This is a genomic window from Prevotella sp. khp7, assembly GCF_900109055.1.
GTDB lineage: Bacteria > Bacteroidota > Bacteroidia > Bacteroidales > Bacteroidaceae > Prevotella.
In genome coordinates, this window is record NZ_FOIV01000002.1 from 1 (window position 1) to 115343 (window position 115343).

Genomic DNA, 115343 nt, shown 5'->3' on the forward strand with positions numbered 1-115343 from the left:
TGGATACGCGTTACTCACCCGTGCGCCGGTCGCCATCAACAAAAGCAAGCTTTCGTTATGCTGCCCCTCGACTTGCATGTGTTAAGCCTGTAGCTAGCGTTCATCCTGAGCCAGGATCAAACTCTTCATTGTATAAATTATATCTTCGATATTTTCTACAAGAGAAAATAATCATTATCTGTCTCAGAACGACTATCCAAATTCAAGAAATTGAAACGGTTCGTTTCTTTCTACCCAAGAGCATCTCTGCTCTCGCTTCTTGTACTACTTCTGTCTATGTAAATCTTTCAAAGAACTCTTTCTTTTTGCCTGCTTACAGAGGTCGTTTCCTCGTTAGCGGGTGCAAAGGTAAGAAGAATTTTCGAACCGGCAAAACTTTTCAGAAGAAATTTTCGATTTTTATGCGATTATTTTCAGCCTCTTGATAAATGTCAAGGCAGAAAACAACACTCACCTTATTATATATTATATAGAGCGAGAACAGAATGAAGGATCCACCAAACCAGAAGGACACTACGGGCAAACTCCAACTTTACTACGAGGAAAACGACACTTTACTACGAGGAAAACAAAGTTAATTTCTGATAAAAACGTGGTGGCTGACAGAAAAGTTGCTACCTTTGCACCAAAGTATATATAATAAAAAATAAATACTATAATGAAAAAGATTAAAATCGGAATCGCAGTTTTGGGCTGTATCCTTATGATGAGTTGTGGCAATCTTGGCGCTCTGATGAGTGGCCAAGGGGTATCGAATGCGATATCAAGCGTTATCGGCCTTGATAAAATAAAGGCTCAGAATCTTGTTGGCACATGGAACTATAGCGGTCCGGGATGCGCTTTCATGAGTGAGAATCTCCTTGCCAAAGCAGGCGGTGAGATGGCTGCCGTCCAGATTGAGCAGAAGTTGTTGCCATATTACCAGCAGGTAGGCATATCTTCTAATAACACTGTCATTACGTTTAAAGAAGACGGTTCGTTTTCAGCAAAGGTTGGAGGAACGCCACTGATGGGCCAATACACATTCGACGAGGCGACACAGAAGATCACCCTCAAAACATTATTATTCAACACCAACTGCTATGCCAAGAAAGAGCTCGGCGGCATATCTGTTCTTTTCGAGGCAAACAAGTTACTAACCATCCTGCAAATGGCATCAGCGCTCAGCGGAAGCAAGGATCTACAGACTATCGGCGAACTAAGCAAAAACTACGATGGCGTACGTATCGGATTCGATATGAGAAAGTAATTTTGCAAAAATATGCAGAAATATTTGGTCGGATGCAAAAAATTATGTAATTTTGCATCCGATTTCTGAATAAATATACTGCAATGAAAGTCAAGAACAACCGATTAGAGGCTCTGCGACTCATCATCTCGAGCCAGCAATTAGGAAGCCAGGACGAACTATTGAATGCCCTGCAGAAGGAAGGATTCAAACTTACACAAGCCACGTTAAGCCGCGACCTGAAGCAGCTGAAAGTAGCCAAGGCAGCATCTATGAGTGGCAACTATGTGTATGTATTGCCCAATGAAACAATGTACAAACGAGTGAGCACTCCCAACAGCATCCGTGAGATGATGAAAGTGCCTGGATTTGTCAGCATTAACTTCTCGGGCAACATGGGCATTATCAAGACTCGCCCAGGCTATGCAAGTTCTATTGCATGGAATATAGACAACAGCGACATTCCCGAGATATTAGGAACCATCGCTGGCGACGACACCATCTTTATTGTTATTAAGGAAGGTGTCAAGCAACAGGAAATCGTAGAAGCTTTAAGTGATTTTGTACCCAACATGAAATAATTCGCAACAAAAAATTCAATGGAACAAGAATCTGATATTGAAGTACTTATAGCAGGACCCGAGCACGAGAAATACGTAGACACGATTCTGGACACAATAGCCGAGGCAGCTAAAGTACGCGGTACTGGTATCGCCAAGCGCACACACGAGTACCTCGCTAAGAAAATGATGGAAGCCAAAGCCGTCATCGCTTTAGCAAAAGATGGCACATTTGCAGGCTTTAGCTATATTGAAACATGGGATAATCAACAATACGTCACGACTTCCGGCCTGATCGTCCATCCCGACTTTCGTGGTCATCATGTAGCCAAGCGCATCAAAGACATGACTTTCACGCTGGCGCGCACCCGTTGGCCTCACGCCAAGATATTCTCGCTTACAAGTGGCGCTGCCGTGATGGCCATGAATACAGCTCTAGGCTATCAGCCTGTGACGTTTGCCGATCTTACAGACGACGAGGCATTCTGGAAAGGCTGCGAAGGCTGTGTCAACGTAGACGTATTACACCGCACGGGACGCAAGTACTGCATCTGTACCGCTATGCTCTACGATCCGACAGAGCACCTTCCCGCTAAGATACCCGACGAGGTGATTGAACGCATTAAAAAGATTGATGGTAAGAAATAATAAAAAAACTAGATAGTAATATGGCAAACAAGAAAGTTGTAGTAGCCTTCTCTGGTGGGCTTGACACCAGTTACACTGTCATGAAACTGACCCAGGACGGATGGGATGTCTATGCCGCATGCGCCAATACTGGCGGTTTCAGTGAAGAGCAGTTGAAGATAAACGAGGAAAACGCCTATAAGTTGGGCGCAGTACAATATGCCACCCTCGACGTAACACAGGAATATTACGCTAAGTCACTGAAATACATGATCTTCGGAAATGTATTGCGCAACAACTGCTACCCTATCAGTGTCAGCAGTGAGCGTATCTTCCAGGCCATCGCCATCGCACGCTACGCCAAGGAGATTGGTGCTGATGCTATCGCACATGGTTCTACTGGTGCAGGCAACGACCAAATCCGTTTCGACATGACCTTTCTCGTGATGGCTCCTGGTGTAGAGATCATCACTCTGACTCGTGACAAGAAACTGACCCGCAAGGAAGAAGTTGACTATCTAAACGAACACGGTTTCTTCGCAGATTTCACAAAACTGAAGTATTCTTATAATGTAGGTATCTGGGGCACCAGCATCTGTGGTGGCGAATTGCTCGACCCCACACAGGGACTGCCAGAAGACGCCTACCTGAAACACGTCACGGCCAAAGAACAGGAATCTCTACTGAAAATCCAATTTGAGAAAGGCGAGATTGTTGCTGTTAATGGCGAAAAGTTTGACGATAAAATCAAGGCAATCCAAAAGATTGAAGAAATTGGTGCCTCTTACGCCATCGGCCGCGATGCCAACGTAGGCGACACGATTATCGGCATCAAAGGGCGCGTAGGCTTTGAAGCCGCAGCTCCCAAACTGATTATCGAAGCTCATCGCCTTTTGGAGAAATCAACGCTTTCTAAATGGCAGCAATATTGGAAGGACCAGGTTGCAAACTGGTATGGTATGTTCCTTCACGAGAGTCAGTATCTTGAGCCAGTTATGCCAGACATTGAGGCAATGTTGACATCAAGCCAGCGTAATGTCACAGGTACTGCTATCCTGAAACTCCGTCCTTACGGCTTCGAGACCGTTGGTATCGATTCTGCCAACGACCTGACAAAGTCGAAGCTCGGCGAGTATGGAGAGACCCAGACAGGTTGGACTGCTAACGAGGCCAAGGGATTCATCAAGGTATCGAGCACACCACTCCGCGTTTACTATGGCATCCATAAAGACGAAAAAAGATGATAAAAATAGGAATATTAGGTGCGGCAGGTTACACAGGCGGAGAACTTATCCGCCTGCTGCTTAACCACCCCGAGGCTGAAATCATATTTGCCAACTCTGAGAGCAACGCAGGCAATCTGGTTAGCGATGTACACGAAGGACTTATTGGTGAGACAGATTTGAGATTTACCGACGAAATGCCTTTCGACAAGGTTGATGTGGTTTTCTTCTGCTTCGGACATGGCAAGAGCGAAGCTTTTCTCAAAGAGCACAACATTCCTACCAACGTCAAAATCATTGATTTGGCACAAGACTTCCGCATCAAAGGCGACCACGATTACGTTTATGGCCTGCCCGAAATCAACAAGGCTGAGATACAGAAGGCCCAGCACTTAGCCAACCCAGGATGTTTTGCCACTTGTATCCAGCTGGCACTTCTGCCTGCTGCTCATCTGAACCTGCTAAAAGACGATGTCGCAGTAAATGCCATCACAGGTTCTACTGGTGCTGGCCAGAAGCCAGGAGCCACAACACATTTTTCGTGGCGTAACAACAACTTGAGCATTTATAAGCCTTTCCAACACCAGCATATAGCAGAGATCCGTCAGAGTTTGAAACAGGTACAGGGCTATCTTGATGCAGACATCGACTTCATCCCCTATCGTGGCGACTTTGCTCGTGGCATCTTCTGTACTGCAGTAGTCAAGACTCCTGCTCCTATTGAAGATATTATCGATGTCTATAAGGAGTTTTATTGTGATGCTGCTTTCACACATTATTGTGATAAAGCTATCGACCTTAAACAGGTAGTGAACACCAATAAAGCATTGGTACATATTGAGAAATACGGCAACAAATTGCTAATTACCTCATGTATCGATAATCTGTTGAAGGGCGCTGTTGGTCAGGCCGTTCAGAACATGAATCTCATGTTTGGCATCGCCGAAACCACAGGCTTACACCTCAAAGCTTCTGCTTTCTAATAACCTCTAGTTGGAAATCACTAGGAGAACATCTCCTATACAATTTAAAATTGCGATAGAACGTACTGATAGATGAGAATCCAGATTCTACGGCTACTTCATTCAGATGTTTAGTCGGATACTCATCTATCATACGTACCGCATAATCAATACGCTTACGATTAATCAATTCCGAAAATGATATACCCATCTCTACGTTTATAGCATTATAAATGTAGTTTCGATTCGTATTAAGACGTCTGGCCAAATCATTTATCTTCAGATTTGGTTTTAGGTAGAATTGTTCCTCGTTAAGAAGTCTGACGAGTTTTGAACTCAATTCATTTGTATACTCCGATCCGTAATCCTCTGGAGAATATAGATCCCATTCCATATCGCAGGCAGAGAACTGCTGATTCAGGCCAACATGGCCTATCAACAAGAATAGTAGAGAAAAGACAGCAGCAGGAATAATTACAAGCCAATCAATCTCAGAAAAATGATAACGTCCTACGGCATTACATATGAAAGATACAATTGAGGCACCTGCAAGGAGAATAAGCAGAGGACGTAATGACGAGACGGCCTTATCCTCAATATCAGAGTAGTTATTTTCCACTATATGGTTATACTCTGAGATACGTTTCCATCCATAATAAAGTACAGGAGGTATTTCAAGTGCGAAGACTATCTTTACAACCAAGTGGGCAATACCTTGCCACCATTCAGGCCCTTGAAGCGGCGTGTACTCATCGTGATACAAATATCGTTCGATGAAATGAGTCGTTTCTGACTGACTCATCATCAAATAAAGGCCTCCTACAGCCACAAAGCAAACAAGTGCTGGCAACAAATAGAAGAAATGTCTAAGTCTGTTTGGATGTCTGACTGTAAGTTCTTCAACATAAATATAGAAAAGGGGATAGACAGCAGGATTACAGAAGCAATATATGGTATCAGAAAACGGAATGGCATAAGTCAAGCCTTTGAAAAAGAAGAAATGAGCCGTATAAAGCAACATTGAGACAAGCATAAACACTAGGAGTTTGAACTGAGGTTTATTCCATTTGCTCAGCAGATTCAATATCAAAAGGAAAGCCATGATAGTACAAACCGTGGCAGGTAATGAGAGTATCAATGTCATTTTCATGGATACAAAGATAAACAAAAGTTATTAAATAACAAAAAAACATACTCTCAAAAGTGCCTGAAAATCAAAAGAATTGTGAATTTGCATGATTAAAAAGGAAAAATGACGTGTAATTTCTGCGAATTTGCACGATAAGTTCTTGCAATATGAATTGTCGTTATGAGGATTAATGATTATCTTTGCAACAACAACTAAAAACCATATGTAAAATGAAGAAAATATTAATCTATTTAACCTGTGCATTATGCTTTGGATTCCTCTTGGCTTGTGGTGGAAGTAATGAGAATACAGACCAACTGAAGAAACAAGTCGACTCGCTCATGACTTTAAACGCTCAATATCAGGGGGATCTCTCTAACATGACAGAATACGTGAGTTTTCTAGCAGAAGGTCTCGACACCATTGCCAAGCAAGAAGGCGCGCTCTTCTATACTAATAAAGGTAAAGAGGGAACGATGGTGGATAAAGTTCAATTGAAGAAAAACCTCGAAGCTTTTGCAGACAATCTGAGTGAGCTCCGCAAGAAAGTAAAGAATCTGGAGGGTGAACTCAACGAGAAAGGTGAAAACATGGCAAAACTCCAGAAACTCATAGCTGTTCTGAATCAACAGATTGAGGAGAAGGATGCCATGATCAGGAGCCTACGAGCAGAGATAGAAAACAAAAACGTAAGCATAGCCCAGTTGAGAGGCCAAGTGAGCAACCTCAGTAAGGGTAATACAGAGCTCAGCCAGAAAGTGGAAGCCCAAGAGAAACAGATAGCAGCCCAGAATGCCAAGATGAATACGGGCTATGTCGTAATGGGTTCAAGTAAGATTCTAAAGGAGAATGGCATCATTGTCAAGTCGAAGGTAAACTATGGCAACCTGCCTCTAGAGCTTTTCAGTAAAGTTGATGTACGCACTTTCGGAGGCTTGCAGATTCCAACAGCAAAGCCCAAAATGCTCTCAAACATTCCGTCATCGGCCTACGAATTCGTAAAGACCAGTAAGACCAGTTCTGAGCTCCATGTGCTGAATCCAGAAGCATTCTGGAGCAACGGAAAGTACATCGTAATTCAAACGAAGTAAATAATACACCTATTATTAATTAAAAACTACAGCATTATGAAACATTTCAGATTTTTGACAACGGCCACACTCATCGCATTCGGCTCTTTTACATGTGCACAAAACGTTATCACCCTTGACGAGATGCAGGCAAAAAAGAAGCAACAGCAACCTCAGCAGCAGAAGGTTGTCAAAGAGAAGGTCAGCTACAGCAGTGCCTCTGATGACGAAGCTTTCGGAACCCTTTTTCTTCAGTACAATCCAAGTAATATGCATGTAAGCTATAACGGGTATTCAGGCAGTACAAGCATGACAGGATTCTCTCTTGGTTACCTCTACTCCAAGCCTATCAGCGCGCCTCTCTACTTAGAATTTGGTGCAGCCGCTCAGTATTTCTTCAAGAGCGAGAAGTACGAAGACTACTATCCTGATTATGACGACTATTATTATGGTTATGACGAGCACCATAGCCACGGAGGCAAGAGTCATGACGCGAAGTTCAGCATGCTTTCAGTAAAGATTCCTATTAACGTAATGTATTCTTTCGAAGCCAGCGACGCTATTGCCATCCAACCTTATGCAGGCATCTATGGACGTGTTAACATCCTGGCCCAGACAAAGATTGGTGACCAGAAAGCCAATCATTTCTCAAAGGATGACATGGGTGACGACACTTGGAACCGTTTCCAGCTTGGCCTACACTTAGGCTGCAAGGCTCGCTTCAGCCAGAAGTTCACAGCTGGCATTGGCTACTACATGGATCTGACCAAGATTACAGACCACACCACCATTCGTGGTTTTGACATCACCCTTGGTTTGAATCTTTAACAATCAGGCAAAGAAAGGAGTTAGGTATGAAAAAGACTTATAGATTCTACGGCATGACGCTGATGGCCGTTTTCATGGCCATCGGCACCGCCGCCTGCGACGGCGATGACGAGGAAGAGTCTGGCAACGGCGAGAAGGACGTTCGCATTGAGAAAGTGATTCCCTCCGACATTCGCAAGAAAATGCAGAAATATATGGCAATCTATGACGGAGTCAATCCTCCAAACGTCGAAGGCTGCTTTGTGATGTCACCCGCTGTGAATGTTTATGACTCTACTAATGATTATGACCCCGGCGAAGCAGCGGATGACGCATATATGAGGTTCTATAACCAAAATACATCTAATAATACGGTGTCGTACGAAGATTACAATGATGGAAACACAAACGAAGCTACAGGTGCCTTCATCAGTGGAGAGGACAATAACTTCTCTGTATATTTCGACACAAATGGAAAGTCAGGAAGCGTCAGATTCAAGTTAGCGCTTGTTGTTTCTGGCACAAAGGCTTCTGATGGAATCCGCAACATCTACTATGCTTTCGTGATGACCGAAAAGAACAGCAATGGGGACGATGATTTGATAGAAGTTGGTGACTTCCGTGTCTTCAAAGATAAGGACGGAGTTGCATCACCAGCATCATGGACATTCTCTACTCGTGCTATACTTGACGAAATCACGACCAAAGGCTTGCTCAAGAAAAACAAATAAACAAATGTAACTTTTATACATCTACCTTTTGACAACTGGGAGTTTACTCGGAGTAAAGTCGGACTTTAGTCGGAGTAAACTCCCAGTTTAGTACGGCACCCTCCAAAGGCATGAAAATGTTTGTTTTATGCAGTTTTGCAGGGGCTGCTTACGATTTTACGCAAAAAGATGGTGGAATGTTGCGATTTGTCGGATATTTGCCGTAACTTTGCAACCGATTATATATAATAAGGTATAGAAAGGAACGTATATGAAGTTATTCGACGTTTATCCACTCTTCGACGTGAACATTACGAAGGGTAAGGGCTGTAAAGTGTGGGACGAGAATGGACAGGAATATCTTGACCTTTATGGCGGACATGCTGTTATCTCGATAGGGCACTCTCACCCCCACTATATTGAGAAGGTGACTGAGCAACTCAGTAAAATCGGATTCTACTCGAACTCAGTGATTAATAAGCTTCAGGTGGAGTTGGCAGAGCGACTTGGTAAGATCAGCGGCTATGACGACTACCAGCTGTTCCTCATCAACAGCGGCGCCGAGGCTAATGAGAACGCCCTAAAGCTAGCATCGTTTAAGACAGGCAACACACGTGTGCTCTCTTGCGAGAAGGCTTTTCACGGAAGAACATCTCTCGCAGTAGAGGTAACGAACAACCCTAAGATCATCGCCCCCATCAACGATAACCATCATACACGATTCCTCCCTCTGAACGACCTCGAGCCTTGGGTTCGCGAATTATCGAAGGGTGGCGTTGCCGCCGTTATCCTAGAGTGCATTCAGGGTGTTGGCGGTATTCAGATGGCTACGCCAGAGTTTGCTCAGGGACTGGCCTACGCATGTAAGCGCTATGGTGCTGTGTTGATTTGCGATGAGATACAGTGTGGCTATGGGCGAAGCGGTAAGTTCTTTGCCCATCAGTGGCTAGGCATCAAGCCAGACATCATCACGGTGGCCAAAGGTATTGCAAACGGATTCCCAATGGGCGGTGTACTGATTTCACCAGAGTTCCAGCCCGTTTACGGACAGTTGGGCACCACCTTTGGCGGCAACCACTTAGCTTGTGCTGCAGCTCTGGCTGTGCTCGATGTATTCGAGAACGAGGGATTGGTGGAGAATGCCCGTGTCGTAGGTGACTACCTGATGGATGGCATCAGGAACATCGGCAGTTCACACATCAAGGAGGTACGTGGTCGAGGACTGATGATCGGCATTGAGCTGGACATGCCCCATGCCATGGTTCGCAAGCCTCTCATCAAGCATGAGCACTGCTTTACGGGCTGTGCAGGACAAAACATCCTGCGCCTTCTGCCCCCCCTGTGCCTCACGAAAGCAGAGGCTGATGACTTTATAGAAAGACTGATAAGAGTTAAACCAGAAGAGATTTGAAGATTATGAAGATAGCAGTGATAGGCGCTGGTGCTATGGGTGGCGCCACTGTTGAAGGCCTCATCAAGGGCCAGCAGTTCAAAAACGAAGACATCACCGTGAGCGATCCGTCACTGGCTGTGGTGGAGAAATTCGCCAAGATGGGTGTCAGTGTAACGACAGACAACAAGTTAGCTGCCGACACTGCCGATATTGTGTGCATAGTTGTCAAGCCTTGGCTCGTGGAGCGTGTACTGAAGGACATCAAATCGGAACTGAATCCCAAGAAGCAGATTCTGATTGTGATTGCTGCAGGAGTATCTTCAGAAAGCATCAAGCAGTGGTTAGGCAATAGCTGCCCCCCTCTCTTCCTTGCCATTCCAAACATCGCCATTGCAGAGATGGCATCGATGACCTTCGTGGTACCGGTAGGTGCTTCAGAAGAGGATATCAAGACAGTTGTCAGCATCTTCGACGAGATGGGTAACACGCTGATTACAGACGAGCAGCATCTGGCAGCAGGAACGACACTCGCTTCTTGCGGCATCGCCTATGCCATGCGTTATATCCGTGCAGCAGCTGAGGGCGGCGTAGAGCTCGGTTTCAAGGCCGATGACGCAAAAAAAATTGTGATGCAGACCATGAAAGGGGCCGTAGAGTTGCTTGAAGCCAGTGGGCTTCACCCAGAAGCAGCCATCGACTTGGTAACCACCCCTGGCGGCGTTACCATCAAGGGCCTCAACGAGATGGAGCATGCAGGCTTCACTTCCGCCGTAATCCGCGGACTGAAAGCAGGACTGAAATGAGGCGGGCACTGCTGATACTGACTATGTTCTTCTGTCTGACTGCTTCGGCACAAGACACCCCGAATGCCCGTCAGGCCAAGCGCGTCTTCAATACAGCGTGGAACCATATCTATGGACAGGAAGGGGTGAAGTTCAACTACAAGATAGACATCCTCCACGTCTATAAGGAAGAAGGCTATTCGTGCAACAAAGGCGAAAAAAGTGTCTCTGAACATAAGAACACTATCATCTACGACAATGGAACACTGAAGCACATCGTCCGGACCAACAAGAAGATTGTGGAACTCCACGACCCTAAGGTGAATAAGAAGGACGAGAAGTTGCAGATGTTCAAGTTCGAGCCAGACAGCTACACCTATTCCATTGCAAAAGCCGATGACGGAATGTTGCTTGTCACCCTCGTAGCAAAGCCCAAGGCCAATGTCAAGATGAAACGCATTGAAGCCTTACTCACGCCTGGTAGCTACTACCCCAGACGGTTGCGTATCAAGGTGAGCATATTCTGGGCCACCATTACCTTCGCCAACTTCCAAGCGGGTGGCATCGACGACCAGCTCTTCGTATTCCCAAAGGAGAAATATAAAGATTATAAGATAATTGACGAACGATAAAAATAAATAAAATATGGACGAACAGTTAAAACAAATAGGCGAGCGCCTGCGTGGTTTGCGCGACGTACTCGACATCCCCGTCAGCGAGATGGCAGAAACCATCGGAATCTCGTCGGAGAAGTATGAGAAAATAGAGGCGGGTGAGCTCGATATCACCATCTCGAATCTGATGAAGATTGCTCACAAGTATGGTGTTTCGACAGAAGAGCTTATCTTTGCAGAATCACCTCATATGAAGTCTTACTACGTAACTCGCAAGGGTCAGGGCATGTCTATCGAGCGCACAAAGGCCTATAAATATCAGTCGCTGGTAGGTGGTTTTGTCAACCATAAGGCCGATGTATTCATCGTCACCGTAGAGCCAAAGCCTGGTGTACGTACTATCTATAAGAACACCCATGCCGGACAAGAGTTCAACATGGTGCTCGAAGGCAAGATGGAACTCTACATCGGAGGCAAGACCATCATTCTTGAGGAAGGCGATTCAATCTACTTCGACTCCACCAAGCCCCACGGCATGCTGGCCGTAGGCGACAAACCCGTTAAGTTCCTTGCATTCACAGTTGAATAATAATATATGGTAGAAAGATTTTTAAAGCAGACTAAATTTACGTCTGTAGAGGATTACAATAAGAATCTGGAATTTATCGTTCCAGAGCATTTTAACTTTGCCTACGACGTGATGGACGCGTGGGCAGAGGAGGCACCCGAAAAGTTAGCACTACTTTGGACCAATGATCAGGGTGAAGAAATACGTGCCACTTATGCACAACTGAAAGAACAGAGCGACCAGGCGGCCTCATACCTGCAGACATTAGGTATTGGCAAGGGTGATCCCGTGATGCTCATCCTGAAGCGTCACTATGAGTGGTGGATTGTCATGCTGGCCCTGTGTAAGATTGGTGCCATCGTGATTCCTGCTACCCACATGCTGACTAAGCACGACTACGTCTATCGTAACACACGCGCCTCAGTAAAGGCCATCATCTGTGCCGATGACGACTATATCATCAGTCAGATCAAGTTGGCCATGCCTGAGAGTCCGACGGTGAAACAATATATCACGCTGCGCGACGAGGAAGGTTTCCACAACTGGAAGGCCGAAGTGGTCAACGCGCCCAAGTTCGAGCGCCCCGCCTTCGTTAATAACAACGAAGACACGATGATTATGTACTTCACCTCGGGAACCAGCGGCGAACCTAAGATGGTTGCACATGATTACCTCTATGCTATGGGACACCTGACCACTGGTGTGTTCTGGCATAACCTGCACGAGAATTCACTCCATCTCACCGTAGCCGATACCGGCTGGGGTAAGGCTGTATGGGGTAAGTTCTACGGACAGTGGTTTGCTGGCGCTACTGTGTTTGTATTCGACCACGAGAAGTTTAATGCCGACACCCTGCTGCGCCAGATGGAAAAATATAAAGTAACCAGTTTCTGTGCACCTCCCACCATCTATCGTTTCATGATTCGTGAGGATTTGAGTAAGTACGATCTGAGCAGCCTTCAGTACTGCTGCACCGCAGGCGAGGCCCTGAACCCCGCAGTCTATGATAAGTTCTACGAGAAAACTGGTATCCGCATGATGGAAGGCTTTGGTCAGACAGAGACCACCATGACCCTCGGCACCTTCCCTTGGATGACGCCGAAACCCGGTTCAATGGGTATCCCCAATGCCCAGTACAACATCGACCTGCTGCGTGCCGATGGTACCAGCTGCGAGGATGGTGAAAAGGGCGAGATCGTGGTACGCGTAGGCGACAAGAAACCTATCGGTCTGTTTAAAGGGTATTATCGTGATGAGGAGAAAACCCGCGAGGCTTGGCATGATGGTATCTACCACACTGGTGATATGGCTTGGCGCGACGAAGACGGCTACTACTGGTTCGAAGGCCGTATCGACGATGTAATCAAATCTTCAGGCTATCGCATTGGTCCGTTCGAGGTAGAGAGTGCCCTGATGACCCACCCTGCTGTAGTAGAATGCGCCATCACCGGTGTACCCGATGATATCCGCGGTATGGTAGTGAAGGCTACCGTCGTCCTCGGAAAAGAATGGAAAGACAAAGCTGGCGACGACTTAATCAAGGAACTGCAGCAGCATGTCAAAAAGGAAACTGCTCCTTATAAATATCCACGAATCATCGAGTTTGTCGATGAATTGCCGAAGACTATCAGTGGAAAGATCCGCCGCGTAGAGATTCGCAAGAAGGATGCAGAGAAGTAAATGGTAAAAAGTAAATAGCGAATAGTTGTGGCTGCGCATAACGAACTAGGAAGGTGGGGTGAGGAGGTTGCATCGGAATTCTTGCAACACCAAGGCTACGAGATTCTGGAGCGCGATTGGAAGTCTGGGCATCACGACCTTGACATCATTGCCACAAAGGGCGACACACTTGTCTTCGTAGAGGTAAAGACCCGCCGTAACAGGCTATATGGAGCCCCCGAGGAAGCTATCGATTACAAGAAGCGCCTCGCATTGCAGTCTGCCATCAATCACTATGTGAAGTCACATTGCGCTTATGCCAATGTACGTTTCGATGTCATCAGCATCGTAGGAATGATAGGCAACAATATGCCGGAAATCGATCACATCATGGATGTAACATTAATATGAAAAGAAGATTTGTTATTAAGGTAGGCTCAAACGTGCTAACACGTTCAGACGGGAAGTTGGACGTCACTCGCATGTCCGCACTCGTTGATCAAATTGCCTGGCTCCGACAAAAGGATATCGAGGTCATCCTCGTAACGTCAGGTGCTGTAGCCTGTGGCCGACGCGAACTCACCGTTGATCATTCGCTCGACAGCGTAGAGCAGCGTCAGCTGTTCTCTGCCGTCGGCCAAGTTAAACTTGTTGGTCTTTACTACGACCTGTTCCGTGAGTTCGGTATTCATGTCGGACAGGTTCTAACGATGAAAGAGAACTTCCAACCAGGCGAACAGTACCGCAACCAACAAGCTTGTATGACGGTCATGTTAGAAAACGACGTACTGCCTATCGTCAACGAAAACGATACCGTATCAGTTACCGAGTTGATGTTTACTGATAATGATGAGCTCTCTGGCCTTATCGCCCAAATGATGAAAGCCGACTCACTGATTCTACTATCTAACATCGATGGTATCTATACCGGTCACCCCGATGATTCATCTTCAGAACTGATACAGACTGTAGCTCCATGCACCGACCTCTCAAAATACATCAAGACTGAGAAAAGTGCCTTCGGACGTGGTGGTATGCACTCTAAGTATCACACTGCCAGCAATGTACAGTCAGCTGGCATACATGTCATCATCGCTAATGGCACTCGTGACAACATACTTATCGATCTCATTGAGAATCCGCAATCAACGCCTCATACAGAATTCCTAACATAGAAGAGACATGCAACTGAAAGAGACTTTCGAACGTGTAAAACGTGCTAGCAAGAGTTTGGCTTTGCTTACCGACGAACAGCGCAACGAGATACTCAATGCCGTTGCCAGTGCTATTATAGATAATAAGGTGAGAATCCTGAAGGCAAACACTCAGGATCTGACCAAGATGTCGAAAGACAATCCCCTTTACGACCGTCTGCAACTTACAGAGGAGCGTTTGGATGGTATTGCTTCCGACATGCGTAATGTAGCCATTCTACCCACGCCATTAGGACATATCACTAAACAGAAGACATTACCCAACGGACTTCGTCTTTGCCGTGTCAGTGTACCCTTTGGTGTCATCGGTATGATTTACGAGGCACGTCCCAATGTCACGTTCGATGTCTTCTCGCTTTGTTTTAAGAGTGGTAACGCCTGCATACTGAAAGGTGGTAAGGATGCCGATTGCAGCAATCGCGAAGAGGTTGCCCTGATTCATGAGGTTCTGGAGCAGTATGGCGTGTCGAAGGATGTTGTAGCCCTGTTGCCTGCTACCCATGAGGCAACAGGCGAGATGCTCAATGCTGTGGGTTACGTCGATCTCTGCATCCCCCGCGGAGGCAGGAAACTCATCGACTTCGTTCGTGATACAGCCCGCATTCCTGTGATTGAGACGGGTGCTGGTGTGGTGAACACCTACTTCGACGAGGAAGGCGACTTGGAGAAGGGTAAGGCCATCATCAATAATGCCAAGACCCGCAGAGTATCTGTCTGCAACGCCCTCGATTGTCTCATCATCCACAAGAGTCGTCTTCAGGATCTGCCCGCGCTTTGTGAGAAGATGGCAGAAAAAGACGTCATCATCTATGCCGATGCCCAGGCTTATGCGGCCCTTGATGGTAAGTATCCCGATCTGGAACATGCTACAGATGACAGTTTCGGCACAGAGTTCATGGATTACAAGTTGGCCATCAAGACCGTTGCCTCACTCGAAGAGGCCCTCGAGCATATCGACGATAACGGTTCCGGCCATAGTGAGAGTATCATCACGATGAATGAGCAGACAGCCCGCAAGTTCCAAGCCCATGTCGATGCCGCCTGCGTTTATTGGAATGCCCCTACTTCATTTACCGATGGTGCCCAGTTCGGCCTTGGCGCTGAGATCGGCATCTCTACACAGAAACTAGGTCCCCGTGGTCCTATGGCACTCGAGGAAATCTGCACCTACAAGTGGCTCATCGAAGGCGAAGGACAAACCCGCCCATAGATAAATATTTGATGAAGTTCAAGCCTATATTGATCCTACTCTTCTTTCTATTCTGCATGCCTATACAGATGCTAGCGCAGGAGAAAGTTGCAACTGCCGACATCGGGCAGTTGGAGAAGGAGATGTATCGTCTTTATCCCACGCATAACATTGACGAGTTCATGGACGTGACCGAGCGTTTGAAGGAGGCCACGCTTAAGGCTGGCAATGAGGGACTCTTCTATCGCACATGGGCAAATCAGGCTTCTTTTGCCTTTATCAAGATCAGTCGCCAGAAAGGCATGGAAATAGCCAAGGCGATGAATGAGTATTCCCAACTGCACGACAGTAAACTCGGAATCTACTACTCATCCCTAACCAATGCCAACCAATCCAACTCGCTCAAAATGGAAGAAGAAGCTCTAAGGCTATATCTTAATGCCATCCAGTACAAACAGAAGCATTTGCCCAACATCAATGCAGCACCAGCCTATATTGGAGCGGCTAAAGTATACTATAACAAAAGACAGAAAGAAAAGGTTCTTGAGATGACCGACAAAGCTCTGGCTGAGCCTAACCTCATAGGAGCTAACATCGTGGATGCATGGAGTTATCGTTGCATGTCCGCCATGATGCCCGAAGGAGTCGACCATAAAGAAGAGTTCAATCAGGCCTACGAAGAATGGAAAAAGGTGATAGAGAAATATAAATCCAATTCAACTTCCAGTAATCTCATTGAGATATACCATGCACAAGTAAACGGCGACTACAAGCAAATGCTGGAATTAGCCCAAACGGTAAGAAACCCTCAAGAGAGATACAAGTTGATGGCTCATGCTTATGAATGGTTGGGCGATTGGAATAATGCTCTTGATTGTTTCAAGAAATATAAGCTGATTAGCGACTCTCTTAACTCTGCCGAGACACGCAAGCAAACAGCTGAGCACACTCTTCAGCTCGATGTCATCCGTGCTGAGAACCAGGCAAAAGAGTTATTGCTGCACAACCAATCGCTAAAACTGGCTCACGCCCAGGACGAACTGGAGCAGCGTCGATTGGAGGAAGAGGCACTCAACCTTACATTAAAGAATCGCAACATAGAGTTGAGTCATGCCTCCATTAAACTGAAAAACGATAGTCTGGACCGCCATGCACAACAATTGAAGTTGAGCGAGTTTCAGTCAAAACTTGAGTTGGAACAAAACAAGGAGAAAATAGAGCGTATTACCCTATGGACAGCCATCGGCGTGGGAGTGCTTGTCATCACCTTCCTCAGCCTCTACCTCTATCGTCGTAGCCGCCACATGAAAGATCTGACTGTAGCCTACAACAAGCTGGAGACAGCTTACGAGCAACTGGAACAAACCACCGCTGCCAAGGAACGCATAGAGAGTGAACTACGTATTGCCCGCGAAATTCAGATGTCGATGGTACCACACGAATTCCCTGAGCGTCCAGACTTGGATCTCTACGCCTCAATGACCCCTGCCAAGGAAGTGGGTGGCGACCTTTACGATTATCTGCTTGAAGACGACATCCTATATTTCTGTCTGGGTGATGTATCAGGTAAGGGAGTCCCTGCTTCGTTATTCATGGCTCAGACCATCCGTCTGTTCCGCTTCTTGGCAAAACAGCACCAGATGCCAGCATACATAGCAACATGTTTAAACGAGGAACTGACAGAGAAAAACGACAATGGCATGTTTGTCACCATGTTCATTGGTCAGATGAATCTCATCACAGGACAGTTCCACTTCTGCAATGCCGGCCACAATCCTCCGATCATTGGAGGCGATGAGCAACATGGTTCGTTCCTTCAGATGGAGTCCAATGCGCCTATAGGTCTATGGCCAGGGCTCGAATATATCGGCGAGGAAATAGAATCCATCAAGGGACGCCCTCTCTTCATTTATTCCGACGGACTGAGTGAGGCTGAGAACATGAGACAGGAACAGTTTGGCGATGACCACGTGCTTGATATATTACGACATACAAAGTTCAGAAATGCCCATCATGTAGTAGAGCTTATGGAAACAGAAGTGAAGCATCATCGTGATGGTGCAGAACCTAATGACGACATGACCATTATGTGCATCAAAGCATTACAAAGTAATTCATAAAAATATTAAGATATGAAAAGTTTTATCAACGTTGAAGACCTCGGCCCATTAGATAAGGCGATGGCCGAAGCATTTGAGATTAAGAACGATCGTTATAGGTATCAGTATCTGGGCAAGAACAAGACCCTGATGATGATTTTCTTCAATAACTCACTCCGCACCCGCCTCTCTACACAGAAGGCAGCCATGAACCTCGGTATGAACGTCATCGTACTTGATGTAAATGCAGGTGCCTGGAAACTCGAAACTGAGCGTGGTGTCATCATGGACGGCGACAAGAGTGAGCACCTGTTAGAAGCCATTCCCGTAATGGGCTGCTATTGCGATCTCATAGGCGTACGCTCCTTCGCTGGACTTAGTGATCGCGAATACGACTATGCAGAGACTGTACTTCATCAGTTTATCAAATACTCGGGCCGTCCCGTCTTTGCCATGGAGACTGCCACCGTGCATCCCCTTCAGGCCTTTGCCGACCTCATCACCATCGAGGAGCATAAGACCGTTGAGCGCCCGAAAGTCGTTCTCACTTGGGCTCCCCATTGCCGTGCCTTGCCCCAGGCCGTACCAAATAGTTTTGCCGAGTGGATGAATGCCGCTCCCGATGTGGATCTCGTCATCACTCACCCCAAAGGCTACGAACTCGATCCGAAGTTCGTAGGTAATGCAGTGGTGGAATACGACCAGAAGAAAGCCTTTGAGGGTGCCGACTTCATCTATGCAAAGAACTGGAGTAACCCAGGTGTGATTAATCCGGCTGATTACGGAAAGATTACTTCAAAGGACATGTCATGGACGGTAGACGCTGAGCACATGTCGTGGACTAACAATGGAAAATTCATGCACTGTCTCCCCGTCCGTCGTAACCTTATCGTAACCGATGATGTGATTGAGTCGCCTAACAGCCTTGTCATCCCTGAAGCGGCTAACCGAGAAATTAGCTGTTCGGTTGTCATCAAACGAATGCTCGAAGCATTATAATAAATGACAATCCCCGCCACTTGGTGGGGATTGTCATTTATTCGCGTTTCATAAACGCTGCCACACGGTCAGCCATGTTTCTTCGAATGTAAGGATAGTAAAACTTCAATTCCATGTCATGATAATTACCCTTGCAACCAATTATCGGCATGATGTTTTTCTGCTGATAACCTTCCACTATGATATGCCTACTCTTAGGATCACAGTGCACGGATAACGTATCGTTTTTCTTCCTGCCATAGAGCACGAACGGAGTACTCACGGAATCAGTGCGCCAATTAACGGGATTGATACAAGCCTTGGTATTCTTACTAATATAAAGGATACTTTCCGGCGACTTCACCGAATTAAAGCTGATAGTCACACCCGTATCAGTAGCCCCTTGAGCCAGTCGGATATTAGGGAATGAATCCAAATCCTCTTGTCCCACCTTGTAGCCAATCACATAAGCAGCCACCATCCTTTTCATAACACTATCGGGCATATGCTTTACAATCTCCAAAGCAGCGAGAGCTCCTTGGCTGAAACCCGCAATAATAAAGGGACGTCCCTGATTAAAATGCTCCAGATAATATTGCCAACTGCGTTTCACGTCTGAGACAGTTATTGGCAGACGTGCAAAAGCCTTCTCACTATCAGCCCACGAGTCCATAGACACCTGACGGTAATAAGGTGAAAAATAGTTCAACTTATCAGAATAGAAAGAGTCAACAGCTGTCATCTCTTTCTGCATCGGCTTCCGCAGCTCCATATTATAAATGTCCGCTAAATGGCAGGTGTCACCACCCATCATATGGTCACCAGTCTCGGTAGAGATAATATAAAAGAGATCGGCCTCGCCCCCACGGCTCTGTATATACCACATGGAGGGATTATCGTAACTGGGGCGCTGTGGAATAGGGCCGACAACACTATCAAGTCCATTATTCCACGATGAAATAATGAGCATGATGGATAAGGCTATGGGTACCACAATGTGGTTTCTAATCTTTGTCATCCTGTATGGTCGATTGTAAAATCGTGTGCAAAAATATAAAAAAACCTCGAACTCTGCAAATAAATAGCGAAAGATTATGTAATTTTGCAGGCAAAAGAGAAAAAAGACATGCTATCATTTGAATGCGACTACAATAACGGAGCACATCCTCAAGTACTTGAAAATCTAATTAAGTACAACAACGCCAAGCCAACCCCTTACGGCTTCGACGAATTCAGCGAGCGGGCGAAGGATCGTATCCGCGAAGCCTGCGGACTCCCCGACGCACAGATATTCTTCCTCACTGGTGGCACACAGACCAACGCCACAACTATCGACTCTATGCTCTATCAATACGAGGGCGTAATTTGCGTTGGTAGCGGTCATATCAATGTCCATGAGGCAGGAGCTGTGGAGTTTACCGAGCATAAGATTATCACGATTGCCGATACCGATGGTAAGATGGAGGCCAGCACCCTTGACAAGTATCTTGACGACTATATGCACGACGGCAATAAGGATCATGCTGTTCACCCGGGCTTAGTCTACATCACTTTCCCCACAGAGTTCGGCACCCTTTATTCTGCTAAAGAACTCAATGACATCTATCAGGTATGCCAGCGCTATGAGATTCCATTGTATATCGACGGTGCCCGTCTCGGCTACGGACTGAAGGCTGAGGGCACAGATGTGACCCTGCCCTATCTGGCCCGCCATTGCGATGTATTTTACATTGGCGGCACGAAAATTGGCGCACTCTGTGGAGAAGCCGTTGTCTTCACCAACCGCAAAGCCCATAAGCATTTTTTCTCTATCCAGAAGCAGCATGGTGCCGTGATAGCGAAAGGAGCGCTTATCGGTTTGCAGTTCGAGGCCTTGTTTACTGACAATCTCTATCTCAGGCTATCCGAACATGCCATTAAGATGGCTATGAGGATGAAAGACATCTTTATACGAAAAGGCTTCAAGTTCTACGTAGACTCTCCCACCAACCAGCAGTTCGTCATTATCGATAATGAACAGGTTGACAAACTCAGTCAGAAAATGCTCTTTACTCACTTCGGACAGGCCGACAAGCATCATACCATCTGCCGCTTCGTCACTAGTTGGGCAACAACAGAAGAGGAAATTGACGAACTGGAAAAGATTCTGGAAAAGTGAAAGGTAAGGTATTGAGATATTATCCTCTGGTAGTGATGGTCCTCTGGGCTATCGCCTGTTGGTGCTTTTTCCAATTCTGCTATCCTTACCATTTCTTCTTTCAGGAGCAGAACCAGTTATTTCTCTGGTCGTGGGACTATATCTCCTCTTACACCGGATCGGGCTGGCTAGCTACACTAGCGGGCGACTTCCTGACCCAATTCTATTACTACCTCTATATCGGCGCCACCATTCTGACATTCTGTCTGACAGCTACAGGCATGCTGCTTTACAGCGCCTTAAGCCATCTCAAGGTCAACCACATCGTATCGCTGTTATTGGCATTGGTACTGATGACCTTCCTTGCTGTCTGCCATTTCAGCACCAGCTACCGCCTGTCATCTACCATCACCGTCATGGGCTGGACACTGCTGTTATGGCTGGTATCACTTGTCAAAGGTCGGAAGAAGCAGGTTGCCGTTTGTTGCTGTCTTCTGTTGTCTGGCTGGCTGCTCTTCGGGCTGCCCCAAGTAAAGAAGTTGCAAGGCCCCGACTTCATTCTTGAGAAAGACTTTGCCGTTGACTGTGAATACTACTTCGGTAACCACGACAAAGTGATCCAGCTGGTAGAGAGCTCTGAGCAGTGGACAAACCAGATGCTCTTTTTCTACAATCTGTCACAGGCTCAGCGTGACCAACTACCAGACCATCTGCTTAAGTTCACGCCAAACTATCTTGGCACATTCGAGAAAATCGGACCAAAGACCCCTATGCTTACCATTCGTAACATGAATGAGCTCTACTGGGCACTGGGCGACATGACCTTTACAGAGCGAGCTGCCATGATGACCAACGTCTTTTCTCATAACAACCGCAATGTCCGTATGATGCGCCGCTTGGCAGAATGCAATATCGTTAGCGGTGACTCTCTGGCGGCAGAAAAGTATCTGCGCATCCTCGATAAGACACTGGTATACAGAAAGTGGGCAGAGAACATCCGCCAACACGGCCAGCAAATCTATCAAGAGAAAATGCAGAGGGCAAACCGGCGTGACACGATAACCATTTCCGACAATGCTCATTTCCTGATGATGCAACTGCTCGATACTAATCCCGACAACACCATCGCCCTCGACTATATTCTGTGCAGCAACTTGTTGCTGAAGGATATCACCAACTTCAAGCGCGACTACGATCGCTATTGCATAGAGACTGGCAGGCCTCGCCTGAAACCGCTCTATCAGGAAGCCCTTTGCATCTGGCTGGCTGGCACAGACGCCTCACAAGAAGAGTGGGAGAAGTACATACAGCGGAGTGACGTTTTTGAACGGTTCCAGCAATACAACCAACAACGTGGCAGCACTCTGTTCAAGGGCTCTTACTGGTATTACTTTGATAAGATTAAAGCACCAGAGATATGAGACGACTGTTTTACATTTTCACATTTTTACCTTTTTACCTTTCTTGCGCACCTACTCCAGAGAACGTGCAGCAGAACAGCGAGTTGCCTCCTATATATCCCGACTACTGCGACGTGACCGTTCCCGAGAATATTGCTCCGCTGAACTTCCTGCTCCGTGCCAACTGCGAAGCCATCGAGGTGAGAGCTGGAGAACTGACACTGAATACGCGCGGCAATGAGGCTGTGTTCGACATCGACGACTGGAAGAAGCTGATGCAGCAATCGGCCGATAAAGAGATAGAGGTCACCGTGACAGCACTCATCGACGGGACATGGACACAATACAAGTCGTTTAAATGGCAGGTGGTGAGCGATAAAGTGGATCCTTACCTTACCTACCGCCTCATCGAACCCGACTATGAGATTTGGAATCACGTGCAGATTCAGCAACGTTGCGTGGAGAACTTCAACGTAAATGCTCTAGCCCACCATGAGCAACTGGAGAACCGCTGTATGAACTGCCACACCTACGCCAATCAAGACCCAGAACTGTCGATGATGTATGTACGCGGTCCTGGCGGCGGTGCCATCCTGAACCGCAATGGCCAACTGAGCAAGCTCAACATCCCGGGTAGCGTGTACTTCTGTTTCAGTCCTACGGGGCGTTACATCACCTACTCCACCCAAAAGATCATTCCTGCCTTCCACAGTCTGGCCAGTAAACGCCTGGAAGTCTACGATGCAGCATCAAACGTCTACGTGGCCGATATGCTGGAGCACCGCATCATCTCATCGCCCCTGTTGGCCGACAGCCTGAAATTCGAGACCTTCCCCACGTTCTCGCCCGATGGCAAGTACATCTACTATTGCAGTGCCGACACTGTGAGCCTGCCTCAGGATATCAAGAACCTGCAATACAGTCTTGTGCGCATCCCTTTCAACGAGAGCGACGGCACCATTGGTACGAAAATCGACACACTTTTCAACCAGAGGAGTGTCTGCCACCCCCGCATTAGTCCTGACGGACGTTTTGTACTCTTCACAGTAGCCGACTATGGCACCTTCCCGATCTGGCATCCAGAGGCCGACCTACAGATGATAAACCTTCAAACGGGCGCTGTTGACAGCCTCAGCATAGTCAATAGTCAGAAGAGTGATACATACCATTCATGGTCATCGAACAGCCGCTGGTTTGTCTTCGCCTCGAAACGCGACGACGGGCTATACGGCAAGCCTTACTTCTGCTACGTTGACAAAGACGGCAAGACCCATAAGCCCTTCTGTCTGCCACAGCAGCACCCAACGTTCTACGACAACAACCTGAAGTCGTTTAACGCGCCAGAACTGGGCAAGGGCAAGGTTCCATTCGACGTAGATGACGTGGTCAAAGTGATGAAAGAACAAGCTATTTCATTCAAATAACCTTTCATCTAAAGGTAAACCTTTATTACCATAATAACAAAACAACTTGTTTTGTCTTCAAAGAGATAGTTCCTTAGAGTGTAAAAGACTATCTGAACGAGAACAAAACAAGTTGTTTTGTTGTTATGGAGATTATCCCCTATTTGGCGGGAGAAGTGACTTTTGTCCCAATACGCTTATCAGAAGCTATTTCGCGGCCTGCCTCGTAGGCATCGAACTCCACCTTCGACTTCGTAAAGTCGGGTACATTGAAAGAGAAGATGCTCTCTTCATAATACTCCTTCGGATGGCGCTGGGGCAACAGAAAGGGTTTTGAGAAGTGCCCCTGTTCGTCGACACTTGCCAGGTAGAGACGGCTGTAAAGCCCATCGTCCCTGCGACTGGTAAAGACTATCCAGTGGGAATTGATGTTCCAGTTGTGATAGCTGTCGGCCCGTTCACTATTGATTTCCTTCAACTCACGCACTTCTCCCGTCTGAAGATCGAGCAGCCACTGATTACTCTCCTCATGCCAGATAGAGAAATAGCCATAGTCCATCAGCGTAAAGAGGATGTACTTCCCGTCGTAACTGGGACGCGGCCATGTGAGACTCTTACCCATAGCCACAGCATTGAAAATGGTATCCACTTGCTCGCCATAACGCCCCGTCTCGGGGTCGAAGGCTATCTTGCAGAGGTTATACTTCTCGTCCTTATAGTGCATTGGATAATCCTGCTGCTTACAGGTCATGAAATACAGTGTCCTGCCATCGGGAGAGAACACGGGCGAGTTCTCGCTCCAGTCTTTTGTAGAGAGCAGCGAGTCCTTAATAATCTCGTGGGTGGCTGGATTATAGACAAACACATCACTTGACAAGTCGAAAACCTCGATACGTTCATTAGGAGCTACATGGAAGCCCTGACGTGTCTGATTAGTCGAGAAAGCACAATACTGTCCGCTTGGATGCCAGTAGGGATAGACCATTGAGCCGCCCAACTGGTCGTTGCTGGCCTTGAGCCATTCACGCTGACCGTCTGTCTGGAACATCGTTGCACCATGGTCGCCACGGACATGGAAGACAAATTGCGAGGGATCGGTCTGCCGCGCCGAGTGACAGTTGACACACATGCCCGGCACTAGGGTATTCTCAATAATAGGATACTCATCGAAGCACGAGAGATCACGCTGGTAAAGGCCCATCTTGCTAAACACCTCATAACCGGGAGCTATGCGACGATAGGTGAGTCCCCACTCATCGAGGGCATATAGACTCACACTGACCGTAAAGTCCTTATACTGCTGCCACTGTCCGTTTTTTCGGGTACATACGGTAAAGGTGAGTTCGCCACCCTTGTTCTGCCGTGTCAGCTCATGCCAGTCAGTGATATCAAAGTCGGCTTCGTCGCCTTGCAGATGCAATTCTCCGTCCTTAGAGCCACGCACCACCACATCCATTGCATCGATCTCAGGATCGGTGCTGTTAAAGTTCAGCGGGGCTATCTCCGCAGGAATCGTCACCCCGACGTAATCGGGATAGATAGCAGGCAACGAGTCCACCTTTATAGGATTCTCTACACCCGACGTACATGCGGCCAGCAGCCAACAGCCAACGACCGCCAGCCAATATACAGTTTTTTTCCTCATTGTCCTACCATTAAATAATACCATACCGTATTCTTGAATCTTTCTAGTTCAGGCGAGTTTTTGTCTGAACCGTACACGTTGGCGAATTCATTCATCCGCCGCAATACATAATCATTGAGGAAACCCTGTGGAGGGTTCTGCCGCTGCTGGAAAAAGGCAAAAGCGATGCCCTCCTGACAACTGCGTGGATTATACGGAATTCGCTTCTGCACTGCCTGTACAAACTGCATGAAGCGTGGAACATCCTTGTCGAGCAGGGGCATCATAAGCAGATACTGCGCTGCCATCATATTCTGCTGGTTGTGCAGGAAGAGCTGTCCGCATATCTTGTCGAGCTCGCGGTCGCTGGACAGGAGGTCATCCTGTAAGCGATACTTCCGAAGTGTGCCGTATAGCGGGTGGGCATCAATGCTTTTGCCTCCCTGGCCGTCGTCCAGCATAGCCATAGTACGCTGAGCCCAACGACGATAAAAAATGGTCTTCTCCAATATCCGCAGGTATTTACGTGCCACCTCATACTGGCCATTGATTAGGTTGGTCTCTGCTAGTCGTTTCATCACACGACCGCTCTTATTGTAATTGGGTATAGCCTCCATTGCCTCGAAAGCGAAACGCTGGGCGGTATTCACCATACCGAGATTAAAATATATCTCACCCTTTAACTGCCCTGTGGCGAAGTTACGCTCAAACTTAGGAAGCAGTCCCTCCGAACCATGCTGATAGAAGTCGAATGCCCGCTCGCCCAGCTGGTTCGTCATGCCTAAAGCTAAGTTGGTGGCACTTACGCTCATCGGCAGGTCGGGCATCTGTTTCTCAGCCTTGGCAATAATACCGTTCCAGTCGCCCACACGCACTAAGTAGTCATATTCGATAAGCTCGTATTTCTTCTTGTCGAAATTCATGGGAATCAATAGAGCTGCTGCTACCACCACGATGACAGAGCAGACAACAGCCCCACGCTTTCCCACCTTACTCAAGGCATGTCCAAAGCGTCTAAAGAATACCAAAGCAACACCCTGCAGCAAATAAACCACAGGTATCGCTATCAAGACATAAGGCAGTGTTGAAGGAACACGGTAATAGCTCACGCCCAGTACCACCCTTATCATTGGGAAAGGCAGATAGTGAGCACTTAGTAACATGCAACCCACCACATAGAATCCCCAGACAGGATGTATCCACAAGGCCACTAACAGTGCCATCGGTCCTATCAGCCAATAAACCAGAGGCAGAATCACCAACAGCAAACACCAGTTCACTATACTGGGAAGGTTTGGCACAATCCTCCAAAGCAATATCAATACCAATGCTATCACCAGCGACACGACATATGTAAGCATGACGTTCTCATCGCCCATCGCATACCAGAGCATCAGGACTGGGATGAAACTCATTACGTATAGTTTGCCCACTATCTTCCGAGGATAGAACAACTGCCACGTGAGCCTCTGTATCAGCATAAAGAGCAGGGCAATAATCGCAGCCCCAATGGTAACCATATTATAGAACTGCACCATAAACTCTGCGATGTATCTTGCCAAGCCGCCAGGCTCAGACATACGCTCCCAGAAATAATCGTCGTCGAAAAGGAACAGTTGCAGCTGTTCCTGATAGGCCAGCGCAAAGGGATAGCAGAATCGCCAAAAGAGGAATACCGCCAAACCGAACAGGATGGTCAGTCCTATCTTCCAGTATTTACTCAGTAATCTCTTCATTCGTATCAGCATTCATCGTTACGACTCTTCCGTCAGGATACTTTCGCTGATACGTCAGCGGGAACATATTCTTCAGGAAATCGTGCAACACACCCTCCTTCAGGTTCTCTGCCATCTGACGGGAGTAGTTCTTATACACCAGATGGAAACTATCGGCACGTTGCTGAATATACTTGGCCCGCACCGTATCACCTTGTTTCTGCAGGTCGGCTATATATCTGCGCATTTTACCCAACTCGCGGTTATGGATTTCCGTACGCGCCTTCCACTTTTCCAGTGAGTCATTCTGCGGTGTCCCCATTGCATGACTCACGCTGTCGATAACCACTCTCACCTCGCCCGGCTCACCAATTACCAACAAGGGTTGAATGCCTACACGGAATCGTAAATCAATAAGGAGTTTATACATCTGCATGCTATCAGTCTCGAAATGGAACTTCCCGTCCTTAATCTCCATTGAGTCAACGGTCTCTGCGGTTTTGGGGCCTGTAAACGGTACAAGGAATATACGTTTGCCCTCAAACTGTTCTCCATTGACAACACCCTGAATCCGACACACATTGCTATTTTGTTTACAACTATAGAACATAGTCACCACAGCCATAGCCATCACACACAATAAAATCTTCTTCATATCTTATCTAATCTTTACTTGTTCTCTCTTATTCTCAAATACTCTTTTATGTACCTCACGGGCGTCTAACTGCACTTTTTCATTTGTAAAATCGATACAGTTATAGGAGTCCATCTCCTCCAGATAATACTTCTTTGGATTACGTTGCGGCAGCAAGAAAGGCTTGCCTGCCTGGCCATTCTCATCGAGGAAAGCGATATACGGCATACTGTAAATCCCGTTCTCGCGACGACTGGAGAATACAAACCAATGGCTATTCAGGCTCCAATTGTGAAAGCTCTCCGTATCCTCACTATTTGCATCTTTCAATGGATGGGTCTCTCCTGTTTCCAGATTCATCAGCCAAAGGTCGGCCTCAGGATGGTTGACGGGGAAATTACCACAATATGTCACATTATACATCAACCACTTGCCATCATACGAAGGACGGGGATAAGTAAAACTCTTATCCAGCACACGAGCATTCAACAAGGTATCCACATGGTCACCATACGTACCTGTTCTGGCATCAAAGGAAATCTTACACAGACTATATTTCACCTTGTTCCATTCTGCAGGCACATTATAAGGTTTAGCTGTACAATAGAACAACGTCTTCCCATCTGCCGAGAAAGCAGGATAGGTTTCCCAGTCGTCTGTCTGTAACAGCGGACAAAGCACAAGTTCATTAGTCCTCGTATCTAAGACGAGAACATTACTATAGGTATCATAAACCTCTATGCGCTGACCTGTCCCGACAAAGAAACTTTGGTGAATGGAGTTCGTCGAGAAAGCGCAATAGTCACCATCAGGATGCCAATATGAATAACTCGTGTTAGCGACAGTACTATCAGTCTTGGTTATCAGGTATTTCTGCTTCCCGTCTTTATAGATCAATGTTCCGCCACAAGAACCACGCATCTGCATATTAAACGTGTGAGAATTGGCACGGTTGGCCACATGGCAGTTCATACACTGACCAGGAACAACACACTCTGCCAAGATCGCAGACTCCTGAAAGCTATGTATATCCCGCTGATAGATACCTATATCGCCTCCAACCTCATAACCAGGAGCAATGCGACGATATGTCACACCATATTCATCAAGTCTATAAGGGCTCACAAACATCTTAAAATCCTGATACTTTAACCACTGGCCGTCTTTCTTGATGCATACCGTAAACGACAACTCCCCCCCGACATTCTGCTCAGTCAACGCATGCCAGTCGTCAATATCAAAGTCAGCCCACTCTCCGTTTACATGCAGTTCACCTTGCTTACTACCCTTTACGATCACATCCATACAGTCGATATCCTCGTCTGCTGAATTAAAATTGAGAGGAGCAATATCGGCAGGAATCGTTACACCGATATAATCGGGGTATATAGAAGGCTGTTGATTGAGGAATGTCGGATTCTCTGGTATATCTGTACACGACGAACCGACAATAGCTAATAGCCAACAGCCAATAGCCAACAACTTATATGATATTTCAGTGAACTTCATCATTACTTTCATCTTTTTTCCTTTCTTCCATCATCCGTTTTACATAGCTCGCATAGGGCGAATCGGAGACAATCCCCCGTTTCTGAATGCACAGCATGGCATCCTGATACCCAATTGGCATCGTCCGATAACCACTATACTTTCCCGCCACGGGCATATACTGCATGAATCCCTGCATCTGGCCTTCCAACAACATCTGACCCATAAAGTATTCAAGAGCCATGGTGTTCTTATTGTTGTTCATAAACAATATACCAAACATTTTGTACAGTTCAAGATGACTATAGAGGAAGTCGTCCTGATAGCGCAACCGACGTAGCTTGCCATATACGGGATGTCTGTTTATTGCATCCTCATTTGCCAACAGAGCCTCGGTCGCGACAGCCCAGTCATGATAATATAAACTACGTTTCAACAGATGAAGTTGTTTCTTTGCCGTCTTATAGTGGCCATTCACAATCATACATTCCGCTATTCTCTTGGTACAGCGGCCACTTGTCCGTCCGTTAAGGATAGACTCTTGTGTATCAAAGAAATAGCGCAAAGCAGAGTTCACCATACCCAACCGCCAGAATGTTTCTGCAGAGGGGAGCATCGAGGTCAGATCACGGATACGAGGCATGATCAACGCATCCGAACCACTCTGATAGAAGTCGAACATCCGATCAGCCAACTGATGCTTTTGAGACAAGGCCAGATTCACACATACGGAACTGAACGGTGTTTTTACCTGATACTCCTGAGCACGTTTCACGATATCATCCCATCGTTCGTTTCTCACCAGATAGTCCTGACGGATAAGTTCAAACATATCCTTGTCATAGCCACTGGTCATACCTATATAGCCCAATACCAGAGCCACCACAAACTGTACAGGCATATGCCATCTGACAGACTTTATCAGCGACTGCACCACGAAAACGATGATCACCACAACAGGGATTATCCACATCAGTGCAGGCAACATCATCGGGATACGGTAATATTGCTCAGGCAGGAAAACCATCTCATGCGTCCACTGCGGCAAGAGGAAACGATAGGCCAGTAACTGCAGAGCCAGCAAATACAACAGAAGAAGCCAACCTACAGTCTTAGGAAGTTTAAACCATCGCATCACCACATAAATCCAAGCCAAAGGTCCCGACAACCAATACACCAGAGGCACCAGCGCCATATCAGCCAGCAGGCCCGTTCGTCCAGAAAGCCTGTTCATCCTGTTTACTCCGACGGCGATCATAACCGCCATAGCATAACCTAACAGGACACTTGGATCGCCTAAAAGCCACAACAACAAGGCTGCAGGAATCCAGCCAGCCAACCATCCAAAGCCAACAAACAGAAGCGCTAACAGCAGTGCCCCTAACCATTCTACATAATAGAACTGAACGATAAACTCACCCAACCAGTCAGCAAAGCCACCAGGCACACTCACACGTTCCATGAAATAGTCACCTGTCCACAGGAACAACTGATATTGCTCTTGATATGACAATGCGTGAGGATACCACACATACCAAAACAAGAACACGCCAATGCCCACAAACAAAGACAACCCATTGTCTAAATATTTCACTTTCACCTGATTCATAAACGCCGCTAAGTTACTAACATTTTCTGACTCCACCAAATAATATATCAAATAACAGGCCTTCGCTATTGCTCTTTCATACTATTCAAAGAAATGAACGTCATTCTCTGCCGGACATCTGCCGGAGACAACGATGAACGCAGAAAGCATTGGACTGGGACTCCCGGAAGCAAGTCAAAATAGTTCTTATCCGACCAGTACTTCTCTGCATCCAAAGAAATAGCCAAAGCACGCACAAACTTATCAGACTTGATGGTGATGATACATCCACCATCGACTGCATCCACCTGAAAAGCTAGTTTCGCAGGCAGTAGTCGCAGGTCTTTCTGTAAACAAAGGAAGCTATTGGCCTCATATGCGACTCCAGACGAGGCTGTAAGGCTCATGTTTACGACGACATCCTCACGCTTATGTTCTTTCAGCAATTCTGATAAAGACTGCTTAAGTAACAAAGTCGATGTATTGGGTAAAATCACCTTTGTCTGTGTCTGTGTATGAACCGTCTGCCCACTGAGAGTATAGACAGTTAGTCTCAATCTCACCTGTTGCCTGAGCTGCAGATCGTTGACTGCATAGACAAGCAAACTGTCCCCTTTCGTAACTGCAGAACAGAGTAGTGGCTCAAAGGCATGGCGCACCATATAGTGAGCCGCCTTCCAATGACCATAATAATCACGGGTAGACCAAGAGGCTACAGGCCAACAGTCGTTATGCTGCCAGAGCAATGACCCCATACAATGAGGCATATCACGGCGATGAGATTCTATGGCTGTACGCATGGCATCACCCTGGAGCAGCTGTGAGGCATAGAGGAATTGCCGGAAATCACGAGGATGACCATATTCATTGTTGACATACCACTCAATGACCTTATTGGCCTCCACGCCACCCCGTTGATGCCACATCATCAACTGGCTACCGATATCATGAGTAGTTGTGTCAGGTGCATAGCGGAGTACCGAAGCATATTCTGGAAATGACTGCATGCCATACTCAGAGAAAAAATGGGAAGTCTCTTGATTATACATGCTGACAGGCATGCGCCGATGCCCGACGCCATAGAAATGACGGTCACCGTTCACGCCATCGCTACCATGCCCACGTACGGAGTAAGGCGATCCTGGAGTATAGATATCATCGGGAACCAACTGACTAGTTATTTCTTGCAGCACATCATAGTAAAGATGTTCCTGCTGTTGTTCCACCAGCCTGGCACCTTCAGGATCGGTTTTCTCCATACGCCCTTTCCACCCCCAGTTATACCAAGCATCCAGGCATTCATTACCGCCACACCATAGAACGATACAAGGATGGTTACGCAAACGACGGATATTGTCATCAGCTTCCTGACGCACACTTTCCAACCAGTCACCCTCAGCCGGATAGGTGCTGCAGGCAAACATAAAGTCCTGCCATACCATCAACCCCATCTCATCACAGAGATCATAGAAGATATCGTTCTCATATATACCTCCACCCCAGACACGAATCATATTCATGTTTGCCAACACAGCATCTCGCAAAGTCTGCCAATAACGCTCAGGTGTAACAGTGGTCAGGAAGTTATCTTGTGGTATATAATTGGTCCCCTTTGCAAATACTCTCACGCCATTAAGTACGAAATAGAACTGACTGTTACCTTTTTCATCCGGATCCATCACTAATCTAACAGAACGCAATCCAATACGTTGCTCATTCCGCGCCATAAGTTTTCCATCTGCGACAACATTCGTCATAAAAGTGTAACGCTCAGGCTTTCCCAAACCACGACACCACCATAGCCGAGGATTCTTAATGACAAAATCCACAGATACAGTGTTCTGCCCTTTCCGTAATGAACACTTTTTTTGGACTACACTCCTACCTTTATTATCCATCACAGTAATCACGGCATTAGGTATATCAATATCAGTCTCTATCTGCACTTCATCCCTGACGATTGCTTTTTGTTTGCTGACCTCACACTGATGAAGATAGACATCCGTAATACGGGCCTTGCTCCAAGCCTCCATATACACATCACGCCAAATGCCAGAGGTGACGAGTCGTGGTCCCCAATCCCAACCATAGTGATAGCCTGCCTTACGAGCAAATACGCTGAGTTTTCTATCCTGTAGTCCGCCATTCTCCGACTGATCATTGGCAGCATCATAAAGCCCTGAGTGCTTTTCCCACTTAGGCATATCTACCTTTATTGGAGAATGGAAATATACACGTAACACGTTATTATCGACTCTTAACAGCGACTTGACATCGATTCGCCATCTGCGAAACATATTATCCGCCTCTAATATCTTATGATCATTCAGATAAACATCAGCATAGGTGTCAAGCCCATCGAAACAAAGATCAACATGTTCCTCGGCTAAGACACCATCAGTCACACGGAATGTAGTCTCATATAACCAGTCTTCCTTGTCAACCCATTGAACGTCCCGTTCATTTAGCCCTATATAAGGATCCTTTATAAGCCCTTGGCGCATTAGGTCTGTATGCACAACCCCCGGCACCACAGCAGGGTATCGGCTAGACTGGTGCGTTAACCCGAACGTCCAATTATCATGCAGATACCGGCGCTGTTCTGCCAACATTTGATTACAAGATCCTGAGATCATTAGAATGATAACTAAACACAATCCCCTCATCATTTCCCTATTCTTTAGAGTGAATTAAGACCTCTTGTAGCACAATGCCTGGATCGAGCAGGTAAATACGCAGCCGTTGACGACCTGTGGCAGCAACGGACAGCGAGCGTGAGGCATAGCCACACAGTACGTTTGAGCGCCACTCTGCAGTAAAATCCTCAGTCTGGATAGAGAACACCTGCGGTACGGTATCACCGAGTTGGACCGCATAGCGGGCATCACGCCCCTCATAGAGATGAAGTGTAGGCAACGTCCGCACTTCGATTGTGGTATCACCATCATATAGATCCAGTTCATATTCAACAAAAGGAGCCTTCTCTATCTGCTGATAAGATGACGTATCAAAAGGTTGCGCTAAAACTCCATCAGTATAACCTAAACCTTCTACGCGCTCAATACCACCCTGTGCGCTCTGATAGAGAGATGCAGGAATCCTGAGGCGAGGCTCTCTTTCAAACGGAGGATAGAGCCCAATGTATATCTTATAGATACGGGTACCAGGTTTCAGACTGTTAATAGCGAGGGGGTTAGAACCTTTCTTCAGGTGCAACATGCCGACACGACTCCACATCGGACCGACATAAGAAGCATGCCATATATTATTAATAGGTGTCGCCGAGGCATCGTAATTACCCGAGTCAGAGACGACATGACAGAATACGTTGTCCTGAGCCGCTTTCGAGAAGTTCTCAACAGGTGTTAATGCCTCTATCCAAAGGGGTATATCACCTTCCATTTCACTATCAATGCTGACGCCTTCAACAGAGACAGCTTCGCAAACAGGGAGGAAGCGCGGCTTAGGGCTGTTCTGAACCTGTTCCAACACCTCTGGCGTGCAGTAAGGCGGATCTATCTTTTCCGAACGGAACCAATGGTAGGGCTGCCAATTGAAGAAATCTGCCCACTTGCCGTCAAGGATTCCGTTATTATAATGATCTGTCCATGCATTCAGCCGGTCAAACATCTCTTCCACACGTCGGCCATCTGCTATGGCCTCATCACCATCACCTGTCGTTGCCCTCACCATACTACGACGAGCCAGCAACTGATATTCATTTATCATGGCAGCACCACGAATAGGATAGTGCACCAGTTCGAAATAGGCCGCCTTTAACGGTTCCGGGATACGAGATGACAACTCATCTGCATGAGCAGCCAGCGCACGCCATTGAGCTATACGCTGCCCAATCTGCTCATCGCTGTAATTTACGAACCATACATGGGAATCTTTGCCTGCAGCCTGTAACCGATAGTAGCCTGCTAGCATATCGGCGATCTCTGGTGCCAGGTCCCGGCTGAAAGTCTTTGCTGCCCAATATCTTGTATAGTTGTGTGCCTCGGTAGGTTTCCATCGATTAAGATTCCACGCCAAGTCCATCACAAAGGATATCTCTTTTTCCGCAGGTTTGATATCTCCGACGTTAAACACCCAGATTTTCCTGGCACCATATGTGTAAGCCTTGGTGAGCTCTGTACTGAGAAAGGCGGGCGAGAGCGGACTGAGCCATATCCAACTGGCAGGATCACCATGATACGACAAATGGTAATATATGCCTGCTCCACCTTTTCGTTGTAGCTCCTCTGGGTTGCAAAGATTACGACAGTAGCCATGCTTATCGTCACTCCAGAGCAGCGTCACATCATCGGGCACCTTCAATCCATGATGATAGGCATCAAGCACCTCCTCGTAAGTACAAAGAACCTGAGGAATCTCTTCTATTGCCTTATGGATGTTACGGCGCAGAATGTTGCGCTGATCGTCAATGGCCTGCTGCATCAGAGCCACACGTTCTGCAGTTGTATGGGCTCCCTCCATCGGATAATCATGGATACCGCGCAAACCAACGATATAGGTGTTCTCATATTTCCCGTTGACCTTAATACGCTCCTCCCAATAATCCTGCATCATCTGGCGGTTGGTTATATAGTTAAAACTACCAAGTCCGGCCTCACCTATTGCCTTTGCCCGCTCGTTTACAGCCTTCCACTCTCCCTCGTTATTGCGCAGCATCTGTTCACAGTGCGACGATCCCATCACGATCGCATAGTCGTCTGCCAGACGTGCGTTTTCCGGATCATCATTGAAGGCTTGGGTCCCTGGATGCATGGCAGGCCAAAGGTAGTTGGCTTTCAGACGCAGCAACAACTCAAAAACCTTTTGATATGTCTTTGGACCAACTTTCCCCTCAGCCTTTTCGAAATGATGTTCAGCCCAGCGCGCCCATCCGCCAAAGCGCTCGTCGTTAATAAAGATACCGCGATACTGTACTGCCGGTTCACCCTGACAAAAAAAGCCCGGTTCAACATAAAGTACTTTTTTACGAAGCGGCTTCACATCAGCCCACCAATACCATGGTGACACGCCAATAGCCTCAGAAAGAGATGTCAGTCCGAAAGCAGTCCCTCGTCGGTCGCTGCCGATAACAAGGAGCAAAGGGGCATTGCCCTCTGGCTGCTGAACAGTGGTGATGATATACGACTCCCACTTACCTCGAATACCACTGACATCTATTTCCAGGCTTTTCACCAGTCTGTCTACTAGTTGGCTCTTTCCTAATGTACCCGACACGATGCAAGCATCCTTTGGCAGTGATCCCACAGCCTGGTGTAAAGGTCGAAGTCCCGTTACTCTTTCCACATCATCGGCCAGCATCTCTGCTGCAATCTGCACGACATTATAATCATTGGCATCTGTATATATGGCTACCGCCTTCTTCTCAGTTGCCAAGGAAAACCACCCCACGTGCACATCCTCAGCCACTATGGGGACGTTCGCTTGAACGACAGGTCTGCCTACCGCATGGGGGAGCTGTATCATCAACTGTGTTATCAGAATCCAAAATACTTTTTTCACGCCTTATCAGTTTTGGTCAATACGCTGCTTTGTTCTATTGTTCGTATCTAGTTGCAAAGAGTCTTTACGCAAGCGAAATAGACATCGCCCCGCAGCAAAGCAAGTGCTACGGAACAACTGAAATACTAAAACCTCAAAAAGATTTTCTAGCTATTGCTTGCTTCATAATAGTTGCAAAGATATAACTTTCCTACATATAAAACAAATCCATGGATTATTCGTAATTAACCGCCCCGCAGCCATTATATGCTACGGGGCAGTATTTCTAGAAATAAGGCCCTAACTATCATTATTCATCTGGAAAAGCTATCAGACTGCCACTGGCATTTCTGCAGAACACGACCTCGTCTCCTTCTCCCACATCAAAACCATTGATTTTAACTTTTGCCATATGAGCATTGACAGCAACAACCCTATAAGTACCTCCTGGTACAAAATAGAACCACATTGGCTGATATGTAGAACTCGTTGACAGATGAATCTGTTCATTTGTCTCAACATTCACTAGCACCACCCCAACACCAATATAGTTGGGATTAGAGAAACAGACCACTTTTGTATAACCACTTGGTGTTGGTGTGTTATTATACATAAAATATGGCCCATACTGCCTTGCCCAAGATGATAGAGCAACAAACAAAAACAAAAAAGCAAATAAATACTTCTTCATATTTCTTATGGTTTTATAATAGGGGACCCTTGCGGCAGTACACAAGGGTCCCTAAGCACTTACTTTTTCTTGAAAGCCCAATATGTTCCCTCAGACCAGCCACTGAACGCACCATTGTCAGGATAAGTCAGAACCATCTTAGAATCTGAGATGCTGTAAATCTGGAAGTCTGTTACATAACGTCCACCAGCATTAATCTCATAAGGGAACAGAGTTGCACCTTCTGTAGTCTTGAATGTACCCTTCTTCCAGACATCCGCTGTTGAGAGGTCAATCTCATAGCTTCCAGAACGAATCTCCGTTCCATTGGCATCATAGCACTTCACGCTACCATCTTCATTCAACACCATCGTAGCAGCATTGTCTTCCTCTCCGGTTGCGCTACCCGTTACAGAGTGACCCAGCTGATCTTTCAGCTGTGATGCATCATTAACGCCCCACCATGTGAAGCCGCAGGAAGCAAAGTCTTCATTACGCCAAGTACCATCTGCGCCGAAGTTTCCCCAGAGAAGGTTATCAACTCCACCAGCGCTAATACCACTCTCTGTATCCCATGTCCAAGTCTTACTACCGTAGTTGTTCATCATACCAGAGACGTCAGATTCGCTCTTAAATGCCCAATATGTTCCTTCAGACCAGCCACTGAATGCACCATTATCTGGATAAACCAAAACAAGATTATCCGATGTCAGAGAATAAATCCAGTAATCCGTCACATAACGTCCACCAGCATTAATCTCATAAGGGAAGAGTGTTGCACCCTCCGAAGTATGGAGTATACCATATTTGAATCCATCATGGTTTTCACCAGTCCATCCCTTTATCTCATAGCTACCTGAACGAATTTCTGTGCCATTTGCGTCATAGCACTTCACGAGACCGTCTTCTGTAAAGACCATCGTTGCACCATTATCCTCCTCACCGATAGCAGCACCAGTTACAGAGTGACCCAACTGATCTTTCAAATCAGCAGCATCGTTAACTCCCCACCAAACAAAATCATTAAGGGTTTCACCACGCCAACTACCATCTGCACCAAAGTTACCCCAGACAAGGTTATCAACTCCACCAGCACTAATGCCACTATGAGTGTTCCATGTCCAGGTCTTCTTGCCATAAGCATTAGAAGCGATAAGACGAATCTCTGGTTTCAGCTCAGCAGCTACAGCAACATTAAACTCCTTAGAAGCCACAACTTCTTGGTTGTTGGCATTGATATACTTAAAGTAAACTGTTTGGTTAGGATCAGAACCACGAGCAGGAACAAAGTTAAATACGCCACCGCTTGCACCACTAGTAAGCTTAAATTCTGAACCATCAGCCTTTATATAATAGATATAAATACCTGATGCATTGGGAATATTATACTTAATATAGTTACCATCAGCCTGAGGAGTCGTGCAAGCCTGATCGGCATACTGCGAAAACTCAGCACCATCAAGCAGGTTGCTGGATGTATAGTTGTCCACGTCAAAAGTTCCGTCCTCCTTGATAGGATCACAGGCCGTGAGCATACCCAGCGCTACTGCGAACAATAATATTGATTTTTTCATATTGCTTATTCTTAATGATTAATTCGAAACTCTTTATTAGTCATATACTGGGCAACCCGACATATTAGCACCAGTAGCACTTGCCCCCCAGCCAGGATTCTGTTTCAGGATTTCAGGATTACCGACAATACTGATCTGTTGGGGAGGAATCATGACGAAGCCGTCGGTATCGGCATAACGCTGAGCCCAACTGCTACCGCCTACGCCCTGACCATGATGCATCACAGTCCAGTGGCCCGTGTAGTTCACACGAGATCCATCCTGCTTCTGCAGAGCCAGAGCAGCCTCGCAGCTAGCTCCACCGTCCTTACCAGACCAGCGGCGCAGGTCATTGAAGCGCAGGCCCTCACCGGCAAGCTCGAAGCGACGCTCATCCTTGATGTTCTTCCAAGAGTAGGTTGTAGCAGGCAGACCTGCACGTGCACGAACCTTGTTCATCTGAGTAGCATCGCCCGTCAACTCAGAATGCATCAGCATCACATCAGCTAGACGAAGTAAGATGATGTCAGCAAAGTGGTCACCCTGGAAAGAGTTCTTGTTGTTGTTGGCTGCACTCGTGTTCTCGGTACGATAAACGCCCCACCATGTATAAGCCGTGTTATGATCATCCCAAGTTGACTTTGAGCATGTGATAGGCATCCACTTCTTGTTGTAGTAACCAGCATCCTCAGAGCAGGAAGTGGTAAATACGAATTTCTCACACTCTGTCTGAGCATCAAGGATAGTAGCCTTTTTACGTGGGTCGCTGTCACTCCACTCATCCCAGAGATTAGCATTGATAGTACCCTGTCCCCAGCCTTGTCCGAATGGAAGAGTATTAGCGTCACCATTAGCAGTACCGGCACCGTCGTCATCACAACGCAAACCTGTATACAGAGACACCTGATTTACAAATCCCATACCGATAGTACCATTCCAAGAACCAGCGTTCATATACTGTATCTGGAACATTTCCTCCTCGTTACCATTACCTGCCCATACCTTACCGGCTTTATCCAGGTCATTTACGAAAGCATAGTCCTTGATGGTGTATTCGTTGGTGTACTGCCAAAGCAGACGAAAGTCTTCTATGAGTTTATAGCCGCCATTGTTGATGGCATCCTCAAGGAAAGCCACAACCTGAGCCTTGCTCAGAGAAGCACCGGCACCTTCCTGCTCAAAGTCGAAAGCGACATCAGCCAGATTGGCATTTGCCAATTCGCCAGCCTTCTTATAGAAGCCCTCATAGAACATATAGGCACGAGCCAGGTAACCCTCGGCAGCACCCTTGGTTGCATGACCGTCACCACGGGTTGTCATACCATGAGTCATCAGATTGGCAGCACTGGTGAAGTCGGCCAGGATATGTGGCATAATCACATTCTCTGCGCTCTCCTGAGGACATGGATCAGGAGCAGCTGAAGCCCAGTAAGCAGGGATATCACCCCAGAACTGTACGCCCCAGAGATAGAACAGACCACGCATGAAGTAAGCCTCACCCAGCAACTGGTTGCGGGTTGCCTCCTGACCGGTCCAGTCGAAAGCGTCAACGGCATAGATAATCGCATTGGCACGGGCAATACCCACATAGATATTATGCCAAGCATTGTCGAACAAGTCTTCCTTGTTAGCCATCAGGTGACCAACAGCATGAGCCTCAACGTCGCCAGTACCACCGGCACCGTTAGCATCGTCAGACATAATATAACCAACGAACCATGGTGTCTCCAGCGGAGTTGTGCTAAACTGGTTCATCACACCATACAGAGCGGCCAGCTCTTTATTCAGGTCTCCAGCAGAGGCTGGATAGTTAGAGCTATTAGCTTGTGTGTAATTCTCGGAATCGAGGAAGTCCTCGCAAGAGGTCAGACCTACAGCGAAGAGCATCGCGATTGCCATTAAATATATCTTTTTCATATTCTTATCTTCCTTATTAAATTATTAGAACTTGATACTTGCACCTACGATGAAAGTACGGGCTGAAGGATACAGACCTACATCAATACCACGTGCCCAAGAATCCTTACCACCAGAAGAACCGACCTCAGGATCGACACCAGTATAACCAGTGAAGGTGTAGAGGTTCTGAGCCTGTACATAGAGACGGAGCTGTCTGAACGGAGAGTTCTTCCAGATCTTATTGAAGTTGTAGCCCAGTGTAATGTTCTGAATCTTGAAGTAGTCGGCATCCTGCATATAACGGGTAGAAACCCACTGATCAGCAATCTGACCAACGGTCAGACGAGGATACTTGTTGCTGGTACCCTCACCGTGCCAACGGTCGAAGGCATCAACAGTATAGCTATTATACTGGTTAGCCAGCAGAGCGGTACGATAGCACTGCAGCACCTGCATGCCGAAAGCACCCGAACCGGTGACAGCGAAATCGAAACCCTTGTACTCGCAGCCGAGGCTGACACCAAGGGTTACATCGGGATGAGGATTACCAATCTCATGACGGTCAGCGTCATAGTCGATGGTACCGTCTCCACTGAAGTCATCCCAGATAGGATCGCCAGGGGCAGCATTAGGAAGCATGGCCTTGCCTGCAGCTCTGGCGGCATCAATCTGAGCCTGGTTCTGCCAGATACCGCTATAAGACATACCATAGAAGTAACCGATGGGGTGACCAAGCTCTACACGAGAAGCAAAAGAAGAATTCTCGAAGATAGCATCAACCTGGCCATTGATAAATCCATTGGCGTTGGCGATACGGGTTACCTCGTTCTTATTAGTAGCCACATTCACATTGGCATGATAGCTGAAGTCCTTATTGACCTGATCACGCCAAGAGAGAGCCAGCTCAAAACCGGTATTCTTCACGTCACCACCATTGATCATAGCAGGCTCCTCATAACCAAGCACCTCATTCATCGGAGCACTGAGCAACCAGTCCTTGGTCTTCTTAACATACCAGTCGAAGTTTAAGCCGAGTTTGCCATTGATGAACAGGGCATCAAAACCAATATTAATCTGCTCAGAAGTCTCCCATGTCACGTCAGGGTTAGGAGCGTTCTTGGCGTATGCACCAGTTGTATAGATATTGCTATCGACGGTCTTAACCATATCGCTTGAGAACTTATAGCCATAGTCGGCATATTCTGTCGGAGAGAAAGCGATGTTAGAGAGATAATAGAAGTTAGGAATCTGGCAGTTACCATTCTGACCCCAAGAAGCACGGAACTTCAGGAAGTCCATCCAGCTCTTCGTGCTCTCCATGAACTTCTCGTTGCTGATCACCCAACCAGCAGAGAATGAGGGGAAATAGCCCCAGCGGTGACCGCGGGCGAAGTTATTGGAACCATCGGCACGGAAGATGGCTGTTGCCATATACTTCTCGTCATAGTTCCAGTTCAAACGGCTGAAGAATGAGGCAATACTACCCTGCATCGGGTTGTCATAACCACCATGACCAGTCATATACTGTGTCTCATAGTTAGAAGGAATATTGTAGTCCCATCCGTTGCGAACCAGAGAATTCAAGTTCGATTCATCAACAGTGAAGCTCATATTCATACCAGAGCTCCAATTCGAACGCTCAAGAGATTGACCGACGAGGATATCAATCGTATGCTTTCCCAGTTTCGGGAGAATATAAGAGAGTGTGTTCTCCAATGTGAAGCTACTGCTCTCATACTCACCCATGCTCAGATCAAAGTTGGCACTGGAGCTCGTTGAGCTAGAGCTAAATGGCTTAGAGATGCTACGGTAGTTGCTGGCACTGTAGCCCGTATTGAACTGTCCACGGTAGCGGAGGTTCTTTATCGGCTCGATGATCCAGTAGAAGGTTGCACCTAAACCGAAGTCACGGTTCTTATTGATAGAGTTGAAACCGCCATTAAGGAAGTGGTTCAACGGGTTGTTATAGATCATCGTGCTATAGCCAGCACCATTGTTCTTATAAGAAGCGAGGTTGCCATCTGCATCGTAAGGCTCTACCAGAGGAGAGGCGATATAAGCAGCCTGCATGATATTCCAGTAACCATTCGACTCTGCGAGGTCATGGCTTCTGTGATACCAGTAAGACAGATTCTCACCGATGGTGATCACATCACGATTATTAGCCTTGAGCAGAACGTGCTCAGAGTTGATACGGCCACCATAACGCTTGTAGTTAGATGCATTGTCTGCACCCATGATACCCTCGTTAGAGCTGTAGTTCAGAGACATTGAAAACTTTGAGCGATCAGAGCCACCAGTCATGGTCACAGCATGACTGAACTGCAGGGCGTTCTTGTTCTCATACTCCTTGAACCAGTCGGTACCTTCCCAACCCTTGTCCACCTTGTCGAGGATTGCCTGTGGAACGATGCTGCTCCAGTTGGTAGCAGTTCCGTATGTATTGAAGTTGGTCTCATTGATAATCTGCATATACTGCTGTGCATTAACGGTGCCTGGCACTTTGTAGGCGTTTGACCAACCTACATAGGCATCGTACTGAACCTGCACCTTACCGGCCTTACCCTGCTTGGTGGTCACGAGGATCACACCGTTAGCGGCACGGGCACCGTAGATGGCAGCCGAGGCAGCATCTTTCAGTACGTCAATGCTTTCGATGTCGTTCGGGTTCAAACCGTTCAGGCCATCGTCAGCCGTACCAGAATTGATACCGTCGATGATCAGCAATGGAGAAGAGGTTCCCATGGTTCCAACACCACGGATATTCACCTTAAAGCCCTTACCAGGCTGCGATGAACTCTGAGTGATCTGCACACCAGGCGTGCTTGACTGCATGGCGGTCAGAGCATTGGTCGTGTTCAGTTTGGCGATTTCCTCACCCTTCACCTGAACAGTTGCACCAGTAACCAGCTTTTTCTTCTGGACACCGTAACCCACAACCACAACTTCCTCAAGGACTGCATTGTCATCCTTCAGCGTAATCTGGAAGTTGTCACGATTGCCAACGGCAATCTGCTGTGTCTCAAAGCCGATGAACGATACGACAATCGTCGCACCCGGCTTCACGTTAAGTGTAAAGTTACCATCAAGGTCGGTAACCGTAGCATTTGTGGTACCCTTTTCCACTACACTGGCTCCGATGACGGGACCCATTGCATCGACTACAGTACCTGTAATCTTCTTCGCTGCCTGCTGAACCTCCTGAGGAGCTCCTGCGGCATAGGCATTTGACGAGTAACCAAGTCCCAACAGAGCCAAGGTGCTCATCAACAGCGCTGTCTTCTTAAATTTTCGATTCATACTTAAGTATTTACTATAGATTAAATTTGGTTTGTATTGAATACATTTTTAGTCATTTTGATGTGCACAACATCCTCGAGTCTGCTTATACTATAAATAAGGTACACGAGACTCCTAACAGTTAAGAAGAATTGTTTTGGTTCATACGTTTTGGTTTCTTTTTAAATTTGAATATTAATAGTTATAGTTCATTAGAACACATTGTAACGCTTGCAAAGTTAAACTAAATTTAAAAAAAATAACTACTTTTTATTGACAGAAACTGATACTTTTTTCCCAAAGTGTAATTTACAACCAAAAAAGTAGCAGAAAAGAGCATAATTATACGAATAAGTGTAGGCACAACAACATCATTTTTGATGGTTTTTAACAATAAATGTGCCTAATACACTTATTATATGGACGAACTTACAGAAGAAACTATTTACGAAGAAAAAGAGTTTTCTGAATAGGACCAGAGTAAGTATTCAGGAATATAGATACAGAATCAGCATCCAATTTCTGAGTAGGGATACTGATGTAGGCTTTAGTTGAGTAATACTCAGGCACTCGATTCTGGTCGTGATGAAGTAGCAGATGTCGGGTGCGAGTACCATCGACATGCGAAATAACGGTATCTGTAAGGATTGCTAATTGCTGCACAGCAGAAGTATCGTCGGTAACACCAGTCTTCAACTGAAGATAAATATTCAGGTATTTCGCCGATTTGCTCAACCATAGGCTTTCAAACTTAACAGGATCAGTACGAAACTCTCTGTCGAAATCTTTAAGAGGCTTCACCATAGGACAAGGAACCTGAGCCATAGAAACGATTTCGGCAGTTTGTCGGCCTAATGATTTTAGCTTATTATAAAATAACATACAACGGTAGACTGTGTCAGCCTTAGCAATCCATTTGGCTGTATAAGGTTCTGTAAGCAATAACAGCTCACCATCATCAGTAATGACAGACATCACTTGTTTGTTACCATTGATCTGAGCTTCCACAAAATCGCCACGCATCAGAGAGTACTTGCCTTCGCCCTTCTCGTAGGCATCTTGCTCGCAACCACACAACAAACAAACAACAATAAAGACTAGAACCTTTTTCATTGAGCATCCATTTTGTTACGTACAGGGTTAGCATACATTGTCAACATGCGCTCACGAAGGAAGGCCTCATCCTTGTTAGGCAGTTGAATCTTCGCTATCTGACCAGCCAGATATTGTTCGAAGCGCTGCTTGTCAGCCTCGGTGTAATGGGCAGCATAGGCATGGTCGCCATTCAATTCATCGAGCGCAATGTAATTGCAAGGATAGAGTTCGTAGCCACGATGTATCTCGCAGTCCATACGCTCGGCCAAAGCCTTAAACCACTCCGTCTTGGGCAACTCAGAGAGTTCGTCGATCCAGGTGTTGATAGGAGTTGCCGGGCGATATACCACACGACCTTTATAGCCAAAGATACCCGTCTTCATATTGTCGAGGTCATCCTGACGCGACTTTTTGAACGCAGGATTATCACGCTTCTGCTGGAACTCCTGCGCCTTCAGATAGTCGCACGGATCGAACTCGTAACTGATGGTAAGTGGTACGATGTTCAGTTCCTTCAAATCACCACCCATCGCCAGCATCTTAAGTACGGCATCCTGCGTATGATCGCTTGAGTCCTTAGCACGTCCCTCACGCTGCGCAATCCATATATTCTCGCGCTTCTGGGTAACGGCATAATGGATATAGCGGCTCATCAGCTGCGAGGCAGCCAACGTCTCGCGGAGTGAGAGACCGCGACGAACGGTAAAAGCCTTGTTCATGCGTACCAGACGCTTAATCCAAGGATAGATAAGCAGGTTATCGCCAATACCTATCTCGACGGTAGTGGGATAACCGGCTTCAACCAGCAACACATCAAGGAAAGCCGAATCGAGCACAATATCGCGATGATTCGACACGAATGTGTAACGCTGACTCTTATCATAAGAAGCAATCGAAGAATCCAAGAACGAGCAACCATCGGTATGCTTGCGCATGATGTACTTAACCACCGGCTTCATGAAACGCTTCTGGAAATCGAGCGGGGTCTTGATACCCATGAAAGCCAGACGTAACAAACCATTACGCACCGATTTAGGCAACCAAGGGGCAAAGCCCTTCATCACGATATTAAACTGCCTGTCGTTGAGCAAGTCGTCGAAGGCCTGTTTCATCTCTTCCGCCTCGTACGGTCGGATTTCATCGAATTCTTCTCCCATATATTAATCAAACTGATTCTCAACAATCTCTGTCAGCACATCTGTCATCGACAGACCAGCTGCACGCACCTGCTGAGGGATAAAGCTGGTAGCTGTCATGCCTGGTGTAGTATTCACCTCAAGCATAGAAACCTTACCCTCCTTAGAGATAATATAATCGATACGGATGATACCATTACAATGTAGAATATCGTAGATATGACTGGTAATCTTTGCCACACGATCAGCCACATCCTGAGGAATACGGGCAGGAGTTATTTCCTGTACCTGACCATTATATTTTGCATCATAGTCAAAGAATTCGTTGCTGGTTACGACCTCTGTGGCAGGCAATACGACCGATTTCTCCTTTGTCTTATAAACACCGATAGAAATTTCAGTTCCTTCTAGGAAACTCTCTACCATAATTTCCGGACTCTCCATCATAGCCTTACGGATAGCAGGGGCTAACTGGTCTTTGTTCTTAACCTTAGAAACACCAAACGAAGAACCATCTGCAGCAGGTTTTACAAAACATGGCATGCCAATACGCTCTTCTATCTCATCATCGGAAACCAGTTCTTCATAGCCCTTACGAATAAGCAATGAGTCAGCCACGCTGACACCATAGCTACGCAGATACTGATTAAGCACAAACTTATCAAAAGTTATGGCCTCGACCAGAACGCCACTAGTAGAATAAGGCAGCCCTATCAGATCGAAATAGCCCTGTAACAAGCCATTCTCACCTGGTGTACCATGAATGGTGATATAAGCATAATCAAACAAACGCGCCTCGCCTTTCTCAATAAACGAAAAGTCGTTGCGATCAATTTGGGCCGTTGTGCCATCAGGCAACTCCACGTGCCAGTCCTGTCCTTTGATGTCAACAATATATACATTGTAGCGTTCCTTATCGAAGAAGGAGTACAGCCCCTGTGCTGAGCGCAATGAAACGTCGTGCTCTGATGAGTCGCCACCACAAACAATGGCAATAGTTCTTTTCAAATTTTTCATTGTATCCTTTTACATTATAACCTTAATATTCTTTTACCTTTACATACTTCCTCCACTTGTCAACCAGGGCAGTCATGTCGACAGGCCACTCTGAAGTAAAGTCCATCTGCTCGCCTGTGGTAGGATGTACAAACCCCAGCGTCTTAGCATGAAGCACCTGACGAGGACAGAGTTTAAAACAGTTTTGAATGTATGCCTTATAACTAGCTGTGCGCTCACCTCGCAGGATCTCCATTCCACCATAACGCTCGTCGGCAAACAGCGGGTGGCCGATATGCTTCATATGAGCACGAATCTGATGGGTGCGCCCCGTTTCCAAAATGCATTCCACCAAGGTCGTATACCCATAACGTTCCATCACTTTATAATGAGTGACTGCAGGCTTCCCTATTTCTGAATCTGGCGGGAAGACATCCATACGCAAACGATCTCTGATGTCGCGACCGATATTACCTTCAATACGTCCTTCATCTTCTACGAAATTGCCCCAGACCAGCGCATTATAACTACGATGGGTGGTTTTGTTGAAGAACTGCTTACCGAGAGAAGTCTTGGCATCTGGAGTCTTAGCCACAACCAGCAAGCCACTAGTGTCTTTATCAATACGATGCACCAATCCGACCTCTGGATCATTAGGATCATAAGACTCTAAATCCTTTAAATGCCAGGCTATGGCATTTACCAAAGTCCCACTAAAGTTACCGCATCCAGGATGAACCACCATACCTGCGGGCTTATTAATCACCATCAGATCGTTGTCTTCATAGACCACATCCAATGGTATCTCCTCAGGCTCAATAGTCGTATCATAGTGAGGACGGTTCAGCATGAGGGTAATTATGTCCCCCCCACGAACCTTATAATTGCTCTTTACGGAAGTGCCGTTTACGTGAATGAAACCTGCCTCAGCCGCCTTTTGAATTCTATTACGACTAGAATGGGGGTGATGTTCAGAGATATACTTATCAATACGGACAGGCACTTGGCCCTTATCAACCTCTAGGCGAAAGTGCTCATACAATTGTCCTCCGTCTTCTACCTCACCAGAACTATCGTCAGACAACAAGTCAATATCATCCAATTCTTCGTCTGCTATCATTCTGTTACTTCTTCAAAATCATCCACATCACCATTCAGCATCAACTGATACTCTGGCTCTATATAGTCGATTTCCTCATCAGAATCATACGTACCACTACCTATCATCAACGTGAGAGGGCTTTCTATTGAGACATGATCACCTGTAGAAACTCTGCGGCCTCTGCAAAGAATACCATACACCCAATCCTTCTCACCTTCAACCAACTTCGGAGGAAGCAACTTGAATCCTAGTGCCATCAACTTGGCCTCTGCTTCACGGTAACTGCTATTGTCAACCACATCAGGAATAGCAAAGGAAGGTGACGACGGAGAGTTAACCGTTACATAAACGGTATGCCCACTTTTAACCTTCGTACCAGGTCCAGGATTCTGAGAGAGAATACAATCGGCTGGGAGTTGCTTATTATAGCCCGAATCACTGACAACGATATTCAATCCATCTTCCGTCATCAGACTATATGCATCCTTATACAACATACCTTCAACCTTAGCCACTTCGATACCCTCTCCATGATGCGTATACCAATCAAGTCCGTATTTCACACCAATCGCCAAGGCTATCACTACCAACAACATAGCAAGCAGATGCCCCAGCAGGAATTTACTGCAAAACTTCCCAAAGAAATCCTTTGCTTTCATTTTAATTGTTATTTATGGCGCAAAGGTACAAAAAAAACAGAAAGAAGCAAAGATTCTTCTCTACTTCTTTCTGTTTTAACCAAATTTTCTTTGATAAGTCGGATTTTTACTTTCCGTGATTCTCATCAGAAACTGTTAACTTCTTGCGACCCTTTGCACGACGTGCAGCCAGTACGCGACGACCATTCTTTGTGGCCATTCTCTCACGGAAGCCGTGCTTATTTACGCGACGGCGATTGTGCGGCTGAAATGTTCTCTTCATTGCTTTATACTTATTTTATTTTGTTGTTATTTACCGATTTGGGGTGCAAAAGTACTCATTTCTTTTGAATTACGCAAGTTTTATGCGAAATTTAGTGCAACTTTTTGTGTTTTTTACTAAAAAAGGTGTACCTTTGCACCCGAAAACGATAAAAAGTAACATTTTTAGGTATATGATTAATTCACAAGACATTAAAAAAGGTACTGCTATCCGTATGGATGGTGGCATCTGGGTGTGCATCGATTTCCAGCACAGAAAGCCAGGTAAGGGTAACACAATTATGATCATCAAAGTGAAGAACGTTTCTGATGGTCGCGTACTGGAGCGTCGCTTCAACATCGGTGAGAAGTTGGAGGATGTTATCATCGAGCGCCGCCCCTACCAGTATCTCTATGAGGACCAGTCTGGTCGTATCTTCATGAATCAGGAGACTTTCGAGCAGATTCCTATCGACAACGAACTCGTTATCGGTCACGAATATATGAAGGAGAGCGATATCGTAGAAGTTGTTTCAGATACAACCGACGGCACTATTCTGTATGCTGAAATGCCTGTTAAGACCGTGCTCCGCGTCACACACTCAGAGCCAGGTATCAAGGGCGACACCGCAACAAACACCCTGAAGCCTGCCACACTGGAGACTGGTGTAGAGGTTCGCGTGCCCCTGTTCATCAACGAGGGCGATCTGATTCAGGTTGATACTCGCGATGGTAGCTATCTGCAGCGCGTAAAGGAATAATGAAATTCTCTATCATCGTTCCTGTCTATAATCGTCCCGACGAAGTGGATGAGCTGCTGCAGAGTCTATGCATGCAGACGGTGAAGGACTTTGAGGTACTCATCGTAGAAGACGGATCGATAAAAACATGCAAGGATGTTTGCGACAAGTACGCAGACATCCTTGTTTTGCATTATTATGCAAAAGAGAACAGCGGCCCTGGGCAAAGTCGTAATTACGGAGCAGAGCGCGCCAAGGGTGAATATCTGTTGATACTCGATTCTGATGTGGTATTACCTACCGCCTATCTAACTGCCATCGACCAATTGTTATCAGCCAACCCTACAGAAGCCTTTGGCGGTCCTGATGCATCCCACCCTTCATTCACACCTGTACAAAAAGCCATATCTTACTCAATGACTTCATTCTTTACGACTGGTGGTATCCGAGGCGGAAAGGCAAAACTCGACAAGTTTTATCCACGTTCATTCAATATGGGTATTCGCAGGGATGTATACCAAAAGCTAGGCGGATTCACAAAGATGCGTTTTGGCGAGGACATCGACTTCTCCTATCGTATTGTAGAAGCAGGCTACCGTCCTCAGCTTTTCACCGAGGCATGGGTATGGCATAAACGTCGCACGGATTTTCGAAAATTCTTCCGTCAGGTTTACAATAGTGGCATTGCTCGCATCAATTTGGAGAAGCGCCACCCTGGCACCATGAAGATTGTTCATCTGTTACCTACCGTCTTCACCATCGGTACGTTTGTCCTGACTCTTGCAGCACTTGTCTTTCCTGTCGCGCTCGTACCTATTATATTATATAGTATTCTCATCCTCATCGATTCCAGCATCAACAACAAGAGTCTTTGGGTCGGATTACTAAGCATCCCAGCAGCATTCGTACAGTTAACGGGTTACGGGCTAGGCTTTATAGAGTCATGGTGGAAGCGCTGCGTGCTGAAGAAAGACGAGTTCCAAGCGTTTGAGAGGACCTTCTATAAATAACATCAATCACAAAGACTTTTAAATCAACATGGAAAAACTAAACATCAACCAATGGGCTATAGAAGACAGGCCAAGAGAAAAGATGGCCTTACTTGGCACTGAGGCGTTGAGTAGTGCGGAGTTGTTAGCAATCCTTATTGGTTCCGGATCGACCAAAGAAAGTGCTGTCGACCTGATGAAACGCATACTCAACGATTGTAACAACAACTTAAACACATTGGGCAAGATGTCAATCCACGACCTTTGTCAATACAATGGTATTGGAGACGCGAAAGCCATCAGCATCCTTGCCGCTTGCGAGTTAGGCAAACGTCGGCAAATGGAGACGCCAGAAGAACGTCCAGACCTCGGCACTGCAACCCGTATTTACAATCACATGCGCCCCATCTTCCAAGACCTTGACGTCGAGGAGTTCTGGATTTTACTGATGAATCAGGACTATCGTCTCATTAAGAAAGTAAGAATCTCACATGGTGGTATCACAGAGGTTTCTGTTGATATTCGTATCATGATGAAAGAGGCTGTACTTTCCAATGCTACGATTATGGCTGTATGTCACAACCACCCTTCTGGCAACCTGAAGCCTAGCAATGACGACGACAACTTGACAAAGAGGATTCGTAGGGCGTGCGAGGTCATGTGCATTCATTTTCTCGACCACGTCATTATCACCGATGGTCACTACTATTCCTATCATGAGTCAGGCAGATGCTAACAAAATAATAAAAATGTTTGGAGTTTCGGTCACTTATTTGTATCTTTGCAGCAATTATGACACAAGAAGATAAGACGAAAATAGAAGAGCGGATCGTGGATGTACTGAAGACCGTCTATGACCCAGAAATCCCTGTCAACATCTATGACCTAGGGATGATTTACAAGATTGACGTGCAAGACGATTCATCAGTAGAATTGGATATGACTTTTACAGCACCGAATTGCCCTGCCGCTGACTTTATATTAGAAGACGTACGTACAAAGGTAGAAAGTGTTGAAGGGGTGAAAGGTGCCAATGTCAACCTAGTATTCGAACCTGCCTGGGATCAGAGCATGATGAGTGAAGAGGCAAGAGTAGAACTCGGCTTTGACTAAAGCCACAGAGATTACAAGTTTTTTTAAAACGATGAAGAATATCTACTTTCTCTCAGACGCCCACCTTGGTTCGCTTGCCATTCCTCACAGACGGATGCAAGAGCGCAGACTGGTGCGATTTCTTGACTCTATCAAAGAGAAGGCTGCGGCCGTCTATCTGTTGGGCGACATGTTTGATTTCTGGTATGAATACAAATATGTAGTTCCAAAAGGCTTTACCCGCTTCCTTGGCAAGATATCGGAACTGACAGACATGGGGGTCGAAGTGCACTACTTTACTGGCAACCACGACATCTGGGCATACGACTATCTGGAGAAAGAGTGCGGCGTCATTCTGCACAAACAGCCGGAGACAACAGAGATATATGGGAAGATGTTCTTTCTGGCCCATGGCGACGGGCTTGGCGATCCCGATAAAAAATTTAAAGCAATTCGCGCCTTGTTCCATTCTAAAGTCTGCCAATGGGCTTTCTCTGGGATTCATCCTCGTTGGGGCATGTGGTTCGGTTTAAACTGGGCCAAGCACTCCCGTATGAAACGTCCCAATGGTGAGGAGCCTGCCTACATGGGCGAGGATCGTGAACATCTAGTGCTCTTTACCAAGAAATACATCCAATACCATTCCAACGTAGACTATTTCATCTATGGTCACCGCCATATTGAGCTTGATTTGCAACTGACGAAGAAAGCTCGTATGATTATTCTTGGTGATTGGATCTGCCAATTCACTTATGTAGTCTACGATGGTACTCACCTGCTGGTATCTCAATATATTGAAGGAGAGAGCCAACCATAATAAAGGACTTCACAAGAACAGACATGGAAAGACAAAAGATAGTAACTTTCGGAGAACTCTTGCTCAGATTCTCGAAACCCGGACAATTAAGACTGACCCAAGGAGACATATTCACCAGCAAATACGGCGGCAGTGAGGCTAATGTGGCTGTTTCTTTAGCTATACAAGGGGATAACGTAACTTATATTACCAGGCTGCCCGATACACCCGTAGGACATGCTGGCACTATGAACTTGGCACAGTTGGGTGTAGATACCAGTCAGATACTTTATGGCGGACAACGCATCGGCACTTATTATTTTGAACCTCCCGCAGGCATGAGAGCGGCAAAGGTCTTCTACGACCGTACAAACTCAGCCTATTCTGATTTGAAGCCAGGCATGATTCCTTGGCGTAAAATTCTAAAGGACTGCACTTACTTTCATGTGTCAGGTATTACTGCAGCAATCTCACAACAGGCCGCCGATGCCACATTTGAAGCGCTTGACATCGCCGATGAACTTGGTATCACCATCTGTTTTGATATTAACTATCGTAAGAATCTGTGGCGGTATGAGGGAGCCGCTCCACGTGAGACACTAAGTCGCATGTTAGCCCATTGCGACATGATGTTCGGCGATGCCATTGAGTTTGAATGGCTGAGTCAACATCCCCAGCCTCCATTCACTGCTACAAGCTCCAACTTCACCATGCAGATGAAGGAATACGGAGAATGGTTTGACGAACTGCATAAGCAATTCCCACGCCTAAAGAACTGGATGATGGGCATGCGCAACATTGTCAACTCAAACCATCACACACTGACCGCACTACTCTGGAGCGAAGGCGAACTACTTCAAGCTCCCATTATAAATATACCAGACGTTGTGGATCCCGTTGGTGTGGGGGACGCGTTCATGGGTGGATGGCTACATGCCATCAAGCTCTTCCCCAACGACAAAAAAAAGCAGCTTAACTACTCATTGGCAGCAGCGGCATTAAAAAACACCATTCCCGGAGACTTCAACCTCTCAACAGAAGATGAGATTATGACTGTTCTCCAAGAACAGTTATAAAGGGGTTACATTTTATCAAACTCCTTCTTCAGCCATTCCATACGAGTGTTCAGCCACGTCTTCAGTGACTGCACCTCGTTTTGGTAGCTGCCCCAAATGTCCCATTGCTTATAAGTATAATGATACCATGTTCCCCATCTGTTCTGATTCTCCTGAACAGATGATCTTAAATACCATGCATCATTATTTATCATATTCATGATTTCAGCCTTATGACTATAAAAATAGTCGTAACGGGATTTCAGCTTGGCAACAAATCTGGAGTCCTGCATTAATCGGGTATACCATGCCGACCAGTCAAGCATCAATCCCTCAGGCAACATGGCTGTTGTATTGTCCTCCTTCACGTTTCCGAAAGCGATATCAAAGTCCCAGATGGGACCCATGCTCAACTTTCCGTTCCTTTTTAAATTCATATAACAGCTGAAATGGAACATTGAGTCTTCATTCTTGGCAATCTCATGTATTAAATACCAATCCACAAAAGAGTTTATATCAAAGAACTGACTCCACAGCAGATCAAAGTTACCACTAAACAGGCAGTTCTCCGCCTCTTTAACAAAGTTCACTGCATAATTATAGTTCTCATCATCATACTCCACATCGGGTTCCTTGATATCAATTGCATAATTAATGAAATCAGACATAAAGAATCTGGAATCTTCCTCTTGCGGAGCTCTGGCTTCCACTTCCAAGATAAAACCATCGTCACCAACAGCCACACGATGGTTAGATATCTCAACCTTCTCTACTAACTGGTAAGTGCCGTCATATCGGCCATTGAGTACCACCTCTACAAAATGAGAACTCGGTGTCCAGTCCAAGTTACTCATTTTACCAATGGCAAAAGCCAGATGATTACGCAACATACTCTTATCGGAATAGTTAGCCAACAGCACCCAGTCCTTGTCTTTATGCTCACCTAACAAAGATACTTTCTCATCAAATTTCAGACGATAAGGCTTTTTAGGAAGTCCCCACGTGGAATTACCTCTACCCCTAATTCGCAGGTTTGCATCTACAACATCACCTGCACCACGAGTCTTAGTCACGACATCCTCTGTCAGTTTCATGTGTGCTGCAACATACTCTTCTTTAGAGGTAATATTGACGCCATTCTCCGTATCGATTCGCATGACAGGAAGCCCTGTATATGAATGTACATATACCGTATAGTCTTTCTTATCCTTAGACGTCATGACAGACAATACTACAGGCTCTTTAAAGTCAATCTGCGTGGAGCCACTCACCACCTCAGTATTATCCATAGCAACCAGAGTTCCTTCGAAAGTAAAACGAGGAACCAGCATCTTGGAGTCCTGCATGCTTGGCAACCAGCAATCGACGATACCATTGCTATGGACAACACAGACTGCATCCTTACTCAAATCCTTATTGTCGGCAGTCGTAAACTCCATCGTCATCAACAAAGGTTCAGGCAACATGCCACTCTTTACCTTTTCCAGACTATCGAGTTTCTGCTTCAGCAGTGCTGCCTTGCGTTTTTCAGCCTCAAGTTTCTCGAGTTTCTCTTTGATTTCTTTCTGTTTCTCTGCATTCTCATCCCTCAACCCATCTGCCTGAGTCGTATACTCCGAGATATCCTCAGAGCATGCCGACAAGACAAAAAATGCGATCAATATATAGAGTATCTTTTTCATCATCTAACCTTAACATTTACATATTACCAAATTCCGTATTCATCCAATCCATTCGTTTCTCCAACCAATCTTTCATAGATGAAACAGTCTTCAGATACTGTACTTTCGTATCTCCTGCTGACTTATCAAAAACATCCCACTTATTACTATTTTCCTGTGCAGAACGTTTCAGATACTCTGCATTAGCACTGATTTCCTTAATAATCGTATTCTTATGCTTATAGAAATAAGCAAAGCGCTCTTTTACCTTTGCAACAAAAGCTGGATCTTGGAACAACCTGTTATACCACTTGGTGTTCTTAACCACGAATCCACTATAGCTGGATTTCTCAAAACCGAATGATTTCTCAGCCTTCCACAGAGGTCCCATTCTAAGCTTCCCACTTTTCTTCATGTTCATATAACACTCCGCTTGGAAGGCATCTTCGTTCTTTGCTATCTCGTTTATCAGATACCAATCTACAAAAGAGTCCATATCCAAATATTTCTGCCAGCCCTCACTCTCGTTTTTGAAATTGTCGCCAAACAAGGCTTCTTCGGCAGATTCCAGATAACTGGCAATGAACCTATAATTGTTATCGCCTACAAGAACACTCGGAGTAAGAATACTTAAAGGCTGTTCAATCTCGCTTGTCGTGAAGTTCACACCTGTCGTGGCTGCATCAATCTTAAGAATGTAGCCATTGAAGCCTACGTCCACTCTTGCGCTGGCATTCTCCATCCTGTCACCCAGCATATAAGTACCATAATACCGTCCATTCAGCATCAAGTCCACGAAATGATAGCGAGGCGTAAAAGGTAGATTGCTGAGGTGTCCCATATAGAACATGGTCTGGGTACGGAGCATGGTATTATCATCAGCATTAGGCATCAGCTCCCAGTCATTATTCTTCGGCTCGTCGAACAACGACACAACTTCGCTAAACAAAATAGCATAGGAGTTTTTCCCTATCTGAAGAGATGGATGTACTTTTGACTGATACCAACTGATATCCCCAACTCCTCTGACCCTAACTCTTGCTTCTATCACATCGCCAGCGGCACGGGTCTTCACATCTTCCACGAGTTTCAGGTTTGCCTGATAATATTTTGTTGTCAGAGCAATATTCTCCCTTTTATCTGTTTCCAACCAAAGCATTGGAATTCCAGTATAAGAATGCACATAAACTATATAGGACTTAGTCTGCATCTTTGATTTCACGACCAACGATATTGGCTTTCTGAAATCAACAATCGTCTTGCCGCTCACCACCTCTTTACCGTCTATGGTCATCTCCGTACCCTCATAAACAAATCGGGGGATGAGCTTCTTGTTGTCCATAATGTTAGTTATCCAGCATTCAACAACGCTATCGCCAATAATCTCACATTTAGCGTCCTCCACCATCTGCACAGGATTGTCACTCGACAAGAACTCCATATACTTCAGAAAAGCCGGATGAAGATTATATTCCGTTTGGTCTATCTTGTCCTGGGTGGAGTCGTTTTCCCCTTGTTGGTTCTTAATAGCATTCTCAATACTATCCTTCTGGCGCTGCAGTTCCAAGGCCTGACGTTCCAGATCTTCTATCTCTTTCTTTACATCATCAAGCTCTGAGCTACAAGCTAATAGAGAACAGAATGCTATGGCAAAAAAAATAAACTTTTTCATTCCAATCAATTTCCTATCATTACGAATATACAAAATCCGCTGCAAATTTAGCTCTTTTTTTGCAAACAGATGCATCTTTACTCTATTTTTTGTATGCAGATAATACTTTCCCCTTCCTAACTTACAATAAATTACAAAAAGGCGGCCTTATATTAAAGGTCGCCTTTACGAGTTATCTTCAATAACTATTACAACAAATTCATTGTATCGGTAGCAATCATCAGTTCCTCATCGGTAGGAATAACAACCACCTTCACCTTTGAATCGTCGGCTGAGATGATAGCCTCTTCGCCACGAACATTGTTCTTCTGCTCGTCGAACTTCACGCCCAAGAACTCAAGACCCTTGCAAACAGCAGAGCGCATAGAGATCTGGTTCTCGCCAACACCAGCAGTGAAGACTATTACGTCGACGCCTCCCATAGCAGCGGCATACGCGCCGATATACTTTTTAATACGATAGAAGTACATTTGCTGGGCTAATACGGCACGAGGCTCACCTGCCTTGGCTGCATTCTCAACGTCACGCATGTCTGAACTACCACCTGTGATACCAGCCACACCACTTTTCTTATTGAGCAGGTTGCTCATACCATCAGCATCAAGGCCCAACTTCTTCTCAAGGAAGGTAACAGCACCTCCGTCGATATCACCAGAGCGTGTGCCCATTACCAGACCCTCCAGTGGGGTAAGACCCATTGAGGTATCAATACACTTACCATCCAGAACAGCAGCGATAGAGCCACCATTACCAATGTGGCAGGTAATCATTTTAGTACCCTCGGCCTTAATGCCCAGAAACTCACAGGCACGAGCTGATACGTAACGATGAGAGGTACCGTGGAAACCATAACGACGTACGCCAAACTGCTCATAGAGCTCATAAGGGATAGCATACATATAAGCCTTTGCAGGCATGGTCTGATGAAAGGCGGTATCAAACACACCGACCTGAGGTAGACCTGGCATCAGCTCCTTTACAGCGTTCACGCCTTTCAAGTTGGCAGGATTATGCAGCGGAGCGAGGTCAGAGCACTCCTCAAAAGTCTTCAACACTTCATCGGTCAGCACAACAGATTTGTTGAACTTTTCACCACCATGCACCATGCGATGACCAACAGCGTCTATCTCATCAAGACTCTTTATTACACCAATCTCAGGATCTGTAAGCAGAGAGAAGATAAATTTCACACCTTCAGTATGCTCAGGAATATCGTGCATAATCTGCTTCTTCTCACCATTGGCAAGCTTCACCTTTACAAAAGCATTGTCAAGACCAACACGCTCTGCGCCTCCACTGGTCATAACGCTCTTATCGTCCATATTGTACAAGGCATACTTGATAGACGACGAGCCACAATTCAATACTAATATCTTCATAACTATTCGCTTTTCACCATTCACTTCTTAGCGTCCATTGCCTGACAAGCTGTAATAGCAATCATATAATAGATATCATCAACAGAGCAACCACGAGAGAGGTCGTTCACTGGACGCGCAATACCCTGAAGAACTGGACCGATAGCGATAGCATCACCCAGACGCTGAACCATCTTATAGCCGATATTACCGACTTCAAGGTTCGGGAACACAAGTACGTTAGCCTTACCTGCGATATCTGAGCCTGGAGCCTTTTTGGCACCGACTGAAGGAACGAGCGCAGCATCAGCCTGCAACTCGCCATCGATTTTCAGTGTAGGATCCATCTCCTTAGCTAGACGAGTTGCCTCGATCACCTTGTCGCATACTTCATGCTTAGCACTTCCCTTTGTGGAAAAACTCAGCATAGCCACGCGAGGCTCAGCGAAACCAGCCACTGCCTTAGCAGTCTGAGCGGTGCATACAGCAATCTGTGAGAGTTGAACAGCATCAGGCATCGGGGTAACAGCAACGTCACCAACCACAAGAACGCCATCCTCACCATACTGTTTCTGCTTAGAAATCAGCAGCAATCCGCCGCTCACACATGTAATGCCAGGAGCGCATTTGATAATCTGGAGAGCAGGGCGCAGAGTATCACCAGTTGTTGAGAGAGCACCAGAAATCTGACCATCAGCACCCTCTGTTTTGATAATCATGCAACCAAGATACAGAGGATTCTTAATCAACTTACGTGCCTCTTCGATTGTCATGCCCTTCGACTTGCGAATCTCAGCCAGTTTCGCTGCCAGTTCATCACTTCCCTCGTAATTTTCGGGATCAATGAGAGTAGCTTTACCAATGTTGGTAAGACCCTTTTCCTTAGCCAGAGCCTCAACCTTAGCAGGGTTACCAATCAGAATAATCTCTGCGAGTTCGTCAGCCAAAGCCTTATCGGCTGCACAGAGTGTACGCTCCTCTTCTGCCTCAGGGAGCACGATGCGCTGCTTATTGCTTTTAGCACGCGCTACAATTTGACTTAATAGATCCATAATTTGTTATATTAAACGTTCTTTTTTACCACTTTGCCACATTGAGATTGCAAAAGTACTAAAAATAATCCAAAACGAAGCAAGATTAGGATTATTTTTCAGAAAAATGAATGAAAACCTTTACGGTCACGCCAATTCTTTCGTCAGGATACTCTCCAACTCTTCGGCAGACAAGCGCAAACGAAACTCACCACCCATGGCAACAGAGATGCCACCCGTCTCCTCTGAGACAATAATGGCAATAGCGTCGCTCTCTTGAGAAATACCCAAAGCAGCACGATGGCGAAGCCCCAATTCCTTTGGAATATTCAAATCATGACTCACTGGCAGAATACAACCTGCAGCCTTGATACGTTTCTTCGATATTACCATAGCACCATCATGTAATGGTGCATTCTTAAAGAACACATTCTCAATGAGTTGCTGGTTTACATTGGCATCAATCAGCGAACCGGTTGATATAATATCGTCAAGACGGACATGTCGTTCTATAACAATCAAAGCTCCCACTTTACCTCGACTCATATTCTGGGCCGCCATGACAATAGGGATGATGCGCGTCATCATTTCCATCGTAGCTTCGCGCTGGTTATCACCTTTAAAGAAGAACCTCTTCAAAGCTCTCACCCGCTGGTGTGCACCCAGGTTATAAAGGAATTTACGGATATCTTCCTGAAATATCACAATCAGCACGATGACACCTACTGACACCAATCTATCCATAATGGAACCCAATAAGCGCATCTCTATGATTTGCGACACAAAAATCCACACGACAATAATCACCATGATACCAATAAACACATTCATCGAGCGCGATTCACGCATCAGTCTGAAGATGTAGTAAAGCATCGTCGCGACCAAAAAGATGTCGATTATATCCTTTATGCCAAAATCAAAGAACATTCCGTCTTACTATTTACCATTTAACATTTGCACCATTTTCACACACTCCATGGCCTCTTTCACATCGTGAACACGGAGGATTGAAGTGCCTTTCATCAAAGAGATGGTATTCAACACTATTGTCCCATTAAGTGCCTCATTGGGTGTAAAGCCCAACAACTTATAAATCATTGACTTACGCGATATACCTACCAATAGGGGCAGATCCATTACAAGCAGTTTATCCAACTCATTCATCAGTTGATAGTTCTGCTCTAAAGTCTTACCAAAGCCAAAGCCCGGATCAAGAATAATATCCTTCACACCAAGGTCACGCAACTGCTGCACTTTCTTTGCAAATGAGAGCTGAACCTCACGGAGCGTAGCCTGAACAGACATTAATATATAAGGTACACGAAGTCGAGACACCATTCTGAACATCTCTTGATTACCCTCACTCACATCGTTAATGATATCCACCCCGAACTCTTCAACAGCCATGCGAGCCACATCTGGGCGGAAGGTATCTACAGAAACAACCGAATGGGGAAGTTCACGGCGAACAATATTCAGTCCAAAGCGCAGACGTTCCATTTCTTCTGCTTCCGAGACCTCTGTTCCACCAGGTCGAGTAGAATAAGCTCCAACGTCAATCATACTTCCACCTTCAGCTATAATCTGACTAGCCCGAGCCGCAATATCCTGTTCTGTCTGCATTCTGCTTCCTGCATAAAAAGAGTCGGGTGTCACATTCAGGATACCCATCACCTGTGGCTGCGAAAGATCTATCAGCCGCCCTTGTACATTCAGTGTATATTCCATATTCGCCCACAAAGATACAAAATAATTGAGAATTAAGAACTCTTTTTTAAGAAAAAGCGGCAATGCCGAGTGAAGAATTAAGATTTTTCATTATCTTTGCAGCAAAATTCACGAAGTTTATGGAAATAAAGGAACTCTACAAGTTATACCAGCAACACCCTTGCATCACGACTGATAGTCGTGACTGTCCTCAAGGAAGTATTTTCTTGGCCTTGAAAGGCGAGTTGTTTGATGGCAATAAGTTTGCCGCGTCAGCTATCGAGAAAGGGTGTGCCTATGCTATTGTCGACGATGCGTCTGTTGTTCCTGCCAGCGACAATCGATTCATTGTGGTTCAGGATTGCCTGCAGACCTTCAAGGATTTGGCACGCGAGCATCGCCGTCAGTTCAACATCCCTGTCATCGGCATTACTGGTACCAACGGCAAGACAACCACCAAGGAGCTGATTGCTGCCGTACTTTCTCAGAAATACAATGTACTCTATACCCAAGGAAACTTCAACAACGACGTAGGCGTTCCCAAGACCCTATTCCGCCTCTCCAACGAGCATGAGATTGCTGTCATCGAGATGGGAGCTAGTCATCCCGGTGACATCAAGACGCTGGCAGAAACAGCAGAGCCGACCTGCGGTCTGATAACAAATGTAGGCAAAGCTCATTTACAGGGTTTCGGCTCTTTCGAGGGTGTAATCAAGACAAAATGTGAGCTCTACGATTTCCTTCGCAAACAAAAAGACAGTCTCATCTTCATTAATGCCGATAATGAGCACTTGGTAGACCAAATCAGCGATGACGAAGAACTCTGGCTTTCGCCTTATTCTACAGATCCTGACAATCAGTATTCATGCATCAGTGGCGAGATTATATCGTGCGACCCCTTCTTGAAGTTCCGCTGGCGCGAACCGCTCATGGTTCTTGAAGAAGAAGGCCGAAGCACCAAATGGCACAAGGTACAGACACAGCTTATCGGCTCTTACAATATCGACAATCTGCTTGCTGCCATCGCCGTAGGCATCAATTTCGGAGTTGACCGAAAGAAAATCTGCGCAGCCCTTGAGGAGTATACACCTTCAAACAACCGCAGCCAGATGACCATCACAGAGAAGAACCACCTGATTGTGGATGCATACAATGCAAATCCCTCGTCTATGCAGGCAGCATTGGAAAACTTCAAGCTGATGCAAGCCGACAACAAGATGGCAATTCTCGGAGCCATGCGCGAACTAGGTGAAGTGTCGGCTGAAGAACACCAGCGCATTGTTGACTATCTGAAGACCACAGACGTCAAAACCGTCTGGTTGGTGGGTGAGGAATTTAAAGACATCAAGTGCGACTATCATAAGTTCAACGATGTAGAAGAAGTGAAGGCTGCCATCAAAGCCCAGTGCCCAGAAGGCCAGTACATTCTCATCAAAGGTTCCAATAGTACCAAACTCTTCCAATTGCCCGAACTGCTTTAGACATGAACAACACTTTCTCTTGGCTGGGATTACTGCTTTGTCTACTGGTTTTTACCAGTTGTAAGGATCGGCACTCGACATTCACACTCGAGAAGGTAAATGCCGTCTACTACTGGCGTACAGACCTGAAGCTCGATTCTACCGAGAGAATCTTTCTTCAGCGACATCACATCAACAAGGTGTATTGCCGCTATTTCGATGTAGTGATGAGCGATGACGATGCAACAGAACCAAAGCCAAATGCTACCATCTCGTTCTCTGACACCCTTCCCGAAAATATCGAGCTCATTCCCACCGTATACATCACCGAAGACTGTATGCATCGTCCATATCAGGGACTGGCGAAAAAAATTGTAAAGCGCATACAGCAGATGAACGAGACCAACGACATCAGACACGTTAGCGAGATACAGATAGACTGCGACTACACCTCGAAAAGCCGAAACATTTACTATCAATTTCTCGAAGAGGTGAAACAAGCTTGGGGAGGTACACTCTCCACCACCATCCGCCTTCACCAACTCTCGATGGCTATCCCGCCCGCCGACTATGGCGTGTTGATGGTTTATAACACAGGCGACCCTCGTAAGTGGAAAGAGCGCCGCTCAACTGATGGTCGCTTACTCGAAGAAGGCAAAAACCCCGTTCTTGACTATCGCGATGTATTTCCATATCTGAGTAAGCTCGACGATTACCCCCTACCCCTTGCTACAGCCTATCCCGTATACCAATGGATCAGGAACATCGAAGGGGTCAGGGTGGAGCATACTGTTGAAGCCGCCGAGATTCTGAAAGTAAAACAGGCACTGGAAAAAGAGCGTAAGGATCTCAAGAATGCCATTATCACCTATCATTTAGACAAAGAAAACATTAACAGATATAAGCCCAAAACCTATGAAGAGATTTATCATCATTAACCTACTGGCAGTTCTCACACTGCCCACTTTCGCTTGTGCCTGGGGAGATCCCGAAAACCCCTATTTATTCAGCATCTACACGTCCAACAACTTCAAAGATCGTGTAGAACGCATCTGCAACGACAACTGGAAAGCCTACCTTGGCTCGACAGAAGAATATTTCTGGTTCAATGCTGACGATGCCATCAAGGCCGCCCGTCAGAAAGGCGATGCACTGATGGTGAGCTACGTGCAGAACTTGAACAAATATCTCAATTGTGTCAGTATCGAACAGCGCAAACAGAATGAGTGGAACTACCCCACCAAAGATGAAATCACCACCCAGCAGACCCTTCTGAATGCTATTCGTGTCTATGCCCTCAGCAAGACGAAAACCAGACTGCGCTCCCAGCATGCTCTGCTTTACATGCGTTGCAACATGATGATGGGTCGTCACCAAGACAACATCACCTTTTGGGAACAAACGGCCAGCAAGTATATCGAGACTGTCTATAAAGACATGATGAAGAACATTTATGCGGGTGCCCTCTACAAAACAGGACGTGAGGATGAGGCTGGAGAGATGTTTGCAGAGATGGACGACTATGAGAGTCTGATGACACTGTTCTATAAGAAGCGCTCCTACCTTGCCATCAGCCAGCATTACAAGCAGAATCCTAATTCAAAGGTATTACCCTTCCTGTTGCAAGACTTTGTCAACAATGCCCAAGAAGCTAACGATGCCAAGAACGAGGGTGCCTTCGGTGGTAAACTCTTCATCCGTGATATCAACCAACAGGAATCATGGCAGATGCAGCAGTTCTGTGAGTTAGTAGTACGCGAGGGAAAGACCGAAACCCCCATCATGTGGAAAACTGCTAAAGCTTGGCTTGAGTATCTTTCTGGCAAGAAACAGGAAGCCCTCAAGGACATCAATGCAGCTATGGGGATGGAAGGTTCTGAGCGTATGAAGGAAAGCGCCCGCGTGCTGAAATTATACATTACCGCAGCTCTGGCCAAGCCAAGCGATAAATTCGATAATTATCTGACAGAAGAACTTGAATGGCTCAAAGCTAAGGAGATTCAGGACAATTTCTTCTATCGCGCAAAGACCCGCCTGGTCAATCAGGTTATCATCCCACACTATCAGAACAAGCCTGAGCAACTGCTGGCTCTGATGTCTGTCACTTACAACAGCCAATACCCCAACTACATCGACACTATGCGTGTTGACCGTCTCGAAAAATACCTTATTTATAGCAACACCCCAGGCAAAACTTCCTTCGATAAATATCTGAAAAGTCACATCAAAGCCAACGACTCTACGCTCATCGAACTCATTGGAACGAAATATATGCGTTTAGCCCAATGGGATAAGGCTATCCAGTGGCTAAAGGAGATACCAATTTCTTACTACAACGAGAAACACAGCAAAGAGTATCTCTATTATTCTGTTGTTCGAAAATGGACAATAGAACCTTGGATAACCCGCCAAAGGGTAAAACAGAGCGAGATTTATGAGCGAGATCTCAAGTGGAGGAAGCACCGCAAACTCGATTTCTGTAAGGAGATGCAGATGATGGAAAGTTCGCTTAACCTGCTGAAAGGCAAGGCTCTCGAGCAACGTTATTATAACCTCGCCACATACTATGCTCAGGCCAACATCAAAGGAGACTGCTGGTGGTTGCTTCGCGACACCAAGAGTGGTTATGACACTATACGTGTCAATGAGGTCGACTTCGGGCAGAAAGCTGTCGAATACCTCCAGAAAGCAGCCATGAGCCGAGATAAAGACCTGAAACTGAAGGCACTGTTCGCCATGGGCTACAGCGATCTTTATACCGCTACATCAAACACCAAATTGTGGTATGAGAATGCATGGAACTCGGAAGTTTCCGACTTCGTCACCATATACCATCGTCAATCTCCTCAGTTCCGGGCCTACCAAGGGCTTTTCAATCTGGTCGAAAACACCCCAGAGGAACCTGCGTACGTCAGCAGATGTGACGAATTTCTGCAGTTCAGAAAGTACTACCGACAGCATAAATAATAAAAAATATCCCTTTTCCTGCACGTATTTCATTTTTTTGCCGTACCTTTGCAGCCGGTTTAAAAGGCAAACCTCCTGAGATATTCAGGAATCGGGATGTAGCGCAGTTGGTAGCGCACTACGTTCGGGACGTAGGGGTCGGGCGTTCGAGTCGCCTCATCCCGACCAAAACAAAAGGAAGTGACTAATGAATCAGTCACTTCCTTTTTCCATATATGATCTATAATCGCCCCATTTCTCTATTTTCACATCGAAATGTCCATTGGTAATACTGCAATGTTTCGTCGAACCATCCATAAACTCTGCGTTGCCCTCGAATGAGAAAGTTCCGGAAATCAACTCTCCCTGCTTATAGGTGCGGATTGTAACACGTGAACTACTGATATCGAGAAGTCCATAGTAGAGTGACGTCACAGAGTCTTCTTTTAGCTCCGAACCTGCAAGATAGGGCAGTTCTATGTCTGCTACGTTGTCTAAGACGGCACCCTGTCTTACTTGTTCAAGAGGCAGGCAAATGGCGATATGCTCTGACTTCTCAAGTTCTTCATTCTTCTCGAGAGATGCCCATATTTCGAGAGTGTCTGTGTATTCTCTTGCCCCCACAGATTCGACATATACAGCAGGTGGTATTCGCGGTGCCCAAAAGTATTCCACCTTTTTTCCATTCAAAAAGAAGCCTAAAGTATTCCTACCTGAATCTGTGTCTTCAAACGGGTCGGCCTTATCGCATGAGACGAGAGTAAAGGCAGCAAACATCATAATTACAATTCCCCAGAGTTTCATTCTTTTCATTTCTGTTGTTATTTTTTTAATAGTTGATACTTCTATCTATGGAAACGACAAAGTGCGGGGAATCCTGCATCGCCATGCGTTAAATGTTCCTAAATCCCCTCCGTTACGACTATCGCTTTACTCCGAGGAAAGTCTCGGTTTGCTCCGTGCAGACTAACCTCACACTCTGTCTGGATATTTTCTCATGGGATGTGAGGTGGTGAGGCTTTCCTTGAATTGTTAATCTTTTATAAGATTAAAGCTAGCAATTTTACTTTTAGGTTTCTGGTGTGTCAAATAAGGCAGAAGTGTAAAAGTAACAATTAACTCATTATCAAATTTAAAAACCAAACTTTACTTTATGAAAAAGCTATTTATTTCGCTGATGGCTCTCACAAGCCTCACAGCAGTAGCACAGAATCCTATTGTTCCTTCTGTAAAGGCAGAGGTCGAGGACTTCAAGCCTGCCACAACCAATCAAGAGAACAAGCAGTTTCCGGCCATTAACTCTAAGCGCCAGGTCCGTGCGCAGATTAAGGCACCTCAGGCTACATTCGTAGGACTCGACATTGCTGGCAAAATCTATGAGATGACCAAGGATGAGAACGGTGTATGGACTGGTACCTCAGAGCCTCAGGACGAAGGTTTTCACTATTATCAGCTCAACATCGATGGTGCAAACGTGCCCGATCCAAACAGTTTATACTACTATGGTGCCAGCCGCTGGGGAAGCGGTATCGACGTTCCTGCTGCCGACGAGGATTTCTATACTGTAAAGAATGTGCCTCAGGGCTCTGTCAACGAGGTATATTACTACTCATCAGTAACTCAGGAAATGCGTCACGGCTACATATATCTGCCCGCTGAATACTACACCAATCCCACGAAGAAATTCCCCGTGCTCTATCTGCAGCATGGTATGGGTGAGAACGAGACTGGCTGGAGTGCCCAAGGAAAGACAGGTATCATTATGGACAACCTGATTGCCGCTGGCAAGGCCGTACCTTTCATCATCTTTATGGACAACGGACTGAACGCACGCAAGCCAGGAGAACAGCCAATGGGCTTTGGCGGTCCTCGTCCACAGGGAGCCCACCCACAGGGTGCTCCTCAGGGGCAGCGTCCACAGGGAAATGCTCAAGGACAGCGTCCACGTATGGGTGGGGCCGATTTCGCCAAGATGGCCCGTCGCATGGGTGGTGCCTTCGAGGAAGTGCTGATTAAGGACATCATTCCTACAGTAGAAAAGAACTACCGTGTGATAGCCGATGCTGATCATCGCGCTATGGCTGGTCTGTCGATGGGTGGCATGCAGACTCATGGCATCACGCTCAACAACCCCACCACGTTTGCTTATGTAGGAATCTTCAGCGGTGGTACCATCGGTGCCGACGAACTGACAGATATCCCTGACTTCAAGAAAACCAATAAAGTGCTCTTCATGAGTGCTGGCGGCAAGGAAAAGGGAATGGCAGAAGGTGAGACAAGCGTAGGCAAGGTGGCAGAGGATCTGAAGGCAATCGGCATCAACGCACACAGCTACATCTCGCCAGAGACAGCCCACGAGTGGCAGACCTGGCGTCGCAGCCTCTACCAGTTTGCACAGTTGCTTTTCAAATAAGCAGATAACACAAAGAAAAGAGCTGCTACCTTTGCCGAAGGATAGCAGCTCTTTTTGTAAAAAACCAGAGGATTCCTTTGTTATTATAGATTCTTTGATTACTTTTGCAGCATAAAATGATTAATAGTAAAATCAAAAGAAAATATGGAAACAAAGTATAAAGATAACAAGGTGAAGGTGACTGTTATAGAAAGTCGCTGTCCCAAGTATAAAGTTGGTGATGTTATCTGTTTCGAAGGGAGTATGCTCGACAAAGAGCATAGTGATAATGTTTGTATGGTTGCAATGAATGCGATTTACCCATTTGTCTACGCTTTCAGAAGAGGCGGTTATCTAAGAAAAGGACCATACCAATGCACGGATTGCGGTGAGACCGTTAAGTTTGAAATAGAAATCATCCCTTAGTTTTTATAATAGGTAAATTAAAAAGATAAGACGAAGATAGATTCTTCGTCTTATCTTTTTCTACTCCCTTTTCCAGGAATCATCGGACTCCTGCCACGGGGTCTCATCCATGACCAAAGTCTTAGTTATTTTATGAGGTTTCCCAGCTATAACTCTAAAGGAATAAGGACCTCCCTGATACCCGATCCATTGAGTTTTATAATCATAGATAATTTGTAGAGGGTCTGGTGGAGTGACAAATAATGTAAGCATCTTGCCATCCCTTTTCATAGCTCCTATAGCCTTTATCCATTTCCTCTGAATCTATTATCACTTAAACGGTTCTCTCGCCAAGCGGGTCACGCTTCAGGCTTTCAATCATATCGCTGATCTTATGCAACTCACGGGTGATACGGATGCTCTGCGGACAATGGGGCTCACACTGATGGCATCCGATGCAATGGTCGGGCTGGCGATCACGGGGCACCACACGCTCGAGCGAGATGAGGTATTGGCGGCGATGCTTGCGGTATTCTGCATCGCCCACGCCCATAGGTAACGAACCTTCGTTCTTGCATTTATTATAATGTACGAAGATGGCTGGAATATCAATACCATAAGGACAAGGCATGCAGTACTTACAATCATTGCAGGGGATGTTTTCCAAACCCACAATCTTCTGGGCAATCTCCTTATCAAGGTAGCGCATCTCATCATCAGATAATGGAACAAGTGGACAATAGCTCAAGAGATTGTCCTTGAGATGCTCCATATAAGTCATACCAGAAAGAACAGTAAGCACACCTTCAGGGGTTCCTGCATAACGAAAGGCCCATGAAGCCACACTACGCTCTGGAGCATGGCTCTTCAACTCAGTAGCCAGATATTGCGGGAGATTGACCAGACGCCCACCCAATAGGGGTTCCATGATGACAGCAGGAATACCTCGCTTATAAAGTTCGGCATAGAGGTAGCTAGCATCAACATTATTATTACTGATTTCGTTGGCATAATCCCAATCAAGGTAGTTAAGCTCTATCTGAACAAAGTCCCAATGATACTTATCGTGTAAGGCGATGACCTCGTCGAACACCTCTTGCTTACCATGAAACGAAAAACCGAGGTTGCGGATACGACCTGCCTCGCGTTCCTTTAGCAGATAATCCATCATACCATTATCCACATAGCGACCCTTGAACTCCTCCATGCTTCCTCCAACAGCATGGAGCAGATAATAATCGAGATACTCGACCTGAAGTTCCTTCATCGAGTTATGATACATCTCCTTAGCCTTGTCAGCAGCCCAGTAGTCGCGGTTGAAGTTGGACAGTTTAGTAGCCACAAAATACTCACTGCGCTTATGGCGATGGAGGGCTATTCCCGTACAACGTTCTGATTTACCCTGACAATAAACAGGAGAGGTGTCGAAGTAGTTCATGCCATGCTCGATGGCATAGTCTATCTGCTTGTTGATCATCTCCTGATCGAACTCATCACTGTTGTTGACCTTTGTCGGAAGGCGCATCATGCCATAGCCTAAGACCGACACCTTCTCTTTTGTCTTGGGATTCTCACGGTATGTCATCTTACCAATGGGAGGCTCCACCTGGTTTTTATATTCCTCAGCGGCCTGTACGCCTGCTTTGTTGCCACCCTTACAGCCAGCTAAGGTAGCTACTGCGGTCACACTGCCTGCTCCAAAGATCTTCAGAAACGAACGGCGCGATATATTTTTCTTTTCCATAAACAACTTCCTTCTTTTTTAAATCTTACGATGTACCTCATGTCCCTCGACATAAATAGCCGAGAACGGACGCGACGGACAAACATACTCACAAGCACCACAGCCTATGCAGGCTGCTTCGTTGATAGCAGGCACCATAGGTGATTCGTCATCATTAGGATCGAGCTGAACCATCTCGATAGCACCAGATGGACAATGGCGGGCACAGTTGCCGCACTCCACCTCGTCGGTGAGCACCACACAGTTTTTCTTAATCCACACTGCATGACCAATCTGAATAGAAGTCTTCTCGGGTTTGTCAATCTTTTGGATGGCACCAGCTGGGCAAACCTCAGAGCAACGGGTACACTCTGGACGGCAATAACCATGTTCGTACGACATAGTGGGTTGCATGAGGTGAATTAAGTCACTACTCGGGCGAAGCACCTGGTTGGGACACTCGGAAATACAGAGTTGGCAACCTGTACAACGTTTGGCCAAGTTATCGAAAGAAAGTGAGCCTGGAGGTGTAAGCGGTGTCTGGCGCTTAGGAGCCACTTTATCCTCGATTTCAGCCAATCCTCCATCCATAAGTTTCTCTTTCTTCTGAGCAAGGGCAGCACTAGAGACCAAGACTGACGCTAGCAAAAACGAACGCTTCGAGGCATCGACAGCATCATTGGATTTTTCCTTTGACACTGGTTTCCCTGCTTTATACTTCAGTGCTCCAAACTTACAATTATCAATGCAATTTCCACAGACCACGCAACGGCTATAGTCAACAGTGTGTGTCTTGTAGTCGATACAAGCAGCCTTACAATTCTTGGAACAGAGTGAGCAGTTTCTACACTTGTCTTCATCGAAGCTAATCTTCAACCACGAGAAACGGGCAAAAAACGACAGGATAGTACCTACAGGGCAGATGGTGTTACAATAAGTACGTCCGCCTCGCCAAGCTAAAATAAAGAGAGCCACCAGCGTCACAGCAGCAATGATCAGTACAGGTAGTGAGCGCATCCATGTATCAACGCTATAGAAAGCATAACTCTCGTAATGTTCTGCCACCATAGCCAGAAGGTTATTACCCAACTTCCATAAAGGCTGGAAGATTATCGTGGCAATGCGTCCATAGCTGCTATAAGGCGCTAACAGCTGGAACAAAGAACCTATACCAGCGACACCAGCAATGACAAATACTACCAGCACGGGATAACGCAACCAACGCACTTCCTTGGAATAGGAATACTTATTCTTCTTGCGATGGAAACGCGCCAGGATATCCTGGAACACACCCAACGGACAGATAATAGAACAGTAAATACGCCCGAAGATAAGCGTCAGGGCAATAAGTGTTAAGACCAACACGAGGTTGAGTGCCATCACTGCTGGCAGAAACTGGATTTTCGCCATCCAGTTGAGCCAATGATGAAGCGTCCCCGTGAAATCGAGGAAGAGCAGGGTTATCAGCACAAAGAATACCGCTGCAAGAATCGTTCTGATTTTACGTAACATAAGTCTATAAAGCATTTGTTTATTTAGTAATCTTCACAATCACGATGCTGAGTTCATAAAGCAACCATATAGGCAGAGCAACCACAAGAAGCGTGAAAGCATCGGTAGTTGGGGTAATGATGGCTGCGACAACTAGAATCGCCACAATGGCGTGTCTTCGCATCGATTGCATCATCTGGGCATTTACCAACCCCATCCGCCCCAATATCCAGCTGACTACTGGCAACTCGAAGACGATACCCATCACCAGACTCATCATCAGCAACGTATCCATATACGACTGAAGGGTCAGCATATTCACCACATCAGGACTTACCTGATAAGTGCCCAGGAACTTCACCGTCAGGGGGAAAATCAGGAAATAATTAATGGCTGTTCCCAGTATGAACATCAAATATCCACTCCCACAGAGCAAGGTGGCATAACGCCTTTCATTGTCATAGAGCGCTGGCGAGACAAAACGGAAGAGCATATATATAATATAAGGTGAAGCTACGAGCACTCCAGCATACATCGCAGTCTTCATGTGAATCAGGAACTGCTCCGTCAGACCCGTATTCATCAGACTGACATTGAATGGCTCAACGCCCATCAGTCTATAGGTAATGAAATCACTCGATCGCGGTGCCAACACAATGGCAAACAACTCATCCTTCAGACAAAATGCCACCACAGCAGCAATCACCGTTACGACGAGAACCCTTATAATGACCGAGCGTAACTCATCGAGATGATCCCAGAAGGTCATCACCTCCTTACTCATCTTTCTTCTCTTCCTTTATGTCCTCTTTGAGATCCGTCACCTCGTTCAAGCCCTCTTTAAAACTCTTCACGCCTTTGCCAAGACCTTTCATGAGTTCGGGAATCTTCTTGCCACCAAAGAACAGCAAAAAGATAAGAGCGATAATAAGAATCTCTTGCATACCTAATCCAAACATATTCCTTTAGTTTTTTAGTTTATTCTGCAAATATACAAAGAAATCTCGGTAAATCAAGCATTCGCTATGATTTATTAACAAATCAGTACGCAACATAGGGCAACAGACGGTTGATGGCCTCCTGAGGAAAGTCTTTCGACAATTTCAAATCGTAGAGTGATTTAATGGGGCCATGCAGACGACGGTAGTCTGTGATAGCTCGTGCCTGATAGAAGTTGATATAGGGATGGCGCTTGAGTTCGTTCAGGCTCAACTGGTTGATGTTTAGTTTTCGCGGCGAAGCATTTTGGACAACCAGATAGTCTTTGGCATCTAAAGGAAAATCCTCGATTTCATCGAGTTGGTCGACACTGACATAACCACCCAGACGTTGTCCGTATTGTACAATCTTGCGGGCAAAATATGGCCCAATGCCAGGAACAGTCTTGAGTGCGGCAGTGTCGGCTGTATTTAAAATAACATGTTCGCCCTCGCTGATCTTTATCTGATAACGGGCTACTAGCGAGTCATGTTCTCGGTTGCTCAGCGCATGCCCACGACGGAAAGCCGTATCGCGATAAACCACCTTGGTACGTACATAAACCATCTGTGGATGCTGCTTATACCGTTGTTTGTAAGCCTGATGTTCTTTTTCTTTTCTGATGGTGTCAGCGGAAGAAAAGGTATTGGTATCCTTCTCAGCCCTACCCGTGAAAATAATGATTCCAAAAGCAATCAGCATGACGCAAAGCGCGGAAAGAATAACTTTGCGATCAGACTTCTGCAGATAGAAGAACTCACGAATCATAACACGCCAAACTGATGGAGGAATATCAGGACTATACAAACGGGTACGACATATCGGATGGAGAAATACCACGCCCTGAAGAATGTTTCCTTAAGCACGCCGCCATTGGTGAACTCATCCTGCACCAACTTACGATTTACGAACCAACCTAGCATAATACTCGTGAGGAAAGCGCCAGACGGCAGCATCAACTGGGCGGTCAGAAAATCGCAGAAGTCAAGTAGTGACATACCGAAGAGTCGTAAATGGCTATAAGCTCCCACTGACAGTGAACAGAATACAGCAATCAGCGAACAAACAACAGTTAACACCCAAGCAGCTCGCCGACGAGGCAGATGAAGCTCTTCATGAAAGAAGGCCGTACCTATCTCATGCATGGAAATGGTAGACGTCAGAGCAGCAAACACCAACAAGGCATAAAACAGAATGGCAATGACATAACCAACCACAGGCATAGAAGCAAAGGCTTGCTGAAATACATTAGGCAAGGTAATAAAAATAAGCGAAGGACCACTATCAGGTTGCACACCGACAGAGAAAGCCGCAGGGAATATCATGAGACCAGCCAGGATAGCGATGCCAGAATCGAGTAAAGCAATCTGTGTAGCTGAGTGCAGCAGATTAGTATCACGCTTAAAGTATGAAGCATAGGTACAAAGACAAGCAGTTCCAAGACTTAATGAGAAGAATGCCTGCCCTAAAGCTTCCAGAAACACATCACTGCTCACCTTCGAGAAATCCGGTTTCAACAAGAACTCAATACCCGCAGAGGCACCAGGCAACAAGCAGGAGGCCACCACCAGAATGAGCAGAAGCACCAGAAGCAAGGGCATGAGAAGCTTAGAAGCGCGTTCAATCCCCTTCTCCACCCCCTGAGCCACCACCAGATGGGTAATCAAGACAAAGGCTACTGCCCAAAGACATGGTTTAACAGGGGAGCCACTGAACTGTTTAAAGTAATCTACCACATAGGCAGGATCGCCAACCAGTTGTCCAGCAATGGATGCATACAAATACTGAAGGCACCAGCCCGCCACCACGGCATAGAAACCCAGAATTATGGTTGAGGTAAGAATACCCAGATAGCCAACAAATCGCCATGGCCGACCTCCCATAGTAGCATAGGCACGTGCGGCATTGGTCTGGGCATGACGACCTACGACGAACTCACTCACCATGCCAGGGATACCCAGAAGCAGCACACAGGCAAAATAAACAAGAATAAAAGCAGCACCGCCATTCTGTCCCGTCATAAACGGGAAGCGCCAGATGTTGCCTAACCCTACCGCAGAACCAGCAGTTGCCAAAACGATGGCAAGCCTACTACCAAATGTACCTCTCTTCGTCATTTACAGCAGTCCGAATTGATGTAGGAAGATAAAGAGAATGCAGATAGGACATACATACTTCACCAAGAAAAGATAGAGATGAAACAGCCGGCCATTATCAAGCGTTCCCATGTTAGTGAACTCATCGCGAACAATCTTATGGGGCACAAACCAACCAAGGAATATGCAGGTAAGGAAGCCCACCATTGGCAAGAACAACTGTCCTGTGACGAAATCAAACAAATCGAAGAGCGTCATGCCAAACAAACGGAACCCACTCAGCGAGCCCAATGATAATGAGCAGAAGATCCCAAGGATGATACAGCACACCGCCACAGCCAGCGCTGCGCGCTTACGAGTAGTTCCCATCTCCTCTTCAAGGAATGCCGTGCTCACTTCATGAAGCGACATCAGTGAAGTTAGGGCTGCCATCGACAGAAGGATATAGAACAAGACGGCAATGATATAGCCAAGGCTGGAGATACCACCGAAAGCCTGCTGAAACACATTAGGCAGGGTGATGAATATCAGCGAAGGGCCGCTGTCTGGATTGACGCCAACAGAAAACGCAGCAGGAAAAATAACCAATCCCGCGAGCAGAGCTACTAAGAAGTCGATGATTCCTATCTGTATAGCCGAACCAGCCAGATTGGTTTGCTTTGAGAAGTAGCTGGCATACGTACAGATACAGCCCATAGCAATACTCAGAGAATAGAACGATTGGCCAAGAGCCGCTAAGAACACATCACCATTTACCTTTGACATATCAGGCTTGAACAGAAATTCGATACCTTTCTGGGCATCAGGCAGCATGCATGAGGCAGCCACGATAATCAATAATAGTATAAATAAGGTGGGCATCATGAGCTTTGAAGCCCGCTCAATACCATCACGCACACCATGGGCGATAATCATATAAGTGGCAAACAGAATAAGAAACGTCCAGAATACTGGCTTTACCGGGTCTTGCGAAAAAGTCACAAAATAGTTGCTGATATATTCAGGATCACCCTGCAACTTACCCATCAGCGATGCCCATATATACTCTAAGCACCAGCCCGAAACCACTGCATAATAACTGGAGATGAGGAATCCCGTTAAAACGCCCATATAGCCGATAACCGACCATATGGAACCTCCTGACATCTTGCGGAACGCCCTAGCCGTGTTTGCCTGCCCGTGACGACCGATGATAAACTCACTAATCATGCAAGGGATGCCAAGGAGCAAAATACAGAAGATATATATAATGATAAACACAGCACCGCCATTCTGACCTGTCATATAGGGGAAGCGCCAAATATTCCCTAACCCCACAGCCGAACCTGCAGTTGCCAGAATAACGCCAAGTTTGCTACCGAAACTGGCCCTTTCTAACTTTGACATATTAACTTTTCTCATCTTTCGTTTGCAAAAGTATAAATTATTTCTTAATTTTGCGCCTAAATCGCAAGTAAATATGAGTTTTTTGTTTCATTTAGTAAAGAGATACCCCTTTTCGGATGTGTTTATTCTGGCAATCTGGATTCTTTCGCTCGTTCCGTTTTTCCCGGAGACACCACTCGATAACGTTAGGTTCATTGATAAATGGGTACACTTCGTCATGTACGGCGGGACCTTCACCATTTTATGGATAGAGTATACTGTCAAGCACAATAAGCCTGATTATGAGAAACTTTTCTTCTGGGCATGGCTGATGCCTATCATCATGAGTGGCATCATAGAACTATTACAGGAATATTGCACGGGCGGACACCGCAGCGGCGACTGGCTTGACTTTGCCGCCAACGCCACTGGGGTAACTATTGCCGCGCTTATCGGTCTGCTGATTCTTCGCCTTTCCCCCAAGCGGTGAAAGGGTTCTTCAACAGGTGTGCGTTATAGTAACGGCGGTCGCCAGTCACCTCACGACCAATGAAGTCTGGCTTTTCAAAGGGTTCATCTTCTGACTGCAGTTCTACCTCAGCCATCACCAGTCCCTCATTCTCGCCATAGAACTCATCAACCTCGAAAGTATGCGAGCCACTTTTTACGAGATAGCGGGTCTTATCGATGCTGCCGGGTTCGCAGAGTTTCATCAACTGGGTTGCCTCCTCGAGGGTTATCTCCTTCTCGAACTCATAGCGACTCAGTCCATCGGCATTCGAAGGTCCCTTAATAGTCAGATATCCGCGGTTGTCACGGATACGCACCCTAACGGTACGACCGTGACCACTACAGATATAACCTTGACAGATGCGACTGCTACTGAAAGCCTGTCGCTTGTAATCATCGTTACGAACCAGAAACTTTCGTTCTATCTCCAGTCCGCTCATTAAGATACGATGAAGATAGAGTAGACGACAAACAGAACGGCGAGAACTACCAATACACCGAAAATCCATTCGAGTACTTTCTTACCGCCTTGTTCCTGCTTCTTCTGATAAGCCACCTTTTTCTGGGTGCTCTTTGATGCTTTTGCAATCTGTGCCATAATTCAAAATGTTTTTATTGTTATTCTTGTTGTTTGTTTTCTATTGCTCATCATCATTGACGGGGAACTCCATCAGGTAAGCCTTGATGAAATCATCGATCTTACCATCCATCACGCCATCAACATCTGTTGTCTGATAGTTGGTGCGGTGGTCTTTGACACGACGGTCATCGAACACGTAGCTTCGAATCTGACTACCCCACTCGATCTTCTTCTTACCTGCCTCAATCTTCGCTTGAGCTTCCAGGCGTTTCTGCATGGCGCGGTCGTAGAGCTGTGAGCGAAGCAAAGTCAGAGCGCGCTCCTTATTCTTCGGCTGGTCGCGGGTTTCAGTATTCTCAATCAGGATTTCCTCTTCTTCACCAGTATCAGGGTCGGTATACCAATAGCGCAAACGGACACCCGACTCCACCTTATTAACATTCTGACCACCAGCGCCAGAGCTACGGAACGTATCCCATGAAAGCTTGGCAGGATCGACATAGACCTCGATGGTATCGTCGACCAGGGGAGATACAAAGACAGAAGCGAACGACGTCATACGCTTGCCCTGAGCATTAAACGGACTGACACGCACCAGACGATGCACACCATTCTCGCTCTTAAGATAGCCGTAGGCATAATCGCCACCCTCTATCTGCATAGTGACACTCTTGATGCCGGCATCATCGCCATCAAGGATGTTCGAGATCGACACCTTATAGCCATGAGCCTCAGCCCAGCGCATATACATACGCATCAGCATCGAAGCCCAGTCCTGAGCCTCGGTACCACCAGCGCCAGAATTAATCTTCAGCACTGCGTCCATAGGGTCTTCTTTCTGACGGAGCATGTTCTTCAATTCAAGTTCCTCAATGGCCTTAATGGCTTTGGCGTAGTTCTCATCCACCTCTTCCTCAGTCACCATCTCGTCTTTATAGAAGTCGAAGGCCAGCTGCAACTCGTCGGCAAGGGTGCGAACCTCTTTATAACCATCGAGCCACTTCTTGATACCCTTCACTTTCTTCATCTGTTCTTCTGCTCGCTGACGGTCTTCCCAGAAGTCAGGAGCCTGCGTACGAAGATCTTCCTCCTCGTACTCTATCTTCTTCTTATCTATCTCAAGATAACGGTGCAGTGCATCTGCACGTTCTAATACATCTTTCAGTTGGTCTTGCGTAATCATATTCTATTCAGCATACATAGCGTCGATTTCCTTCGCATAATTTACGTTCAGCACTCGGCGTTTAATCTTCAGCGTATTCGTGAGTTCGCCCCTCTCCATTGAGAAGTGATGAGGCAGCAAAGTGAAACGCTTCACCTGCTCGTAATGAGCCAGCTGCTGCTGTAAAGTGTCTATGCGTTCCTTCATCATCTCGTAAATCTGGGGATTGGCACACAACTGCTCACGGTTCTCAAAAGCGATACGATGCTCACGAGCATACTCCTCCAGCAACGGATAGACTGGGATAATCAGAGCCGACACGAACTTCCGCTGGTCGGCGATGATAGCGATCTGGTCGATATACTTATCAACAAGCAGTTTCGACTCAATCATCTGAGGCGCAATATACTTACCATTTGACGTCTTATAAAGGTCCTTGATACGTTCCTTCAGGAACAGTTCGCCTCCTTTCAGATAGCCAGAGTCGCCTGTCTTGAAGTATCCGTCGTCTGTAAAGGCAGCCTTTGTCAGGTCGTCGCGGTTATAATAGCCACGAGTAATGGTGGGGCCCTTCAAGAGCACTTCGCCCTCATCGCTGATTTTGATGTCGATGCCCTCGATGGGGATTCCTACTCCACCTACGGTATACGGCTCGCCAAGATGATTACAACTAACGGTAGCCAGACTCTCCGTCAAGCCGTAGCCCACAATCATATTGATACCGATGGCATGTACGAACTCCTCGACCTTGGGATTCACCGTGGCACCTGCCGTGGGGAAGAAGTGGGCGTTCTCAAGTCCCAGCTCCTTGCGAACCAGAGAGAACACCGTCTTATTGAGCATCTCATACTCCAGATGAAGCGTCAAAGGCGGGCGCTTACCCTTTGAGATATAGTCGATATTATGTCTCTTACCTACCTTCTCGGCATGGCGGAACAACTTGCGCTTAGCAGGGTTGGCCTTCTCGATCTGCTCCTGCACACCCATATACACCTTCTCCCAGAAACGGGGAACGCTCGACATACAGGTGGGATGTGTCTCCTTCATCGACTGCTGCACCTCCTGCGGATAGGTATTCACTATCAGCGTGGCACCTTCCGTCAGACACAGGATTTTCCAGCCCTTCTCGAAGATATGGGTAAATGGCAGGAAGTTCAGCACACGGTCTTCCTCTCCTACCGGCACGCATTTGTCATTAGCAATCATAGCGGCATGGTACTGGCCACAGGTCAGGATAACGCCCTTAGAGTCACCGGTGGTTCCACTGGTATAAAGGATGTTGGCAATATCATCCATCGAAGCCGAGGCCTGCAACTGCTCTACCTCCGACTGACGGGGATTGTTCTCGCCCAGCTTCAGGAAGTCATCGAAGTAAACAGCGTTCACGTCGTGCTCCGATATCCTGACGGTTCTGTCGAACACGATGATACGCTCCAGCGTCTGGCACATCGTTGCCACACGAAGGGCCTTGTCATACTGCTCCTGCTCACCCACGAAGAGGAAACGGATCTTGGCATCGCTGACCATGAACTGTATCTGCTGTTCAGAGCTTGTGGCATAGAAAGGTATAGTGACAGCCCTGATGCCCCATGCACCGAAGTCGCAGAACAGGTACTGCACAGAGTTCTGCGAGAACACACCAATGTTCTCCTGCACCTTGACGCCCAGGTTGAGCATGGCATTAGACACTTGCTTGACCGTGGCTGAGAACTGATTCCACGACATCGACTTCCATTGTGTGCCGCCAAAATCCTTATAGATCAGCGCCTCACGGTTGCCATACTTCATGGCCTGATCGTGAATCAATCGTGATAAATGACTTCTTGTCTGCATAATCATCTTCTCTAATTCGGTGCAAAATTACGTAAAATAGCTTAGATAGCCAAATTATATTGTGGAAAAGATGCCTTATTCCACGAAAACGATGACGTGCTGGCGTCAGATATTGATGCCGTAGTTCTGCTTCACTTCGCTCATCACGAAAGTGCTCTCGATGGCGCTGATGTTACCCACGTCGCCCAACTTGTTAAGCACAAACTCCTGATACTGCTTCATGTCGCGAGCCCTTACCTTCAACAGATAGTCGTACGAACCCGAGGTGTTATAGCACTCCGTCACCTCCGGGAGGCGCATGATTCTGCGGGTGAAGGCATTAGCCATGTCGTGGTTAATCTGCTGCAGTTTCACTTTGCAGAACACGAGCAGCCCCTGGTCTAGTTTCTCTGGGTCGAGAATGGCCACATACTTCTTGATATACCCTTGGCGCTCCAACCGCTTCTGGCGCTCAAACACAGGGGTTGGTGTCAGATGCACGGTGTCGGCCAGTTCCTTGGTCGTCAGTTTTGCATTCCTTTGCAGCGTCTTCAGTATCTGCAAGTCGGTTTCATCTAATACGTCTGCCATAACTTAGTCATTATTTCTCTTTACACACTGCAAAGTTAGGACTTTCTTGCGAAATATGCAAGAATAACAGAAAAAAAATCTCCTCATGCTGGCATTAAGGATATAAAACGCCCATTACCAACATTCCACTGACTTTCGCATTGTAAAGAAAACATGCCTAAAAAAGCACCTCTCCACCAGCTCAATCTAGAGCAGCGGAAAGCGCTTTTAGAGTTTCATTACGACTAACTATGGGTTTATCGTAATGAAACTTGGGGTTTGTCGGTAGTAAACTTAGGGTTTACTCGGCGTAAAGTCTACCCCTTTTTGTGTAAAACAAGTTGTTTTATGCGCGCTCAAGTAGTCTCCACAAGGGATGGAGATAGTCTCTTCGGGAACAAAACAAGTTGTTTTGTTCCGAAAGATGACGTCTGAACGAGGGGTGGAAATGGAGCTTTTCTATAACGCTCACGTTCTCAACAACTTACAAAAACGGCTCAAAACTCGCGTATTTGCGGCCAAAGGGCGGCTTGCTGACAAAGACGTGAGTTTTGAGAGCCGATTTGTAATATTCTTTCTTTTATACGCTTTAACTATCTGCGCTGACCTTCCGTCTCCTCGCGCTTAGCTTTATAGTAGCGGTCGATGAAATCAATCTGTTCACGATTGGGGCGCATGATGAGCGAGGCACCGTTTGAGAACTGCATCGTGGTGGGTTTCGACTCGTCGAACGCAGGCCAGTAAGGCAGGCCCTTGCCATTGGGATTACAGGTCTTGGCAAAGTTCACCCAGTATTGCTGGATAATCTCAGCCACAGCAGCCTCAGCGGGATACTTGTCGGGCTGGGTGAGGAACTCGCCATTCAGATACATGATATCATCAGCATGAGCCACGCCCACACGACGGGGATCGCCAGAGAAGCTACGCTCTGAGGGCTGTGCGAGGAAGGCAGCATAGGCAGGACTCTTGCCCGTCTTGCTCTGCAGACTTACCCAAGCATATGAGGGCCATGCGAAGCCCATATCGCGGAAGGCGTCGCCAAAGCCGTGCCAAGCCTCTTCGTCGGTAGTGCCAGGATAGAACTTCAGCGCCTCGTCGGCCCACGAACCGAAGATGCCTTTAACAGACTTCTGATAGTTCTCTGCCGTCATATTGCCAGGAGCAAAGAGAGCGCCCTCGTCGGAGTTGGTCATCACGATGACTGGCACATCGTTATACTCACCACGCTCATAGAGGCGATACTGGTCGTCGCAAATCACATAGCCGTCCACACAAGGCCAGAAGCCCGAGAAGCCCACGTTGCCGTCGCAGAGCGACATAGCATCCATCTTGCGCAACTCCTTCAGCGACTTCTTCCCAAGATGCTTCTGGAATGCCAGTCCCTGCTGTTCTGCCCCTTTCTGTGAGGCATCCAGGCCCAAGGCGCGCGGCTTATCGCTCCAAGGGGCAAACGAACCTCCGCTCTGACTGATGGCTGCACGGAAGAGACCCTTAGCCAGCGGAGAAGCACACAGCATGCTACAGCTGATGGCACCGGCACTCTCGCCGAAAATGGTGACCTTCGAGGGATCGCCACCGAAGTTGGCAATGTTACGCTGCACCCACTGAAGGGCAAAAATCTGATCGAGCAGGCCATAGTTACCCGAATGACCGTCTTTCGATTCCTTGGTCAGCTCAGGATGCGCCATGAAGCCTAAGGCTCCCGTACGATACTCGATGCTCACAATGACTACGCCACGCAGGGCGAGATGCTTCCAAAGGTCGCCACCATAATGTTCCGTCTGGAATCCGCCACCGTGAATCCACACCATCACAGGCAGACGGTCGTCGACAGAAGTAGCCGGAGTGGCAATGCCCAGATACAGGCAGTCCTCGCTCATCATATCTGCCGTACGTCCAGGACGTGTAGGCTGAGGAGGCCAAGGACCGAACTTATCGGCTTTCAGCACACCCTCCCAGGCCTTGGCAGGCTGAGGAGCACGCCAACGGAGGTTGCCAACAGGGGGAGCTGCATAAGGAATGGCCTTGTACACAGCCAGCGTTCCGTCAAGCACACCCTCAACGTCACCTGTCTCTACATGGGTTTTCAAGAGCGGCTGCCCTTGCACATGAACCGTCAACATAAGAGCGCAGACGCTCAGAACGATTGTTAGAAGTCTTCTCATATTATATATAATGTATTATTAGTTATTGTAATCGCTGACAAAGGTAAGCATTTTCTGTCATAATAGCGGCCTTTTTGGAGAAATATTCTGTTAAGGCACCCTTATGACCCTATCTTCGGAATAATACTCCACTGTATTCCAATAAAAAGCTATATATTCTGAATTTTAGAAGAAATTTGGTTATTCATTCCAAACGCCGTACCTTTGCACCCAGAAATCAATAATAATAATTAAAAGAAAGGAAAAGATTATGAGTACAAAGAATTATCGTTTTGAGACATTGCAACTTCATGTAGGTCAGGAACAGGCCGACCCCGCTACCGACGCCCGTGCCGTGCCCATCTATCAGACAACAAGCTATGTATTCCATAACTCACAGCATGCAGCCGACCGCTTCGGACTGCGCGACGCCGGCAACATCTATGGACGACTGACAAACTCTACTCAGGGTGTATTCGAGGATCGTGTGGCAGCCCTCGAGGGTGGTGTAGCAGGACTGGCTGTAGCCAGCGGCGCAGCTGCCATCACTTATGCCCTGCAAAACATCGTACAGGCCGGTGACCACATCGTGGCAGCCGACAATCTTTATGGCGGCTCTTATAACTTGATTACCCACACCTTAGCAACTCAAGGCATCACAAACACCATCATCAACGTGAACGACCTTGCAGCTCTGGAAGCAGCCATCAAACCCAACACGAAGGTTGTATATGCTGAGACCTTCGGTAATCCGAATTCTGATGTACTCGACCTTGAAGGTGTGGCTGCCGTAGCCCACAAGCACGGCATCCCCTTCATCGTTGACAACACATTCGGTACACCTTATTTAATTAGGCCCCTTGAGCACGGCGCTGATATCGTGGTGCACTCAGCCACCAAGTTCCTCGGAGGACACGGAAGCTCGCTCGGCGGTGTCATCGTAGACGGTGGCAAGTTCGACTGGAAAGCCAACCCCGACAAGTTCCCGACATTGGCAAAACCCGACCCATCTTATCATGGCATCGTATTCGCCGATGCAGTTGGTGCCGCCGCTTATGTTACTCGTATCCGTGCCGTCATTCTGCGTGATACTGGCGCAGCCATCTCACCATTCAACGCCTTCATCCTGTTGCAGGGTGTAGAGACACTGAGCCTGCGTGTAGAGCGTCATGTTGAGAACGCCCTGAAGGTGGTCGACTTCCTTGCCAAGCACCCGAAAGTGGCCAAAGTAAACCACCCTGCCCTGGAGAGTCACCACGATCACGCACTCTACCAGAAATACTTCCCCAATGGCGGCGCCAGCATCTTCACCTTCGAGATCAAGGGCGGACAGGAAGAGGCCTGGAAGTTTATCGATGCGCTCCAGATCTTCTCACTACTGGCAAACGTGGCCGACGTGAAAAGCCTGGTGATTCATCCCTACACCACCACACACTCTCAGCTCTCGCCTGAGGAACTGGCAGAGCAGCACATTACTCCGTCAACGGTTCGCCTCAGCATAGGAACGGAACATATTGACGATATCATTGCCGACCTGTCACAGGCTCTAGACCAGATTTAAATATTTAAAGGAAAGATAAAGGCGCAGCCCAATGGCCGCGCCTTTTCTTTTATAGTTTCCAAAGCATTAAGCGAATGGATTCTCTGTTGGGTAGTAATCACCCTTGGGGAAGTTGTAGTCGATCTCCTCAACGGGGATACCCATGTACTTGAGGACCTCCCACAGGTACTTACCAGCGTGCTCGAACATAACAGCAGCGTGATGTGGGTAGTGCTTCTCAATGAGTACGTGACGGTAGAAGCGGCTCATGTTCTTGATACCGAAGGTACCGATAGAACCGAATGAGCGTGTAGCTACTGGCAGAATCTCGCCCTGAGCGATGTAAGCACGGAGCTTGGTATCGGCTGTAGACTGCAGACGATATACAGTAGCCTTACCTGGCTTCAGATCACCCTCGAGAGTACCGTTAGTAACCTCTACAGGCAGAGCGCGGGCCATAATGCGCTGGAAGCACATCTGGCAGTTGCAAACCTTGCTTGAAGCGGTGTTACCACAGTGGAAGCCCATGAAGATTTCCTTCTCTGTATAGGTGTCGCACTCGAACTTCTTACCCTTGATGCTCTCCTCGTACATATCCTGAGGAACAGAGTTGTTGATGTCGAGCAGAGTAACAGCATCCTCGGTGATACATGTTCCGATATACTCTGACAGAGCGCCATAGATATCAACCTCGCAAGCTACGGGGATACCACGACCTGTCAAGCGGCTGTTAACATAGCAAGGTACGAAGCCGAACATGGTCTGGAATGCAGGCCAGCACTTGTTGGCCATAGCTACGAACTGGCGTGAGCCCTTGTGACCCTCGATCCAATCGGTCAGAGTCAACTCGTACTGAGCAAGCTTAGGCAGAACTGAAGGAATCTTGTTACCTGTGCCGAGTTCAGCAGCCATATCCTTTACAACCTCGTCGATACGTGGGTCGCCCTGATGTTTCTGGAAAGCCTCAAGCAGGTCGAGCTCTGAGTTCTCCTCAATCTCAACATCGAGATCATAGAGGGCACGGATAGGAGCGTTACAAGCCAGGAAGTTATTAGGACGGGGACCGAAGCTGATGATCTTCAGGTTCTGCAGACCAACGATAGCACGAGCGATAGGCAGGAACTCGTGAATCATCTCGGCGCACTGAGCAGCGTCGCCAACAGGCTCCTCAGGGATGTAAGCACGAGTCTTACGCAGAGACAAAGCCTGACTAGCGTTCAGCATACCACAGTAAGCATCGCCACGACCGTCGATCAGGTCGTTCTGAGTCTCCTCAGCAGCAGCACAGAACATGGTTGGGCCCTGGAACCAGTCAGCAATCATGGTCTCAGAAATCTCAGGACCGAAGTTGCCAAGGTATACGCAGAGGGCATTACATCCAGCCTTCTTTACGTCCTCAAGAGCCTGCTGAGCGTGAATCTCGCTTTCAACAATACAAATAGGGCACTCGTAGATACCATCCTTACCGAACTTCTCTACATACTTGGCAATAACAGCCTTACGGCGGTTAACAGCCAGTGATTCAGGGAAACAGTCGCGACTTACGGCGACGATTCCGACCTTAATTACAGGTACATTTTTCATATTCATCTGAGTTTAAAAAGTAATGCTTAGATTGATACGGATGCAAAGGTATAAAAAAAATCCGAAAGCAGACACCTGTTTTCGGATTTTATAGTTTTTTATATCATCAACATTGCGCTTCTGCCATGGTTCGTTTCCATCTGAACCAGCCCATCACGGCAATGACGACATACAACCCATAAAGAGATGCCTTGAAAGGAATATCTTTATAGAAATAGAGCCCGCAGGTAAACACGTCGACGACTATCCAGATGAACCACTGCTCCAAATACTTGTGTGCCAAGGCCCAGATACCGACAACACTCAAAGCCGTTGTGAAACTGTCGATCATCGGCACGGTAGAGTCGGTAAAGGTATTGAGAAACCAGTACATGATTCCCCAAAGACCCAAAATCAGTAGTGTCCATGGCAACACTAACCGACTAGGGAAATGACGGATGGGTAATGGTTCCTTCGATGCCGACCCCCGAATCCATCGCCAATAGCCATAGATGGTCATCGCCAAATAGTAGAACTCCATGCCGCAATCAGCATAGAGCCCCTTTTGGTAATAGAGTACAATGCCCAGCGACTGCATCAGGAATCCTACGAGCCACATCCAAATACTGGCTTTATATTCCAGCAGGATATATGCCAATCCCAACACTGTCGTTACGATATCAAGCCAATGCGCTGTCAGAAATTCCATGTCTGTATTCTCTTTAGAATCTCAGCGTCATATTCGCAGCCATCGTAAAGCCCGCCATCGGGACAAAACCAAGCTGATAGTAACGGTTGTCGTTGGCATGGGCATAACTCTCGGCAATAGCAGAATAGACCCAGCCACTGGCAGCATATCTGCGATTGAAAATATTGCCAAAGTTCAAACCAAAGATAGCCTCTTTCACTGCTTTCTTGGGCTTTAGGGTATATGATATTGATGCATTCGACACAGAGTAGCAAGGCAAAGAACGCTCAGTATTCTCGGTATTATCAAGATACTGACGTGATACGAAGTTCGTATGCCATACTGCCTGCCATCCGTTATAATGTAACCTAACAAATCCATTGAGAATCATCGACGGCGAGAAGGCCAGTGTAGAATTGTCATAATGGAGCTGTCTAAACCCATCACCATTACCGTCAATATGATACTTTTCCATAGCTGCCTGCCGACCAGCCACATCATCTTTATAGTCCCAGTCATCCCAGTCCTCAACAAACTCGTCGAAGTCCTTAATCTTATTCTTGCTCAGAGCAGCGTTACCCTCGATGGTGAGCCACGACGTAGGATCGATACCAGCCTGCAGTTCAACACCCATACGATATGAGTCTTTGATATTCGTTGTTAGTTTTTCACCGATGTCAGTAGTTTGTCCAGTCTGCACAAACTGATCGGTATAATCCATATAATAGCCATTCACGCCAACACGCCAAATGTCACCATTATAAGTATAACCAAGTTCATAATCAAGCAACTGCTCTGCCTTAGGTGCGGGATAGATGTAATTATCGGTAAAATTGTTGCGCTCAGGCTCACGATGACTCAATGCCACAGAACCATAAACACGATGCCCGTCTAACTGCCACGAGAAACCAGCCTTCGGGTTGAAGAAATCGTATTTCTTGTCGATATCGAGAATATGTTTCTCATAGAGATACGTTTTCTCGTTGTAGGCAAACTTATCATTACAGCCATCAGTCTTATAACTTACGTGCCGATACTGCATATCAGCAAAGACATCCCACTGTTCTGTGATATGGTAGGCGGCTTTCAGAAATACATTCCCATCGAATTTATGGGCATCAGAATCATAATACTGATAATCACCATTATTGAGCAGACGACTCCTAAGGGTCTCATCTGAGAGATAGGTAACATAGCCGAAGTGATTGCCGTCGAAATTCTGGAGCGAGACACCTCCGATAACATCCCACTCTTCATCCTTATAGTTCATATTCCACACCAGACCATAAGTATCCTGTTTGAGTCCCTTCTTGCGAATCCAATCGGTGCGCTTCACTTTCGTTATGTCCTCATCATTGAAATCTGCGTTAGGCAAACCCAGTTTCTTGATTTTGTTCTGCGGACGGAACTCCTTATAATAGCCATAGCCATGAGTATAGTGTAACGAGGCCGTAGAGCTCCAATGGTCACTGATAGTCCATGCTGCAGAAAGAATATTATGGTTTTGCCAGAAGTTATCTGTGGTTTTGTCCCAATAGGTACCATCAGCCATCTTGTAACGCTCCACCTGATAATTACCATTAGCGTCCTTTACAAAGAGGCCATCCTCTCCCGTGACAAGTTTCTCATAAAGTGAGTTGTACTTTCCCAGTCCCACATTCCACATATCCTGATAATCCTTGATGCCTGTCTTTGAGTTATAACTCCATGTTCCATCATCATAGCAGCCATCCATTAACGAGTAATCGTCATTACCTGCGGTAATTCCATTCCAAGCCTGACCCGTACGCTCGAAGTTGCCGATGTTCTTATAACGTATCTGAAAGTTATTGCCTAACCATGTCAAGCCACCATAATAAGAACCTGAGCGGCCACTTGTGCCATGGATGAATCCATCGGTATGCGTTTCATGATAAGCACCGTCAAATATCAAGTGATTCCATAACATTCCTGTTGAGAACTTACCGCCCAGATTATATGTGTTGAAAGATCCATAGCTAGCAGAAACCTCAAGGCTTGGTTCTTGCAATGGGGTTGCCGATGCAAGGGCTACAGTGCCGCCAAAGGCACCATCTCCATTGGTTGATGTTCCCACACCACGCTGTATCTGCACACTACCAAGCAGTGAGCCATAAGAGTTCATATTTGCCCAGAAAACGCACTGATCCTCAGGCGAATTGAGGGGGACACCATCGAGTGTCACATTGATACGGGAATCACCTGCGCCACGAATGCGCATATAGGTCGTTCCTGTACCAAGTCCGTTCTCACTCCATGCAACAACGCCTGGCGTTTGTGAGAAAAGCATAGGCAACTCCTTTCCTGACTTTGAAAACTCATTAAGCTGCTGTTTCTTAATGTTTACCACGGCAAAAGGTGCGTTCTTCTGGGCTCTAACACCCTTGACGACGACCTCCTGCAACTGCTCTACCTGAGTAGAATCATAGAGCGCTGAACGATTCTGTGCATTGACACCTATTACGCACATCAGCGCAGTCACACTAAAAGCCAATCTTTTCATACCTCTTTTGAATACTAAAAAAATGATGTAACGGGGAAATGTGTTGACTAATCCTTTATTCCATCCCTACGCCGGTATAATCCGGATCAGGTTAGAGGGTATCATCTCAGCCTGCACCCGCAGGCACCCCTTGAAATCGGCGGCAAAATTAAGCAAAAAAAATGAGGAAACAAAGCGTTTCCCCATTTTTTTATCTAAGACCCATGCGAGCCTCAACTACGTTGACCACATAGTCGGCCAGTTTCTCGCATTCATTAATCAAGTCCATATAGATGGTACCAACAGCATAAGTATACTCATGATTATTGACATCAGTAATATTCTGCGTCTTCAGCTGATTACGGTAGTTATTAATCTCATGCTCTATATTGAATGAGCGGTTCACATCAAACGACTCCTTGCGTCCTAGCATCAAGCGGTTCATCTGCGAGAGTGACTGATCGGTCAACTCCATCATTTGATGAATATGTTCATACTGCTTCTCAATGAAGTGGTCTTCTTTTCCATTATATTTACGAGAGATGGTACGCGCCATATTATAACAGGCATCACCTATCGATTCCAACTCAGAAATCTCACGGAGCATGGCACGAATCTTACCTTTTGTATCATCAGAGAGATGTGCATCACTGACGGAATCGAGATATTTTGCAATCTCCAATTCCATATTATCACTGATTCCTTCATACTTCTCAATGCGCGTATAAAGCCTATTGAAATCACCTGCTTTATTATCTTTCTTGTTCGTTGCACTACTAGAAAGGGTTAGCAATTCACGCACCATATTAAACATACGCTGCATACGTTCCGAGAAGGCCTGAATCTCCTTCTGAGCCTCAAGCACGGAAAGTTCTGGGGTCTTCATGAAACCTGCTGTAATGAAGTGCAGACGGAAATCTTCTTCCTCATCGATCTTCTTGGGTTTGATAACCCAACATACGAAACGTTCGATTTGCGGAATAAACCAAATAAGAATAAAAGTATTTACCACGTTAAAGCAAGTATGGAAGGCAGCCAACACAAAACTCAGTTTAGCAGCATTAGCCAGGAACAACTTCGTTTCAGCCATTCCCTTTACCATTGTCACGTCATAGCCCACAAGACCGCAAACGGCATCAACAAACGGACGGAAGACAAACAGAATCCATACAACACCGAACACATTGAAGAACATGTGAGCCAAAGCAGCTCTACGAGCCTGCGTATTGGCAGAGAGAGCGGCAAGGTTTGAAGTAACGGTAGTTCCGATATTCTCACCCATCACAAGCGCAATACCCTGATAGATAGGCAACGCACCACTCGAACAAAGAATCATGGTAATGGCCATTACAGCTGCCGACGACTGCACGCAGAAAGTCAGCACCCCTCCAAGGAAGAGGAATATCAGTGTGGTGAGGAAAGAGTCCGGATCAAACGAGGCAAAGAAATCGAGTACTGCCTGGTTCTCGCCCAAATGCATCTCTGCTCCCGTCATTCGGAGTGTACCCAGTCCTAAAAGCAGAAACGACAAGCCGAACAGGAAATCACCGATATAGCGGTACTTTTTCAGATAAATCAGAATGATTCCTATAAAAAAAGCCGGATATACAGCACTTGTGATATCGAACGACATACCTGCCGACATAATCCACGCCGTCAGCGTCGTTCCGATATTTGCGCCCATGATTACAGATATGGCCTGTGCCAGTGTAAGCAATCCAGCATTTACAAACGAAACCGTCATCACCGTGGTAGCTGTTGAAGACTGTACCGATGCAGTCACTAGCATACCAGTCAACATTCCCGTGAAACGATTGGTAGTCATTGCGCCCAAAACATGACGCAGTTGCGGACCTGCCATTTTCTGCAGAGCTTCACTCATCGATTTCATACCGAACATCAACAATGCGAGTGAGCCTAGTAGTTTGAATAATACGAGCATAAGAATTTCTTTTGATTCGATAATTCGGATGCAAAGATACAAAAAAGTTCTTAATTCATTATTCATAATTCATAATTATTTTATATCTTTGCCACAAAAAACAACTTAAAGCAATAGAAAACATCATGGAACAGACTATAAAGATTCACATCCGTAACAACGAAAAAACAATCGAAGCACCTATGGGTGCCTCCCTCGAAGATGTTTATCAACTTTCAGGAATCCAGTTGAAGCACGGTCCTATCTCTGCGTGCGTAAATAATAAGGTGGAAGGCATGCATTTCCGTGTCTACAAACAAAAGGAGGTTGAGTTCTTAGACATCACCTCACCCAGCGGCAGCCGTGCTTACACCCGCAGCCTTTTCTTCGTGCTTTGCAAAGCAGTCCACGATCTCTACAGCCCTTGTAAGGTCGCGATAGACATTCCTGTAAGCAATGGTTATTACGTGAACCTTAACATCGGCCGCCCCGTTACTCTCGACGATGCAGGCACCATCCGCCGCCGCATGCAGGAGATTATCGATGCCGCCCTGCCCATCCATCGTCACGAAACGACTACGAAAGAAGCTATTACCATGTTCGACAACCTGCACAACCGCTCAAAGGTCAAACTACTCGAGAGTACGGGTAGTCTATATACCACCTATTATGACATTGACGGCTACAAGGATTATTACTATGGCTCACTTCTGACAAACACTTCGCAACTATACCTCTTCGGGCTTGAAAAGTATTACGATGGCTTGCTACTCCGCATACCATCCATGCAACATCCCGATGAATTGGGAGAGATGACCCATCAGGACAAAATGTTCGGCATCTTCAAGGAACACCATCAGTGGCAGGATATCCTTGGGCTTCGCACGCTTGGTGACCTGAACGAGGTCATCACGAAAGGCTACTCCCCCCAATTAATACAAATCTCTGAGGCTTTGCAAGAGAAGAAAATTGCAGGAATAGCCGATGAGATTGCCCAGCGCAAGGGCATCAAGATGGTACTCATCGCAGGCCCTTCCTCTTCGGGTAAAACCACGACTTGTAAGCGTCTCAGCGTGCAGCTCGCCGTTAATGGAATCAAGCCCGTACCCATCTCACTCGATGACTATTTCATCGATCGAGACCAGACACCACGCGATGAAAAAGGCGACTACGACTTCGAACATCTCCATGCCCTGAACCTTCCCCTGCTTAACGAGCAGCTCACCGCCCTTTTCCGTGGTGATGAAGTAGAATTGCCACGCTACGACTTTTCCACAGGAACCAGCCAGAAGAGTGGCAGGAAGTTACGCTTAGGTCCCAACGAAATTCTTGTGGTAGAGGGCATCCATGCATTAAACCCTGAACTCACCTCGCAGATCCCCAGCAATCAAATATTCCGCGTCTACGCCTCGGCACTCACCACTGTGCTGCTCGATAACCACAACTACATCCCTACCACCGATAACCGCCTGCTGCGTCGCATCATCCGCGACTACAAGTACCGTGCTGTCTCTGCTCAGGAAACCATCCGCCGCTGGCCTTCGGTGCGCGCTGGCGAAAACAAGTGGATATTCCCTTATCAAGAGAATGCCGATGCCATGTTCAACACCGCCATGTTATTTGAGCTAGCCGTTATTAAGAGTCAGGCAGAGCCACTATTGGAACAGGTACCTGAGAACTGTAAGGAGCATGCCGAGGCCTACCGTTTGCTAAAGTTTCTCCGCTACATCAAGCCCATCCCCGAGACACAAATACCACCCACTTCGCTCCTCCGCGAGTTCCTTGGCGGCAGTTCATTCAAGTATTGAGTTTTTGTTCTTCAGAAACTTGATCCTGATATTGGAGTTGAACAGAACAATTATGACAGATGACAGTTATTGGAAATGAGAGAAAAGAGATTTATTACATATTTATAAATAATCTGGATTTGACTTTACTACAAACACAAACTGTCATTTGTCATTGAGTGCGTGGAGTCTCCCGTGTGGACTAGTTGAAACAGAGATAGTTCTCGTCCCGCAAGAATTTACGGTATCGGAGCCACAAAATTACAGAGCATCAGGAATATCCCCAGTCAATACGAAAAGGATTATTCTTGCTGACAATTTGCAATCAAAAAGCAGAAATAGGAGAAGGGGCGAATGAATATTCTGCATAAATATTGCAAAACAAATGCATAAATGCAAGAATTTGCAAGAATTAAAAAAGATTATATGCATTTTTTAGGGGTTTTCTTTGGCTATTTGGTTAAAAATGAATAATTTTGCAGCCGCAAAGTTTTAGAATAAACAAATATTGTTATGGCTGAAAAATTAGAAGTGAAAGAGCTCGACCAAGTGGTTGTACGCTTCTCTGGTGATTCCGGCGACGGTATGCAGCTCGCAGGAAACATCTTCTCGACGGTCAGTGCCACCGTTGGAAACGGCATCTCGACATTCCCCGACTATCCCGCAGACATTCGTGCCCCGCAAGGTTCGCTCACAGGCGTGAGTGGCTTCCAAGTTCACATCGGCGCTGGTAAGGTATACACCCCTGGCGACAAGTGCGATGTGCTCGTAGCGATGAACGCTGCAGCGCTGAAAACTCAGTATCGCTATGCTAAGCCCGGTGCAACGATTATCATCGACACCGATTCTTTCGGTCCTAAGGATTTGGAGAAGGCCCAGTTCGCTACAGAGGATTACTTAGGTGAGATGGGTATCGACCCCGACCGTGTTATCCAGTGCCCACTGACTACCATGGTTAAGGATTGTCTGGCCGACAGCGGCATGGACAACAAAGCTATGCTGAAGTGCCGTAACATGTTCGCTCTCGGACTCGTATGCTGGTTGTTCGATCGCGATCTGAACCTTGTAGCAAACTTCCTGCGCGAGAAGTTTGCCAAGAAGCCCGCTATTGCAGAGGCAAACATTAAGGTCATTCAGGCCGGTTGGGACTACGGTCACAACACTCACTCTAATGCCATCAACGTTTACCGTGTAGAGACCAAGGAGAAGACCCCTGGACGCTACATGGATATCACTGGTAACAAGGCTACCGCCTACGGTTTCATCGCTGCTGCCGAAAAGGCTGGTCTGCGCCTTTACCTTGGTTCTTATCCTATTACGCCTGCAACCGACGTGCTGCACGAGCTCTCTAAGCACAAGTCATGCGGTGTCATCACCGTACAGTGCGAGGACGAAATCAGCGGTTGTGCATCAGCACTCGGTGCTTCGTTTGCCGGAGCTCTCGGTGTTACCTCGACCTCTGGTCCTGGCGTCTGCCTGAAGAGCGAGGCTATGAACCTGGCTGTTATCATGGAGCTTCCATTGGTTGTTCTCGACGTACAGCGTGGTGGTCCTGCTACTGGTCTGCCAACCAAGAGCGAACAGACCGACCTGTTACAGGCCCTCTTCGGACGTAACGGTGAAAGCCCTATGCCAGTAATGGCCGCTACCAGTCCTGCCGACTGTTTCGACGCTGCTTATCAGGCTGCTAAGATGGCTCTCGAGCACATGACACCTGTAGTACTGCTCACCGATGCTTATATCGCTAATGGCTCTGGCGCATTCAAGCTGCCACAGATGGCTCAGCTCGATGCCATCAATCCGCCATACGTTCCTGAGGAGTTGAAGGGCAAGTGGACACCTTACATGCGTGCAGAGAACGGCACCCGCTACTGGGCTGTTCCTGGTCGTGAGGGCTTTGCTCACATCCTGGGCGGACTGGAGAAGGACTCTAACACCGGTGCTATCTCTACCAACCCAGAGAACCACGATTTGATGACTCGTCTGCGCCAGCAGAAGATTGACAATATCCAGGTGCCCGACCTCGAAGTTGATGGCGACGCCGATGCCGACCTGCTGATTGTAGGCTTCGGTTCTACCTACGGTCATCTGCACTCTGCTATGGATGAGCTGAAAGCTAAGGGCTACAAGGTTGCTCAGGCTCAGTTCAAGTATCTAAACCCACTACCAAAGAACACTGCCGACGTACTGAAGAAGTACAAGAAGGTGGTAGTTGCCGAGCAGAACATGGGTCAGCTGGCTGCCTACCTTCGCATGAAGGTTGATGGCTTTGTACCTTACCAGTTCAATCAGGTAAAGGGTCAGCCCTTCGTAGTAGAAGAGTTAGTGAACGCATTCGAGGACATTTTAAAGAAGTAAACGATTATGAGTTATACAGCACAAGATTTCAAGAAAGGCCAGCCTCGTTGGTGCCCTGGTTGTGGTGACCACTTCTTCCTGGCTTCACTCCATAAGGCCATGGCCGAGATTGGCGTAGCTCCCGAGAACGTAGCAGTCATCTCTGGTATCGGCTGTTCAAGCCGTCTGCCTCACTATATGGCTACCTACGGCATGAACACCATCCACGGTCGTGCCGCTGCCATCGCTACCGGTGCTAAGGTAGCTAATCCCAACCTGACTGTCTGGCAGGTATCTGGTGATGGTGACGGACTGGCTATCGGTGGTAACCACTTCATCCATGCCAACCGTCGTAACATCGACCTCAACATGATCCTGCTCAACAACCGTATCTACGGTCTTACCAAGGGCCAGTACTCACCCACCTCACCCCGCGGCTTCGTATCAAAGTCGAGCCCTTACGGTACCGTTGAGGATCCCTTCCGCCCTGCAGAGCTCTGCTTCGGCGCTCGCGGACACTTCTTCGCCCGTTGCGTGGCTACCGATGCCAAGGGTACTGTTGAAGTATTGAAGGCAGCCTATGAGCACAAGGGCGCCAGCGTTACCGAGGTACTGCAGAACTGTGTCATCTTCAACGACCACTGCCACGATGTGGTTTACAACAACGAGGGCCGTAAGAAGAACGCCATCTACGTACGTCACGGCGAGAAGCTCGTATTCGGTGAGAACAATGAGTTCGGACTTGTACAGCAGGGCTTTGGTTTGAAGGTGGTAGAGATTGGCAAGGACGGTTACACCATCGACGATGTACTGGTTCACGATGCTCACTGCGAGGATAACACCCTGCAGTTGAAACTCGCTATGATGACTCCTGAGGATGGTTTCCCCATCGCCCTCGGTGTGATTCGCGACGTTGAGGCTCCTACCTACAACGATGCTGTTCACGCACAGCTGGCTGAGGTAGCTGCTCAGAAGAAATACCACAACTTCGAGGAGTTGCTCGAGACCAACGACATCTGGACAGTAGAATAAACCGCGAGTTTGTAAACTCCACATATCAATCATCCCCATGGCAGATGGCTATGGGGATGATTTTGTGTTAATATACACTCATTATCCGATATTTCTTCTGACACTTAATTTCTAATTATTAATAAAATGATTACCTTTGCGCTCGAATTTTTTCACTTAAAACCAAATATTAAATAATAACTTTACAACAATATGTTTCACATTTACGAAGGATTTCATCTCGTTGAGACGTACCACAAAATGCGTCACCAGCGTAAATACCATCCTGCTGATGGTACCAAACGTGCTATCAAGATCGCTTTGGTAGCGCTCGTTACTTTATTACTTTGGAATATGCCATCCGAGTGGTTCGGCATCCAGAACCTCACCGTCATTCAGCAGCGCGTCATCGCCATTTTTGCCTTTGCCACGCTGATGTGGATTCTTGAGGTTGTCAGTTCGTGGGCCACATCTATCGCCATCATCGTACTGATGCTGCTATTCTGCTCTGATAGTGGTATTGCACCAATGGTTAACCCTGATGAAGTAGGTAAACTTCTCTCGCACAAAGGCGTGATGGCTTCGTTTGCCGATCCTATCATCATGCTGTTTATCGGTGGTTTCGTACTGGCTATTGCCGCAACCAAGACTGGTCTTGATGCACAGTTGGCAAAAGTTCTGCTCCGCCCCTTCGGCACACGTAGTGAGATGGTACTCTTGGGCTTCCTGCTCATCACAGGTCTTTTCTCAATGTTTGTATCTAACACTGCCACAGCAGCTATGATGCTGACATTCCTCACCCCTGTGTTCCACCAGTTGCCACCCGAGGGAAAGGGTCGTATTGCTTTGGCCATGAGTATCCCTGTTGCTGCCAACCTTGGTGGTATGGGTACCCCTATCGGTACACCTCCAAACTCTATCGCCCTGAAGTATCTGAACGATCCTGAGGGATTAAATATGGGTCTTGGTTTCGGACAGTGGATGATGTTCATGTTCCCACTCGTGATCCTGCTGCTGTTCATCAGCTGGCGCCTGCTGCTTAAGTTCTTCCCATTCAGTCAGAAGACGATAGAGTTGAAGATCGACGGTGGCATGCAGAAGGGTTTCCAGTCAACAGTAGTCATCATTACATTCATCGTTACTGTACTCCTTTGGCTTTCAGACCAGATCACAGGCATCAACGCCAACACAGTGGCCATGGTTCCATTCTGTATCTTCGCCCTGACCGGCGTTATCAATAAACGCGACCTTGAGCAGATTAACTGGAGTGTTATCTGGATGGTTGCCGGTGGTTTCGCACTGGGTTATGGTCTTAACTCTTCCGGTCTGGCCGCCAATGCTGTAGAGAGCATTCCCTTCGGTGAGTTCTCACCCCTGCTCATTCTGCTGATTGGTGGTGCTATCTGCTACCTGCTCAGTAACTTCATCTCAAACTCAGCTACTGCAGCTCTGCTGATGCCTATTCTGGCAATGGTCTGCGGTGCTATGGGCGACAAGCTGGCACCTATCGGCGGCACATCAACCATCCTGATCGGTGTGGCTATTGCAGCTTCATCAGCCATGATTCTGCCCATCTCTACCCCACCAAATGCACTGGCATTTGCTACGGGCTACGTAAAGCAGAGCGACATGTCGAAGGTTGGTATCATCATGGGTATTGTTTCGATGGTATTAGGTTTCGGTCTGGTTTACCTGATGGGAACGCTGAAACTCATCTAAATACTAATAAAGAATCCCCAGCTAGTCGGCTGGGGATTCTTTATTAGTATTTGAAACTGCTGCCACCTACGAATTCACGCATGATACTAGTGGGTGGGATTTCTTTATCACTAATGGGGATAAAGAAATGGAGAAATTTCAATAGACGATGCGCCTCGGCATATTCATCACAATTTTTGGGTACAGAAGAAAGGATTACTTCTGCATGTGTACGTAATACTGCAAATTCTATATTAAGCGCAGAATTGAACATAACATCGGCCGTCTCCTGATATGGGAATATCCATTGTTCTTCTGCCTCGCATACACTTTTCCACTGACTGATGGTCTCCCGCGCTGTATATGCACCCTTGTTATAATCACGGATAATACGACGCAGCAAACGATTATCTTGCGTAGGAATCCAGTTGTGATCGTCAAGAGAGATACTGGTCAGTGCTGATATATAAATTTTATATTTCAAGGAATCGTTGACACCTTTCGTCAGCAAAGGATTCAGAGCATGGATACCCTCAATAATGAGAACACTATCGCTAGACAAATGCACCTTTTTGCCGTTATACTCACGCTTACCCGTAACGAAATTATATTCAGGGACCTCCACAGTCTCACCTTTCATGAGACGTGAGAGATGGTCACCCAAAAGCTGATAATCGACTGTTTCAATATTATCGAAATCATACTGCCCATTAGGCAATTTAGGTGTATCGAGACGATTCACGAAATAATCGTCTGTTGAGAAAGAAAAAGGCCGCAGACCACAAGCCAGAAGCTGCACGGAAAGGCGTTTACAGAAGGTGGACTTACCAGAACTGGAAGGACCCGTAATCAGCACTAAACGTATAGGATTCTCCTGATTATGAAAACGACGGTCAATCTCCTCTGCAATCTGTACGATTTTCTTCTCCTGTAAAGCTTCACTGACCTGAATAAGCTCCGAGGCATGTCCCTTAAGTATTGCATTATTTACATCACCAGCATTGGAAAGGCGCATAATGATATCCCAACGGACTTTCTCTGCAAACACCTCAAACGTACGAGGCATGGGAACCTTCTTGGCCAAAACTAATGGATTCTTCTTATCAGGAACCCGCAGAAGCAGACCTTGCTGATAACGTTCCAGGCCCCATACTTTCAAATAGCCAGCCGAAGGAACCAATGGACCATAATAATAATCAACGGTATCGCCTAGCATATAATAGTCGCTATAAATCTGGCCACTCGTTTCAAGAAGTTTCACTTTATCAAAAAAACCTCGCTCTGTAAACACACGAACAGCCTCCTCTGTAGTTGATTCGGTACGACGGAAAGGCATGTCAAGGTCGACAATCTCTTTCATGCGCTGACAAATACGATTTACGTCTTCATCAATCAACGGGTCACCATTCTTTTTCTTAAAATTACAATAGTACCCACGCGAGAGAGGGTGTTCTATGAATAGTTTGCTGTCAGGGAATAAGTCACTAACGGCCTTATAAAGCACAAAGCACAGAGAGCGCACATAGACGCGACGACCAGAGCCTTCACGAGCATCAAGAAACTCTACATCACGATTTTGGAAGAGTCGGAATTTCAAACCTTGAGAAGCATTGTTGACTTTTGCCGATACAACAGGATAGGGCATCTGTAGATCATCAGCAAACTCCTGATAGACATCAAGTAACGAAGTACCCTCAGGGAAACTCTTGGTTATATGATTGTTCTTACAACGAATCTGAAGCATATATCAGAGCTTTTCACCATAACAGAGATCGCCACAATCGCCAAAGCCAGGCACAATATACTTATGTTCATTCATTCCCGGATCGATTGCTGCACACCAAATGGTACTATCTTCAGGAAGCACGGTTTTAACGACCTCAAGACCTTCGGGCACAGCGATAACACAGGCTATATGGATTTTCTTAGGTTTGCCTGTCTTTACCAAAGCCTCGATACTGGCAGCCATAGAACCGCCGGTAGCCAGCATCGGATCGACAATCACCAGTGTTTTGCCCTTGGCACTGGGTGCAGCCAGATACTCGGTATGCACGCCCACCTCGGTATGCTCACGGTTGGTGTACATACGATAAGCCGATACGAAAGCATTGTCGGCGTGGTCGAACACATTGATAAAACCCTCGTGGAAAGGCAGACCGGCACGCAGCACAGTGGCAATCAGCAGGTCTTCCTTTGGCAGCTGGATATCGATAGTGCCCAATGGTGTTGTAATGGTCTTGGGACGATACTCCAGGGTTTTCGACAACTCGTAGGCCATCATCTCGCCCACACGCTTGATGTTATGACGGAACAACAGACGGTTCTTCTGATAGTTCTTGTCTCTCAGTTCCGACATGTACAAATTGATAACCGAATTGGTCTTGCTAAAATCTACTACTTCAATCATATACTTACATTTTTGCGGCAAAAGTACAAATTTAAAATGACAGTGACAAGTTTTAATAGGAAAAACATGCTGAGTTAGGACAGATCGGAAGGACTGATTCCAAATTCATCCTTGAAACACTTGGTAAAGTAGCTGGGGGCGGTGAAACCAACCTCGTAGGCAACCTCGGCGATGGTCTTATCACCTTTTACCAGTAACTGATAGCCGCGATTCAATCGGGCAGAACGCAACAGCTCGACAGGCGACGAACCAGAGATGGCCTTAACTTTACGGTACAGCTGTACACGACTCAGGTTCATAGCAGCAGCCAAATCATCAACAGTCAGATCACTGTCGGAGAGACGGGCCTCGACCACATCCTTGAAGCGCACAATGAATAGCGGCTCGGCCGATTCAGCAGCCTCATCCACGGGTTGTACGACGGGCTGTGCAGCCGCAGGCTGTTGATCGGCAGGCCGTACCGGCTCAGCTGGTGCCTTCATGTTCCACAGGTTATTGACAATACGCTCGCGCTGGGCCGACACTCTGGAACGATGATAGAGAATAAAGAGTACTAATATAAGTACCAGCAATGCCAACAACACGAGTGCCAGCAACGAGATGGTGCGCTGTGTTGACAGTTGTTCAAGATAGCTTGCGGCCTTTTTCTGAAGCTTATTCAGATTATGCGCCTGGCGCACCACCTCGTCGCTTTCAAGTAACAATACCGTAGCGTTATCGCGGGTTACCAAAGCCGAGGTAAGCAAGGTTTCTCTTGGATATTCTTTGCCGTCGAGGATGTCGAGGGCCAGTTGTAGCAGTTGGTCGCCACGTGTAGGATAGATATACGAGGCATCGAGAAGCGAATCGCGCACCTGCTGGATACCACCATCAGGTCCTGGCAAGGCATCGATACCACAGAACATGGGCAGTTTGGCGCCTCGTTCTTCGAAGGCCTTACGGGCCCCAATAGCAGAGCGATCGTTATGTCCGAAAACCAGATCGATACTGTTCATATCGCCCTTCCAGTTCATAACGGCCTGATAAGCCGTAGGCTCAGTCCAGTCGCCTTGTATTTCGGCCACCACCTTGATACCGGGAAAGGCTGCCAAAGCCACATGGAAGCCATTATAACGCTCCTCGGCAGGCGATGAACCTTTCAGTCCTTTCACTTCCATTATCTGCCCCTTACCACCAAGTTGGGTAGCGATGTATTCACCCATCAGGTGTCCCATCTCGTAGTTATCAGCACTCACAAAGGCAGAATATTTTCGCGAGTCGGTTTTACGTTCGAACACGATAACGGGGATGCCCTTATCGTAGGCACGGTCGATAGCAGGCGACACCGTCGAGAGCTGGTTGGGAGCCACAATCAGCAGATTGATACCACTTTCCACCAGACTGTCTATCTGGTTGCTCTGAAGTTCAGAATCGTCGTGAGCAGCAGTAAAACGGAGTTCTACCCCCTCATGAAAGTTGGCCTCCATTCTCATTTCGGCGTTCTGCCAATCGCGCCAGATATCCTCAGAGCATTGCGATACACCTATTATATATTTGGGCTCAGCCTGCTCACATCCCATGAACAGGATGACCATAAACATTAAAATGGAAATGAAAGAGTTTCTCATCATATTTCTTTGTTTTATGCAGGCAAATATACGAAATAATTGCGAAACACGGGAACAAATTGATATTTTTTGTATATTTGCCAAGAGATTATAAGAATAATCGTTCATAAATTAGCAAAAATGTTTCATTGAAACAAAAATAGAACGCAATGAACGAAATTTTGACGCTGCACGCACAATATATTAGTAATTTTGTGCAGAATTTAAAATCAGATTTGAGTACTAACAATTAAAACAAGCGACAATGAAACAACTAAAGAAACGATTTCTGAGTTTTGCACTCATGCTCGTGTGTACAACTATGATGTACGCGCAAACGCAGATTAGCGGAACTGTGGTCGATGCTACTGGCGAGCCCATTATCGGCGCCACAGTGATGGTGAAAGGTACCACGAGCGGTACAATTACCGATTTCGACGGTAACTTTAGTGTAAAGGTGATTGAGGGTGCCCCCCTCGTATTCTCGTACATTGGTTTTGAGACACAGGAGCATCCCGCCAAGAATGGCATGAAGGTTACACTGAAAGACAATGCCAAGGAACTGGCAGAGGTGGTAGTAACCGGTTACCAGACCCAGCGTAAGGCCGATCTGACTGGTTCGGTATCAGTAGTAGAGACCAAGGACCTCAAGACCTCGTCGGACACCGACCCCATGCGAGCACTGCAGGGTAAGGTGCCAGGTATGACCATCACGAGCAATGGTTCACCTGTAGGAGCAGGTACTGTTCGTATCCGTGGTATCGGATCGTTCAATTCATCACAGGACCCACTGTTCGTTATCGACGGCGTGCCCACAACGACCAATCTGAACACGCTGAACATGAACGATATCGAGTCGATGCAGGTTTTGAAGGATGCTGCTTCGGCCTCTATCTATGGTAGCCGTGCTGCCAATGGTGTGATTATCATCACTACCCGTAGCGGCAAGAAGGGCGACAAAGTAAAAGTGGACTTCTCGGCCAACCTGACAGCTCAGTTCTACAATAAGCAGAGCATGATGAAGCTGTCGAACACTGCCGAATATGCGACTGCTATGGCTCAGGCTGCCATGAACGACGGACTGAATCCTGAGGCATACGCCAACAACTATGGTTTGACACTGCATGCAGCCAATGGCACACCCATCTCGGCTTACAACCCCGCCACAGGACAGATGGAGAGTTTCACCGTGAACGGTTTGTACGACGGATTTATGAACGCTAAGAGAACCATGCGTTTCAGCAATACCGACTGGTTGAAGGAGATTTCGCGCACCGGTTTCTCACAGAACTACGACCTGTCTATCTCGAACGCTACCGAGAAGTCGTCGGCACTGTTCTCATTCGGATACAAGAAAAACATGGGTATTCTGAAATACACCGATTTTGAGAGTTTCTCTGGTCGTATCAACACCAGCTTCAAGGTCAACAAATTGGTGACCATAGGTGAGAATGCCACTATCACATATTCTAACCAGGTTGACTGTCAGCCTCTGGAGAATGCCTTGAAGATGTCGCCAACACTGCCTGTTTATGAGGAGGACGGTGTAACATTCTCGGGGCCAGTAGGTGGTATGAGCGACCGTCAGAACCCACTTCGTGAGTTGTATCACAACCGCGACAACCGCCTGAAGATGTGGCGCATCTTTGGCAACGCCTACGTCAACGTGGAGCCTATCAAGGGTCTGCTGTTACGTTCTAACTTCGGTCTCGACCTCTGGTCGGAGAATATCCACAGCGTGACATACACCTGGCACTCTGACGTGGTAAACAACTCTACCCCATCAGCCAACATGGGTGCTAAGACATCGGTTAAGTGGACCTGGTCGAACACTGCCAACTATAACTTCACACTTGGTACCGACCATTCGTTCATCGTACTGGGTGGTATGGAGCTCCACAGAGATATCAATGACTGGTCGAATGCCTACGCACAGATGTTTGCCATTGAGAACTACGACTATATGTATCCCGACGCAGCCACCGGTACACAGCGTGCAACTGGTATGCAGGAGGGCTACAATCTGGTATCATTCTTCGGCAAGCTCGATTATAACTTCAAGGATCTGGTACTGGCTTCGTTCACTATCCGTCACGACGGTTCTAGCCGCTTTGGTGAGAACAACCGCTACGGTACCTTCCCTGCTGCCACACTCGGTTATCGTATCTCACAGCACTTGAAACTGAGTTGGATTGACGATCTGAAGATTCGTGCATCATGGGGACAGACTGGTAACCAGGCTATCTCGAACTATGCACGCTACGGTCTTTATGCTGCTACCTACGGTGGTGGACGTAACGAATCGACTGCCTACGACCTGAATCTGGCCGGCAGCGGCATATTCCCTTCAGGATTCCGTGCCACACAGGCCCAGAACAACAACCTGAAGTGGGAGACTACCGAGCAGTGGAACGCTGGTCTCGACTTCCGTTTCTTCGGCAGCTCACTCTATGGTACATTCGATACCTATATTAAAAAGGTGAAAGATATGCTGATCAACCCTGCCTATCTGGGTTCGATGGGTGAAGGTGGTGCCAGCTGGCTGAACGGTCCAAGTCTGCAGAACTGGGGTATGGAGTTGGCACTCGGCTACCGTCATACGACACAATACGGTTTGCAGTACAATATCAATGGAAACATCGATTTCTACCGTTCAAAGGTGACCTATCTGCCTGAGACCACAACGGGTTCTTACGTTCACACAGCCAAGCAGAATCTGGTAGAATCGAAGAAGCCCTATGGCTCTATCGTTGGTTACGTGGTTGACGGATTATTCCGGACCCGTGAGGAGGTTATCGCAAGCGGTCAGGACAATGCCCGTGTAGGCGGTTTGAAGTATGCCGACCTGGATGGTAATGGTGTCATCAACGAGCAGGACCAGACTTGGATTTTCAATCCAGTACCCAACTACTCATGGGGTTTGAATGTGGACCTGAGTTATAAGAACTTTGATTTCAACATGTTCTGGCAAGGCGTAGCTGGTCAGGATGTATATAACGACCAAAAGTTCCAAACCGACTTCTACAGTCTGACCGATGCCGGTTCGAACAAGGGTAACCGTATGCTGGGTGCATGGACCACTGCCAACACCAGCAGTACCATCCCAGCCTTGACAACCAACAACACTGGTAATGAGAACCGCACCTCGACCTACTTTGTAGAGAATGGTTCTTACGCCAAATTACGTCAGGTACAGTTGGGTTACAATCTGCCAAAGAGTTTTATCAACAAGCTGAACATGTCGAGCGCTCGTGTATATGTTTCAGGTCATAACCTGCTGACTATCAAGAGCAGCTCACTCACCTGTTCAGATCCAGAGAACCCACGCTGGATGTATCCTAACAGTACCAGCATCTCACTTGGACTCCAGGCAAGTTTCTAAGGATTGAAGAACTGAAGGATTAAAGAATTGAAGGATTAAAGTTTTTAATAGCAATACAATTATGAAGACAATATATCAAGCAATCTGCGCAGGTCTGATCGTTTGCGGTACGCTCACATCGTGCAACGATTTCATCGACGTAACTCCAAAGGGTGTTATCAATGAAGACATTGCCATGAGTCAGCCCGAAGAGATGGTGACTGCTGCTTACGCCAAATTGGGCGACGACTGGTACACCTATCCGTTTAACCTCTGGCCTTATGGCGACGTATCATCAGACGATGCCATGAAAGGCGGTTCGGGTACTACAGATACAAACTACCACCCAGTAGAGGTATGGTCAACCCTGACAGCTTCTACGCCCGATCATATGGACGAATTGTGGTATCACTTCTATTGTTCAATCAGCCGTTGTAACCGTGCATTGGTATCACTGGCCAACAGTACGACTATGGACGAACAAACAAAGGCCATCCGCGAAGGCGAGGTTCGTTTTCTCCGTGCCCACTTCTATTTCAAGCTGGTGCAGCTCTGGAATCAGGTGCCCTGGATCGACGAAGAGGTTTACAAGGTTCACTCTGAGGAGCAGACCCGTAACGATGAGTTTTCACACGAAGAGCTGATGCAGAAGATTGTAGCAGACTTCAAGGCCGCCTACGATGTACTGCCTGTACAACAGCAGCAGGGTGGACGTGCCAACAAGATAGCAGCTGCAGCTTATCTGGCTAAGTGCTACCTGACCATGGCTTGGGGCGACGGCTACGAGGCCAATACCGGCGTAAGCCATATCAACAGTCAGTATATGCAGGAAGTACTGAAATACACACAGGAGGTTGCCAACTCACAGTATGGCTATCTGGAGGACTTCGGCGATATCTTCCTGCCTGAGTACAAGAATTCAAAAGAGAGCATCTTCGCTGTCCAGCATTCTGACTATCAGGACGACAACACCCTGTATGGACGCGCCAACTGGAGTAACATGCTGAATGGCTGCTGGGGTATCTGGTCGTGCGGTTGGGACTTCCACAAGCCCACACAGAACCTGGTGAACGCATTCAAGACCAAGGACGGTCTGCCCATGTTTGATAATTATAACGATCAGATCGACTATCCTATCAACGGTGTGCCAACAGCCCAGAAGTGGGATCCACGTTTGTTCCACACAGTAGGTATGCCTACATTCCCATACAAATACGAGGCTCAGTACACCATGACTACCGACAACTCTCGTACACCAAACACCTATGGCTACTATGCCTCTCTGAAGGAAGTGCCACAGCGTTCTAAGGGCGAGACATTCGACAACCCATGGCAGGCATTCGCCATGAACGACTATGTACTGCGCTATACCGACGTGATGCTAATGCGTGCAGAGGCACTGATTGAAACAGGCTCACTGGAAGAGGCTCGTACCATCATCAACAATATCCGTCAGCGTGCTAAGAATTCTGTAGCCAAGCACATTGCATACGCTGCCGACCAGTGCAAGATTGCCCTCTATCCCACCTCGTATTTCCAAGATAAGGAGACTGCCCGTAAGTGTCTGCAGTGGGAGCGTCGCTTGGAGATGGCCATGGAGAGCAACCGCTTCTTCGACCTGCGCCGCTGGGGTATTGCTTCGAAGACCCTGAATGCATTCTTTGAGACCGAGAAAGATGTTGTTTACAACGAACAGACATACGCCCAGTATTATAAGGATGCCCACTTTACGCCAGGCAAGAATGAGTACTTCCCACTGCCTTACATCCAGCTCTACTACGTTCCTGGTCTTTACACCCAGAACAAGGGATACAATTAATAAATGGATAATTGATAATTGACAATTGATAATTAAGGATTATGAAAAAGATATCATTCATTATAATGGCGATGTTTGCCTTAGTCCTGACCGCCTGTCAGGACAAGGACATCGACCGTGAGGCCATGAAGCTCAGTGCTCCCGATGCATCACAGATCACAGGTCAACAGTCGGGCGACGACTACATCTGGTCGTGGCCAGCCCAGAACGCTCAGATGCGAGTTGCGATCTACCGCAATGGAACCATTTCGAATACAGAGACCGTCAGCGGCAATACCTTTACACATAAGAATGTGCCCACCAACGTGGCATTTGAGTATGTGTTCAAACTGACCGATGGCAGCAACGTATCTGCCGGTGTTGTCAAGAACTACACCCGCGAAGGTGCAAGCAGCATCAGTGGCGTACAGATGAGTCAGCTTGACAAAGACGGCGGTTACGATGCCTTGGTTACTTGGAACAAGGCAACCGATGCCACAAGTATCATACTGACTGCCACTAACGGTGTAAGAACCATTACAGAAACGCTGGCTGGTACCGACACCCAATATCTCATTAAGGACGTTGAGACAGGCGACACTTGGGAGGTGAAACTGGTAGCCCAGAACGAAAAGGGCACATCGCTGTCAACCACATCATCGCTCCGTATCGGTAAGACCGCCATCGGCTTCCTGAGCATCTACGCCACTCCAGATGAGCTAGTAGAGAAGGGCGACGACGACGAGGCTTCGGCTTGGCTCTGGCTGCACGAGACCTATCCTACAGCACAGTTTGTTCCATTCGCAAGCATCACGTCTGCCGACGTCATTGAGCCATTCCGTGTGCTGTTCTGGCTGCGCGACCTTGAGGGTGTCAGCGAAAGTGACGTATGGAATATTCCTACCGACGTACAAGCTGCCACACCTATCATCAAGGAGTGGTATAAGAACGGCGGAAGCATGCTGCTGTGGAGTCATGCCACCGTATATGCAGGACACCTGGGACGTATCAATCTCGATGAGATGAAGGGCAACGACCATGCCTTCGGATTCGGTGAGGGTGGCATCAACAACGACGTGTGGAAGATGGCTGTTGAGTTGAATCCCGATCACAAGTTCAAGAAAGATCACTCTTCTCACCCCATCTATAAGGGTCTGGAAGTAGAAACCACTCCCGACACCAAACTCATTGCCTTCAAGGGACCAGGTTGGACTGAGGACCACAACTGTCTGTACTTCAATCTGCCTAGTCTGTGGACAGGTATCGGCAACACCGAGGAAGCCTGCTATGCCCAGTGCACCAGCACCTTTGGCGTATATCCACTCGGCACATGGGACAGTCAGATCTGGTGGGTAAGTCAGATGAATGTCTGGGAGGCTCAGCAGGGCAACACCGAGTTCAAGGGCACACTGCTCTGTATCGGTAACGGTGGCTGCGAGTTCTCGATGAAGAATGCCGACGGTACTCCTGACAAGAGTGCTCATCCAAAGAACAATATCTATCAGGACAATGTCCTTACGCTCGCCAAGAACTCTCTTGAATATCTGAAGACACGATAATAATTTGAGTTAGTGATAAAGATCATGAAGAAATTCTTGAATTTCTTTTCTGCAATGATGGTAACCGCTGGTATGGCGGTTACCATTCTTGGTTGTTCAAGTGATGATCCCAAGAAAGAACAACCTGCTCCCGAGCCACCAACGCCCGTGGATCCTGTGCCCCCTCCTGCACCTACACCAAGCAGTTACACAGAATTATTTCGTCCACAGATACACTTCACACCAGCTAAAAACTGGATGAATGACCCCAACGGTATGGTGTATGCAGATGGCGTATATCATCTGTTCTACCAATACAATCCACAGGGTAACAGCTGGGGCAACATGTCGTGGGGCCATGCCACCAGTACCGACATGATTCACTGGACTGAGCAGGCTGTAGCCCTGACACGCGATGAATTAGGCGACATCTTCTCTGGTTCGGCAGTCATCGACGCAAACAATACCGCAGGTTTCGGTGCAGGTGCCATGATAGCATTCTACACCTCGGCCAGTGATGCTGGACAACAGCAGAGTATGGCCTACTCTACCGATGGAGGTAAGAACTTTACACGCTACACCGCCAACCCCGTTATCAAAAATAATGATGACCGCCAACGTGACCCCAAAGTATTCTGGCATGCCGACTCACAGCAATGGATTATGTCGCTGGCCAAAGGCTGGAGCAAAGGCATTGAGTTTTTTGGCTCTACCGACATGAAAACATGGAACAAGCTAAGCACGTTTGTGATGGACCTGCCTGGTCGTCCCGACCTGCAATGGGAGTGCCCTGATCTGCTACAGTTCGGTGATAAGTGGGTGCTCATAGTTAGCGTGAACCCAGGAGGTCCGATATTGGGCTCTGGCACCATGTACTTCGTAGGACAGTTCGACGGCAAGGAATTCAAAGCCGACGCACTCGACTATCCGCTTTGGCTCGACTATGGTATGGACAACTATGCAGGCGTGACCTGGAGCAATACCGGCGACAGGAAAGTGCTGATGGGGTGGATGAACAACTGGAGCTATGCAGGCGATGTGCCTTGTTCGCCTTGGCGCTCGGCTATGACGCTGCCTCGTGAACTGAAGCTAACTGAATATGCAGGCAAACCATTGCTCTGCTGTCCTGTAGTGAACGAGATTGACAAGATTGCAGGCAGTTGGCAGAAGGCTAATGCCACTATTGACGCCAAAGATGCCTATCAGCTACGCCTGACGATAAATCTCGATAAGAATTCGACGATAACGCTGAGCAATAATAGCGACGAGAAGTACGTGATAGACATCCTTGCTACAGCCCGCACGCTCAAGGTTCATCGCAATGCCACAACTGGCCGAACGAATTTCAATGGCAGTTTCTCCATTCCTTCGATGCAGGCTCCACTCAATACCGATGGCAATAAGGTGACACTCGACCTCTTTGTCGATCAGTCGTCGGTGGAAATTTTGACGAAGGAGGGTACCATGTCGATGACCAATCTCGTCTTCCCCCAGAGTATTTATAACAACCTGAATATTACTGGTGCTGATTACGAGGCTGAAGTCCGTCAACTCAGCAGAATTTGGTAAAAATACAAGTATGATCGCTTTCTAGCAATCATTCTCTTGCAGCCAGCAGGTGAGCACTTGACAATACTCCTTGTGAGCATCAATAAAACAGGTGTGACGGGAGTGGCGGAACAAATGCCACCTGCTGCTTGGTATATGCTCGTAAAGCGAAGCGGCTACCACGGGGGTACAGATGTCGCGCGTGCCACTACAGATGAGGGTTGGCTGAGAGATTTGACCTAACTGATCCGTATATTCGAAGTCCTTCAGACTACCAAGGGGCTGATACTCATTAGGTCCCCAGCCATAGAGGTAGGCTTCTGTACCTGAACGCTTCGGACGCTTGAGGCATTCGGGCGAATGTTCATCTACACTTATCACAAACTGCTCGAAGTAATGCTCGTTGGCGCGCAGGTAGTCGGGATCATCCCATTTGCCCGTAGCCTCAGCACGACTGATGGCAGCCTGGTCTTCGGCCGACAGATATTTGATAAGTCGATGCTGCTCACTGGCCCAGAGACTGCTGGAAGCATGACCAGAAGAAAGAATAAGCGATTTGATACCTGCTGGCTGATGGTCAACGACATACGCAATAGCCTGCATGGCGCCCCACGACTGACCAAGAATATGCACAGAGTCAAGATGCAGATATTCACGGATGGCGATGAGTTCGTCGATCCAGGTCTTCTGGGTCCACAACTCAGGGTGACCATCGAGATAGGAGTTGCCACAACCTATCTGATCGTAGGAGATGACCTGCCGCCCCGTGTCGGCGATACTATCGAGCACCTCGAAATAGTTATGCGTACTCCCAGGGCCACCGTGAAGTAACAACAAAGGCGCTTTCTCTGATACTTCACCCACGATGCGGTAGTAGGTTTTGTATCCCATAAAGGGCATATATCCCTCTTTAATCTTTTGACTGTTGTTCATGTCGCAAATATAGGCTTTTTTCTGTTAATATCCAAATTTTGTGGCGATTAATTTCATATCAGAGTTGGATGAACCCAGAGGTATCAGATTGAAGAGAGATATCTATCAATAATCGTTCATTGCACAGAAAAATGTTGCAATGAACGATTTTTCGTAGGAAATGTAACATAAATTATAGGGTATAAATATGATTTATAGTACATTTGCAGCAAAAATCTAAAATCGTACAACAAATAATGAATAGCAAAATGAGAAAAACAGTACTCATGACAGTTGCCACAGTGCTGACTTATGTATCGGCAATGGCACAGGTAACACCTATGGTGCTTGGCGAAAAGCATGTGATGCTACGAGTGGAACAACCAAGCAAATACTTGCTGCTGCCTGTACAGGAGACAGAAGACATTGCGGCGATTGCCGTACTGAACGGGAAGAACGAGATGATGCAACGCATCAATGTGAAACTGGCAGTTGATCGTGTTGACTATTATGTGCCCTACGAGTTGCGAGATGCCAAGCTGCTTGACGTCGAGTTTCATGGCGATCGCCGACTCAAAGGTGCTGTTGCTGAGTTTGCCTGTTGGAAGGAAATCAAATACTCCGATACATATGACACCACAAACCGTGAGCATTTCCGCCCCGTATATCATCACACCCCAGCTTATGGTTGGATGAATGACCCGAATGGGATGTTCTATCAAGATGGTGTATGGCATCTCTTCTATCAGTACAACCCTTATGGTTCACAATGGGAGAACATGCACTGGGGGCACTCTACGTCGAAAGACCTGGTGCATTGGGAAGCACAGCCACTGACTTTCGAGCCCGACTGGTTGGGTAGCATCTTCAGTGGCTCATGTATCACCAACGGAGATGATGTCGTAGCCTTCTACACCTCAGCCGGTCACCACCAGACACAGTCGATGGCTATCTCTAACGACGGTGGAATGACGTTTAAGAAATATGAAGGAAACCCTATACTGACCAGCGACAAGCCCGACTTCCGCGACCCCAATGTATTCTGGTTTGAAGGCACCAAACGTTGGATCATGATTCTGGCAGTAGGTCAGGAGATGCAGCTCTACTCGTCAGAGAACCTGAAAGACTGGAAATACGAGTCAGGTTTCGGTCAGGAGTATGGCAATCACGGTGGCGTATGGGAGTGTCCCGACCTGATTCAGATTGGCGACAAGTGGGTGCTTATCTGCAACATCAACCCCGGAGGCCCCTTCGGCGGCAGCGCCACACAGTATTTCGTGGGTCAGTTTGACGGCCATAAGTTTACTTGCGAGTCGATGCCCAAGGTTACGAAATGGCTCGACTATGGTAAAGACCACTATGCCACGGTATCGTTCTACAATGCCCCGGAGAAGCGGCATGTAGTGCTGGCATGGATGAGCAACTGGCAGTATGCCAATCAAGTACCCACCAAGCAATATCGCTCAGCCAACTCTATTCCCCGCGACTTAGGTCTCTTTACCTGCGGCGAAGAAACCTACGTCAGTGTGACGCCATCAAAAGAGATGCTGGCCGTTCGTGGCGCAAAGATAAAGAAACCGACAGATGCCTGTGAAATAGTGATCGACCTCAAGAATCAAGCAGAAATCATACTGTCGAACGCTAAAGGTGAGCAGGTAGTGATGACCTACGACGCTCCCAGACAGTCGTTCAAGATGGACCGTACCAAGAGCGGTATCGTTAACTTTAGCGAAGCATTCCCTTGCGTGACCACAGCCCCGACATACGGCACCATCAAGCAGTTGCGCCTGTTTATCGACCGCTGCAGCATTGAAGCTTTCGATGCCGAGGGAAAAATGGCTATGACCAATTTAGTATTCCCATCCGAGCCTTATAATAATATTAAGGTAAAAGGTGGCAAAGTAACAATCTACGAAATAAAGTAAAGACATATGAAGAAATTTGCGCTTATCCCTGTGATGTTCTGCTTCTTTGCCATGGGCTTTGTTGACCTGGTTGGCATCGCATCGAACTATGTAAAAGAAGACCTCCAACTGAGTGACTCTGTAGCCAACGTGTTCCCATCACTCGTCTTTTTCTGGTTTCTAATCTTCAGCGTGCCCACGGGAATGCTGATGAACAAAATAGGCAGAAAAAACACCGTACTGCTATCCCTTGCAGTAACGATCATATCACTACTGCTACCCCTATTTGGCGAGACTTTCGCTATCATGCTCTGTGCGTTTTCGCTTCTGGGTATTGGAAACGCCCTGATGCAGACATCGCTGAACCCGCTGGTATCAACCGTGATGAGAGGTGGCAACCTGGCATCGACACTCACCTTTGGGCAGTTCATCAAAGCCATCGCCTCGTTCCTGGCACCATATTTGGCCATGTGGGGTGCCACACAGGTTCTACCCTCATTCGGATATGACTGGCGCGTACTCTTTGCCATCTACTTCATCGTAGGTATCCTGGCAGCAGCGCTGTTGGCAGTAACCCCAATTGAGGAAGAGGAGAAGAGCGAAGGTAAGGCTTCGACATTCACCGAGTGCCTGAAACTACTGGGTACCCCTATCGTACTGCTGTCATTCTTCGGAATCATGTGCCATGTAGGTATCGACGTAGGTACCAACACCACAGCACCAAAAATCCTGATGGAGCGATTGGGGCTGACCCTGAACGATGCTGCGTTCGCTACCAGCCTGTACTTTATCTTCCGTACCATCGGTTGCCTGACCGGCTCTTTCTTCCTGCGTGTATTGCCTAACCGCACCTTCTTTGTGATCAGTGTGATCATGATGGCACTGTCAATGTGCGGACTGTTTATTGGCACTGAGAAATGGACGCTCTATACAGCTATCGCCCTGGTGGGCTACGGCAACTCAAATATCTTCTCTATCTGTTTTGCACAGGCACTCACAGCCATGCCACAGAAGCAGAACGAGGTGTCGGGTTTGATGATTATGGGCTTGTTTGGAGGTACGATTTTCCCACTGATGATGGGATTTGCCAGCGATGCCATCGGACAGGCTGGAGCAGTAGCAGTCATGGCTATTGGCGTGGTTTATCTGTTTACCTACGTTGGAAAGGTAAAAAAATAAAAAGGTAAAACAGTAAAAAGGTAAGAATTTAAAATCATAAGTATTATGAAGAGATATATCGTTGGCCTCGGCGAGGCTTTATGGGATGTTCTGCCCGAAGGCAAGAAACTGGGTGGTGCACCAGCAAATTTCGCCTATCATACAGCACAGTTCGGATTGGACACTATTGCCATCAGCGCACTTGGCGACGACGCGCTGGCCGAGGAGACCATTGAGGCGCTGAAAGAGCACAACCTAAACTACCTGATGCCCCAGGTACCCTATCCTACCGGTACGGTACAAGTGACGCTAACGGGCGACGGCATACCCACCTATGACATTAAGGAAAACGTAGCATGGGACAATATCCCCTTTACCAATGAGATGGAGGAGATAGCCAAGAATGCCCGTGCCGTTTGTTTCGGATCACTGGCACAACGCAACGTGATAAGCCGAGAGAACATCCGTAAATTCCTGGACGCCACGCCAGAAGACTGTTTAAAAATCTGCGACATCAACCTGCGTCAGCAGTTCTACTCGAAAGAGATTCTCGAGGACTCGTTCTGCATCTGCAACATCCTAAAAATCAACGATGAAGAGTTAGTTGTTGTCAACCGCATGTTTGGCTACGACAGTCTGGACATGCGCGACACTTGCCACCAGATTGTAGAGGACTACCACTTAAAAATGCTGGTACTGACCTGTGGCACCAATGGCTCGTATGTTTTCACCGACGATGGTCTGTGCTCATTCCAGGAAACACCAAAGGTGGAGGTAGCCGATACCGTAGGTGCCGGCGACTCGTTTACAGGTTCGTTCTGCGCCTCGATCATCAACGGTCTGCCTGTTCAGGAAGCCCATAAAATCGCCGTCAGAGTAAGTGCCTTTGTATGCACCCAGAACGGCGCCATGCCTGTGATTCCAGATGAGCTAAAAAAGTAAATATCCAAAATCAGAAAATGATATGTCGGAGTGGCAAAAGCGCTACTCCGACGTTTTTTTTTAGCTTCTTTAACCTAAAAAGAATCGTGTGCGCACAAAATATTGCTAAATGCCACTTGTCAATTCAATAATAATTTGTATCTTTGCAGCGCTTTTCAAAAAAGTTATATATAACAAAAGGATAATATTCACAACTTAAAATAAAGATTAGTAATATGGCAAAGTTAGATTTGACTCAGTATGGCATTACAGGTTCTACCGTAATTGCACACAATCCATCGTATGAGGAGCTTTTCAAGGAAGAGACCAAGGCTGGACTCGAGGGTTTCGACAAGGGCGTAAACACCGAGCTCAACGCTGTTAACGTAATGACTGGTATCTACACCGGCCGTTCACCTAAGGATAAGTACATCGTTAAGGATGCACAGAGCCAGGACAAGGTATGGTGGACAACTGAGGAGTACAAGAACGACAACCACC

Annotated in this window: 93 protein-coding genes, 1 tRNA gene, 1 rRNA gene and 1 riboswitch (1 of these 96 running past the window's edge); of the genes, 47 read left to right on the top strand and 48 right to left on the bottom strand. The window is 46.9% G+C overall.

Annotated features, from left to right (window positions below):
- Positions 1-132, bottom strand: a 16S ribosomal RNA gene (locus tag BMX82_RS03705); the annotation flags it as partial.
- Between the two features lie 526 nt (positions 133-658).
- On the opposite strand from BMX82_RS03705, the gene BMX82_RS03710 reads away from it, so the two are divergent.
- From BMX82_RS03710 to argC, 5 genes are all read left to right on the top strand, one after another.
- The gene (locus BMX82_RS03710) at positions 659-1249 is read left to right on the top strand and encodes a DUF4923 family protein (protein WP_091766269.1); all 591 of its coding nucleotides are present in this window, start codon (positions 659-661) and stop codon (positions 1247-1249) included.
- Between the two features lie 83 nt (positions 1250-1332).
- Entirely contained in the window at positions 1333-1809 is a 477-nt protein-coding gene (gene argR, locus BMX82_RS03715; protein WP_036911705.1) for an arginine repressor, read from the top strand.
- Positions 1810-1827: 18 nt separating this feature from the next.
- Entirely contained in the window at positions 1828-2436 is a 609-nt protein-coding gene (locus BMX82_RS03720; RefSeq protein ID WP_036911702.1) for a GNAT family N-acetyltransferase, read from the top strand.
- A 20-nt stretch (positions 2437-2456) separates the two neighbouring features.
- Positions 2457-3659 (top strand): argininosuccinate synthase, encoded by a 1203-nt coding sequence (locus BMX82_RS03725; RefSeq protein WP_091766272.1) that lies wholly within the window; start codon positions 2457-2459, stop codon positions 3657-3659.
- The gene (gene argC / locus BMX82_RS03730) at positions 3656-4621 is read left to right on the top strand and encodes an N-acetyl-gamma-glutamyl-phosphate reductase (RefSeq protein ID WP_036911698.1); all 966 of its coding nucleotides are present in this window, start codon (positions 3656-3658) and stop codon (positions 4619-4621) included. The genes BMX82_RS03725 and argC overlap by 4 nt, the downstream gene beginning before the upstream one ends.
- Here argC and BMX82_RS03735 read toward each other — a convergent pair.
- Positions 4602-5744, bottom strand: coding sequence for an AraC family transcriptional regulator (locus BMX82_RS03735; protein WP_177172009.1), 1143 nt, complete (start codon positions 5742-5744; stop codon positions 4602-4604). The genes argC and BMX82_RS03735 overlap by 20 nt on opposite strands.
- Before the next feature lie 215 nt (positions 5745-5959).
- On the opposite strand from BMX82_RS03735, the gene BMX82_RS03740 reads away from it, so the two are divergent.
- The 13 genes from BMX82_RS03740 to BMX82_RS03800 all read left to right on the top strand — a co-directional run bounded on the left by BMX82_RS03740 (position 5960) and on the right by BMX82_RS03800 (position 18833).
- Entirely contained in the window at positions 5960-6820 is an 861-nt protein-coding gene (locus BMX82_RS03740) for a Cbp1 family collagen-binding glycoprotein adhesin (protein WP_036911694.1), read from the top strand.
- A gap of 36 nt (positions 6821-6856) precedes the next feature.
- The gene (locus BMX82_RS03745) at positions 6857-7627 is read left to right on the top strand and encodes an outer membrane beta-barrel protein (RefSeq protein ID WP_091766277.1); all 771 of its coding nucleotides are present in this window, start codon (positions 6857-6859) and stop codon (positions 7625-7627) included.
- Positions 7628-7653: 26 nt separating this feature from the next.
- On the top strand, positions 7654-8337 hold the full coding sequence (locus BMX82_RS03750; RefSeq protein WP_091766280.1) for a hypothetical protein: 684 nt from the start codon (positions 7654-7656) through the stop codon (positions 8335-8337).
- Positions 8338-8587: 250 nt separating this feature from the next.
- Entirely contained in the window at positions 8588-9727 is a 1140-nt protein-coding gene (locus BMX82_RS03755) for an aspartate aminotransferase family protein (RefSeq protein ID WP_091766283.1), read from the top strand.
- Positions 9728-9732: 5 nt separating this feature from the next.
- Positions 9733-10512: a pyrroline-5-carboxylate reductase family protein gene (locus tag BMX82_RS03760; RefSeq protein WP_091766286.1), complete on the top strand. Its 780-nt coding sequence runs from the start codon at positions 9733-9735 to the stop codon at positions 10510-10512.
- Positions 10509-11123, top strand: a complete 615-nt coding sequence (locus tag BMX82_RS03765; RefSeq protein ID WP_143058306.1) for a LolA family protein — start codon at positions 10509-10511, stop codon at positions 11121-11123. Before BMX82_RS03760 ends, BMX82_RS03765 begins: the two co-directional genes overlap by 4 nt.
- Before the next feature lie 13 nt (positions 11124-11136).
- Positions 11137-11694, top strand: coding sequence for a helix-turn-helix domain-containing protein (locus tag BMX82_RS03770; RefSeq protein ID WP_036911685.1), 558 nt, complete (start codon positions 11137-11139; stop codon positions 11692-11694).
- Positions 11695-11700: 6 nt separating this feature from the next.
- On the top strand, positions 11701-13353 hold the full coding sequence (locus BMX82_RS03775) for an AMP-binding protein (protein WP_036911683.1): 1653 nt from the start codon (positions 11701-11703) through the stop codon (positions 13351-13353).
- A 27-nt stretch (positions 13354-13380) separates the two neighbouring features.
- On the top strand, positions 13381-13743 hold the full coding sequence (locus BMX82_RS03780) for a YraN family protein (protein WP_091766292.1): 363 nt from the start codon (positions 13381-13383) through the stop codon (positions 13741-13743).
- On the top strand, positions 13740-14507 hold the full coding sequence (proB, locus tag BMX82_RS03785) for a glutamate 5-kinase (RefSeq protein WP_036911675.1): 768 nt from the start codon (positions 13740-13742) through the stop codon (positions 14505-14507). Before BMX82_RS03780 ends, proB begins: the two co-directional genes overlap by 4 nt.
- 7 nt (positions 14508-14514) lie before the next feature.
- Positions 14515-15756, top strand: coding sequence for a glutamate-5-semialdehyde dehydrogenase (locus tag BMX82_RS03790; protein ID WP_091766295.1), 1242 nt, complete (start codon positions 14515-14517; stop codon positions 15754-15756).
- Positions 15757-15767: 11 nt separating this feature from the next.
- On the top strand, positions 15768-17855 hold the full coding sequence (locus BMX82_RS03795) for a PP2C family protein-serine/threonine phosphatase (RefSeq protein WP_255396565.1): 2088 nt from the start codon (positions 15768-15770) through the stop codon (positions 17853-17855).
- Between the two features lie 12 nt (positions 17856-17867).
- Positions 17868-18833, top strand: coding sequence for a Rossmann-fold NAD(P)-binding domain-containing protein (locus BMX82_RS03800; RefSeq protein ID WP_091766298.1), 966 nt, complete (start codon positions 17868-17870; stop codon positions 18831-18833).
- Positions 18834-18870: 37 nt separating this feature from the next.
- On the opposite strand, the gene BMX82_RS03805 is transcribed toward BMX82_RS03800, so the two are convergent.
- Positions 18871-19830 (bottom strand): DUF3089 domain-containing protein, encoded by a 960-nt coding sequence (locus BMX82_RS03805; RefSeq protein WP_091766301.1) that lies wholly within the window; start codon positions 19828-19830, stop codon positions 18871-18873.
- 108 nt (positions 19831-19938) lie between these two features.
- On the opposite strand from BMX82_RS03805, the gene BMX82_RS03810 reads away from it, so the two are divergent.
- From BMX82_RS03810 to BMX82_RS03820, 3 genes are read left to right on the top strand one after another with little or no spacing between them, the layout of a single operon-like run.
- Positions 19939-20970 carry a threonine aldolase family protein gene (locus tag BMX82_RS03810; RefSeq protein ID WP_036911666.1) on the top strand — a complete coding sequence of 344 codons (1032 nt, stop codon included), beginning with the start codon at positions 19939-19941 and terminating at the stop codon, positions 20968-20970.
- Positions 20967-22370 (top strand): DUF6057 family protein, encoded by a 1404-nt coding sequence (locus BMX82_RS03815; protein WP_091766304.1) that lies wholly within the window; start codon positions 20967-20969, stop codon positions 22368-22370. The genes BMX82_RS03810 and BMX82_RS03815 overlap by 4 nt, the downstream gene beginning before the upstream one ends.
- Positions 22367-23773, top strand: a complete 1407-nt coding sequence (locus BMX82_RS03820; RefSeq protein ID WP_091766307.1) for a TolB family protein — start codon at positions 22367-22369, stop codon at positions 23771-23773. The genes BMX82_RS03815 and BMX82_RS03820 overlap by 4 nt, the downstream gene beginning before the upstream one ends.
- A 139-nt stretch (positions 23774-23912) precedes the next feature.
- On the opposite strand, the gene BMX82_RS03825 is transcribed toward BMX82_RS03820, so the two are convergent.
- From BMX82_RS03825 to rpmH, 17 genes are all read right to left on the bottom strand, one after another.
- Positions 23913-25397, bottom strand: a complete 1485-nt coding sequence (locus BMX82_RS03825) for a TolB family protein (RefSeq protein WP_177172010.1) — start codon at positions 25395-25397, stop codon at positions 23913-23915.
- Positions 25394-27112: a DUF6057 family protein gene (locus tag BMX82_RS03830; protein WP_091766310.1), complete on the bottom strand. Its 1719-nt coding sequence runs from the start codon at positions 27110-27112 to the stop codon at positions 25394-25396. The genes BMX82_RS03825 and BMX82_RS03830 overlap by 4 nt, the downstream gene beginning before the upstream one ends.
- Positions 27093-27746 (bottom strand): DUF4369 domain-containing protein, encoded by a 654-nt coding sequence (locus tag BMX82_RS03835; RefSeq protein WP_091766313.1) that lies wholly within the window; start codon positions 27744-27746, stop codon positions 27093-27095. Before BMX82_RS03835 ends, BMX82_RS03830 begins: the two co-directional genes overlap by 20 nt.
- Before the next feature lie 3 nt (positions 27747-27749).
- The gene (locus BMX82_RS03840; protein WP_231622202.1) at positions 27750-29246 is read right to left on the bottom strand and encodes a TolB family protein; all 1497 of its coding nucleotides are present in this window, start codon (positions 29244-29246) and stop codon (positions 27750-27752) included.
- Complete coding sequence (locus BMX82_RS03845) at positions 29221-30822, bottom strand: DUF6057 family protein (RefSeq protein ID WP_036911654.1); 1602 nt, start codon at positions 30820-30822, stop codon at positions 29221-29223. Before BMX82_RS03845 ends, BMX82_RS03840 begins: the two co-directional genes overlap by 26 nt.
- A gap of 65 nt (positions 30823-30887) precedes the next feature.
- Positions 30888-33470 carry a beta-mannosidase gene (locus tag BMX82_RS03850; protein ID WP_410524401.1) on the bottom strand — a complete coding sequence of 861 codons (2583 nt, stop codon included), beginning with the start codon at positions 33468-33470 and terminating at the stop codon, positions 30888-30890.
- Between the two features lie 4 nt (positions 33471-33474).
- Entirely contained in the window at positions 33475-36321 is a 2847-nt protein-coding gene (locus BMX82_RS03855) for a glycosyl hydrolase 115 family protein (RefSeq protein ID WP_143058307.1), read from the bottom strand.
- Positions 36322-36610: 289 nt separating this feature from the next.
- A complete protein-coding gene (locus tag BMX82_RS03860) occupies positions 36611-36991 on the bottom strand; it encodes a hypothetical protein (RefSeq protein WP_091766316.1) in 381 nt (126 codons plus the stop codon).
- Positions 36992-37050: 59 nt separating this feature from the next.
- Positions 37051-38544 (bottom strand): hypothetical protein, encoded by a 1494-nt coding sequence (locus tag BMX82_RS03865; protein ID WP_143058308.1) that lies wholly within the window; start codon positions 38542-38544, stop codon positions 37051-37053.
- Between the two features lie 36 nt (positions 38545-38580).
- Positions 38581-40440: a RagB/SusD family nutrient uptake outer membrane protein gene (locus BMX82_RS03870; protein WP_081911086.1), complete on the bottom strand. Its 1860-nt coding sequence runs from the start codon at positions 40438-40440 to the stop codon at positions 38581-38583.
- A gap of 24 nt (positions 40441-40464) precedes the next feature.
- Positions 40465-43722, bottom strand: a complete 3258-nt coding sequence (locus tag BMX82_RS03875; RefSeq protein WP_091766319.1) for a SusC/RagA family TonB-linked outer membrane protein — start codon at positions 43720-43722, stop codon at positions 40465-40467.
- A gap of 420 nt (positions 43723-44142) precedes the next feature.
- Positions 44143-44814: a NigD1/NigD2 family lipoprotein gene (locus BMX82_RS03880; protein WP_091766324.1), complete on the bottom strand. Its 672-nt coding sequence runs from the start codon at positions 44812-44814 to the stop codon at positions 44143-44145.
- On the bottom strand, positions 44811-45953 hold the full coding sequence (locus BMX82_RS03885; RefSeq protein WP_091766326.1) for an acyltransferase: 1143 nt from the start codon (positions 45951-45953) through the stop codon (positions 44811-44813). Before BMX82_RS03885 ends, BMX82_RS03880 begins: the two co-directional genes overlap by 4 nt.
- Before the next feature lie 3 nt (positions 45954-45956).
- Positions 45957-46949: a D-alanine--D-alanine ligase gene (locus BMX82_RS03890; RefSeq protein ID WP_036911637.1), complete on the bottom strand. Its 993-nt coding sequence runs from the start codon at positions 46947-46949 to the stop codon at positions 45957-45959.
- Between the two features lie 22 nt (positions 46950-46971).
- Positions 46972-48048 carry an RluA family pseudouridine synthase gene (locus BMX82_RS03895; protein WP_177172011.1) on the bottom strand — a complete coding sequence of 359 codons (1077 nt, stop codon included), beginning with the start codon at positions 48046-48048 and terminating at the stop codon, positions 46972-46974.
- Positions 48045-48689 carry a PASTA domain-containing protein gene (locus BMX82_RS03900; RefSeq protein WP_091766329.1) on the bottom strand — a complete coding sequence of 215 codons (645 nt, stop codon included), beginning with the start codon at positions 48687-48689 and terminating at the stop codon, positions 48045-48047. The genes BMX82_RS03895 and BMX82_RS03900 overlap by 4 nt, the downstream gene beginning before the upstream one ends.
- A 106-nt stretch (positions 48690-48795) precedes the next feature.
- On the bottom strand, positions 48796-48951 hold the full coding sequence (rpmH, locus tag BMX82_RS03905) for a 50S ribosomal protein L34 (RefSeq protein WP_013063965.1): 156 nt from the start codon (positions 48949-48951) through the stop codon (positions 48796-48798).
- A 172-nt stretch (positions 48952-49123) separates the two neighbouring features.
- On the opposite strand from rpmH, the gene efp reads away from it, so the two are divergent.
- The 6 genes from efp to BMX82_RS03935 are packed head-to-tail and all read left to right on the top strand — an operon-like array spanning position 49124 to position 53622.
- Complete coding sequence (gene efp, locus BMX82_RS03910; protein WP_036911629.1) at positions 49124-49690, top strand: elongation factor P; 567 nt, start codon at positions 49124-49126, stop codon at positions 49688-49690.
- Positions 49690-50679 carry a glycosyltransferase family 2 protein gene (locus BMX82_RS03915; RefSeq protein WP_036911627.1) on the top strand — a complete coding sequence of 330 codons (990 nt, stop codon included), beginning with the start codon at positions 49690-49692 and terminating at the stop codon, positions 50677-50679. The genes efp and BMX82_RS03915 overlap by 1 nt, the downstream gene beginning before the upstream one ends.
- A gap of 28 nt (positions 50680-50707) precedes the next feature.
- Positions 50708-51394 (top strand): RadC family protein, encoded by a 687-nt coding sequence (radC, locus tag BMX82_RS03920; protein WP_036911624.1) that lies wholly within the window; start codon positions 50708-50710, stop codon positions 51392-51394.
- Between the two features lie 56 nt (positions 51395-51450).
- On the top strand, positions 51451-51771 hold the full coding sequence (locus BMX82_RS03925; protein WP_036911620.1) for a metal-sulfur cluster assembly factor: 321 nt from the start codon (positions 51451-51453) through the stop codon (positions 51769-51771).
- Between the two features lie 31 nt (positions 51772-51802).
- Positions 51803-52567, top strand: coding sequence for a UDP-2,3-diacylglucosamine diphosphatase (locus tag BMX82_RS03930; protein WP_091766332.1), 765 nt, complete (start codon positions 51803-51805; stop codon positions 52565-52567).
- Between the two features lie 23 nt (positions 52568-52590).
- The gene (locus BMX82_RS03935; RefSeq protein WP_091766335.1) at positions 52591-53622 is read left to right on the top strand and encodes a sugar kinase; all 1032 of its coding nucleotides are present in this window, start codon (positions 52591-52593) and stop codon (positions 53620-53622) included.
- A 5-nt stretch (positions 53623-53627) separates the two neighbouring features.
- On the opposite strand, the gene BMX82_RS03940 is transcribed toward BMX82_RS03935, so the two are convergent.
- From BMX82_RS03940 to folP, 6 genes are all read right to left on the bottom strand, one after another.
- Complete coding sequence (locus BMX82_RS03940) at positions 53628-55286, bottom strand: CotH kinase family protein (RefSeq protein WP_091766338.1); 1659 nt, start codon at positions 55284-55286, stop codon at positions 53628-53630.
- Between the two features lie 13 nt (positions 55287-55299).
- Positions 55300-56934, bottom strand: a complete 1635-nt coding sequence (locus BMX82_RS03945; RefSeq protein WP_177172012.1) for a CotH kinase family protein — start codon at positions 56932-56934, stop codon at positions 55300-55302.
- 188 nt (positions 56935-57122) lie between these two features.
- Positions 57123-58313, bottom strand: coding sequence for an acetate kinase (locus BMX82_RS03950; protein WP_036911716.1), 1191 nt, complete (start codon positions 58311-58313; stop codon positions 57123-57125).
- 20 nt (positions 58314-58333) lie between these two features.
- Positions 58334-59344 (bottom strand): phosphate acetyltransferase, encoded by a 1011-nt coding sequence (gene pta, locus BMX82_RS03955; RefSeq protein ID WP_091766343.1) that lies wholly within the window; start codon positions 59342-59344, stop codon positions 58334-58336.
- Positions 59345-59470: 126 nt separating this feature from the next.
- The gene (gene cdaA / locus BMX82_RS03960; protein ID WP_036911614.1) at positions 59471-60250 is read right to left on the bottom strand and encodes a diadenylate cyclase CdaA; all 780 of its coding nucleotides are present in this window, start codon (positions 60248-60250) and stop codon (positions 59471-59473) included.
- Between the two features lie 9 nt (positions 60251-60259).
- On the bottom strand, positions 60260-61051 hold the full coding sequence (gene folP, locus BMX82_RS03965) for a dihydropteroate synthase (protein ID WP_036911613.1): 792 nt from the start codon (positions 61049-61051) through the stop codon (positions 60260-60262).
- A gap of 119 nt (positions 61052-61170) precedes the next feature.
- Here folP and BMX82_RS03970 point away from each other — a divergent pair, with 119 nt between their 5' ends.
- The 4 genes from BMX82_RS03970 (at position 61171) to BMX82_RS03985 (ending at position 65625) form a co-directional block, all read left to right on the top strand.
- Positions 61171-62511 (top strand): UDP-N-acetylmuramoyl-tripeptide--D-alanyl-D-alanine ligase, encoded by a 1341-nt coding sequence (locus tag BMX82_RS03970; RefSeq protein ID WP_036911612.1) that lies wholly within the window; start codon positions 61171-61173, stop codon positions 62509-62511.
- Between the two features lie 2 nt (positions 62512-62513).
- Positions 62514-63428: a hypothetical protein gene (locus BMX82_RS03975; protein WP_036911611.1), complete on the top strand. Its 915-nt coding sequence runs from the start codon at positions 62514-62516 to the stop codon at positions 63426-63428.
- Positions 63406-65457: a hypothetical protein gene (locus BMX82_RS03980; RefSeq protein ID WP_091766346.1), complete on the top strand. Its 2052-nt coding sequence runs from the start codon at positions 63406-63408 to the stop codon at positions 65455-65457. The genes BMX82_RS03975 and BMX82_RS03980 overlap by 23 nt, the downstream gene beginning before the upstream one ends.
- A gap of 92 nt (positions 65458-65549) precedes the next feature.
- Positions 65550-65625, top strand: a tRNA-Pro gene (locus tag BMX82_RS03985).
- 24 nt (positions 65626-65649) lie between these two features.
- On the opposite strand, the gene BMX82_RS03990 is transcribed toward BMX82_RS03985, so the two are convergent.
- A complete protein-coding gene (locus BMX82_RS03990; RefSeq protein WP_036911603.1) occupies positions 65650-66249 on the bottom strand; it encodes a hypothetical protein in 600 nt (199 codons plus the stop codon).
- 340 nt (positions 66250-66589) lie between these two features.
- Here BMX82_RS03990 and BMX82_RS03995 point away from each other — a divergent pair, with 340 nt between their 5' ends.
- Both BMX82_RS03995 and BMX82_RS04000 read left to right on the top strand, forming a co-directional pair.
- Entirely contained in the window at positions 66590-67849 is a 1260-nt protein-coding gene (locus BMX82_RS03995; protein ID WP_091766352.1) for an alpha/beta hydrolase, read from the top strand.
- Between the two features lie 144 nt (positions 67850-67993).
- Complete coding sequence (locus BMX82_RS04000) at positions 67994-68254, top strand: TIGR04076 family protein (RefSeq protein ID WP_036911599.1); 261 nt, start codon at positions 67994-67996, stop codon at positions 68252-68254.
- Positions 68255-68567: 313 nt separating this feature from the next.
- Here BMX82_RS04000 and BMX82_RS04010 read toward each other — a convergent pair whose 3' ends face one another.
- From BMX82_RS04010 to BMX82_RS04040, 7 genes are all read right to left on the bottom strand, one after another.
- Positions 68568-69977 (bottom strand): aldo/keto reductase, encoded by a 1410-nt coding sequence (locus BMX82_RS04010; protein WP_091766358.1) that lies wholly within the window; start codon positions 69975-69977, stop codon positions 68568-68570.
- A gap of 18 nt (positions 69978-69995) precedes the next feature.
- Positions 69996-71468: a 4Fe-4S binding protein gene (locus BMX82_RS04015; RefSeq protein ID WP_091766361.1), complete on the bottom strand. Its 1473-nt coding sequence runs from the start codon at positions 71466-71468 to the stop codon at positions 69996-69998.
- 19 nt (positions 71469-71487) lie between these two features.
- On the bottom strand, positions 71488-72231 hold the full coding sequence (tatC, locus tag BMX82_RS04020; RefSeq protein ID WP_255396545.1) for a twin-arginine translocase subunit TatC: 744 nt from the start codon (positions 72229-72231) through the stop codon (positions 71488-71490).
- Positions 72224-72406, bottom strand: a complete 183-nt coding sequence (gene tatA / locus BMX82_RS04025; RefSeq protein ID WP_036911591.1) for a twin-arginine translocase TatA/TatE family subunit — start codon at positions 72404-72406, stop codon at positions 72224-72226. Before tatA ends, tatC begins: the two co-directional genes overlap by 8 nt.
- An 82-nt stretch (positions 72407-72488) precedes the next feature.
- On the bottom strand, positions 72489-73193 hold the full coding sequence (locus BMX82_RS04030; protein ID WP_091766364.1) for a ComEA family DNA-binding protein: 705 nt from the start codon (positions 73191-73193) through the stop codon (positions 72489-72491).
- Positions 73190-74542 carry a sodium-dependent transporter gene (locus tag BMX82_RS04035; RefSeq protein ID WP_091766366.1) on the bottom strand — a complete coding sequence of 451 codons (1353 nt, stop codon included), beginning with the start codon at positions 74540-74542 and terminating at the stop codon, positions 73190-73192. The genes BMX82_RS04030 and BMX82_RS04035 overlap by 4 nt, the downstream gene beginning before the upstream one ends.
- Entirely contained in the window at positions 74543-75907 is a 1365-nt protein-coding gene (locus tag BMX82_RS04040; RefSeq protein WP_091766369.1) for a sodium-dependent transporter, read from the bottom strand.
- A gap of 73 nt (positions 75908-75980) precedes the next feature.
- Here BMX82_RS04040 and BMX82_RS04045 point away from each other — a divergent pair, with 73 nt between their 5' ends.
- Positions 75981-76376, top strand: a complete 396-nt coding sequence (locus BMX82_RS04045; protein ID WP_036911582.1) for a VanZ family protein — start codon at positions 75981-75983, stop codon at positions 76374-76376.
- Here the strand turns inward: BMX82_RS04045 and BMX82_RS04050 are convergent.
- The 6 genes from BMX82_RS04050 to BMX82_RS04075 all read right to left on the bottom strand — a co-directional run bounded on the left by BMX82_RS04050 (position 76336) and on the right by BMX82_RS04075 (position 82685).
- Positions 76336-76836 (bottom strand): CYTH domain-containing protein, encoded by a 501-nt coding sequence (locus tag BMX82_RS04050; RefSeq protein ID WP_036911580.1) that lies wholly within the window; start codon positions 76834-76836, stop codon positions 76336-76338. The two genes, BMX82_RS04045 and BMX82_RS04050, sit on opposite strands and share 41 nt — an antisense overlap.
- Positions 76836-76994, bottom strand: a complete 159-nt coding sequence (locus BMX82_RS12955) for a hypothetical protein (RefSeq protein ID WP_177172013.1) — start codon at positions 76992-76994, stop codon at positions 76836-76838. Before BMX82_RS12955 ends, BMX82_RS04050 begins: the two co-directional genes overlap by 1 nt.
- Positions 76995-77034: 40 nt before the next feature.
- Entirely contained in the window at positions 77035-78159 is a 1125-nt protein-coding gene (gene prfB / locus BMX82_RS04055; RefSeq protein ID WP_091766372.1) for a peptide chain release factor 2, read from the bottom strand.
- A 3-nt stretch (positions 78160-78162) separates the two neighbouring features.
- Positions 78163-79971: an AMP-dependent synthetase/ligase gene (locus BMX82_RS04060; RefSeq protein ID WP_091767244.1), complete on the bottom strand. Its 1809-nt coding sequence runs from the start codon at positions 79969-79971 to the stop codon at positions 78163-78165.
- Between the two features lie 105 nt (positions 79972-80076).
- Positions 80077-80541 (bottom strand): Lrp/AsnC family transcriptional regulator, encoded by a 465-nt coding sequence (locus tag BMX82_RS04065; protein WP_036911576.1) that lies wholly within the window; start codon positions 80539-80541, stop codon positions 80077-80079.
- A gap of 572 nt (positions 80542-81113) precedes the next feature.
- On the bottom strand, positions 81114-82685 hold the full coding sequence (locus BMX82_RS04075) for a carboxylesterase/lipase family protein (protein WP_091766378.1): 1572 nt from the start codon (positions 82683-82685) through the stop codon (positions 81114-81116).
- 250 nt (positions 82686-82935) lie between these two features.
- On the opposite strand from BMX82_RS04075, the gene BMX82_RS04080 reads away from it, so the two are divergent.
- Positions 82936-84225, top strand: coding sequence for an O-acetylhomoserine aminocarboxypropyltransferase/cysteine synthase family protein (locus tag BMX82_RS04080; RefSeq protein ID WP_091766381.1), 1290 nt, complete (start codon positions 82936-82938; stop codon positions 84223-84225).
- 66 nt (positions 84226-84291) lie between these two features.
- Here the strand turns inward: BMX82_RS04080 and BMX82_RS04085 are convergent, their stop codons facing one another.
- The 4 genes from BMX82_RS04085 to BMX82_RS04100 form a co-directional block, all read right to left on the bottom strand.
- On the bottom strand, positions 84292-85788 hold the full coding sequence (locus BMX82_RS04085) for an L-fucose/L-arabinose isomerase family protein (protein WP_091767247.1): 1497 nt from the start codon (positions 85786-85788) through the stop codon (positions 84292-84294).
- A 106-nt stretch (positions 85789-85894) separates the two neighbouring features.
- Positions 85895-86476 carry a nicotinamide riboside transporter PnuC gene (gene pnuC / locus BMX82_RS04090; protein ID WP_036910480.1) on the bottom strand — a complete coding sequence of 194 codons (582 nt, stop codon included), beginning with the start codon at positions 86474-86476 and terminating at the stop codon, positions 85895-85897.
- A gap of 13 nt (positions 86477-86489) precedes the next feature.
- Entirely contained in the window at positions 86490-88976 is a 2487-nt protein-coding gene (locus BMX82_RS04095; protein ID WP_091766383.1) for a TonB-dependent receptor, read from the bottom strand.
- Between the two features lie 46 nt (positions 88977-89022).
- A riboswitch (TPP riboswitch) is annotated at positions 89023-89117 on the bottom strand.
- 49 nt (positions 89118-89166) lie between these two features.
- Positions 89167-90897, bottom strand: coding sequence for a Na/Pi cotransporter family protein (locus tag BMX82_RS04100; protein ID WP_369794032.1), 1731 nt, complete (start codon positions 90895-90897; stop codon positions 89167-89169).
- A 125-nt stretch (positions 90898-91022) separates the two neighbouring features.
- Between BMX82_RS04100 and BMX82_RS04105 the strand changes: the two genes are divergently transcribed.
- From BMX82_RS04105 to BMX82_RS04120, 4 genes are all read left to right on the top strand, one after another.
- Positions 91023-92684 carry a nucleoside kinase gene (locus BMX82_RS04105; protein WP_091766386.1) on the top strand — a complete coding sequence of 554 codons (1662 nt, stop codon included), beginning with the start codon at positions 91023-91025 and terminating at the stop codon, positions 92682-92684.
- A 492-nt stretch (positions 92685-93176) separates the two neighbouring features.
- Positions 93177-95021, top strand: coding sequence for a 2-oxoacid:acceptor oxidoreductase subunit alpha (locus BMX82_RS04110; RefSeq protein ID WP_036910483.1), 1845 nt, complete (start codon positions 93177-93179; stop codon positions 95019-95021).
- A 3-nt stretch (positions 95022-95024) separates the two neighbouring features.
- Positions 95025-96032 (top strand): 2-oxoacid:ferredoxin oxidoreductase subunit beta, encoded by a 1008-nt coding sequence (locus BMX82_RS04115; RefSeq protein ID WP_028904089.1) that lies wholly within the window; start codon positions 95025-95027, stop codon positions 96030-96032.
- 192 nt (positions 96033-96224) lie between these two features.
- On the top strand, positions 96225-97730 hold the full coding sequence (locus tag BMX82_RS04120) for an SLC13 family permease (protein ID WP_081911031.1): 1506 nt from the start codon (positions 96225-96227) through the stop codon (positions 97728-97730).
- Positions 97731-97773: 43 nt separating this feature from the next.
- On the opposite strand, the gene BMX82_RS04125 is transcribed toward BMX82_RS04120, so the two are convergent.
- The 3 genes from BMX82_RS04125 to BMX82_RS04135 form a co-directional block, all read right to left on the bottom strand.
- A complete protein-coding gene (locus BMX82_RS04125; RefSeq protein WP_036910484.1) occupies positions 97774-99453 on the bottom strand; it encodes a nucleoside kinase in 1680 nt (559 codons plus the stop codon).
- A gap of 3 nt (positions 99454-99456) precedes the next feature.
- Positions 99457-100113 (bottom strand): uracil phosphoribosyltransferase, encoded by a 657-nt coding sequence (gene upp, locus BMX82_RS04130; RefSeq protein ID WP_036910844.1) that lies wholly within the window; start codon positions 100111-100113, stop codon positions 99457-99459.
- Positions 100114-100190: 77 nt separating this feature from the next.
- On the bottom strand, positions 100191-101726 hold the full coding sequence (locus BMX82_RS04135; protein ID WP_177172014.1) for an AraC family transcriptional regulator: 1536 nt from the start codon (positions 101724-101726) through the stop codon (positions 100191-100193).
- Positions 101727-101967: 241 nt separating this feature from the next.
- Here BMX82_RS04135 and BMX82_RS04140 point away from each other — a divergent pair, with 241 nt between their 5' ends.
- The 4 genes from BMX82_RS04140 (at position 101968) to BMX82_RS04155 (ending at position 109968) form a co-directional block, all read left to right on the top strand.
- Positions 101968-105084 (top strand): SusC/RagA family TonB-linked outer membrane protein, encoded by a 3117-nt coding sequence (locus BMX82_RS04140; RefSeq protein WP_091766392.1) that lies wholly within the window; start codon positions 101968-101970, stop codon positions 105082-105084.
- Between the two features lie 61 nt (positions 105085-105145).
- Positions 105146-106882: a RagB/SusD family nutrient uptake outer membrane protein gene (locus BMX82_RS04145; RefSeq protein ID WP_091766395.1), complete on the top strand. Its 1737-nt coding sequence runs from the start codon at positions 105146-105148 to the stop codon at positions 106880-106882.
- A gap of 41 nt (positions 106883-106923) precedes the next feature.
- A complete protein-coding gene (locus BMX82_RS04150; RefSeq protein ID WP_091766398.1) occupies positions 106924-108420 on the top strand; it encodes a DUF4960 domain-containing protein in 1497 nt (498 codons plus the stop codon).
- A 24-nt stretch (positions 108421-108444) separates the two neighbouring features.
- A complete protein-coding gene (locus BMX82_RS04155; protein ID WP_051949685.1) occupies positions 108445-109968 on the top strand; it encodes a glycoside hydrolase family 32 protein in 1524 nt (507 codons plus the stop codon).
- A 21-nt stretch (positions 109969-109989) separates the two neighbouring features.
- On the opposite strand, the gene pepI is transcribed toward BMX82_RS04155, so the two are convergent.
- Positions 109990-110880 carry a proline iminopeptidase gene (pepI, locus tag BMX82_RS04160; RefSeq protein ID WP_091766403.1) on the bottom strand — a complete coding sequence of 297 codons (891 nt, stop codon included), beginning with the start codon at positions 110878-110880 and terminating at the stop codon, positions 109990-109992.
- A 248-nt stretch (positions 110881-111128) separates the two neighbouring features.
- Here pepI and BMX82_RS04165 point away from each other — a divergent pair, with 248 nt between their 5' ends.
- From BMX82_RS04165 to pckA, 4 genes are all read left to right on the top strand, one after another.
- Complete coding sequence (locus tag BMX82_RS04165; protein ID WP_091767250.1) at positions 111129-112784, top strand: glycoside hydrolase family 32 protein; 1656 nt, start codon at positions 111129-111131, stop codon at positions 112782-112784.
- Positions 112785-112790: 6 nt separating this feature from the next.
- The gene (locus tag BMX82_RS04170) at positions 112791-113942 is read left to right on the top strand and encodes an MFS transporter (protein WP_036910491.1); all 1152 of its coding nucleotides are present in this window, start codon (positions 112791-112793) and stop codon (positions 113940-113942) included.
- 45 nt (positions 113943-113987) lie between these two features.
- Complete coding sequence (locus BMX82_RS04175) at positions 113988-114863, top strand: carbohydrate kinase family protein (protein WP_036910492.1); 876 nt, start codon at positions 113988-113990, stop codon at positions 114861-114863.
- A 215-nt stretch (positions 114864-115078) separates the two neighbouring features.
- Positions 115079-115343, top strand: the 5' end (the start) of a protein-coding gene (gene pckA, locus BMX82_RS04180) for a phosphoenolpyruvate carboxykinase (ATP) (protein ID WP_036910493.1). 1349 nt of this gene lie beyond the right edge of the window; only the first 265 of its 1614 coding nucleotides appear in the window; it begins with the start codon at positions 115079-115081; the stop codon falls past the right edge of the window.

Coding starts and splice junctions, on each gene's coding strand:
- BMX82_RS04040 (WP_091766369.1), bottom strand. CDS start 75,907: ATGTCAAAGTTAGAAAGGGCCAGTTTCGGTAGCAAACTTGGCGTTATT.
- BMX82_RS03870 (WP_081911086.1), bottom strand. CDS start 40,440: ATGAAAAAGATATATTTAATGGCAATCGCGATGCTCTTCGCTGTAGGT.
- pta (WP_091766343.1), bottom strand. CDS start 59,344: ATGGATCTATTAAGTCAAATTGTAGCGCGTGCTAAAAGCAATAAGCAG.
- BMX82_RS03865 (WP_143058308.1), bottom strand. CDS start 38,544: ATGAAAAAATCAATATTATTGTTCGCAGTAGCGCTGGGTATGCTCACG.
- BMX82_RS04140 (WP_091766392.1), top strand. CDS start 101,968: ATGAAACAACTAAAGAAACGATTTCTGAGTTTTGCACTCATGCTCGTG.
- cdaA (WP_036911614.1), bottom strand. CDS start 60,250: ATGTTCTTTGATTTTGGCATAAAGGATATAATCGACATCTTTTTGGTC.
- BMX82_RS03720 (WP_036911702.1), top strand. CDS start 1,828: ATGGAACAAGAATCTGATATTGAAGTACTTATAGCAGGACCCGAGCAC.
- BMX82_RS03835 (WP_091766313.1), bottom strand. CDS start 27,746: ATGAAGAAGATTTTATTGTGTGTGATGGCTATGGCTGTGGTGACTATG.
- argC (WP_036911698.1), top strand. CDS start 3,656: ATGATAAAAATAGGAATATTAGGTGCGGCAGGTTACACAGGCGGAGAA.
- BMX82_RS03725 (WP_091766272.1), top strand. CDS start 2,457: ATGGCAAACAAGAAAGTTGTAGTAGCCTTCTCTGGTGGGCTTGACACC.
- BMX82_RS03925 (WP_036911620.1), top strand. CDS start 51,451: ATGACACAAGAAGATAAGACGAAAATAGAAGAGCGGATCGTGGATGTA.
- BMX82_RS03970 (WP_036911612.1), top strand. CDS start 61,171: ATGGAAATAAAGGAACTCTACAAGTTATACCAGCAACACCCTTGCATC.
- BMX82_RS03710 (WP_091766269.1), top strand. CDS start 659: ATGAAAAAGATTAAAATCGGAATCGCAGTTTTGGGCTGTATCCTTATG.
- BMX82_RS03915 (WP_036911627.1), top strand. CDS start 49,690: ATGAAATTCTCTATCATCGTTCCTGTCTATAATCGTCCCGACGAAGTG.
- BMX82_RS03735 (WP_177172009.1), bottom strand. CDS start 5,744: ATGACATTGATACTCTCATTACCTGCCACGGTTTGTACTATCATGGCT.
- BMX82_RS04060 (WP_091767244.1), bottom strand. CDS start 79,971: ATGCAGACAAGAAGTCATTTATCACGATTGATTCACGATCAGGCCATG.
- BMX82_RS04015 (WP_091766361.1), bottom strand. CDS start 71,468: ATGTTACGTAAAATCAGAACGATTCTTGCAGCGGTATTCTTTGTGCTG.
- BMX82_RS03830 (WP_091766310.1), bottom strand. CDS start 27,112: ATGAAGAGATTACTGAGTAAATACTGGAAGATAGGACTGACCATCCTG.
- pnuC (WP_036910480.1), bottom strand. CDS start 86,476: ATGGAATTTCTGACAGCGCATTGGCTTGATATCGTAACGACAGTGTTG.
- BMX82_RS03795 (WP_255396565.1), top strand. CDS start 15,768: ATGAAGTTCAAGCCTATATTGATCCTACTCTTCTTTCTATTCTGCATG.
- BMX82_RS03945 (WP_177172012.1), bottom strand. CDS start 56,934: ATGAAAAAGTTTATTTTTTTTGCCATAGCATTCTGTTCTCTATTAGCT.
- BMX82_RS03825 (WP_177172010.1), bottom strand. CDS start 25,397: ATGAGGAAAAAAACTGTATATTGGCTGGCGGTCGTTGGCTGTTGGCTG.
- BMX82_RS03845 (WP_036911654.1), bottom strand. CDS start 30,822: ATGAATCAGGTGAAAGTGAAATATTTAGACAATGGGTTGTCTTTGTTT.
- BMX82_RS04095 (WP_091766383.1), bottom strand. CDS start 88,976: ATGAAAAGATTGGCTTTTAGTGTGACTGCGCTGATGTGCGTAATAGGT.
- BMX82_RS03790 (WP_091766295.1), top strand. CDS start 14,515: ATGCAACTGAAAGAGACTTTCGAACGTGTAAAACGTGCTAGCAAGAGT.
- BMX82_RS04050 (WP_036911580.1), bottom strand. CDS start 76,836: ATGAGCGGACTGGAGATAGAACGAAAGTTTCTGGTTCGTAACGATGAT.
- BMX82_RS03950 (WP_036911716.1), bottom strand. CDS start 58,313: ATGAAGATATTAGTATTGAATTGTGGCTCGTCGTCTATCAAGTATGCC.
- efp (WP_036911629.1), top strand. CDS start 49,124: ATGATTAATTCACAAGACATTAAAAAAGGTACTGCTATCCGTATGGAT.
- BMX82_RS04135 (WP_177172014.1), bottom strand. CDS start 101,726: ATGATGAGAAACTCTTTCATTTCCATTTTAATGTTTATGGTCATCCTG.
- rpmH (WP_013063965.1), bottom strand. CDS start 48,951: ATGAAGAGAACATTTCAGCCGCACAATCGCCGTCGCGTAAATAAGCAC.
- BMX82_RS03885 (WP_091766326.1), bottom strand. CDS start 45,953: ATGGGAGAAGAATTCGATGAAATCCGACCGTACGAGGCGGAAGAGATG.
- BMX82_RS04170 (WP_036910491.1), top strand. CDS start 112,791: ATGAAGAAATTTGCGCTTATCCCTGTGATGTTCTGCTTCTTTGCCATG.
- BMX82_RS03840 (WP_231622202.1), bottom strand. CDS start 29,246: ATGAAAGTAATGATGAAGTTCACTGAAATATCATATAAGTTGTTGGCT.
- BMX82_RS04105 (WP_091766386.1), top strand. CDS start 91,023: ATGGAACAGACTATAAAGATTCACATCCGTAACAACGAAAAAACAATC.
- BMX82_RS03745 (WP_091766277.1), top strand. CDS start 6,857: ATGAAACATTTCAGATTTTTGACAACGGCCACACTCATCGCATTCGGC.
- BMX82_RS04155 (WP_051949685.1), top strand. CDS start 108,445: ATGAAGAAATTCTTGAATTTCTTTTCTGCAATGATGGTAACCGCTGGT.
- BMX82_RS03880 (WP_091766324.1), bottom strand. CDS start 44,814: ATGAAAAAGGTTCTAGTCTTTATTGTTGTTTGTTTGTTGTGTGGTTGC.
- BMX82_RS03850 (WP_410524401.1), bottom strand. CDS start 33,470: ATGATGAGGGGATTGTGTTTAGTTATCATTCTAATGATCTCAGGATCT.
- BMX82_RS04145 (WP_091766395.1), top strand. CDS start 105,146: ATGAAGACAATATATCAAGCAATCTGCGCAGGTCTGATCGTTTGCGGT.
- BMX82_RS03995 (WP_091766352.1), top strand. CDS start 66,590: ATGAAAAAGCTATTTATTTCGCTGATGGCTCTCACAAGCCTCACAGCA.
- BMX82_RS04165 (WP_091767250.1), top strand. CDS start 111,129: ATGAGAAAAACAGTACTCATGACAGTTGCCACAGTGCTGACTTATGTA.
- BMX82_RS12955 (WP_177172013.1), bottom strand. CDS start 76,994: ATGGCACAGATTGCAAAAGCATCAAAGAGCACCCAGAAAAAGGTGGCT.
- tatC (WP_255396545.1), bottom strand. CDS start 72,231: ATGAGTAAGGAGGTGATGACCTTCTGGGATCATCTCGATGAGTTACGC.
- folP (WP_036911613.1), bottom strand. CDS start 61,051: ATGGAATATACACTGAATGTACAAGGGCGGCTGATAGATCTTTCGCAG.
- BMX82_RS03980 (WP_091766346.1), top strand. CDS start 63,406: ATGAAGAGATTTATCATCATTAACCTACTGGCAGTTCTCACACTGCCC.
- BMX82_RS04000 (WP_036911599.1), top strand. CDS start 67,994: ATGGAAACAAAGTATAAAGATAACAAGGTGAAGGTGACTGTTATAGAA.
- BMX82_RS03820 (WP_091766307.1), top strand. CDS start 22,367: ATGAGACGACTGTTTTACATTTTCACATTTTTACCTTTTTACCTTTCT.
- BMX82_RS04080 (WP_091766381.1), top strand. CDS start 82,936: ATGAGTACAAAGAATTATCGTTTTGAGACATTGCAACTTCATGTAGGT.
- tatA (WP_036911591.1), bottom strand. CDS start 72,406: ATGTTTGGATTAGGTATGCAAGAGATTCTTATTATCGCTCTTATCTTT.
- BMX82_RS04065 (WP_036911576.1), bottom strand. CDS start 80,541: ATGGCAGACGTATTAGATGAAACCGACTTGCAGATACTGAAGACGCTG.
- argR (WP_036911705.1), top strand. CDS start 1,333: ATGAAAGTCAAGAACAACCGATTAGAGGCTCTGCGACTCATCATCTCG.
- BMX82_RS04100 (WP_369794032.1), bottom strand. CDS start 90,897: ATGCTCGTATTATTCAAACTACTAGGCTCACTCGCATTGTTGATGTTC.
- BMX82_RS03740 (WP_036911694.1), top strand. CDS start 5,960: ATGAAGAAAATATTAATCTATTTAACCTGTGCATTATGCTTTGGATTC.
- BMX82_RS03935 (WP_091766335.1), top strand. CDS start 52,591: ATGGAAAGACAAAAGATAGTAACTTTCGGAGAACTCTTGCTCAGATTC.
- BMX82_RS03890 (WP_036911637.1), bottom strand. CDS start 46,949: ATGAAAAATTTGAAAAGAACTATTGCCATTGTTTGTGGTGGCGACTCA.
- proB (WP_036911675.1), top strand. CDS start 13,740: ATGAAAAGAAGATTTGTTATTAAGGTAGGCTCAAACGTGCTAACACGT.
- BMX82_RS03875 (WP_091766319.1), bottom strand. CDS start 43,722: ATGAATCGAAAATTTAAGAAGACAGCGCTGTTGATGAGCACCTTGGCT.
- BMX82_RS03765 (WP_143058306.1), top strand. CDS start 10,509: ATGAGGCGGGCACTGCTGATACTGACTATGTTCTTCTGTCTGACTGCT.
- BMX82_RS04045 (WP_036911582.1), top strand. CDS start 75,981: ATGAGTTTTTTGTTTCATTTAGTAAAGAGATACCCCTTTTCGGATGTG.
- BMX82_RS04030 (WP_091766364.1), bottom strand. CDS start 73,193: ATGATTCGTGAGTTCTTCTATCTGCAGAAGTCTGATCGCAAAGTTATT.
- BMX82_RS03990 (WP_036911603.1), bottom strand. CDS start 66,249: ATGAAAAGAATGAAACTCTGGGGAATTGTAATTATGATGTTTGCTGCC.
- BMX82_RS03860 (WP_091766316.1), bottom strand. CDS start 36,991: ATGAAGAAGTATTTATTTGCTTTTTTGTTTTTGTTTGTTGCTCTATCA.
- BMX82_RS03755 (WP_091766283.1), top strand. CDS start 8,588: ATGAAGTTATTCGACGTTTATCCACTCTTCGACGTGAACATTACGAAG.
- pepI (WP_091766403.1), bottom strand. CDS start 110,880: ATGAACAACAGTCAAAAGATTAAAGAGGGATATATGCCCTTTATGGGA.
- BMX82_RS03770 (WP_036911685.1), top strand. CDS start 11,137: ATGGACGAACAGTTAAAACAAATAGGCGAGCGCCTGCGTGGTTTGCGC.
- BMX82_RS03800 (WP_091766298.1), top strand. CDS start 17,868: ATGAAAAGTTTTATCAACGTTGAAGACCTCGGCCCATTAGATAAGGCG.
- BMX82_RS04010 (WP_091766358.1), bottom strand. CDS start 69,977: ATGGAAAAGAAAAATATATCGCGCCGTTCGTTTCTGAAGATCTTTGGA.
- BMX82_RS04125 (WP_036910484.1), bottom strand. CDS start 99,453: ATGCTTCAGATTCGTTGTAAGAACAATCATATAACCAAGAGTTTCCCT.
- BMX82_RS04035 (WP_091766366.1), bottom strand. CDS start 74,542: ATGACGAAGAGAGGTACATTTGGTAGTAGGCTTGCCATCGTTTTGGCA.
- BMX82_RS03750 (WP_091766280.1), top strand. CDS start 7,654: ATGAAAAAGACTTATAGATTCTACGGCATGACGCTGATGGCCGTTTTC.
- BMX82_RS04175 (WP_036910492.1), top strand. CDS start 113,988: ATGAAGAGATATATCGTTGGCCTCGGCGAGGCTTTATGGGATGTTCTG.
- BMX82_RS04120 (WP_081911031.1), top strand. CDS start 96,225: ATGTTTCACATTTACGAAGGATTTCATCTCGTTGAGACGTACCACAAA.
- BMX82_RS04150 (WP_091766398.1), top strand. CDS start 106,924: ATGAAAAAGATATCATTCATTATAATGGCGATGTTTGCCTTAGTCCTG.
- BMX82_RS04085 (WP_091767247.1), bottom strand. CDS start 85,788: ATGAAAAATGTACCTGTAATTAAGGTCGGAATCGTCGCCGTAAGTCGC.
- prfB (WP_091766372.1), bottom strand. CDS start 78,159: ATGATTACGCAAGACCAACTGAAAGATGTATTAGAACGTGCAGATGCA.
- BMX82_RS03805 (WP_091766301.1), bottom strand. CDS start 19,830: ATGACAAAGATTAGAAACCACATTGTGGTACCCATAGCCTTATCCATC.
- BMX82_RS03760 (WP_091766286.1), top strand. CDS start 9,733: ATGAAGATAGCAGTGATAGGCGCTGGTGCTATGGGTGGCGCCACTGTT.
- BMX82_RS03895 (WP_177172011.1), bottom strand. CDS start 48,048: ATGATAGCAGACGAAGAATTGGATGATATTGACTTGTTGTCTGACGAT.
- BMX82_RS03775 (WP_036911683.1), top strand. CDS start 11,701: ATGGTAGAAAGATTTTTAAAGCAGACTAAATTTACGTCTGTAGAGGAT.
- BMX82_RS04110 (WP_036910483.1), top strand. CDS start 93,177: ATGGCTGAAAAATTAGAAGTGAAAGAGCTCGACCAAGTGGTTGTACGC.
- BMX82_RS03940 (WP_091766338.1), bottom strand. CDS start 55,286: ATGATGAAAAAGATACTCTATATATTGATCGCATTTTTTGTCTTGTCG.
- BMX82_RS03975 (WP_036911611.1), top strand. CDS start 62,514: ATGAACAACACTTTCTCTTGGCTGGGATTACTGCTTTGTCTACTGGTT.
- BMX82_RS03900 (WP_091766329.1), bottom strand. CDS start 48,689: ATGAAAGCAAAGGATTTCTTTGGGAAGTTTTGCAGTAAATTCCTGCTG.
- radC (WP_036911624.1), top strand. CDS start 50,708: ATGGAAAAACTAAACATCAACCAATGGGCTATAGAAGACAGGCCAAGA.
- BMX82_RS03810 (WP_036911666.1), top strand. CDS start 19,939: ATGCTATCATTTGAATGCGACTACAATAACGGAGCACATCCTCAAGTA.
- BMX82_RS04075 (WP_091766378.1), bottom strand. CDS start 82,685: ATGAGAAGACTTCTAACAATCGTTCTGAGCGTCTGCGCTCTTATGTTG.
- BMX82_RS03930 (WP_091766332.1), top strand. CDS start 51,803: ATGAAGAATATCTACTTTCTCTCAGACGCCCACCTTGGTTCGCTTGCC.